A 115,343-nucleotide genomic window follows, 5' to 3' on the forward strand; every position below is an offset into this window, starting at 1 on the left:
AAGACTTCATCTTCAAATATATATTTTTCCGGAAATCTGATATTATTTTTTTCAACAAAAGACCTTCGATATAACTTGTTGTAAGGAGTTACCGAAATTAATGAAGTGAACTCTTTAGTATCTAAATTATTAAATACCTCTTTTTTAAACCCGCTGAAACATTTAAGAGAATAATACCATAAATTATCATCAATTACATGTGTTTCATTATCAAAAGAAGAAACCTTACACATTACCAAATCCAAATTTCCATTAACTGATTTATTATACAATTTCTCAAGCATGTCTTTTTTTATAAAATCATCTGCATCAACAAAGGATATAAATTCACCGCAAGCATTGTCCAATCCAACATTACGTGCAGTTCCCTGTCCTTCATTTTCTTTAGAGATTATTTTAATTCGGTTATCTTTTTTAGCATAATTTTCTAAAATTTTTAAAGAATCATCAGTTGACCCATCATTAATGCAAATAATTTCAATATCTTCTAAACTCTGGTTTAAAATACTATCTAATGATGTTGATAAATAATCTCCAACATTAAAAACCGGAACTATTACAGAAACTTTAACTTTCGACATGATTCAGTAACCTATAAATGATATTTAAATTAAATATTAGTATATTGATACTAATTTATAAATTTTTGTGTGGAAGTTATGTTTAAAGAAATGATTAAAAGAAATACAAGTGAGCATTTCCTACTTAAACAATTAATTAAAAAAAATTTCACTGCTAAATACAAAGATTCAATACTTGGAATCTTATGGAGTTTTATAAACCCATTGTTAACTATGCTTTTATTAACTGCAATTTTTTCAACAATATTTTCCGGAAATATTGCAAATTATCCAGTTTATTTTTTAGCAGGCCGATGTTTATTTGATTTTTTTAGTGCCGGGACAAAAATAGCTATGAATTCCCTAAAAGGAAACAGCGGTATCTTAAAAAGAATATTCGTTCCAAGATACATCTTTGCTTTTGGAGGAATATGTTCAGAGTTTATCAATTTCATAATTTCATTAATAATACTTGTTGCCGTAATGTATTTAACAGGCCTTCATTTAACCTTAATGTCAGTATTAGCTATTATTCCTATGATAATACTCTTTGTTATGGTAGTGGGAATCGGATTAATATTATCAATCGTATGTACATACTTTAGAGATATTGAATACCTTTACAACATATTTACAATATTATTGATGTATGCATCCGCTATATTTTATCCTGCAGAGATTATTCCAGAAGCATTAAGACAATATTTATATCTTAATCCTGTGTATTTACTAATTGATCAATTCAGAGACATTATAATGTATAATACATTACCAAATATCATGAGTGTTATTAATACCAGTTTATTTGCTCTTATTGTATTAGTTGCCGGAGTTATAATATTTACAAAATACCAAAGGAAAATTACATTAGAATTGTAGGTTGTTTATTATGAAAAAGAATTTAAGATTTAAAAATAATATAAATAGTGATTCCAACAATCAAAACAGAAATTTTAATCAGAGAAAACAACCAAAAGAAGTTATCTTTGACCTGCAAGATGATTACAACAGAATCCCAAATGATATGCAACAGCCTAAATCTCTACACCCTAATGGTTGGCAGCCATCAAAAAATAATGAAGTTCCAGATTACATAGAACCAATTCATAATAATATATTAGAAAAAGAAACTGCAAAACAACATCAGGATGTTGATAATCTAGTTTCACAATTTATTCCAGACTATCATGAAAAAGTTGCAGTTGAACTTAAAAATGTTTCTTTAAGTTTTAAAATATCTAATGATAAAATTGACAATTTAAAGGAATATGTAATACGTACTATTAAAAGAAACAAAGAAAAAAGCAGAAAATTCAAAGCTCTTGATAATGTTTCATTTAAAATCTACCAGGGAGAAAAAGTTGGAGTAATCGGTTTTAACGGTGCTGGAAAAAGTACTTTACTTAAAATAGTATCTGGTGTTTATGACTGTGACAGTGGAGAAGTAACTACTAACGGAATAATCGCACCGTTACTTTCTTTAGGTGCCGGTTTTGATTATAACTATTCAGGAAAAGACAACATCTTTCTAAATGGTGCTATTTTAGGATATACTGAAAAATTTTTAAAATCAAAATATAATGAAATTGTTGAATTTTCAGAACTTGAAGAGTTTATTAACTTTCCTGTTAAAAACTATTCCTCAGGAATGCTTGCAAAACTTGGTTTCTCAATAGCTACTGTTGTAAATCCGGATATTTTAATTATTGATGAAATCCTGTCTGTCGGTGATGTTAAATTCCAGAAAAAAAGTAATGATAAACTTAAATCACTAATGGGCTCAGGTACTACTGTTTTACTTGTATCACACTCAATTCAACAAATCAGAAACATATGTGATAAAGCATTATGGATTAATGAAGGAAAAGTTGTAGCTTTTGATGAAGTAAATAAGGTCTGTGATGCTTATATTAAAGCAGCTGAAAGTGCAAGTAAAGACCAGCTTAAAAACATCAGTCTAGAATAATTGTAACTTCCATTTCTTTTTCATTTTTCAAATCTTCAATTAAATCCAAATCAAGATCTCTGGCGGCTTTGTCTGCATTTATCATTAAAGTACGGGAACAGACATAATCACTGGTTCTGCAGACAATATCTGTCGGATGAGTTAAAGTCAAATCTTCATGACCAAAGCCGACAATCTCATCATGGCCGTTTTCAGTATCTAATATAACAGTTATTTTAGTGTTTTTATTGGCTATTTTAGCTTTAAACTCATCTGAAAAATCATTCATGGAATTATCCATAGCCACTCCAACAATACAATCTGCAGTAGGTCCAATTTCTGGATCTTTAGTTATTTCAAAAGTGGATCTGTGCATGGAAGATACATTTTTGTGACCTTTGGTTCTAATTTTAAAAATCATAATTGTAATTTTAAACTGTAAAACTAATAAATATTTTCATTGAATATAATTAAAAATAAGTACCATAATATTAGTGATATATTAGTTAACATGTTGAAAAATTAAATGTTATTTTTATTAAATTAATAGCTATGTTAAAAAATAATAAACATATAAAGTTAAATCTACATGTAAAAAAGAAAAAAAGTAAGAGAATTATGAATTCTCTTTAAGGACTGATTTTTATTGTGTTTCCAGTTTGGAAGTCATTCCAGTAGGAAGTTATAATGTATTCGCCGCTCATTAACCTGATTCCCAAGCTTGCAATACCATCTTTATTAGTAACTTTATGATAGAAAACACCGTTTACATTAAATGATACGTTTTGGTTAGCTAATGGTTTACCTTGACCATCTAAAGTTAAAGCAGTGAAATTGCTGCCGTCTAAATGTTTCATATTTAAATCCTTAGTTACTAAAGTTGGCAAGACACTGACTCTGTTTCCAATATCCAATCCGTCATACATTGTTGTAATAGTGTAATTTCCCGGTCTTAAAGCAATTCCCAAGCTTGCAACACCATTTTCATCTGTTTTTTTGTGATAGAACACACCGTTGATGTTAAATGTTACTTCTTTGTTTACTGCTAAAGATCCGTCTTTGTTGTAGACAGTTGCTTCAAATCTGGAAGCATTTAAGTAATATTTGGTTAAGTCATTTTGCATGATTAATGATTTTACAGTTATGTTAAATCCTTTTTCTTCGCCGGTTACAGGGTTGTAAGCAGTTAAAATGTAATTTCCAGGTCTTAACATAATGCCTAAATCAGCTACACCATCTTTATCAGTCTTTTTAGTATAGAAAACACCATTAATATTAAATCTGATTTCCTTATTAGCTATTGCTTTTCCAGTGCTGTCAGTAAACTTAGCATAGAATCTTGTAGCGTTCTGATACATTTTAACTAAATCTTTACTTATAATAGTCGGATTAATAGTTACAGTAATGTTTTTAGAAACTGCATTATACTTATCTGAACCTTTATATGAAACAGTAGCTTTGTACACATTAGACGCTAAGTTTAATCCCATGGAAGCAGTACCGTTAACATCAGTAGTTTTATTGTAAGTTTGACCATTGATAGTAAAGTATACAATAGCATTAGCAATAGGATTACCTAAATAATCAGTTAAAACAGCAACCATTCTGGTACCGTCTTTGTAAATCATTACAATATCTGAAATGTTTAATACTGGATTTCTATCAGGAGATATGTTAACTGCAACAGTTTTATTAACAACACCATTATATGAAACAATAGCATCATATTTGCCTACAGCTAATGGAGGTACAATAACTTTAGCTTCTTTACCTGAAACAGTAGCATTGTAAGTTACACCACCAATAGTTACAAATACAAAACCATTAGCTACATGATCAAAGTCCACAGTAAAAGTAACATTGCTTGCAGAATCTGAATCAGAAACAGAAACATTCATTTGTGTATTTTTAACTGAAACAATAGTCATATTACTTGAGTAAGAATTATCTAAATCTCCAGTATAATTAACAAATATTTCACAAGGACCAGTTTTTTCTGCTAACACATCAAAGGAACCCATACCATTTATTAAACTGATAGTTCCTTTTAAAACACTATTAAGATAAACATTCACACTACCATTTAAAAGTTTACCATTCTTATCACGAACAACAACATTAACAGTAATATAATCTCCAGTTTGCGGAGCATTATTTGAAATAGTCATATTTGTAAATGTATCAATTCTGTAGAAAGTTACATTTAATTTTAAAATATTTCCATCACTTAAAGTTGCAGTTACAGTCTGATTACCAACACCATTATATGTATAATTAGCAGTTAAACCATTAGAGTTAAGAACACCTTTATTTGGAGTAATTACACCATTAGAAACTGTTAAACTAGCATTAACATCAAAAATAGGTACTTTAGAAACATCATAATAAGAATAATCAGTTCCATTAAATGCTAAATATACAAGTTTAATAGTTTGAACCGGACCAGAAGCATTGTCTGTAACTAATGCTGGAACTAACCAACTATCACAATAAACAGTAGCTCTAGCAGGAGTAGTAACATTATATATAGGTACTGAACTATTCCAGAAATTATTGTTTAAGTAAACAATACATGCAGGAGGTTGACTACCATCAGTTAAAGATACAAATACTGGGGTATTATAGAAACTAGATCCTGAAATATTACCATTACCAAATTCAACACCGTTTTTATTGTTTAAGAATAATGAATTCATAATAGTTACAGTATTATTAACTCCTAAAGGTAATGGATTATCCTTATAAGAACTAGATACTGACCCTTTAAATATCATCATGTTGGTCATGTTAATAAATTTAGTATTGTTAACAACCCACCATGCATTTTGATAACGAGGATCTGGCCATGTAAATGCTCCACTATTAACAAATGTTGAATTATTTAATATAATAATTGGACGATAATCACCTTGAGAATAGTATCCATAAATAATATCTCTTGTATTGTTTTCAAAATAAGTATTATAAATAGTTACATTACATCCAGTATCATAACTACTAGATGCACGGATGGCTGAAATATCTTTTTGATTTGTAAACTTAGAATTAATTATAGTAGTATTTGTACCTACTAAATAAAGAGCTCCAGGCTTAGCAGTACCAGTAACATTATGATTTCCGTCAAAAGTCACGTTATCAAATAACACTTGTGTAATATTAAAATGATGATCATAATTACTACTACCTTTTGAAAGAATATCCCTAATTGAAATTAAACCATTTAAACAAACTAATTTTCCCCTATTATTTTCTACAACCAAATTATTTTTTAAAAATTCAGTATTTGATATAACAATATTTAATGCTGCTTGATAAGAATAGAATGCTCCACGAGATTCTATAAATTTAGTATTATTAATTACAATAGTTGAGAATAATTTATCTGCGGAAATTCCATAACCTGTATTATTCATAAATATACAGTTATTAACATTTAAATAAAAACCAGTACTACGAACAAGACCAGTGTCCACTGTAGAACTAACACCTCCAGAAGGATACCTGTTAGTTACACCATTTTTAATTGTTAAGTTTGATAAATAAACTTTAACATCATCATACATTGGTACAAAATCAAATACATAAATATTTTTTTCTGCATCAATAATTGAAGTTTCTTTATTCTCACCAACAATAGTTAAATCCACATATGGTTTTAAATCAAGTTTAACATTACCTTCACCTTTTAAAGTGCCAATTAAATGGATTGTTAAACTTAATGCATTTTGATTCATTCCATAATCAAATGCTTTTTTAATAGTTGCAAATGGTTTAGCTAATGAACCATCACCTGATTCATCACTACCTTTTTCAGAAACATAAACATCAAAAACACTTGCAGGATTAGCATTAACATTTAAAATACCAGTAACAACATTAGTTTTATTAACTTGATCAACAGAACCGGAAATTTCGTATTTTCCATCTTCAGCAATAGCTATTAAAGTAGCTACATTATCAATTAAAGGAGCTGAGCCTTTGTAAGTTCCATTTAAATAGAATTTAACATTATAACCACTTACTTGAATACCGCCTAAATCAAAAATAGCTTTTAATTCAGACTTAACATTTGAAGAATTGGTAGATACGAATTTCAAAGAATTAGACATATTTAAAAGCGGATTAATTCTAGCACGAGTACTCATAAAACCATATATATCATTACCGTCATCTGCTTTATTGTTTTCAAAAATACAATCTTTTAAAACTAAAACCATAGCATTATGGTAAATAGCTCCACCTTTTTGAGTAGCTGTATTATTAATAAATTTAGCATTAATAAAAGTTCCGCCACCACTAACAGCACCACCATTTTTTGCAACATTATTTTTAAAAGTATCATTTATACTTGTAAAATTAATATCCCCATATGCTGAAATATATAGTGCTTTAATTGTATTATTTTCAAATATATTATTGCTTGATACAAAGTTTTTGGAAGATATATCGAATAATCCATAATCATTACCCTGATTAATTTTGTTGTTTATGAAAGTAGAATTGTAAACTCCTTTTTTAATGTTTGTGAAATAAGCGGAACCAGAATTATTTTCAAATAAAAGATTAGTTATACTAGTACCTCCACTAATAACACATCCAGTTATAATATTCTCTCTCATTATTACATTATTTATCTCACCATTAGTAATATAAATTATATACTTTGTATTACATTTTTCAAAGACACAATTATCAATGTTTACAGTATAATCATTTCCACTTGCTTTAATTAAACCTACATAATTATTTTGATATAAATTAGCAAATGTAATATTTATAATATTAACATTTAATGTACTTCCAAAATTAAATGCCCAATCTTTATTAGAACCGTTAATGATTGTTTTACCGTCTACACCAATTATGTTAAGGTAACCTAAGTTATTAAATGTTAAATTAAGATTTCCAGCACCTACATAAGTTCCTTCTAAAAGATGTATGTTTACATAGATATTTTTAGCAAAAGCTTCAGTTATTGCTTTATTAATGGTTTTAAATGGATTATCTTTTGAACCAGTATTATTATCATCACCATTAGGTGATACATAATAATCCACATAGTCACGGTCAATTTTAACATTTACAGTAGCTGTTTTAACAACTGCATTATCATTTAAAGGACCTGAAACTGTAACAGTATATTTACCATTATCAAATAATTTAGAAAATGTACCATTTATAAATCCATTAACAGAGTTTGCACCGCCAACAAAAACATCATTAAATTTAAAGGTATAATATCCACCATGAATTGGATGACCCATATCATCAGTTGCAGTTGCATTAAGAGTAAAAGTAGAACTAGTTATATCTACATTTTTACCATCAAGAACTGTAACTACCCCATTAAAGCTAGAAGTTGACCAAATGTAATTTCCATATCCACTTTTAGATACACAATTAGTCATAGTGTTGTTTTTAAGATTAAAGTTAGAACCATAAATAGCTCCACCACCATTACTTGAACCTGTAGAAGTAATTGATGCATTTTCAAAAATACAATTAGTAACATTTGCATAATTTACATAAAGTGCACCGCCATTTCTTAAAGCCTGAGTATCTTTAAATTTATTTCTATTCAAAATGGAATATTTATCATTATTACCACTAATATAAACAGAACCTCCATTTGAAGATGTGCCAGTACCTATATTTCTTAAAAAAGTAGAATTATAGATGCCCACATAACTATAAGAACAAATAGCACCACCACTATATTTAACAAAATTATCTTCAAAAGTAGAATAATATATGTCTAAATTGCCATTGTTGTATATTGCTCCACCTGAATTAGCGGAGTTATTTTTAAAGTTACAATTTTGAATAGTTAAATTACCGTCATTATAAATAGCTCCACCATAATTTGAATAACCGTTTATTATAGTTAAATTAGTTAAAACTACAGAACTAGTAGATTTAATATTCATAAATTGAGTTCCGTTTAAATCAATTATAGTTTTATCAATACCAGCACCCGCAATAGTTATGGTTTTATTTTCAATTGTTAAACCATTATTACCAGTACCAGTGAATTTTCCTTCGGATAAATGAATATTAGTTGCAGTTGAATTAATTGCTTTATTAATTGTAGCAACAGGATTATTCATATCTCCAGCATTAGCATCATTTCCAGATGGGCTAACATAAATATCAGAAGCACCATCAGTTAGAATATTAGAAGAATCATTATCTTCTGCACTAACACAAGAAATAGATACCATAAACAATATTAACAAAATTAATATTGCAAATTTATTTTTCAAGTTTTTATTCCTCCTTAACATTAATTTCGCCAAATAAAATTGACAATTATTATATTACTTTTTAATAATATAAAAGTTATACTAAGTAAAGGAAACTTTATAAATTGAATGTTAGCAGAAATTATTAAGATTTAAACATTTTTTTCATTTTGACATCTTATATATTTTAACATATTTTTTAACTCGTTGATACGAATCTTATTGAACTGATAACTGAATGTAAGTCTAAATTATGTTCTTTTATGAGGTTGAATAACCGTATTAAATTATAGGCTGCCACAATTGTGTACATTAAGTTTTGAACTCTTTTTAATCCAGTTATGGGGAGCTTGTCATAGTGATAAACATTTTTGAAAGTATCCATTGTGTGCTTCAACAGTCTTGGAACGTTTTTTATATTCTTTTATTCCTTCTTCTGTGGACATTAATCTCTCAGTTTTATATGAAACTTCATGTACATATCTTGTTATTGTTCTATGGTTCTTATTGTAACATATTCCTTTGTATTCACAGTTTTTACATGCAAAGTAGTTGGAATAGACTAATTTGATTTTATTTCCCCCTCCTTTTTCTTGTGGAGCTGGATATGCTCCATCAAGAGTTAATTCTTTATTATTGGGACAAATGAAAACATTTTTATATTCATCAAAAACAAAGTAATCAATAGCAAATGGATTGTCAGGTTGTTTACCTGAATTCTCTCTATTTTGCTGTAATGTTGGAATTAAGGCAGTTATACCCAAGTTATCTAAATATCGCAAATTCGCTAGTGTTGAATAAATTGTATCTGCGCTAATTTTTTGGGGTTTGATTTGTAAATTAACGAGGATTTGATTCATTAATGCAGGAATTTGATAATGATCCGTGGGATTTTGAACTGCATTAACTCCACAAATTAACTTAGATTCTGTATCAGTTCCCAATTGAATGTTAAATGAAAATTTAGGATACTTCTGCCCTTTATCTTTAGTTTTCATTAATCTAGCATCATAATCATTCAAAGCAAGCGACACCTGACCTGAATAATCGAGCAAAAGCCACCAATAAAAAAGAATATCAACTTTTTCTTCATCAGATTTTGATTTGTCATTTAAAAATTTCCTTGCAGTCCTTCTAAGTTTTTTAATCTCATCCTTTGTTAATTCTTGAATCACATAATGCCTTATTAACAAACTAATGTCTTTTTCTTTGATTATATTGAAAGGAGAGTTATAAGCTTCTTTAATAGTACCATCAATTGAAACATGTTCAAAATCAGTCAAAACCATCCTATTTGCCACAATTAATATAAAACTCATTACCAATCGATAGATCGGTTGAAAATAAACACAATAATCTCTTATTGTCCTATCACTCGGTTCTATACCATGTGAAATAATATTATACAAATAATTATGCTTAGCATTATAAGCCAACACTATAGAACTTGTTATTTTATTAATATACCCATAAAAAATAAGTTTAATTATATCCTTCAGATTAAAAGGTGGTTTTCCGGGACCTGATGTGTCACGTTCAATTTTAAAGAAATTAAAAGTACCATCAATGATTTCTGAAGCAAGATACATGAGTTGAAATTCTTCCTCCATTTTTTCAATTTCTCCACTAAAATCATTCAAAATATATCTATTCAAAATCATATATATCAAAACTCCAAATACTCCATTAAATAATTATAAAATTAATTATATGTTCGTATTTTTTTAATATAAATAGATTTTAATTACTTTTATTAAGAATAACATTACATATAATCTAATTATTAATTATTACTAAAAATACATTAGATTTAGCAAAAATCAATAAAAATTTCATAGTCAAATGTAAAAAATAAGGTATATTTTATCAAAAAATTAGTTCAATATATTAATTGAACCTTTTTAAAAAAAATAAGGTAAAAATTAGTATTAAATTAAACATTAATCAAATGCTAATAATTTCTGCCAACACTCATAAAAAAAGAAAAAAAGTAAGAGAATTATGAATTCTCTTTAAGGACTGATTTTTATTGTGTTTCCTGTTTGGAAATCATTCCAGTAGGAAGTTATGATGTATTCGCCGCTCATTAATCTGATTCCTAAGCTTGCTATACCGTCTTTATTAGTAACTTTATGATAGAAAACACCGTTTACATTAAATGATACGTTTTGGTTAGCTAATGGCTTACCTTGACCATCTAAAGTTAAAGCAGTGAAATTGCTGCCGTCTAAATGTTTCATATTTAAATCCTTAGTTACTAAAGTTGGCAAGACACTGACTCTGTTTCCAATATCCAATCCGTCATACATTGTTGTAATAGTGTAATTTCCCGGTCTTAAAGCAATTCCCAAGCTTGCAACACCATTTTCATCTGTTTTTTTGTGATAGAACACACCGTTGATGTTAAATGTTACTTCTTTGTTTACTGCTAAAGATCCGTCTTTATTGTAGACAGTTGCTTCAAATCTGGAAGCATTTAAGTAATATTTGGTTAAATCGTTTTGCATGATTAATGATTTTACAGTTATGTTAAATCCTTTTTCTTCGCCGGTTACAGGGTTGTAAGCAGTTAAAATGTAAGATCCAGGTCTTAACATAATACCTAAATCAGCTACACCATCCTTATCAGTCTTTTTAGTATAGAAAACACCATTAATATTAAATCTGATTTCCTTATTAGCTATTGCTTTTCCAGTGCTGTCAGTAAACTTAGCATAGAACCTTGTAGCATTCTGATACATTTTAACCAAATCATCAGCTACAATAGTCGGATTAATAGTTACAGTAATGTTTTTAGAAACTGCATTATACTTATCTGAACCATTATATGAAACAGTAGCTTGATAAACATTAGATACTAAGTTTAATCCCATAGAAGCAGTACCGTTAGCATCAGTAGATTTAACATAAGTTTTACCATTAATAGTAAAGTACACAGTAGCATTAGCAATAGGATTACCTAAATAATCAGTTAAAACAACAACAAACCTAGTACCATCATGATAAAACATGATAATATTATCTACAATTAAAATTGGACTCATATTTTCTGATACAGTAAATGTGGTTGTTTTATTAACTACTCCATTATATGATACATTAACATCATATTTTCCTGAAGGTAAAACAGGTAAAGTAATTTCTGCACTATTACCTGAAACTGTTACTCTGTAGATTTTACCATTAACAGTCACATCAACATAACCATCAGTGATATCATGATCGAATTTTATAGTGATTGTAGCATTTTCATCATAACCCACATCAGAAACAATAACATCCATAACAGTATCTTTAACAGAAACAATAGTCATATTACTAGAATCAGACTCATCCAATGTTCCAGTATAATTAACAAAAATCTCACAAGGACCATTATTAACCATTAAAAGTTTTAATGAACCTACACCATTAACCAACTTAATAGTTCCTTTTAAAACACTATTAATATAAACATTAACAGTACCATTCACAAGCTTACCATTCTTATCACGAACAACAACATTAATTGTAATGTAGTCTCCTGTTTGAATAATATCACTAGAAACAGTCATATTTATGAATGTGTCTATTCTATAGAAGCTTACATTCAATTTTAAAACAGTACCCTCACTTAAAGTCGCAGTTACAACTTGATCACCAACACCATCATAAGTATAATCAGCACTCAAACCCTCACGAGTAAAAATACCCTCACCAGGACTAATCACACCACCACTAACACTAAAAGTAGCATTAACATCCAAAATAGGCACTTTAGAAACATCATAATAAGAATAATCAGTTCCATTAAAAGCCATATAAACAAGCCTAATAACCTGAACAGGACCAGAAGCATTATCCCCAACCAAAACAGGAACAATCCAACTACCACAAGAAATAGTAGAACTATAAACATAAGTAGGCTCAGAACTATTCCAGAAATTATTATCCAAATAAAGAATATATGTTTTTCCATCAAAAGGACCTTTATTAACAGTGACTACAGTATTATAAAAACTAGATCCAGTAACATTACCTCCAACAAACTGAACACCTTTTTCATTGTTTAAGAATAATGAATTAATAATAGTTACAAGATTGTTAACACCATCAGGTAATGGATCATCATCATGAGTAGAAGATCTAGCTCCACTAAATATCACAGGATTAGTCATGTTAATAAATTTAGTATTATTAACAATCCACCATGCATATTGATAAGGAGGGTGAGAGTATGCAAATGCACCACTATTAATAAATGTTGAATTAACTAACCAGATTATTGGAAGATAAGCTCTAAGATTATTATAACCATAAGCAATATCCCTTGTATTGTTTTCAAAGTAAGAATTAATAATAGTTACATTACATTGCTCTTTATCACTACTATATGCATAAAGAACTGAAATATCTTTTTGGTTTATAAATTTAGAATTAATTATAGTAGTATTTGCACCAACTAACTTAAGAGCAGCAGCAGCTACTTGAGTACCATTATAATTTCCATCAAAAGTTACATTATCCAACAATACTTGAGTGATATTAGATATTTTTAAAGAAGAATCACTGAAAACATCCCTAATTGAAATTAATGCAGGCAAATAAATAAATTTTCCATTGTTATTTATACCTAAATTACAGTTTATAAATTCAGTATTTGCTATTACTATATTTAATGCCTTACTTGAATAAATTCCACCACGAGATTCGATGAATTTTGTATTGTTAACTATAAGCGTTGAAAATAATTTATTTACAGAAATTCCATGACCAGTAGTATTTCTAAATACACAATTATCCACACTTAAATAATAACCATCAATACCAATAAGACCAAGATTACCTCCAGGACTACTACTTTCACTAGGGTATTTTGTAGTTACTCCGTTTTTAATTGTTAAGTTTTTTAAGTAAACTTTAACGCTGTCATATGCTGGGGTAAAGTCAAATATGTATTTATTTTTTTCTGCATCGATAATTGAGGTTTCTTTATTTTCACCAACAATAGTTAAATCTATAAGTGGTGCTAAATCAAGTTTAACATTACCTTCACCTTTTAAGGTACCAATTATGTGGATTATTAAGCTTAAGGTGTTTTGTGACATTCCGTATTCAAATGCTTTTTTAATAGTTGCAAATGGTTTAGCTAATGAACCATCACCAGATTCATCACTACCTGTTCCAGAAACATAAACATCAAAAACAGACACAGGATTAGCATCAACATTCAACACACCTTTAACAACAGTAGTCTTATTAATATAATCTGATGAAACTGAAATTTCGTATTTTCCATCATTAGCAACAGCAACAAAAGTAGCTACACTATTAACTAATGGAGTAGATCCTTTATAAACACCATTTAAATAAAATTTAATATTATATCCACTTACTTTAAGACCACCTAAATCAAAAATAGCATTCAATTCAGACTTAATACTAGAAGAATTAATAGATGCTAAAGTTAAAGTATTAGACATATTTAAACATAAATTCCAATTCATATTAGTAGCTATGAAACCATATATATCATCACCATCGTCTGCTTTGTTATTTTCAAAAATACAATCTTTTAAAGTTAAAGCACCAGAATCATGATAAATAGCTCCACCTTTGGTAGCTGTGTTATTTATGAATTTAGCATTGATAAATGTTCCTCCACCTTTAACAGCACCACCAGATACACCAGCATTATTTATAAAAGTATCATTTACACTTGTAAAATTAGTACGTCCTCTACTAATAGAGAATCCTTTAACAGTGTTGTTTTCGAAAACATTATTGACAGATAGGAAATCATTACTATTAATATTTACTATTCCAAGATCAGATTTAGAAATAATTTTGTTATTTATAAATGTAGAATTATATATTCCTTTCTTAATACTGCTAATTTGACCATTACCTGAGTTATTTTCAAATAAAAGATTGTTTATACTAACAGCATTACTAATAAAGCTAGAAGAAACAACATTTTCTATTATGATAACATTATTTATTTCACCATTAATCTGAATTAAAAATCTTGCATTACATTTTTCGAATGTACAATTATCAATATTTACAATGTAATCACCAGAACCTCCTTTAACTAAACCTGCTGCCTTAGTACTGTATAAATTAGTGAATATGATATTTTTAAGGTTGACATTTAATGTAGTTCCAAAATTAAATGCATAATCTTTACCATTACCATCAATTATTGTTTTACCATCTACACCAATTATATTAAGATAACCTAATAATTTAGTTAACTCTAAATTAACATTTCCAGTACCTGAATAAGTTCCTTCTAAGAGATAGATGTTTACATAGATATTTTTAGCAAATGCTTCAGTTATTGCTTTATTAATGGTTTTAAATGGTTTATCTTTTGAACCATCATTATTAACATCATCACCACCAGGTGATACATAATAATCTACATAATCACGATTAATTTTAACATTTGCAGTAGCTTTTTTAACAACTGCATTATCATTTAAAGGACCTGAAACTGTAACAGTATATTTACCATCATCCAATAATTTAGAAAATGTACCAGCTATAAATCCATTTACAGATTTTGCAGAACCTATTGCAATATCATTAAGTTTAAATGTGTAAGAACCGCCATGAATTGGATGACCCATATCATCAGTTACAGTTGCATTAAGAGTAAAAGTAGAACTAGTTATATCAACAGTTTTACCTTCAAGAATTGTAACTACTCCATTAAAGTCATAAGATGCAAATATATAGTTCCCATTTCCACTTTTAGCTACACAATTAGTCATAGTATTATTTTTTAAGTTGAAACTAGATCCATAAATAGCTCCACCACCATTACTTGACCCAGTAGCAGTAGTTGATGCATTTTCAAATATACAATTAGTAACATTTACATAACTTAAATAAAGTGCACCACCCTTTTGCACAACAAAAGTATCTTTAAATATATTCCTATTTAAAACAGAATATTTATCGCTTTTACCACTAATATAAATGGAACCTCCATTTGAAGATGTACCTGTACCTCTATTTCTTATAAAAGTAGAATCATAGATACCTACATAACTATAAGAACAAATAGCACCACCATTAATGGTAATTATATTATCTTCAAAAGTAGAACCCCTTACCTCTAAATTACCAGAATTGTATATTGCTCCACCTGAATTAGCAGAGTTGTTTTTAAAGTTACAATTTTGGATAGTTAAATTACCAGAATTGTCTATAGCTCCACCATATTTATCATAACCGTTTATTATAGTTAAATTAGTTAAAACTACAGAACTAGTGGACTTAATATCCATAAATTGAGTTTTGTTTAAATCTATTATAGTTTTATCGACGCCAGCTCCTATAATGGTTATTGTTTTGTTTTCAATTGTTAAACCATTATTGCCAGTACCAATAAATTTTCCTTCAGATAGGTGTATGTTACTTACATTGGAATCTATCGCTTTGTTGATTGTAGCAAATGGATTATTAACATCACCTACATTATTATCATTTCCTGTTGGACTAACATAAACATCAGAGTTAGAACCACTTAGAACACTGACAGAAGAATTATCCTCAGCACTAACACAAGAAATAGATACAATAAATAATATCAATAAAGTCAATATTGCGAGTTTATTTCTCAAAAATTAATCCTCCATTAATTAATTATGCCAATTTAAATTGACAATTAATATATTTATCTTTGTGGTATAAAACTGTTCACAAAGAAATACAATACTGATTTAACAATAACTCATGAAATATTAATATTATTTGAGCAATTACCCCCCCCCAAATAATTTTTTACCAGAAAATTGTAAATATAACTAAAAAATAAACATTTTTAGGGATTAAAATTTTTAGTTTTCGGATAATTGTTGTATGGCTATTTTTGAGTAGAATTCTCGTGATATGATTAGTGATCCTAAAAAATACATTCAAATATGCTGTTCTTTTGACTGATTTTGGTGTATATTTGTGTATTTGTTTCATGTTGAGTCCTTGTTGGAGTAATTTGAAAAAGTCTTCTATTTTTCTTAGTATTAGTTTGAATTTTTTCCATTTGTCTAATTTTTTGAATAATTCATGTTTTAAGTTGTTGTAGAATTGTTTTTCTTTCATAATTCTTTTTGTTTGGTTAAATACTTGTAATGGGTAAGATAATTGATCGTTAAACTTTGTTTTGTTGAAATTATTTTTTGAGTAAATAAAAGGAACGGTTTTATATTTACTAATTCTTAATTGGTAGTTTTTATAACTGTAATATCCTTTATCAAAAAGTATAGTGTCTCCTTTTTGGATTATTCGTCTTTTTTGAAGTGTTTCCATAATTTCATCAAAAAGTTTTGCATCATTTGGAGCTCCTGAGCAGATTAAAATACAAACAGGATTCATACTATCAAAATCAAGGACAAGTGTTGCCTTAAAACCAATATAAAAACCTTTGGAGGATGAATAACTCCATTTTAAATTCAATGATTTAAGATGTTCTTTTGTCTTTTTATTTCTATTAAAATTAAAATCTAAATCTACAGGAGATACATCTACAATAAATATCCTTTTCCTCTTCTTTTAACATTATTTATTGAATTTAAGATGCAATTTAAAGATTTAATAAGATTTTCAGGATTTTGAAGTGAAAAAAATTTATAAACTTGATTGGCACTTAAAACTTCAGAAATATTAAAGTATTTTACGAAGCTTTTTTTTAGATTTAAGTTCATTTAATATGAATGGACTATCTAAATCAAAGAACATACTTATAAATATGATTTTAAAAACAAATATTTGTTTATTTAAGTTTTTAAAACCAAATGATGGTAAAATTTCAAAGGTTTTTCTAGAATTCATAATTTTAAATATTTCTTTCAACAAAGTATAATTTGGGTCTTTAATATCTAAATTTAATCTGTGTTTCATTTTTATCTCAAAATAAATATATGTAACACATTATACTTAAATTTACCAATATTAAGGCCATTTTTTAATAAACTAAAAATTATACAGATGTATTTTTGCAAAACACCAAAAATTACCATTACAAATAATAAAAACAAAATAAATTAACCATATTTATCACTGACAAAAATTCAGACCACTAAACATTTTATTGTTAAAAATTTTAAATTACAGTAAATTTAAATGAATTAATAAAAAATAAGAAAAAATAAATCAGAAAATTAAAATTTAAAAAGTATCCTACATAAAAAAAATAAGAAATTTATTCATTAAATGAATAAATTAATGACTTGTCACATTTAATGTATTATAAACTAGTTTATCTTCATAGTTTCTAATAGAAAATGCTGTGATAATTTTATATACTCCAGGGTTAAGATTAATATTTAATTTTGCATAACCTGTTTCATTAACCTGTTTAATATATGAAACTCCGTTAACTTTAAATGTCACTTGTCCACCAGACAATACATTTCCATTAACATCACTTAATTTTACACAAAAAGAATTGCCCCTTTCAACTGTTTCATTAACAGCACCTATATTAACTGCCATATTATAAATCCAAATTTGATTAGTATTAACAATACCATTATATTCAGTCGTTATTGTATAAATATTGGAATTTAAATTAATGCTTAAAGCCGCTATACCATCATTATCAGTAGTTTTAACATAAGAAACACCATTAATGGTAAATTTAACCGTTGCATTAGGTTTAACTTTACCTTCACTATCATAGATAACTACTTTAAATTTAGACCCATCTTTATAGTACATTGAAAGATCATCACTTTCTATGTTAGATAAAACATTAACCATATTATGATTAACAAAATCACCACAAGAAGTTATAACTTCATATTTACCGGGATTAAGATTAATATTTAATTTAGCCTCACCAGAACTATTAGTAATACGGGAATAAACAATTCCATTAATAGAAATGTCTATTGTTTTGCCTTCAATAGGATTTCCCTCATTATCAACAAATTTAACAATAAATTGACTTCCATTTCTTAAAATTTTAGTTAAATCATGTGAAATAATTTGAGATAAAACTGTAACTGAACTATTAACAAATGATTTAGTCCAGTTTCCATAACCTCCAAAACTGGTACTTACATGATACATTCCAGGATACAAATTAATATTTAATTTAGCCTCACCAGAACTATTGGTTATCCTATTATAATTTACACCATTAACACAAATAACAACATCCATATCTGAAATAGGATTGCCATAAATATCCTGCAAACGAACAACATATTGAGTAGCATTCTTATAATACTTATTAAAGTCATCAGCAACTAAAATAGTTGCATATGGATTAAAATCACTAACAGTATCAGTTACAATTAAAGTACTTGCATAATTACTACCATCATACCATTCATTATCCTCAAAGTTAACTTTCAATAAATAATAACCAATATCTAAATTACATGTTAAATTAGCTATTCCTTCATCATTTGTTTTAACTTTAAATATCTGTTTAACCCCAGTACTTTGACTAATTGATGTAATAACAACAGTCTCATTAACAAGCAAACGTCCATAAATATCTGTTAATTTAACAAGATAATTATTAACCGTTCTATTAAAAATAACAACGGAATCTGCAGAAATTTGAGTGCCAACAGGATTAATAATTAAATCACCTTCACTAGAAGATGCAAAGTTTAACTTATCTCCACCATATTTCACATAAACATTGTATTTACCCGGAAGTAAATTAACAATAATCCCTGCACGTCCATTTTCATTAGTAGTAACATCAAATGTTTGTGCAATTTTACCATCAGATAAAGTAATAGATAAAGTTTCATTAAATAAAACCCTATAGTTATTATCTCTAAGTAATACTGTTAAAGTATTACCCCTACCATTAAATAAAGACTGTTCAATGATTACATTAGTTCCAATAGATAATATATTAAATAAACCAGTACTTGAAGACCCATAATGCCAATTATCACCAGAATAACTTACATTAACATTATAATTTCCACCAGATAAATTAAGGTAGAATCCTGCTTGACCTTCCCAATTAGTAAGAGCATACTTCTTATAAACAATACCATTTGAACTAGTTATAGTAAATAAAACTATTTGATTAACAACAGCATCACCTAAATTATCATAAAGATACATATATAAGAAATTACCATTACCATAAAATGTTTGATTACTTTTAACAAATACAGAAGTATAATAAGGCATTACAACCAAATTAGCACTATTCTGAACAGGTTTAAAGTAATCATCACCCTTATAACTAGCTTTAAAAGTATAATTACCCATACTACAATTAAGAATTAAACTAGCTACACCAAAACTATTAGTTATTAATGTATGATTTTGATAAACATCAGTTCCGTTTAAAATTAATAAATTAACTGTTTTATTAGATATAACATAACCATTTACACTTTTTAAAACAAATGAATATGCAGTTCCTTTACCATAAACAATAATATCTTTTAAATCAATTATAGTGTTTTTATTATAAAATATTAAACTGATTGTTTGATTATCTATACTAACTGTAGCTGAAATATCTTCACCATTAAATGAAATATTTACTTTAGCTTGATTATTGATTAATGGAATAACATTTGGATTTATTTTAACCATTGAAGAGTTAAAGATAGCTATTCTAGAAGGTAAATTTCCACTTATATTATAAATATTACTTTTATTGTCCGTTACTTTATTTAAACTAGCAATTAATGTATTATCCTGAATATCAAATGTCAATATAACCCAATTTTTAACTTCAACACTACCTGCAGCATTATAAATATTCGCATCATTTGGTCCTCTGTTAGATCCCCACCAACAATCAGAAACAACTAAATTACCACCTCTATGAAATATATCTTTACCTAAAACAGCATTATTTTTATAAAATACTGAACGAGTAATGTTTAATGTAGAATAATAAATTCCACCTGCACCCATAGCTGTTCCATCATTATAAAACACTCCACCATAGAATACTGAATTGTTTTCAAAAGTACAGTAATCTACAGTCATATTTCCACCATTTAATATTAATCCTTTTCCACTAGTATTTCCATAACCTTGAGCATGGTTATTACTATTATTCCAAAAAGAACAATTATACAAATAGACATTATCTGAATAAGAATACCATGTATTTATAATAACATCATTATTTTTAGTGAAATTTGAATTAATAACATTTTGCATATTTCTAATTATTGAAAGAGTATGGCCAGTTACAAATCTTAAAACTGGACCATTATCTTCACTTATCAATGTATTATTCATCACACCATTTGTTAAAGAATAAATAGAACCTCTATTATTTATAAATTTAGAAGCATTTACTAAAAATGATTTAGAGGCATTAACACGCATAACAGATGCTAAATTGTTTTTAAAAGTACAATTATTAATTAAAACATTTTCTGCACCTACATTAATTATAAATGATGGAGATACAACATCCAATTTATCAGCATATGTTTGGCTATCCCATACAGTTTCCCAAGCATAACCTTTACAATTAGTAAATACTGAATTTTCAATATTCACGTCAAAATGTTTAAAATAATTATCTCCAGTATAAAAGTATGATCTAATAACAATATCTTCTAAATCCGTGAATAATGAATTATTAATAAATAAATCATTACTAGTGTAAATTACACTTTGATTAGAATAATACTGATAAGATAATGCTTGATATGATTTATATTTATATTTATCTCCCCCATCAATATTTTTAATAATACAATTATCTATAATTGTTTTTCCAGAGTTATTTACAAGTGGGAAGAATTTTGATTTGTCTTCAGCTGTTAAGGTCAATTTCATTAAATTTAAATTTCCTCTTAGTGTAACTGTAAACATTGTATGAAAATTATCTCTGTATAATATAACCTCACCATTATAACTGGAAAATGTTAAAGTTTTATTAATTAAAAGTCCAGAATTATTCCAACCATAATAACTTCCTTTTGCAATCAAAATAGTGTCACCATTTAAAGCTACATTAACTGCTTTAACTAATGACTTATATGGATTATTAATAGATCCATCTCCTTTTTCATCAGAACCTGAATTTGAAACATATATTTTCCCATTATTAACACCAGATCCCACTGTTAAAGTAGCAAAATAATCATCAATCATTGCAAATAATAATGTGTCTTTAGAATTACCATAATAAGTAGTTGAAAATACATTATTTACTAAAAATCCACCATTTTCTTTAAATTTACCATTATCTGCTTCAAGTTGAATATAAACATGAGGTAAATTAACACTAGAAGGCAAACTATATGTAGATTTTCCATTACATGTTTTAAAACTAACTAAAACATCAGTAACGGTTTTAGATGGAATTATGGAACTTCCAGTATTTTTATCAGTAAAAGTCATTATTAACCATCTATTAGCTTGTTTAGGAATGTTTTCATTAGAACACCATAAATTATCATCAACATTGATTTTTGAGTTAATAAAATCATAAGTATTGATAAATGAATAGCTAATATCAACAATAGAGTTTGTTGTATTAATTAAAGTCAAATAAGATTCTTTAATATGTATACCACTATCTTTAACAAAGATACCTGAATTTTCCATAAAGTATGAAGATGAAATATCTATTAAACTTTCAGCATCCTGATATTTACTTGATGAAATATTATTATTAACAAATCTTGAATTTGAAATAAACATGTCATAACTGTTTAAAATAGCCTCACCTTCAGCAGCAGTGTTGGATTCAAATAATGAATTAACAATATTTGCAAAACCAAAGTTGGTTATAGCTCCACCATAATATTTTGCAGTATTATTCTTAAATTCAGAATTAGTAACAGTTAAATTTCCATAATTTAATATAATACCTGCTCTTAAACCAGTTGCATTATCAAAGAAACTATTTTCCACAGTAAGATTACCATAATTTATAATAGCTCCATATGTTTTAACATTTAAATAATTTGTATTAGCAAAGCTAATGTTTTTTAAAGTTAAACAACCTTTATCTCCAATGTAAAATATATAATCTTTATAATCACCATTAATAATAGCCAGTCCATCACAAGAAGTAATAGTTAATGTTTTATTAATGATTATCCCATTATTTTCTACACCAGAATAATTTCCACCTTTAAGATAAATTGTAGAATCATTATTTGCTAAATCAACAGCATTTTTAATATTACTTATAGGATTATCAATAGTCCCATTTCCATTAGCAACTATATTTGAATCAACATATACTGAATTATCTACTTGAGAATCACTTATAACTGTAACATTTACATCTTCAGCAGATATAGCTCCTAATGAAACCATAAATAATACAAATAAAGACAAAATTAAAATTGGTTTAAAATTGCTCATTTATTCATCCTCCTCTTTAGAATTACGTTTATATCCAAATATAATTAATAATATAATGACTATTAAAAATATAATTCCATAAATTATATTATATCCAGACAATGCTTTTTTAACATCTTTATTAAGTTCATAAATTGCATTATTTGATGAAGCTGAAGATGGAGATCCTGCTTCACTCCCACCAGCTCCAGAACTTGAAGATGAACCTAAATCACCTAATGTGCCTTGGTTAGAATAGGCTGTTCCATTAAATCCACTACCAGAACCAAATCTTCCACCATGACTTCCGGAACTTCCACCAGCATTAGTTCCACTTCCAGAACCCATACCATTACCAGATCCAGAACCAAAACCACTTCCAGTTCCTGTTCCAATACCCGTTCCAAATCCATTTTGTCCAGGTCTCCCTGGGTTTAATAATCCTCCAGTACTTGGACCTACAATTGGATTATTATTTGATTGACCAGGTCTTGTATTGCTTCCAGGTTTATTAGGATTAGGATTAGGATTCGGATTAAGTACATCCCATGAAATTTTATCTTTAATCCATTCCCTGTAATATTGTGCATTTAACCAAACATCTTCTCCAGGGCCACTATTACTACCCCACCAATTACCATTTAAATCAATATTGTTAACTGGTTTTGTAGGATAATTTATTTCAACTGAAAGAGTATGTTTACCATCTCCTCCAAAGTTATCATAAATATTAGAATTTTTAACATTCATGTTTAAATTTCTAACATAAAATGCTCCACCACTATCAAATCCTTTATTATTATAAATTGTTGAATTATAAATATTTAGAGAACCTACAACATGATTTCCAATACGTTGACCATAATAAGATATAGCACCACCTCTTCCAGCATTATTATCAGTAATATTACATAAATCCATAGTTATATCAGAAGACCAAAATTGTATTGCACCACCACCAAAACTTGCAGAGTTTTTAAAGAATGTGGAATTATAAATTTTACCTTCAGATTCACTTATGCATAAAGCTCCACCACTATTTTCTCCAATTTCATTTGATGTAAATGATGAATTAGCAATGTCTAAATTTGCATTAACAATATACATAGCTCCTCCACCACCTGCAAAACAGGTATTTTTATCAAATGTTGAATTGATTACTTTAAGATCGTGTTTTTGAGTAGATGCACTTAAAATAGCTCCACCATAATTAAATGCTCTATTAGATTTGAAATTTGAATTAATAATATATAAATTTCCACGATTGTAAATAGCTCCTCCAGATCCTAAACGAACACCAAAATCATCTTCTTCAATAAGATATTCAGCATCAACTTTATTATTTACAAAATTACAATCTTCAATACTAAGAGTAGCTTTTTCTAAATTATAAATAGCCCCTCCAGAGCCTTTAATATAACAACTATTATTAGTAAAATTTGATGATTTAATATCTAATTTATTATAATTAGTGATAGCTCCACCATTTTTAGCTTTATTTGATGAAAATGTAGAGTTTCTTATAATTAACTCACCATAATTAACAATAGCTCCACCATAAGTTAAAGCTGTGGAATTGATTACTGAAACATTTTCTAAGTATAGTTTTCCTAAATTGTAAAATGTTGAACCTGTAGTTGCATTTGCATTCATAAATTTAATATTAAAAACTTTTAATGAACCGGATTTAGTAATATTAAATAAACTACCTTTACAATCAACTATAACCTTACCTAATCCTTTAAGAGTAAGTGTTTTTGAAATTGTAATATAATCTTCAGTATAATTACCTCCCAGTACATAAACTATTCCTTTATTAATTACCTTATTTAGTGCATGTTTTATTGTTTTAAATGGATTATTAATAGACCCATTACCTAATTCATCACTACCTCCAGGTGATACATAAACATAATAAAGTTCATTATTAGTTAAAGTAGCTGATGGAGCATATATTGCATTATCAGCGTATCTGTTCCAATTATCACTAATTAAATAATTATCAACAATAGAAATTTTGCTAGAATTAACCTCTACATAAATTGCATAATCATTTCCAGGAGCATAATTAGAAATAATACTATTTTCCAAAATCAATGCATTAGAAGAACTATTTGATAAATAAATACCAGTTTGACTTACATTAGATATAAATAAATCATTATTTCCAGTTCCATTTATTGTAAAATCATTATATCTTAATACATCCCCTGATGTTTTATATCCTACATAACCATAAGAACCATTAGCTATAGCTATTAATGTATTATTATCAACTAATGTGTTTTTAGCTTCAATTGAATTAATTAAACAAACAATAGATCCATTTCCTTCAATAATATTGTGGATAATTTTTGTGTTTGTAGTCCAAATAGTACTCATGAATACTTTGAAATCTTGTGAATAAATATTATAAACACCATAAGCATGATCACGTGCATCTATTCTAATATTATTGTTTCTAATAATTGTATTATCAGCCATTGCATTATAAATAGCAATTACATCATTATTTGAATTGATTACAATATCATTATTTGAAATTACATTATTTTTTGGACTTAAACCATAATATTCATCATAATAATTATAAATAGTAATTCCAGTTAGGGTACCATTACCCCTTATTTTAACAGTATTGTTGTTAATTAAATTATTAAAACTTTCTCCAGTAATAATGATAGCTGAAACATCTTTAGAAGACACTAAATTAATATTATTATTTTCAATAGTAATATTTAATGCAAAATATAAATTAAATGCAACATTTTCAACTAAATCAAAGTTTAAATTTTTAATAGTTGAATTACTTGATTTTGAATTGAAATTTAAAGTTGCATCAATTAATGAATTCTTATAATAAGAAGTTAAAATAACCACCTGATTAAAAGTCAAAGTATAATGTTTTGATTTTAAATTATCAAACATCAACACATCTTTTTGGGTTATTAACTTATTACTAAACATACCATTTGAATCAAAGTAAGTTTCAACATTATCATCATAGATTACATATTTATTTTCTTTTAATGTGATATTTCCACTGATCAAACCTAAAGCATTGGAATAAATTACACAATTAGTTATTTCAATATTATTTAAATCATCATTTGCAAAAATCACCTCTGTTTTACTTAATCCTATTAAGTTAATAAAACTAGATTCTATAACAACATTAGATGTATTTGAGAAATTTAATGATTTTACTAAATCACCAATTGCACTAATATTATTTTTATCCAAAACAATATCTTTAGAACTAGAAATTGCTAATGGTGAAATAACATTAGAAATAGACCTAGCTATAATATTATTGCCTAAAATATTCAAATTATTAGACCCATTAATTAAAACACAATCAAAAACACCATTTCCTTGAAGATGGATTGTATTATTAACTAAATTAGATGAATTTAATAAATTTATAATAATTCCCTGAGCTATTTTATTAGCTTCTAAAATCACACTATTTTTTACAAATGTAAGATTATCAGAATTATTAAGTAAAATACCTTGAATTAATGTATTTTCACCAGTAATATATACATCATTATCAATAAGTTCGGTATTATTTGATAAATTTAAAGAAATTCCAAAAATATCTTTCATTTGAGAAACAGACATTATATTATTGTCTTCTAAAGTTATATCACTTACATTATTTATGATAATCGCATTTTTATCTGTGTTTTTAAAATTCAATGATTTAATTAATGTTCCATTTGATCCAGTTACTAAAGAAATAGTAACATTGGTTAATATATTAACTAAACCTCCATTTAATAAAGTCATTTTTTGATTAATCAACATGTCCTTATTAGAAAGTTTTGTAATTACCAAAACAATAGAATTAATATCTTCAAATTTAAAACATCCTTTTTCATCAAAATAGACATTAAAATTATCATCACTGATAACTATACCACTATAATTTAAAAGAACACCATTAACAACATTGTCTTTAATATTATTTGAAAATGGATCAGTAATATTCTCAACAATACCTACAGCTGCATTTGTAGTAATATTATTATTTATAATAGTTGTATTATACACAGTCCCTACCAGATAAACTCCGTAAGAAGCTGAATTGATTATATTGTTTGTAATATTATTATGATTTATTTTACCTTGATCAATTTTAGCATAATAAGAAACACCTAGTACACCACGAGTATAATAATATAAATCAGATACTGCATCAATATAAACTCCATATAAATTAGAAGATATCCTATTTCCACTAATAACATTATTAGAAGACAATATATAAATTCCAGAGTCAACAGCAGTTCTTATAGTATTATTTATTATAGATACATTATTTTCAGCAACTCTAATTCCTTCACCAAAATTACTCACTTTAATATTATTATTTAAAATTAAAACATTTTCACTTTCAACATTAACTGCATAATATCCATCAACTAAACTAATAGTATTAGATATTAAAGATGCATTTTTTCCAAATACCCAAATTCCAATTGAAGAATTTTCGATTATATTATTTTTAACAGTTATATTGCTACTTAAAATAGCTATAGCCATAGATGTATCTGAAAATGAATTATTCTCAATAGTTAAATTAGCACTACTTATGGATAAAGCTAAATTAGACACACCAATAAATTTATTTCCATTTATTGTAGAATTAACACCTAAACCACTAACACCATCACGAACATTAAAAATAGTGTTGTTTACAATATTTACATTACAATTACTTAAAAGAGACATTCCAATAACCCAAGGAGAGTTTCTATTTAAAGAACACATGTAATTATTGATAAATGAATTATTAAAACACTTACCAGAACCACTATAACCTGCATGACCCCATGGATTATAATAAATTACATTAGCTGCAGTTGATTGGAAATAATTATCATAAAATAGATTATTATCACATTCACTCATAGGTGCACAAGTACTTAATGTACTTACAAATTTATTTTTATATATCTTATTATTAGATGATGAACCCATAGGAAGTGCAAATACTCCCCTACTATCTGCTAATTGAACAGAATTATTATATACATAATTATTATTTGTATAAAATAAACCAATACCACTTAAATCAATACTAGGTATACCATCTACAACATAATTTACTTTATCATTAATAATAGTTAACCCATGAATACTAGAACCATCACTACCTTTAACTAATTTAATATAACCATTTTTAATAATATCACCATTATGCATAGTAGTGATTTCTAGTTGTTTATTGATAACAAATGTTTTATCTGTAACATTACCAATATGTATTCTATCTCCATCATTGATATTAGACTCGGGATTCATCTCACCTGAATAAACATCAAAATAATCACCATAATTATCATCAGTAATATTAATTACATTACCAGTATAAACATTATCACATACAATAACATCATCACTTGGTAAAGTAAATATAGTATTATTACTATTTTCAGCATATAATGGTGTGAATACTATAATAGCTATAATTGCATATATTACTAATAATATACATTTATTAAACCTCATAAGTAACCTCCACTAACTGTTATAATATTATTCATAGTTTTAGCTTCATATGCATTAGATAATAAACCAGAAGTTATCATATAATGACCCGGATTAAGATTAATCTTAAGAGATGCAACACCTAAATCATCAGTTTCACGATAATACATTACTCCATTAACAAGCATTCCCACTTTTTGTCCGATGATTGGATTTGACAAAGCATCAGAAAATTTAACATTATAAAATGTACCTTGTTGAATATTAACACTAGATGAAACTATAGTAACAGGCATAGCTGCAATTGAAATGGTATTATAAACAGTTTTTCCATCATAACTTGCTGAAATACCATAAACACCAGGATTAAGATTTATATTTAAATAAGCAACACCATTAGAGTCTGTTAATTTATTATAAGTAACTCCATTAACTGTAATTGCCACTTTTTTATTAGATACAATTTTTCCATTAGAATCATATAATTTAGCTGCAAATCTTGTTCCATCTTTATAAAACATTGAAATATCACTAGTTTCAATTGTTGATAAAACATTAACAGAACTTGAAACAACTTCCTGACCATCAGTTACAGCAAAAATATAATTATTCGGATTTAATCTAACATTAAGTCTAGCTTCACCACTACCATTAGTAATACGATTATATTGAACACCATTTGCAATAATAGCTAATGAAGCATTTGTTTTTGGAGTTCCATCATCATTTACCAATTTAACAATAAATTTATTGTTATCTACAAATTTTGTAATTATCTTGGATAAAACAACTATTTTATTGGTATTTAATGATTTAACATAATTATCATCATCTTCAAATAAAACAGTTATATTATAAACACCTGGGAAAAGGTTTATAGACAATCTGGCTTCTCCTTTATCATTAGTTATTTTATTATAAGTAACACCATTAATTGTGATTTTAACTATTTTACCAACTAGAACATTACCTAAAACATCTTTAAGGACAACATCAAACTGGGATCCGTTTTTATAATATTTAGTTAAATCTTTAGAAATAATAACTGTTTCTAGAGGAATTGAAGATATTCTTAATATAGCTGAATTTGAAGAATCTGCATATTTATTATTTCCTTTATAAATAACTGAAATATTATAAAATGATTTACTTTCATCAACTGTGATAGATTTACTGATAGCTAATCCAGTAACATTATTTGAACTTATTAATTTATTATTTAAATAAATTTCAACAATACCGAAATCAACTGCCAATCCTGTTTTATTATCCTTAATATTTACATTAATTTCAACTATGTCTCCTATTTTAGCTGTTTTTTGAGATAAATCTATATTAGTATCTACTTTATGTTGATTATAAAGAGTTATATTTAATTTAGTATTATCTGTAAAGCTAACTACTACATTTCTATCATCATTAGCCGTATTAATAAATTCAAAGATATCATTAATTAATGTACCAGAATCTAAAGAATTAGTTCCTTTGGAAGTTATTAAAGTAAATCTAACAGGTTTTATTGGAACATATCTAACATCATAATTTTTATAATTACTTCCATCAAATAATTTATAAGAAATAACTACTTTATAGCTATCATTAAATAAGTTTTCTGCAGATAAATGTTTAACAATCCAATAATTTAATTTAACATTTGCAGTTGTATCAATCATATTTTTAGGATTGTTATTATTCCAATAATTATAATCAAAATCTAAATCTCCATTATTGTTATCACTTTGAATAGTTATCCTATTATTATAAAAACTTGAATTTTTAACATTAATTAAATTACCTTTAAATACTACGCTTTCACCATCAAATAGACATCCATTAAAATTACTTTTATAATCATTAATTGAACTGAAAGTTAAAGAGTTTATATTTATAAAAGAGGAATTATAAACATTCCATATCATTCCATTAACAGACCCGCTTAACCAGTTACTATTTTTAAATACAGAATTATCTATTTTCACAGAGGATTTATCATAAGCAACTGCAAAATTGCAATCATTATCTATGTAATTAATATGGCTCATAGTAACATTTGTATTACTTGCTCCTAAAAACTTACATCTGGAATCAAAGCTTTTTAAATTTTTAAATGTTGAATTAAAAAACTCCAAATAAACATTTTCTGTATTTACTGCTGTAGAATAAAAAATATCTGTTGAAGAATAATTATTTACAATACAATTATAAAATCTTGCATTAGCATCATAATTAAATAAAACACCACCATAGAATCCCAAGTGTTTTGAATCTACAAATGATGAACTAATAACCTTTAAATTAGCCAAATCATAATTGGATATTGAAGAACCTATAATATTTTTAAAAATACAATTATCAATAGTTAAATCTGCATAATTAGAAATAACCCCAATATTATTTTCTTTTTTATATCCTGTGCTTTTAGCTTTAAAATTAATTAAAGTTAAATTAGATAAAACATATTTAAATCCAGAAATTGATCTTTCATTAGCTGCAAACCAATTAGAACCACTTCCATCAATTATGACTTTAGAACCAATACCTGCAATTTGAATATTCATACTACTTGGCAAACTGATATTAGTATTGCCTGCTCCACTATAAACTCCATCTAACAAATACACTTTCAAGTTATATACATTACCCGCTGATTTAGCAATTGCATTAGCTATTGTAGCATAAGGATTATTAAAAGACCCGTTACCATTTTCATCATTACCATTAACAGAAACATACACTACAACTTCATTAGAGTACTTTCCATCATAATCAGCAGGATAAATATTACTTTCCAAAACACCATTAACAGTTGAGTTAATTCTCAAAATATTGGAAATACTATTTAAGTATTTAGGTTCAGAATAATAAGATCCACCTACTCCATTATTTCCTGTAACACTAGAATTAATAAAAGAATCATTAAATAAGTTACAGTTTATCATATAAATAGATCCGCCTTTGGCATATTCCCAGTTTGTTCTGAAGTTTGTTGAAACAACATAATTATTAATAAAATTACTGTTTTTCACAGAAGGAACATTATTTAAATAAGTACCTACATAAATAGCTCCTCCAGAAATTGCATTTAAACAGTTACCCTTTGCAAAATTACCTACAAATCTGCAGGAATCAACTAATAAATCACTTTTTAATGAATAAACAGCTCCACCATTAGCATTCCCATATTCATCATTACAGGTAACTGAATTATTAATAAATACTGAGTTATAAATTTTACAATCCCCATTTTCTATAGAAGATATAGCTCCTCCGGCATTAAATGCAAAATTATTCCTGAAAATACAGTTATCAACTAACAATGTACCAGAATTGCATATTGCACCACCTTCAACACTTTTACAATCAACAATAGATAAATCTCTTAAAGTAACTACAGAATCAGCATATATATTAAATGCATAATATGCACTACTTCCTTTAATTATAGTTTTATCAGCTCCTGCACCAACAATAGTTATTGAACCACCTTGGCTTAAATGAGCTTTATTGATTGATATCATCACATTTCCATTTCCTTCAAATGTACCTTCCCCTAAATGAATAACAACATTATCACGAGGATTAGATACTTCTACTGCTTTATTTATTGAATTAAATGGGCTATTAAGTTGACCTGAGTTACTATCATCTCCACCTAAATCAACATAAAATTCATTTCCATCATAATCCTGAGCAACTATGCTGGAATTAGTATTTTCATCAGTTGCAGAAACTACAGACAAACATAGTAAAAACAATAAAATAAAAAATACTGTTAAGAATTTTTTCCTCATAAAACACCTCATAATTTTATATAATAATAAAATAACTTTATTATGAAGTCAATTATGTTTTTATTAATAAATAAAGTTAATTGAAATATATTTAAAAAAGCATTAAGAAAATAAAAAAAATATATAATAAATTTAGAAAATCTGAATTTTTTTAGTGATAAATAAAGTCAATTCATTTTGTTTTTATTATTTATCATGGTAATTTTTGGTATTTTGTAAAAATACATATGTATAATTTTTAGTTTATTAAAAAAAAAGTTCTACTATCAATGAATTTAAGCAAAGAAAAATAGAAGACTTTTTCAAATTCATGTGGAAAAAAGAAAAAAAAGTAAGAGAATTATGAATTCTCTTTAAGGACTGATTTTTATTGTGTTTCCAGTTTGGAAGTCATTCCAGTAGGAAGTTATAATGTATTCCCCAGCCATTAATCTGATTCCTAAGCTTGCTATACCGTCTTTATTAGTAACTTTGTGATAGAAGACACCATTTACGTTAAATGATACATTTTGATTAGCTAATGGCTTACCTTGACCATCCAAAGTTTGTGCAGTAAAGTTGCTGCCGTCAAGGTACTTCATAGAGAGATCTTTAGTTACTAATGTTGATAAGACACTGACTTTGTTTCCAATATCTAAACCGTCATACATTGTTGTAATAGTATAGTTTCCTGGTCTTAAAGCAATTCCCAAGCTTGCAACACCGTTTTTATCAGTGGTTTTAGTATAAAATACCCCATTGATGTTAAAGGTTACATTCTTGTTTACTGCTAAAGATCCGTCTTTATTGTAGACAGTTGCTTCAAATCTGGAAGCATTTAAGTAGTATTTGGTTAAATCACTTTGAACTATTAAAGATTTAACAGTTATGTTGAATCCTTTTTCTTCGCCGGTTACAGGGTTGTAAGCTGTTAAAATGTAATTTCCAGGTCTTAACATAATACCTAAATCAGCTACACCATCTTTATCAGTTGTTTTATTGTAGAAAACACCGTGAATGTTAAATCTAACAGTAGTGTTAGCTAATGCTTTTCCGGTGCTGTCAGTGAATTTAGCATAGAATCTGGTAGCATTCTGATACATTTTAACCAAATCATCAGCTACAATAGTCGGATTAATAGTTACAGTAATATTCTTACTTATTTTATTATACTTATCAGAACCGTTATAAGAAACAGTAGCACCATAGATATTAGATACTAAGTTCAATCCCATGGAAGCAGTACCGTTAGCATCAGTAGGTTTAGCATAAGTTTTACCATTAATAGTAAAGTATACAGTAGCATTAGCTATAGGATTACCTAAATAATCAGTTAAAACAGCAACCATTTTAGTACCGTCTTTGTAAATCATCACAATATCAGAAATGTTCAAATTAACATTCTTATTAGCTTCTACAGTTATATTGAAGTTAGCAGATGATTGAGTGTATTTATCATCACCACTATAATTTACGCTCATATTGTATTTACCGGCAGTTAATCCAGGAATTATAACTTTTGCACTGCCATTTAAAACAGCAGCAGTGTATTTCTTATTGTTAATTACAACAGTTACATTGTTAGTTGCATCTTTAGGTAAAGATACTTCAATTACAGCATTTTCACCGGCAGCTATTGTAGGAACAGTAACATTCATTTTATAGTCAGACACTTTAGAAACAACAAATGAAGCATTTGCTTTAGCCACATTGTAATTATCATTGCCATTGTAAATAGCACGGACATCATATTTATTGGCTGCTAAATTAGCAACTTTTAAAGTAGCATTGCCATCAGTAACATTTACTGTTTCAGATTTGCCATTAACAATAACTGTAACATTACCTGCTACACTTGGAGATAAATTAACAGTAATAACTGCAGTTTCACCAACCTTAATATCACCAACATTAATTTTTACATCCACATCAGCTTTAGCTACATTAAATTTAGCAGTACTGTTGGAAGATTTATAATTGGAATCACCAGCATAACTGGCAACAACACTATAATCACCAGCACCTAAACCAGCAAAAGTAGCACTAGCCACACCATCAACAACAACAGCAGACTTATTAACACCATTTACAGTAAAAATAACATTACCTGCAGCATCACCAGGAACAGTAGCTACAATACTTATATTATTGCCATAAACAATATCAGTTACATTAATTTTGACATTAGAATCTATTTTAGCTACATTAAATAATTTAGTACTGTTAATTGCTTTGTAATTTTTATCACCATTATATACAACAGTAACATTATGATTACCTGCAGTTAAAGCTGCAACATTAAAGGTTGCAACACCATTATCAATAACAGCAGAGTTACTAACACCATCAATAATAAAAACAACCTTACCAGTAGCATCCTTAGCTAAATTAGCAACAATAGTAGCATTATCACCAAATTTAAGATTATCCGGAACAACAACTTCAATATAACCATCAGCTTTACTTACACTGAATTTAGTAGAATTATTTGAAGCTTTATAATTATTATCACCTGCATAACTGGCAACAACACTATAATCACCAGCACCTAAACCAGCAAAAGTAGCACTAGCCACACCCTCAACAACAACAGCAGACTTATTAACACCATTTACAGTAAAAATAACATTACCAGTAGCATCCTTAGCTAAATTAGCAACAACAGTTACATCATCGCCATAAACAATATCATTAATATTTAAAACAATATCAGATTTAGCTTTAATAACATTGAATTTAGTATTGTTAGTTGAAATTAAATATTTGTCATCACCGCTGTAAGTTGCAGTTACTTGATATTCTCCAACAGTTAAACCAGCAAAAGTAGCACTAGCCACACCATTATCAATAACAGCTGTTTTATTAACACCATTTACAGTAAAAATAACATTACCTGCAGCATCACTAGGAACATTAGCTACAACAACAACATCTTTACCATAAACAGTATCATCTGCATTAACATTTATACTAGAGTTAATTTTTAAAACTGTAATGTTGTAAGTAGCTAAATTCTTATATTCTTGACCAATAACAAGGGTAAAGTTACCTGCTTTATTAATTAAAATACCAACACTGGATTTATTGTTAAGTGAAATATTACTTGGCTTTAAAGTTCCTGCATTAGGAATTAAAGTAACATCAGTATTGAATAAAGGTAGTTTATCTGCATTTTCACCTTGGAATGCTATATTATAAAGAGCTTCACTACCTGCATAAATTGTAGAATTACCTTCAATTCCTATTGTAATCCATTTATTTAAAATAGTTTTTTCTCCTTTTTTGATTAAAGAATTAGGATCACTGTTTACACCCCAATAATTATAATCTAAATTTATAGAATCTGATGTTCCTGCAGCAGATAAAATATTTTCACCAGTATTATTGATAAAAATATTGTAATTTACATTACCGCCACCCATTGCATAGATTAAACTAATAACTGAAGATTTATTCGCTTTATTATTGATAAATGTAGAATTATAAATATATTCATGAGATTGAACAGATATTGCACCACCATTATCTGCAATATTATTTACAAAAGTAGAATTTTCCAAATGAAGAACAAATGCATAAATAGCTCCACCTTCTTTAATTTCACCACTTAACGCACTGTTGTTTTCAAAATAAGAATTTTTAACATTACAGCCAGATGTAGCAACTATTGCTCCACCCATATTAGCACTATTATTAATAAATGTAGAGTTACTAACATCTCCACTTGAAGTGCCGTCTGTAAATATAGCTCCTCCAGCAGTAGCATTATTATTTTTGAAACAAGAATCTTTAACAGACATTGGAACTGATCCTTCTTTAGAGTATATTGCTCCACCATTTCTAGCTGAGTTGTTTACAAATAATGAATCAGTTATAATGAAATTAGAATTTCCTTGAGCATATAATGCTCCACCTTTGTTAACCGCAGCATTTTCTTTAAATATTGAATTAACAATATTTACAGTAGCACTATTTTGTGCAAATATTGCTCCTCCAAGGTTTTTATCATCATCAGTAGACATTGCTTCATTTCTTACAGAATTATTAACAAATGTGGAATTAACAATGCCAAAAGTTGCTCCTGAAAACATTCCAACTCCACCCCATGGATTAGAACCAGAAGCAAAGTTATTCATAAATTCAGAGTTTATAATTTCAATTGGAGTTGATTGACTGTTGAAAACCCCTCCAAAACCATAAGAACCAGAAACTCCATTACTTATGAACTTTGAATTATTAATAGTAAGTTTTTTACTTTGATCTGCAGCAATTCCTGCAGCTTCATATGCTTCATTATTCATAAATGTACAATTATCAATTAATGATTCTGAATTTAACTTAAGTTCTATTATTCCTCTCATTAATAAACATTTATTATCTGTAAAATCAGAATTAGTTATTTTTGCACCAGATTTATAAATATTAACTACAGCACCATTGGTAGATTTTTGTGTACCCATATTACTGCTGAATTTTGAATTATCAATTATTACATCAGTAGCAGAATCAACGAAAATTGCTGCACCCCTATTTGCAGTATTATTTTCAAAAATAGTGTTATTTATTAATATATTACCATATTGAACATAAATTCCACCATTGCTATTTCCAGTTACATTTTTAAAAATAGTATTTTCAATTGTTAAATTAGAATTATATGAATAAATTCCATTTCCAGAAGTTGAAGCAGCTATTTTAATATTACCATAATAATTCATAAATTCAGGAAACTGATTATTTTTGCCATAATATGATAATGCTCTTGCAAATGATTCAACCATTGAAGAATAATAAAGATTTCCATTTGTTGAACCTACATAATTAGCTGGCTCATTATGACTATTACACCAATTAATATACCTTTGTGTAAATCCTCCCCTTTCAATACCTTCAGTATTAGAAATATATGCTTTTTGAGTATAATTAATTGAAGAATTATAAGAACCTACACCATTGCCCGGATTACCCAATAATTTTGTTACAGAAACATCATTCATATTATTAGCATAATAATTTAAAATAGCCTGTCCAAGCAATTGAGAAATAACCGGCAATCCATAACTTTTACCATTGTAAATTACATTATTAGGTAAAACATTAGTTTCAACATAATAATTTTCAACATGATTTGCAATGGCTATTATATCATTAACACTGAAACCATCCCCAATTGCACCTTCAACAGGAATAATCCTATTAACGTTCTGAATAGAACAATTTAAAAGTGTTAATTGTCCATTTTCCACAGCAATAACCGGTCCAAATGAATCCCCTTTAAAATTAATATTTTTTAAAGTCACATTTGCATTTTTAATCATAAATGCAGAATCTGCACCAGTTACTAAAATATTATGATTATTACCATTAATTGTTATATTTTCAACTATTGGTATTCCTTTTTGATAATTTTGGAAATCAGAATTATTATATGCATAATCTTTATCTAAAGATATTGTAGAATTAACTTCAGCATTTTTAATTACATTAGATAAATCTGTATAAGTATTTCCATTATCTTGTGGATTTTCATTATAATCACCAATTGCAATATTATCATTAGCACCATTTACAGCAGATATATCATCTACTGCAGATACGGCAGATAATGATAATATAAAGATTAACAATATTAATACAACATTAATCTTTTTTACCATTGATTTTACCTCCATAAATTAGTTTATATTAAATGATATGATAAAATTATTTTTACCATATACATAATATATTTTTAAATAGTTAATATAAATCATTTTCTATTTAATATGATGAAAAAATAACTTTTGAGGCTACCAATAAATTTAAAACATCAACTTACAAACTTACAGCAAAAAAATAATATTCAATAACTTAAACAAAAAAATTAGCAATTTTAGTATAATGCCCTTAGACATATCATAAACTACCAATAACATCATTTTCTTAATTGAAACAATTAAAATAAAGAAAATATGTCTGATAAAATAAAAATTTAACTAAAAAAAGAAAAAGTTAAGAGAATTGTGAATTCTCTTTAAGAACTGATTTTTATTGTGTTTCCTGTTTGGAAGTCGTTCCAGTAGGAAGTTATAATGTATTCGCCGCTCATTAATCTGATTCCTAAGCTTGCAATACCATCTTTATTAGTAACTTTGTGATAGAAGACACCGTTTACGTTAAATGATACATTTTGATTAGCTAATGGCTTACCTTGACCATCCAAAGTTTGTGCAGTAAAGTTACTGCCGTCAAGGTACTTCATAGAGAGATCTTTAGTTACTAAAGTTGGTAAAACAGTGACTTTGTTTCCAATATCTAAACCGTCATACATTGTTGTAATAGTGTAATTTCCTGGTCTTAAACTGATTCCTAAGCTTGCAACACCGTTTTTATCAGTAGTTTTAGTGTAGAATACTCCGTTGATGTTAAAGGTTACATTCTTGTTTACTGCTAAAGATCCGTCTTTGTTGTAGACAGTTGCTTCAAATCTGGAAGCATTTAAGTAGTATTTGGTTAAATCACTTTGAACTATTAAAGATTTAACAGTTATGTTGAATCCTTTTTCTTCACCAGTTACAGGGTTGTAAGCTGTTAAAATGTAATTTCCAGGTCTTAACATAATACCTAAATCAGCTACACCGTCTTTATCAGTTGTTTTATTGTAGAAAACACCGTGAATGTTAAATTTAACTTCAGTGTTAGCCAGTGCTTTTCCAGTACTGTCAGTGAATTTAGCATAGAATCTGGTAGCGTTCTGATACATTTTAACCAAATCATCAGCTACAATAGTCGGATTAATAGTTACAGTAATATTCTTACTTATTTTATTATACTTATCAGAACCGTTATAAGAAATGACAGCATTATAGATGTTAGATACTAAGTTTAATCCCATGGAAGCAGTACCGTTAGCATCAGTGGTTTTAGCATAAGTTTGACCATTAATAGTGAAGTACACAGTAGCATTAGCTATAGGATTACCTAAATAATCAGTTAAAACAGCAACCATCCTTGTACCGTCTTTGTAAATCATCACAATGTCAGAAATGTTTAAATTAACTTTTTTATTAATATCTACAGTGAAATTAGTCCTGATTACTTGTTTTTCATAGTTTTTATCACCAGAATAAGTAACAGTAACATTATAGTTTCCTGCAGCTAAATCATTAATGGTTAATTTTGCAGATCCATTAACAAGAACTACATTATAAGATTTGCCATTTACCAATACAGTTACATTACCTGTTGCATCTTTAGGACCAACAACATTAATTACACTATCCTCACCAGCAACACTGGCATTAACATCTACTTTTAAAGAGTCTTTAGCTTTATTAACAGTTAAAGTTGAAGAATTAGTCATATCAGAAATAACTTTACTGCCACTTACAGAGTAAACTAAAGTGTATTTTCCGGCATTTAATTGTCCAATTACAAAACTGACAGTACCATTTTCATCAGTAACTAAAGTATAAGTTTTACCGTTGACTTTCAAGGTCACATTAACATTAGCCAATACATTGCCTTTATTATCTATTAAAGTAGCATTAGCAATTATAACATCACCATAATCAGCAACAATATCATTAACTTCAATAATACCTTTACCAATGCTTGCAACACCATTATAAGTTACACTCTGACCGTCAACAGTAGCAGAAATGGTATAATTACCTTCTTTAGCTTCAAAAGCATTAACAACATTATTAGCTATTGTACCATTAGCAATACTTAAAGTACCATTAACCATAGACATATTGAAATTACGTAATGGTAAAGAACCATTATAATCAGTTAAATTAGTTCCATTAAAGACTTTGAAAGCTAAAACAGCATCCTGCAACAAACCGGTGTTATTAGTAACATCTAAAGTTAAAACCAACCAGGTATCTGGAGTCATATTTTTCATAACCGCCGTGTTATATGTATAATAATATACTGGCTCAGTATTATTACCCCACCAATTATTATTTAATATAACTTTTGGATTAGCATATGTAGATGTTGTTCTTATAGATACATCTGATAAAAATATAGAATCTGAAACTGTTAAATTATAATCCCAATTTGAAGTTGCTAAATAACTAAAGTTTTCAAAAATACATCCTTTAAGACTTGCATCCCCTACTGATTGTAAGACATAAATAACATTTAAGAAAATTGAATTATTAACAGTCAAATGTTTAGGAGTATCCACCCCTAAAGAACTTCCAGCACCAATGGCAGCTAATTTATAAGAAGATTGATTATAACCATCAAAAATACAATTATTAATAGTTACATATTCTCCACCACCAATAGTCATTGAAACAGCAGGCATATCTGCCCAGGTAGATCCTTTTCCAATTAAATCAATTGGATTTTTACCAGAAATCCAAAATTTAGAGCTATCCAAAGTTACATTACCTGAACCACCAATAATTGCATAATTTCCAGTCCAGCCATTTACACGAAGACTATCTTGAATTTCAGAATTAACAAATATTAAAGTACCTGTATTATAAATAGTTCCATAATATTTAGCATGATTTAAAACAAATTTAGAATTATCAATTGTTAAATAACCAACATTATAAATAGCTCCACCCTGATTTGAATCACCGCAATTAAAGAAATATGAATTATTTATTTTTAGATTACCCCTATTATTGATAGCTCCTCCAGAATAACCATGGCCTGCAGTAAAGTTTACACCATCAATAATAACATTACAACTATCTTCAACACTAATTGGAGATTGTAGAGATATTACCCTATTAGATACATAATTAGTAGACATATTATTTATGGTCATATTAGCTATTATAATAGTTTCCCAACCAGATAAAATTTTAGTAAAGAAATTTTTATTATCCCCATGAATAAATGTTTTATTCATTCCAGCACCAATAATACTTATTTTGGTAGTAGCTTGAAGAGTAATATTTGTATTTTCAATTCCACTATAATTACCTTCCAAAATATGAATTGTAATACTGTTAGATTTAGTATAAGCATAATTTAAAGCAAATTTAATAGTTTTAAATGGTTTAACTAAACTGCCATCACCTGTTTCATCATTACCATTAACAGAAGATACATACACCTCAACATTATCTAAAACACCAGTAATATTAATATTTAAAGTTCCATTATTGTAAATTGTAGAATTAGTTTCAGCATCATAGACACCAGACAATGTATAAGTTCCATTTTTAAATCCAACATAATTAAATGTAGCTATTCCATTAACAACATTACTTACACCAACATATTTACCGTCAATTAAAAATTTAACAATACCTCCACTGACAATAGCTCCAGATTTAAGAGAAATATTAGCAGATAATACATCACTTAAAGTTGTTATATTTTTACTTTTAAATGTTATAACAAGATCAGGTAAAGTAGCTAATGAATTAGATAAGTAAATATCTTTACCATCATTATTTGCAGTATTATTTTTAAATAAACAATTATCTAATGTAAAATTAGAATAACGATATTGATTACCATTATGTGCAACATAAATAGCTCCACCATTATGACCTGCAGTATTATTTTCAAATATAGAATCAGAAATAGATGTAGGATTTATTAATATAGCCCCACCATCATTAATAGCAGAATTATTTATAAATTTAACTCCTTTTATAGTACAATTAGGCTCACCAGCATTAGATGAATAAATACCTACACTTAAAGAAGCTGCACCATAATTTTTTGCAGAATTGTTAATGAAAGTATCATTAATTAGAATTGCAAAATTACTGTTGAAAACATAAACTGCACCAGAAGAAGCTTGTGCATAATTAGATTCATAAATATTATTTTCACTATAAAGTCCTAACTGAGCATAAATAGCACCACCTTCAACATTATATGATTGACTAAGTCCAACAACTCGATTATTTATAAATTTAGAGTTTAAAACTGTTAAATTAATAGCATAAATTGCTCCACCATTACCCTGACCAGAGTTATTTGCAAAATAGGAATTGTTAATTATTGCATGGTTCACTTCCAAATGACCAAAATTATTAATATAAGTCAAATTATCAATTATTGGTGCATTTGATGAAGATAATACACATCCCCCATAAGATTGATTACAATTAGAAATTATACAATCTTTTATTTTAAGATTAGGAATATTAAATTCATAATATTTTCCATTATTATAACTTCCAGAATAACCATTTACAAAAGTTAAATTTCTTAAAATAACATTAGTATAAGTACCAAAATCAAGGAATCTATCTTTATTTTGACCATCAATTAATACTTTATTATATCCTTCACCGACTAAAGTCAAGTTACCAAGATTAGAAAAAGTTAAATTAGTATTATTAACACCACTATAAGTTCCACTATTTATATGGATAGTTGGATATAAAGATTTTCCAAAACCGTGGTTTATAGCATACCCTATTGTTTTAAATGGATTAAGTTTAGAACCGTCACCAGTTAAATCACTACCACGTGCACCGTCAACCCATAAATCAATAGGAGTTTGATCAATATTAACAGATAAAATACCCGGAGTCATAGAAACATTATTATTACCCCAAGTACCATTAATAACTAAATCCCCATTAGGAATTAATTTAGTTAGAGATAAAACAGCTAAACCATTATTAACTGCTGCTTGACCTACCTGTTCACCATTAATATAAAAAGTAACACCATTATATGCCTGAGTTTGACCTGAAACATTGTTTCCGTCAACATCAGTTACCCTACATGAAACTTTAAAAGTAGGAGAAGTTGTAGAATTATTTAAAAAAGTAATAATTACATTCATACTTCCACCATTAAATATTTGACCTTTACTTGCAGAAGTAGAATTAACAAAAGCATTACCTTTAACAAAATTCTTACCATTAATATTAATTACAGCACTACTTTGCCCTTTATTGTTACAGTTGATAAAAGTATTGTTTACAATAATACCATTTCCATTATAGCCGGAATTAGCATATAATGCAGCATCTTTTGCATTACCTGAAGTAGATATATTAACAAACCTATTATTCTTAATTATAGTACTATTAGATACAGAAATATATGCACCTGCACCACTGCAATAAGAGCTTCTAGCAATAGAATTTTCAAATACACAATTCATAAGTTGTGCATTTTGCATACTACTTGCAAAAATTGATCCACCATAACTATTAACACTATTATTCCTAAAAATAGTGTTAATTACTTTAAAATCATTAGATCGCTGATAAATTGCACCACCATTAGAACCTGTTGCATAATTATCCTCAAACAAACAATTATCAATAGTTAAAACAGCATTACTTGTAATAGCACCACCTGTATTGGATTTACCATTAATAAATGCAATATTTTTAAAAACAATTATAGAATCCCCACTCATTGACTTAAAAATAGGAGCCATCTGCTCCCCATCAATAAAAGTCTTATCATATCCTCGACCAATAAAAGTCAAAGAACCATTATAATTTTTATGAGCCAAATTAATACTTAAATCAGTATTATTATCCCCAGTGAATGTTCCTTTACTTAAATAAATAACTGCATTATCAGAAGCATTGACACTTGAAATACCCTTATTTATTGTAGCATAAGGACTAGTCTGACTACCGGAATTTGAATCATCGCCAGTAGTATTCACATAAATCGTCTTATCATAACTTATCCCATCACCTAAAACAGGAGATGAAGCACTATCAACTGCCAAAACATCAGCAGAAGAACCCTCCTGTGCACTAACTGCACCAAGAGTCAAAATAGCCAGTAAAAAAATACCAACTAACATCACTTTATTCAATTTCATTAAAATTTCACCAAAAAAATTTAAATTATACTCAAAAAACTCAAGTATAATTAAAATATACCTATATCTAAAATAATATTTAAAAATTATCAAAGTAAATTACAATAAAAAGAGTATTAGAGGGTGGGAAGAAAGTAATTTGATCTTATTTTTCACATACTTTTGTTTTTATTTTTTTGTTTATTTTAGATTCATTTTGTGTATTAATGTTCTTACGTGTTTTTCTGAAAAATTTACTTGATATTCATCTTCTATTATTTGTTTTATTTCTTTTGTGTTTGTTATATTGTTTTTTATTAAGTATTTTTTTAGTTCTTCTAATTGTTCTGAAGATATTTTTGATTGTTTTCCGCCTTTATATCTTGGTTTTAAGCCTTCAATGCCTTCTTTGTTCCATCGCTCTTGCCATATGTATCCGACTCGTTTAGTAACACCAATTAGGGCTACTGCTTCATCTACACTTTTTCCTTGATATCTGTAATTAATAAATTTTAAGCGTTCTAATACTTTTAATTCTTTTTCTAAATCTTTTATTTTTTGTGTAAGTTCTTTTTGAGTTATTTTTCTCTCAATGGGTATTTGTTCTTGGTTTGTCATTAGTTTAATATTTATAGTATGAAGTATAAATATATTAGTATAAAAAGATAGGTTAATATAATGTATTTAAATAACATTATTAATAATTCAATGGATTTAAATGAACTTAAAAAGTTATTAGATTTTGAAGATATAAAAACAAAGCATGAAAAATTTGTATTTTTCATTGATTACTTTGTAAACTGGTTTTTCAACAATCATGATATTGAAAAACGAACCAATAAAATTGGCCGACCAAGATATAGTGAAATTTCACTTTGTAAAGTGCTTATTTTGGCATCAAGCGAAGGCATAACAAGTGGAAGAAAAATAAACACGAAATTATTATTTGATACAAGATATCAAAAGCTAATGAACTATGAAACACCATCTTATCATTTGATAAATGATTTCAAAAGAAAATCACATCAAATCATAAGTGATTTATTTGTTGACTGCGTTAAATTCGCCCAATATTATCAATTCTTAGATTTATCAACTATTGCAATTGATGGAAGTAAAATACGGGCCAATGCATCAAAATCAAAAATATTAAAAATGGAAGACATCTATTTCCTCCAATATATCTTTAAACAAGAAAAAACACAACAATTCACCAATCAAATCGAAAAATCACACACTATTTCAAGAAAAGACAAATTAATAAAAGAAGCACAAAAATATTTAATTGAAACTAAAAAAGAAATAAACAAAAACAACTCAAAACAAAAAAAGAAAGTACGAAAAGGCTGTATAAACTATTTTACAAAAGCAATAAAATCAATAAATCATTACACACATGCAATAATCGAATTAGATGAAATGGAGCAAATTTTAACTAAAAGCAAACAAAGAAGCATAAGCACAACAGACAAAGAAGCACTTTGGATGCTAAATAAAAAAGGAGGAACGGACTTCAATTACAACATACAATCAGTAAATGACACAAAAACAGGAATAATAATAGATATAAACTTAATACGAGACCCCATAGATTTAAACTCATTAATACCTGAAATAAACAATGTTCAAAAAAATTTAAACATCACACTCAAAAACACAGTAATACTAGCAGATAATGGATATTACTCAGAATATGCACTTGATTACATGGAAAACCACAATCTAACAGCAATAATACCAAATAGAACACAATCAATGAAAGTAAAACCAAAAAACAAAGAAAATAAACCATTTGGAAAAGTAAACTTCACATACAAAGCAGAAGAAGACACTTATATATGCCCAAATAACAAAATACTCCCATTTCAAAAAGAATACTTCTCTAATGGCACAACTAAAAAATTATATTACACAACAGAATGCAAATACTGTCACAATCAAACAAAATGTGCAGGATACAACCAATACAAAACAATAACCGAATATGGAACAGAATCAAGAAAAAACATGGCCATTAAATTCGAAGATCCAAAAGAAAAAGAAACCTACAAAAAAAGAAGCACAATAGAAATAGTCTTTGGAAACCTAATAAAAAACCTAGAATACAGACAAACAAACTCATACGGACTACAAAACGTCAAAACAGAACTAACACTACTTATAATAGCAATAAACCTCAAAAAAATATTCAACAAAATAACCGAAAATTAAAAAAAAACATAATCAATGGATAAAAATAACCCTAAAACAACCATCAAATAAAAATATAACAATTGATATAAACTTATTTTACCAATACAAAAATAACAAAACAATTAACGAAAAATAAAAGAATTTAAGATAGTAAAACAATCAAATACCAAAAAATATTAAAAAACAAATCAACTCAAAAAGTTAATTTTTTCCCATCCTCTATTAAAAAAAGAAAAAAAAGTAAGAGAATTGGGAATTCTCTTTAAGGACTTATTTTTATTGTGTTTCCTGTTTGGAAGTCATTCCAGTAGGAAGTTATAATGTATTCACCGCTCATTAATCTGATTCCCAAGCTTGCAATACCATCTTTATTAGTAACTTTATGATAGAAAACACCATTTACATTAAATGATACATTTTGATTAGCTAATGGCTTACCTTGACCATCTAAAGTTAAAGCAGTAAAGTTACTGCCGTCTAAGTGTTTCATGGAGAGATCTTTTGTTACTAAAGTTGGCATGACAGTGACTTTGTTTCCAATGTCTAATCCGTCATACATTGTTGTAATGGTATAGTTTCCTGGTCTTAAAGCAATTCCTAAGCTTGCAACACCGTTTTTATCAGTGGTTTTAGTGTAGAATACTCCGTTGATGTTAAAGGTTACATTCTTGTTTACTGCTAAAGATCCGTCTTTGTTGTAGACAGTTGCTTCAAACTTAGAAGCATTTAAGTAGTATTTGGTTAAATCGTTTTGCATGATTAATGATTTTACAGTTATGTTAAATCCTTTTTCTTCACCGGTTAACGGGTTGTAAGCTGTTAAAATGTAGGATCCAGGTCTTAACATAATACTCAAATCAGCTACACCGTCTTTGTCAGTTGTTTTATTGTAGAATACACCATGGATGTTAAATTTAACAAGAGTGTTAGCTAATGCTTTTCCTGTACTGTCAGTAAACTTAGCATAGAATCTGGTAGCATTCTGATACATTTTAACCAAATCATCAGCTACAATAGTCGGATTAATAGTTACAGTAATATTCTTACTTATTTTATTATACATATCTGAACCATTATATGAAACAGTAGCATTATAGACATTAGATACTAAGTTTAATCCCATAGAAGCAGTACCGTTAGCATCAGTGGTTTTATTGTAAGTTTGACCATTAATAGTAAAGTACACAATAGCATTAGCAATAGGATTATCTAAATAATCAGTTAAAACAGCAACCATTCTAGTACCATCATGATAAATCATCAAAATGTCAGAAATGTTTAAATTAACTTTTTTATTAATATCTACTGTTACATTAAATTTAGCAGATGATTGAGTGTATTTATCATCCCCACTGTAACTTACGCTCATATTGTATTTGCCGGCGGTTAATCCAGGAATTATAACTTTTGCACTGCCATTTAAAACAGCGGCAGTGTATTTCTTATTGTTAATTACAACAGTTACATTGTTAGTTGCATCTTTAGGTAAAGATACTTCAATTACAGCATTTTCACCGGCAATTATTGTAGGAACAGTAACATTCATTTTATAGTCAGAAACTTTAGAAACAACAAATGAAGCATTTGCTTTAGCCACATTATAATTATCATTACCATTGTAAATAACAGTAACATCATATTTATTGGCTGCTAAATTAGCAACTTTTAAAGTAGCATTGCCATCAGTAACATTTACTGTTTCAGATTTGCCATTAACAATAACTGTAACATTACCTGTTACACCTGGAGATAAATTAACAGCAATAACTGCAGTTTCTCCAACTTTAATATCATGAACATTAATTTTTACATCCACATCAGCTTTAGCTACATTAAATTTAGCAGTACTGTTAGAAGCTTTATAATTATTATCACCAGCATAACTAGCAACAACACTATAATTACCCGCATCTAAACCAGAAACAACAACTTTGACAGAACCATTACTAATTGCAGCATTATAAACATCTTTACCAACACTAACAGTAACATTACCTGAAGCGTCTTTAGGGACGTTTACTATAATAACTGCATCTTCTCCAACTTTAACATTACCAGGAACAGTAATGTTCATGTTATAGTCTGATATTTTGGATACTGTGAATTTGGTTGTGTTTTGATTAGGATTATAATTGTTGTCTCCAGCGTATTTAACAGTTACAGTGTAATTGTTTGCTTTAAGATCAGCTATTGTTTTAACTGCTTTACCATTTTCAATAGCTACAGTGTAATTTTTACCGTCAACAGTAATAATTACATCACCTGTAGCATCAGAAGACACATTTACGGTTACTGTTGCATTTTCACCGACTTTAATGTCATCAGCATTAACAGTGATATTTGAATCTATTTTGTTAACTTTGAAAACACCTTCAGATTTAATATTGTTATAGTTGTCATTTCCTGCCCATGTAGCAGTGAAGTTATAAGAACCAACGATTAATGTATCACCAGCAAAAGTGCCGTTACCATCAACAACTTTAACAGTAAATAAAAGGATATTATTAATACTAACCATTACATCACCAGTTAATTTAGCACCATTAATACCAGTTAAAACAGCTTCAATAGTAAATATGTTCTGGTAATCAACATCTGCAATAGATACATCAAGATTTGCATCTGCTTTAGCTACATTAAATTTAGCAGTACTGTTAGAAGCTTTATAATTATTATCACCCTCATAACTAGCAACAACACTATAATCACCAGCACCTAAATTACTGAAAGTAGCATTAGCTTTACCGTCAGCAACAGCAGCAGACTTATTAACACCATTTACAGTAAAAGTAACATTACCTGTAGCACCACTAGAAACAGCAGCTACAACAGTTACATCATCACCATAAACAACATCATCAACAGAAATAACAACACTAGAATCAGCTTTAGCTACATTAAATGAAGTAGAATTAGTACTACCATCACAAGCATCATCACCATCATAATTAACATTTACAATGTAATCACCAGGAGTTAAATCTTTAAAAGTAGCACTAGCCACACCATCAACAATGTTTGCATTTTCGGTTTTGCCATTAATAGTAAATGTAACATTTCCTGTTGCAGTAGTTGGTGTTAAAGTAGCAGTAATAACTGCATCATTACCATATTTAATATTTTCGGCAGCAACAACCATAGAAGATTGTATTTTACTATAATTAATGGAAATAGCTTTAGTATTTGAATCTTTTATTAAATCAGGACCTACCGTTAAAGTAGCATTACCTGTTGCTTTAGGAGTTACAGTTACAGTTCCCACACCATTTTTAATAGTTACTGTGGTATTTACAGTTGCATATTCATTAGTAATGGATACTGGAAGAGTAAATGTAGGTAAATTAGTGTTTCCAAATGAAAATTGATAATTTGCTACTTCAGAAATAGAGTCATCACCAGTTATGGTTAATTTTGCAGCACTAAAAGAATTACACTCATCAAATGTACCTACATTAGATTTAGAAGCAGAATTAGATCCCCAATAATTATTATTACAGTTTATTACATAATAAACATTTATTTTATTCTTATTATTTAGGAATACATTATTACTAATACTGCTGAAAGTAGATGCCTCATCATTTATTAAACAACCCATCTCAATAGAGTTATTTAAAAATATATTATTATCCATTTTCATATTTACTTGAGTAATACCAATCAAATTTGCAACTTTATTATCTAAAAAAGCACAATTTACCATATTTAAATTTCCTTGTCCAGGTGCGGAAATCATCGTATTAACAGAACATTTTTGGAAAGTCAAATTGTCTAATGATAATGTGCCTCCATTAAGTCTAATTACACCAACATCTAAAGGAAATGATGAAATTCCAGTCCAAAATGTTACATTAACAATATTTAAGTTCTTTAAAGTAAAAGACCCTGTATTAAGAACAAATAACCTTGAAACACTATTTCCAAATACAGAATTACCGCTTCCATCAATAGTATGTCCTGCTCCATCAATAGTAATATCTTTAGAAATAACAATACCTGAAGTAGCTAATCCACTATCAGAAGTAGAATTATATTTATAATCTTTATCCAATATTAGAGTACTTCCAGCATTATTAATTTCATTATTTAAATCAGTATAAGTTCCAACATTGTTGGATACATTACCTACAGCTTCATCACCAGCATTACCTGAGTCATATATTATAGGTTCATCATTACTAACTCCAACAATGTCTGAGGAATTATCTGAAATAATACTTGAATCACTAGCACTAACACAGGACAATGATAGTGCAATGATAATTATAACAAACAAACTAAAAAGTTTCTTATTCATTTTTACCCCCACACATAAGTTTTTTATTTATATGTGCTCATTTACTAAAAAAAACATCAGAAAAATACATTTAAATCATATATTAAACCAATGAAATCTTTTTTCATAACTTGCATAAACAAAACACTTAAAATATTTCCTAATTACACATGATGAGCACCATTAATATATATTAAAACCATATTTAATATATTTTTAGCTATTTCAAAAAAATACCTGGTTTTTTCATGTATTATTCCAGCAATCTTGTTTTAGAATATATTTTTTTAAAAATTTCTATTCCTTTTATTTTCTATAAAAAATGTTATATTCCTATTTAAATCTCTCTTAACTGAAATCATCTTTCAGTTTATTTAAAAAAAATAATAAGATACAGTAAAATCTTTTTGGAGTCAAATTATCTAATTTAATAAAAAGTGTTAATTTTAAAATATGTAAAAAAAGTGTTAATTCATATTAAAAATAAAAAAAAGGAGGTTAAATAATTAAACCTCTTTTCAAGCTATTTTAATTGTATTTCCAACTTGGTAATCATTCCAGATTGAAGTAATGATATATTCACCAGACATCAACCTAATACCTAATTTAGCAATACCATTATTATCAGTTACTTTATGATAGAAAACACCATTTACATTAAATGATACGTTTTGGTTAGCTAATGGGTTACCTTGACCATCTACGGTTTGAGCTGTAAAACTGCTACCGTCCAAGTATTTCATGTCTAAATTTTTAGTAATTAATGTAGGTAACACAGTTACATTATTTCCAACAGCATAATCATTATACATGGAGGTAATAATATAATTACCAGGACGTAAACTGATTTTTAAAGTAGCTATGCCATCATTACCAGTAATACGTGTGTAAAATACACCATTAATATTAAATGTAACTTTTTCACCAGCTCCTGCAACACTTCCGTCAGGTTTTATTACTTTAACAGAGAATTGGGAATCGTTTTTATAATATTTAATCAAATCACTGGTAATTAAAGGAGGTAAAACCTTAACAAGATTTGCTCTAGCTTGACCGTTTGGATGCATAGCTGTTAAAATATATTCTCCAGGCCATAAACTAATTGTTAATTTAGCTACACCATCATCACCTGTGAAACGATAATAAAATACACCATTAATATTAAATGTAACTTTTTGATTGATTAATGGAGATCCGTCACTATTTAAAAATTTAGCATAATACTGTGTTCCATTTCTGAAAATTTTAGTAATATTATTAGCTAAAATAGTTGATTTAACAGTTATGCCTGATTTAACTGTAATATTTTCATAAGATGCTGTGACATTGTAAATTCCAGGAATTAGACCAATACCCATAGATGCCTTACCTTCATTATCTGTGACACGTGTATAGTTTACATTATTTATGCAAAATGTAACATTTTTGCCAACAATAGGATTTCCTAAGCCATCAGTTAAAATAGCTACAAGTTTATCGCTTGAAGAATAATATTTTACAAGATATGGAACTTCTAAATTAATAGAAGGTACTTCAAAAGTGCCGTTAACAATACTTTTAATAAATACATTTGTACCTTCAAATAATGCTGAATAATTGTATATTCCTCCAGGTAATTTACCTATATCAAGATATCCTGTTCCATTAAATACAGGAACTTTATAAACATTATCTTTTATTGTAACATAGACCCAAGCAGTTATCTTTTGACCATCAACAGATGTAAGATTAGCTTTTATAATAACACTACCTTTAACTTCAACATCAACATCCAAAATAGTTTTAGTCTGATTATAACTTATGATTTTAGATATGTTTGAAGATAGGTAATTATTATCCCCATTATATTTTGCAATAAACATATATTCTCCAGAAGTTAACGGTGCAATTACCCATAATGAAGAACCGTTGATGATGCTTTTATCTCTAGGAGTGTAGAGACCAGGAATTTCAAAAGTAACATTTCCAGTTGCATCTTTATTGACAATAGCAGTAATATTAACTGCTTTACCTTCAATTATATCACCAATAATAAGGTCAATAGTGGATTGAGCTTTATTTACCTTGACTGTAGCATTAGTTTGAGTAGATACATAATATTTATCTCCAGAATATTTGGCAAGGACATTATAATTGCCCGCATTTAATCCTTTAAATGTAGCAACAGCTTTACCATTGACAATTTTAACATCTTGAGAAAGACCATTTACTGCAAATATAATGTTTCCTGCAGCATCTGAATTAACTGAACCTACAACAACCAAATCATCACCATAAACGATATTTTTAACATTTATTGCAAGATTTGAAGTACCTGCTTTAACAATAAATGTTGAATTTACAGATGTTGAATTATAATTTTCATCACCTGAATATATTACAGATAAATTATGTTCACCTTTAGACAAACCAGGAACTGTTATAACAACACTTCCGTTAGAAATAACCCCTTCATACTTAACATCATCAACAATTACTGTTATATTGCCTGTTGCATCTTCAGGAACAGAAATTCTGATAATTTCATCATTTCCAACAACAATATCATCTACACTGACATTTAAAAATGAACCTGTTTTAGTTACATTAAATGCTGTGCTATTAACAACTGAATTTGTATTTGAATTTCCACTATAATTAGCTAAAACATTATAGGAACCAACAGACAAAGCACCAATAGTAATATTTCCATTACCATTAACGACATTCACTTCATAAGTTTTATCTTTGATATTAAGTACAACAGTTCCATTTAATTTAATGTTTCCAGTTATTAAAGAAACATTAGCTATAATCTCATCACCATAATTAACATTGGAAATATTTACTGTTAATTGTGGATTTGACTTAACTACTGAAAAGGCAGTAGTTGTATTTATTGCATTGTATCTGTCATTACCACTGTAAATAGTAATAATTTCATAATCCCCTACATTTAAAATAGGCAATATACAGGAAACATATCCTAATTTAACGTCTGAAGTTTTATTTAACACATCTTTAATTATAAATGTAACATTTCCATCAGCTAATACAGGTAACTTAACAACAACAGCTCCATTTTCACCATAATAGATATTTGAAACATTCACATCCATAACAACCTCAGATTTAGTTACATTAAATGCTTTAACTACAGACAGATTATTATAGAATAAATCCTTAGAAACATAATCAATTAAAATAGTATACTCATTAGCATCAAGTTTACCTAACTCTATACTTCCCATACCATCCTTAAGTTCCACAGATTTTGTTTCATTATTGAATGTATAATTTACAACTCCATTAATTCCTTTTCCATTTACATCAACCAATTTAATATCAAATGATACGTCATCATCACAGGTGAAATTATTACCCATTACATCAATAGTATAATTCTTTTTAATTAATTGTTTAATTTCAATATCCAAAGTAGTTAAATTATTAAATTCGGGACCTACAATCAAAGTTAAATTGCCTACCTGATTAGAAATTAATAAAACTTTAAAATCATTACTGGAAACATTAACTATTGAACAGTTTAATGAAGCCAAATTAGGAATTAATTTAATTAAAGTATTAAACTCAGGTAATTTATCACTGTTTTTACCATCAAACTTAATTATATATTCAGTAGGAATTGTAGTGTAGGTTACATTATCACCAATCACTTTTAATGTAATGTAGTCACCAATATCTGATCCGAAAACAACATTATCCAAATCAGAGTTGCTTCCCCAATAATTATCATTAATAATTCTTTTATTAAAATAAACAAAAACTGCAGAACCTCTATTTGCATTATTATTTATAAAAATATTATAATAACAATTAATTTCAGAATCATCAGAAATTGCTCCACCATATTCTAAAGATTTATTGGAAGATAATGCACTGTTATTAATAAATACTGATTTAATACAAGTAGCATTAGATCCCTGACCAATACAAAGTGCACCACCCATACCTTCTCTACTACCATTAACATAATTATTAATAAAAATGGAATTATCAATATCCACTACACCAAAACTGGATAAAGCACCACCATCGGAATTAGAACCTATAGCATAATTATTTTCAAAAACAGAGTTTGAAATTCCTGCAATACCTCCGAAATTATTAAAAATTGCTCCTGACCTAGCATAGGATTTGTTGGAAATAACAGAATTATTTTTAAATACACTATCTGAAACATTCAAAATACCTTTATTATAAATTGCACCGCCCCAAATATAAGATTCTCCTTTTAAGGAATTATTTTCAAAAGTACAATTATTTAATGTTAAAATTCCCATATAATCATTTAAAACAGCACCATAATCTAAAGCATTATTAAAATAACTTCCTGCATTACTTATATAAAGGTTGGATAAAGTAATATTGGAGTTCAGTATATGGAATATCCTAGCTAAACTATTTCCATCAATTCTATGACCATTACCATTAATAGTAAAATGTCTGTTATTAATTAAAATTCCATTAATATAATCTGCATCTGAAAAATTATTGAAAATATAATCTTTTGCTAAATTTAATGTATCACCTTCATCTAATGCATCAATCATAAATGCAAGAGTTAAAAATGAATTATCCTTAGAAACTGCAATTTTAAGAATATCAGAGTATGCAGAATAATATTTCATAGAAACTGGTAATACTGCTTTAATTTTTAATATGCCAAAATCACTTTGAGAATATACAAAATCAGCACTACCATTTTCATCAGTAATTAAATTAGTCCATATTGACTCATCATTATATAATATGACTGATTCATTAGCTATCGGACTATTATTGCCATCAACTAATTTAACTGTAAACTTAATTTTATCATTTAAATTTACATTATTAGTAGTATTTGATGTTAATGTTAATTTAGTATGTATTTTATCATTTACATACACATTAATTTGATTACTTTGAGCATTTTCAAAAAGTTTTGAAGCATAATAATATGCAGTATAACTATGACTACCTGCATTAGGATATATAGTACCTATAGCCACACCTTTGTCATTAGTTGTTATATTAAGTATATTTTTATCATTATCATTAATACATATTAATGCATTAGCTACAAAATTACTATAACTATTAGTAACAGCAGCAGTTAAATTTATAGGATATTCATCATTAATTGTGTTATTAGAAGTAGTTAAATTAATATTTAATTTACCTAAATTAACCTTAGCTTCACCAATAATAGTAGTATTACGATAACCCGGATTAGTTGAAATTACTTTAGCTATTATTTTATAGTTACCTGGCAATAAATCAGGAATACTCATAAATCCAGTTCCATTAACTATATTCAAAGTATATGAACTACCATTAATATCCACATGCACTTTTTCAGAAACTAAATTTCCATCAATATCTTTTAATGCAATATTTATTCCAAGATTTCCACCATATAATACATCATCACTAACCAATGTCATATTATAATTATTTAATTTAGATTTAGTTATTTCAATGTCCTTAGTAGCTAAAATACCGTATTTAGATGACACAACAAGTGCAGTATTACCATAAGTTACAGGAGTAAATGCTACATTAACCTGCTTATTGCTAAGTGTAATCATATTAGGATTAACTTTTCCATAATTTTCATCATATTCCACAACAGCATCAAATGCATAAGTACCCTCTACCCTGTTGGTAAGATATAATTTATAATTAGGCAAATCATCTTCAGAAAAGGTATCTGGACCTGAAATATCTAATTTAGAATCTTTCCATTGACTAATTTGCCCAATAAGATAATTATCTATAGAATAATATGATTTCATCTTTGCATCATCATTTGTACCAAAATAATTACCTATTATACTATCACAGTAATTAGAAACCTTTAAAATGGTATTCCCATCATTAAAAAATGTATTATAAGAAAATGAATTTATACCCATTTCAGAACCTACAATACTACTTGCTGCAGTATTATTAATAAAAACAGATTTTTGAACATTCCAAACCTCAGATAATAAATAAGTGGCAGCAAGATTGTTGTTTAAAAAAGTACAATTAATTATATTTATTGGACCACGGGAAGAGAAAAACAATGGAGTAGCATAAGTATTTCTCGTGTTTTTAATTATTGCATTTTCTATGTTTAGTTTACCATTAACAAGATGAACTATTTGACCGGAATCTGGACCCAAATCCCCAGAAAATCTATTTAAAACTATATTTTTTAATAAAAGAGTAGATTCAGATTTAACAGCACCTAAACAAGTTTTGTCTAAACCATTTATTTCAAATCCATTACCATTAATAACCATAGAATTAGAAAAAGAAATTCCTCTTTCTAAAGGAGAATCTTTACTATAATCATATTTAATATCATACTCCAAATTTATAGATTTCTGATCATAATATGTTAAAATATAAATATCCATAAAAGAAAGTTTTCCAAAAGTAAATCCCATAATAAAATCATTAGATGAAGAATTAGTATAATTATCATTTCCTTCATAAAATGCATAAACATCTAACATTGTACTTTTTTCAGGAACATATGAAAAATTACCTGTACCATTAATTACTTTTATCGTACCGATAATTACAGGTTTTTCAAAGTGTTTATTCACCAATTTAACAATGGAATTATTCATAGGTGTTCCATTTTCATCGGTTAAAGAAACATTAAAAACAACTTTTGAATTTGATTTTATTAATCCGGATGCATTAGAAGATAACTGAATTTCAGTATTTATTTTTGTAATATTACTCTTATTAGTACCATTATCAGATAATATGTGATGATTATTTTGATTATATCCTAATACATTTGAATTATCCTGATTTAATAGTGAATCATCAATATTAAAATCATCATTTTGAATATTTGTATCATTTACATCATTTGCACAAACAGTAGAAACTGATATTGCCAAAATAAACAATGCAAGCAATATAAAAATTTTCTTATTCATCATAAACCCCCCAATTTTTTTAATTTAATTTATCAAATTTTATTTATAAAATATTAGTTATTTGGTAAATAAGGAAATTCTTATAAAAACCAAATTTATGTAAAATATATAAAAAAATAAAAAATTAAAATAATTAAATAATAATTATTTTAATGACAACTGTTCAATTTAATAATTAAACCTCATTTATTATTATCCTTTTGTCTACGATATCCAACAATCAATAATAAAACACAAATAATTAATGCAAGTATACCATAAACAAAAGTATTAGCATCAATTTGTTTATTAACATTTTTATCAATTTCATATGCTTTTGAATCATCCGCAGCACTTGATTGTTGAGCATTATTACTATCTTGTATTCCTACATTACTGCTAGCTTGAGATGCAACATTATTATTACTGGAACCTACTAAAGCATTTTGAAGTTGTGCATTTTGATTATTTGAATTAATAGCATCAGATTCTCCACCACTGTTTGTACTTTCAGAAGGTGTAGGTGTATTATCATCACTTCCACTATTTGAATCTGAATTACTTGAGTCTCCTTGATTTTCAGAACTATCTGGAACAGAATCTGGTGAAAATGGATCAAATGGATTTACAGGACCTACAGGATTATCTGGACCAACTGGACTTACAGGACCTACAGGACCAATAGGACCAATAGGGCCTACAGGACCAACTGGCACATCAGGACTGTCCGGACCAGTAGGCACATTAGGACGATCCGGAGTAATTGGATCAGGTTTTACAGGATCAGGAGTTGGATCTGCAGGATCAGGAACAATTGGGCTTGGAGGATTAACTGGGTCTGGATTACTTTGTTTTGAAACATAGAAATATGCATTGGTTTTAAAAGAATTATAATTACTATCTCCATAATAAGAGATAAGAACACTTTTTGAACCAACTGACAAACCAGAAAATGATTTTTTAGCCACTCCATCAACTATTTTAGTTTCACCACCACTACCTGAAATAACAATAGAAATGCTTCTTTCTAAATCAGAAGGAAGATTACTTACAGTAACTACTTCCACTTGGCCAACATTAATATCATAAACATTAATTAAAGGAGCCAAATTAGCTTTAGCTACATTAAATGTTTTAATTAAATTAGCATCATTATAGAAATAAGTAGTATCTTCATAAGTAGCATTTAAATTATGTTCACCTGCAGATACTTTACTGACTTGTAAAGTTCCTTTACCATCAATAAGAGTTAAATTATAATAAATACCACCAATGTTAATTTTAACAATACCAGATACGGAATTTCCATTTTCATCAACAACAGATGAATTAATATTTAAAATATCTCCATAAGTAATATCATCAACATCAACATCAAGAGTATAATTTTTTAATATAATATATTCAACCGTAAAATTGAAAATATTAAATGGAACATCATAATTTGACCCTATTACAATAGAACCGGCACCACTTTTAATAGGTAAAAAATCTATTTGAGCAGGTATGTTGTCTTTAAATGTAATTTGTGATTGATTCAATTTAATTTTTGAATTGGAAGCAATATTTACATTAAATACAGGTAATTTATCAGTATTACCTGACAAATAAGCAAAAACATGAGTATAATTTGCTATTGATAAATTATTATAATCAATATTATTTTCTCCAACAATATGTAATTGAATATTATCAATAGGAGTGGAACCTATAACTTTATTGGATGCATCATTGGTTCCAAAGTAATTATTTGAAATAACCGCTGATTTGTGAGAATTGATAACTACACCGTTATTCTTATTATTCCCAATGAAAACATTACTATCAATATAACTGTCCTCTCTAACATAATCAATTACAGCATTTTTAACATCATTATCCATGAACAATGTACTAACTAATTTAAAATTAGCCATAGTTGGGGAAATTAAAGAATCCCTTTTGTTGTTCATGAAAGTACATGAATCAACAATAAATTCATTAACACTTTGAACTTGTATAATAGGCATAAATGCACCGGTATTATTTTCAAAAACAGAATTATAGACTGAAATATATCTGGATGTATCTGAATATATTGCAGCAATATGAACATTATTTTTAAAAATAGAATCAGATACGTACAATTTTGCATTAAATGTATCAGTACATATTACTGAACCAAATACCGTCATATCTTTAGCATCCATATCCCTAAATGTGGAATTTTGTACAATAGCAGTACCTGAATTATATATTGCAGACCCTAAAAATGCTTTAGAATTAACAAAAGTAACATTAGTAACAGTCAGTTTACCAGTAGAAGTAACATAAATAACTCCTCCCATATCAGAACCGCTTACATGACCATTATTAATCTCAAGATTTTTTAAAGTCAAATTACCCGATACATAAAAAGCTCTTGAACTTTCAGACTGAAACACTGAAAGTAAATTTATTTTATGATTATTACCTTCAATAGTTACAGATTTATCAATAACAATACCATTATCATGATTATGATCCTGATAACTTGCCTGTATATCTCCACTTAAAGACACTTGTCCATCATCACTATTTTTAATAGCATTATCTAAATCACTTAAGTTCCCACCGCTTACATCAGTAGCAGAAACACTTGAAATCGACAATATGCAAATAAATGAAAGAATAATTATAATCAACAACAAAACTCTGTTATTTTTCATTTTATTACCCCAATATTTATTAATACATATTTTACATCATATATACAATTTTAAAATGTAAAAAACTATATACACTATTTAATATAATAAACATATTATATAAATGTGTTTATTCACTATAAAAAGTGTGGGAAACATGAAAGGAAGCTACTGTCTAATAATCAACATTAAAAAAGATACTGAAATTAAAATCGGCAAAAAATTAGGATTTATCAACTTTAAAAAAGGATGTTATGTTTATGTCGGTTCAGCTATGAACTGCCTTGAATCCAGAGTTAAAAGACACCTGTCAGACAATAAGAAAAAGCACTGGCATATTGATTACCTTTTATTAAATAAAAACAGCGAAATTGAAAAGGTTTATACAAAAGAGTCCTGTGAAAAACTGGAATGTGAAATAGCTAAAAAAATAATTGAAAATGAGGAATCAATAGCTGATTTCGGCTGCAGTGACTGCAAATGCCACTCCCATTTAATTTATTTTAAAAACTCAAAATTGGCTAATTTAAAAGTTTCATCCGTTCTCGATAGCTTTGATTAATTTATGTGCCTCTCTTTCAACTTTTTTACGGTTAAATGCTTTAGCTATTCTTTTTATTGCATCTAAATTTTTAACATAGCTATCTAACCATGAAAATATATCTCCGGGATAGACCTGTATCTGATACTTTCTAAACAGTTTGTTTGATATATCAATCGGATCTTTTCCTTTAAGCCTTTCATTTATTATTACTTCAGATATTCCTTTCTGCAGGCAGGCACAAAATGGTCTGTCCTCACATTTGCATTTTAAGAAATCTGATTGAATATTAATTAGAGCATCCTGAAATTTCTTGTCCAGCTTGCCGATTGCTTCACCTGATGAAATAATATCCAGTGTTGACTCTGCAAAAAGCCTTGTTGAAAATTTAATTTTTAAAGCATTTGCTATCTGATTATGAACAACTGAAGATAAATATGCATTTTCAAACATTTCCAGCTGCAGTCCAATAGCCAATATTTTTACCTTTAATTTATTGAATTTGTCTTTTTTCTTATAATACGGAGATTTTCTTAAATAGATTTTTAAATATCCCTTGTCGTCAATTGATTTTTTAATATAGCAGGCATCATCAAGTGATAAAAATGATACTGATACGGCACGGCCATATTTTGTTATGTTTAATTTATTTCCTACAATATCTATTAATCCCAAATCTTCCATTTCATTAATAGCTGTTTTAATATCTACAGGAATATTTATATTTCTATAGAATTTATTTAACTCGTCAATCGTTTTTATTGATCTTGAGGAAATATCTGCCAATATCTGTTCATATGAGCTTTCCTCATCATATTCTATAAATACATCTTCGCTGTCGCTTTCAAGTAAATCCAGGGCTTTTGCCTCTTCACTTTCACCGTCAAAGTCATGCCCTACTTCAGGTAAGAGATAAACTATTCCTCTGTCATGATAGCTTGGTCTTCCTGCACGTCCAAGCATTTGTAAAAATTCATTTGGGCCAATCCATTTGTTTCCCATGACCAATGAGTCAAATATAACCTGAGATGCTGGAAAATCAACTCCCGCTGCCAGTGCTGCTGTAGTTACAACAACTGATATTTTTCCCCTGTCAAAGTCCTTTTCTATTTTTTCCTTTTTATAATATGACAGACCTGCATGATAAGCAGCTGCATTAACTTTTTTATTTTGCAGGAAATTAGCTATTTTGTGAGTTTTTCGCCTTGAATTGGTAAAAATTATAGTTTGTCCTCTGTAACCTTTTTTAGATTTGGTATTGTATTCCCTTTTAGCCAGTTTTTGCATTATATGATGTTTTGATGATTCTGATCTGATATAAACCAAATGACGCTCCAATGGAACAGGCCTTTGAGAATATTCAACTAATTTCATATTAAATTCATCAGCTAAAAAATCAGGATTTTTAACAGTAGCAGATAATCCTATAATTTGTGATTTGGGATATAAATGCTTGATACGTTTTATTAATCCGTTAAGTCTTGTTCCCCTGTCTTCATCATCAATCATATGAATTTCATCAATTAAAACTACACCTAAATTAGATAATAAAGCTGAATTCCCGTTTCTTAAAAGATAATCCAGACCTTCATATGTTCCAACAATTATATCTGCATCTTTAACATCACTGTCAGGTAATTTTAATTCACCTTTAGCTTTAACTCTATTCCTACCAACTTTAATAGCTACCTTTAAGCCTAATTTTTTATATTTTCTTTTAAAATCACGGTATTTCTGATTAGCCAGTGCCACCAAAGGTGTCAGGAATATAAATTTTTGGCCTTTCAGTGCTTTAGTTATTCCTGCAAGCTCACCAACTAAAGTTTTTCCGCTTCCTGTTGCACTTACAACCAGCAAATCCTGATTTTTTAAAAGACCTTCCTTAATGGCCAGATACTGAACAGGCAATAACTTTTCATTTCCATTTTTAATTAAAATATCCCTGAACTTATGAGGTATTTTAAGCCTTTTCATTGATACATCAGGTATTTTATACTTGGATTTTGTATCTACCCTGTCAAATAATGTTAAATTTCTGTTAGAAAGGGGATCAAACTTAGGTGATAAAACAGATAATGTTTTTTCCAGGTTTCCTGTTTTATCTAAAATATCTTTAAGGTTTCTGAATATTTTTTTATCAAAACCCTGAAGTTTAATTTCTCTTTTTATTGTTTCATATGCGCACTGTTCACATATTAACTGATTATTATGTTTATATGAAAATTCAGAGTTTACAATTGTAATATTTCCTTCAAATGCACAAAAATCACAAACTCTAGTGTGTCTTACCTTAATATTCAGTGATTTAAGATAATTCCCAACTTCTTCATCCTTACTTGCTAAAAAAACAGCCTGACTCCTTAAAAGTTTAATTACTTCCTGAGGTGGAATCAGTTTCTCGGACAAATTAGATAAATCAGAATAATTATAGTCAGCTACAAATCTGGAAATAGCTATTGAACCATCATATTTTTTAAATTTAACAGTTCCAACATATTCAGGTTCTCGTTTATTGTTTAATGCACCTTTTGGAGAACCGATTGGGTATAATTTCCACTGTTTTTTTATTTTTTTAAGAATTATCATTATATAATATTATGTTGTTAAAGTTAATAATACTTTAAAAAAAAGTAGAAATTTATTCGATATAATCGAATTTAGTTTCCATAACAACAATTATACCAAATCCAATAACCGCCAGGATAATACAAGGCAGTAATGCAGTAAATGTAAGTGGAGTTGTATTTACAATATTTACAAAAGGAAGTTTCAGTGTACCGATCATGACACCAATAAGAAATGCCATTGTAATACCTTCATGATGTTCAAGCAAATAATTTAAGATTTTGGAAAATCCTAAAATACCAATAATGGCACCTGCACAAAATACAACAATTTCACTTAAACTCATGGTCTTTAAAGCATTTAACATATACTCATACTGACCTAACAATAAAAGCAAAAATGATCCTGAAATACCCGGTAAAATCATTGCACAGATAGCTATTAAACCTGACATGAACAGTATCGGCAAAGTGTGATTCATAGCTATTGGATTTAAACTTACAAAAATATATGCCAAAACAGCTCCAATAATAGTAAATACTAAATGTTTAAGAGTAAGTTCATCCATTTGTCTGTATAACACATATGATGAAGCTATAATTAATCCTAAAAAGAAGGAATAGGTTAAAGCAGTGTATACATCCATACAATAGGATATAACATTAGCTAATGTCAACATTGCAAGTCCAATACCACATAATAACGGTATGAAAAATTTAAAGTCAATTTCATAGAATAATCTTTCTTTAAAACCCTTTAAATCTCCTTTAAGTAATGGTTTTATGAAAGTAAAATTAATTGTACTGATTGAATGTACCAAACGTTCGTAAATACCTGTGATTAATGCAATTGTTCCTCCGGAAATTCCCGGAACAATATCTGCAGAACCCATAAGTATTCCCCGAATAAAAATTGAGAAAAAATCCATAAATTTCAAAATATTTCACCTTAAATATTAGTTACTTCTAAAAAAGTGAACTTAAAATTAATATGTTATAACTTTATTAAATACTTTGTTGAAAAGAGAAAATTTATTTGCTCATTTTCTCTTTAACAAGCTGTTTGGCATAAGGCGTGATGTTTTCACTAAGGATTTTTTGTAAGAACTCACCAGTATATGTTCCTGATTTAGCTATTTCTTCAGGAGTTCCGGTAGCTATTACTTTTCCACCACCATCTCCACCTTCAGGACCTAAATCAATAATATAATCAGCTGTTTTAATAACATCCAAATTATGTTCAATAACAACAACTGAATTACCGGCATCAGTTAATCTGGCAAGTACTGATAATAATCTTTTAATATCTGCAAAATGAAGACCTGTTGTAGGTTCATCTAAAATATATAATGTATTGCCCGTATTTGACCTTGAAAGCTCTTTAGCTAATTTGATTCTTTGAGCTTCACCACCAGATAAGGTAGTGGCTGGCTGACCTATTTTCATATATCCTAAACCTACATCAAGCAAGGTTTTAAGTTTCTTATGTATTTTAGGGATATGCTCAAAAAATTCCAATGCTTCTTCAACAGTCATTTCCAAAACTTCATAGATATTTTTACCTTTGTAGCGAATATCCAAAGTTTCCTCATTGTACCTTTTACCTCCACATACTTCACATGGAACAAATACATCAGCTAAAAAGTGCATTTCAATTTGTACAATTCCATCACCGGAACATGCTTCACATCTTCCTCCTTTTACATTGAAACTAAATCTGCCAGGTTTATATCCTCTGGCTTTAGCTTCAGGAGTTTCTGCAAATAAATCACGAATATCAGTGAAAACTCCAGTATAAGTTGCAGGATTTGATCTTGGAGTACGTCCTATCGGTTTTTGGTCAATAGCTATGATTTTGTCAATGTTACTTACACCCTCAATTTTATCATAATCCCCGGCAAAAGTGAATTTGTTGTTTAATTTTCCGCTTAACCCTTTATATAGAATTTCATTGATTAAACTACTTTTACCAGATCCACTTACTCCAGTAACACATGTAAACTTACCTAAAGGTATTTCAACATCAATATTTTTAAGATTGTTTTGTCTAGCTCCTCTGATTATAAGTGATTCACCATTCCCTGACCTGCGTGTTTGTGGAATTGGTATTGTTTCACGTCTTGAAATATACTGACCTGTAACAGATTCATGAGACTCCATAATCTCTTCCGGAGTTCCGCAAGCAACTACTTTTCCACCGTGTTCTCCTGCTCCAGGACCTATATCTACAACATAATCTGCAGACAATATTGTTTCTTCATCGTGTTCTACAACAATTAAAGTATTTCCCAAGTTTTTAAGTCTTTTTAGTGTTTCAATAAGTTTTACATTATCCCTTTGATGAAGACCAATACTTGGTTCATCTAAAATATAGAGAACACCAACTAATCCGGAGCCTATTTGAGTAGCTAATCTGATTCTTTGAGCTTCACCACCAGATAATGTACCTGATGAACGTGCCATTGATAAATAGTCAAGTCCAACATCTACAAGGAATTTAAGTCTTTGTCTGATTTCTTTTAAAACCTCTTTAGCTATGAACTGTTCCCTGTCAGTAAGTTCCAAATTCAAGAAGAACTGATATGAATCCTTAATTGACATTTCCACTACATCAGCTATTGATTTTCCGCCAACAGTTACAGCCAGTACTTCAGGACGAAGTCTTTTTCCATGACATACATGACATTTTCTGTCACTCATGAATTTGGAAATGTATTTCCTACTGTAATTTGATTTAGTTTCAATGTATAAACGTTCCATTCTCGGAATAACTCCTTCAAATTGACGATTAACCTGATAAGATTTATTTCTACGTTTAAATGAAAATGGTATTTTATCATCACAGCCATATAATATCATATCCTGCTGTTCTTTAGTTAATTCATTAAATGGAGTATCCATACTAAAGTTAAAATGCTTTGATACTGCTTCCAGCATCTGATGATAATAATTTTCCCTTTTATTTGATTTTGCCCATGGAGTAACTGCTCCGTCATTTAATGAGAGATTTTTATTTGGAATAATCAAATCAGGATCAATTTCCATTTTAACTCCAATACCGTTACATTCAGGACATGCTCCCTGAGGCGCATTAAATGAAAACATTCTTGGAGTAAGCTCCTCAAAGTTTATTCCGCAATCTACACAGGCAAAATGTTCTGAATATTTTTTCTCATAATCTCCATCATCATCTGAGAACAATACATTTATTAATCCGTCTGCAAACTCTGAAGCGGTTTCAAGTGAGTCAACCAATCTTCTTTTAAAGTCAACATCCTTTCTTATTTTAAGTCTGTCTACAACTACTTCAATGCTGTGTCTGTAGGTTTTTGGAAGGTCAATATCCTCTTCCAAATCTCTAATTTCATCATCTATTCTTGCCCTTACAAAACCTTTATTTCTCAAATCATTTAAAACATCTTTATGCTGGCCTTTTTTATCTCTAACAACAGGAGCCAGAATATGTATTTTTTTACCTTCCCCTTCTTCTATTATACTATCTCCAATTTGGCCTAATGTCTGGTGAGATATTTCCTTTCCACATTTTGGACAATGGGGAGTTCCTATTCTTGCAAATAATAATCTAAGATAGTCATAAATTTCAGTAATAGTTCCTACTGTTGATCTTGGGTTTTCTTTTGTGGTTTTTTGGTCTATTGAAATAGCAGGAGACAAACCTTCAATATATTCCATTTCAGGTTTTTTCATTTGCCCTAAAAATTGCCTTGCATAAGCTGATAGAGATTCAACATATCTACGCTGTCCTTCAGCATAAATTGTATCAAATGCAAGTGAAGACTTACCAGATCCGCTTAATCCTGTTATTACAATAAATTCATCACGGGGAATAGCTAAATCTATATTTTGCAAATTATGTTCTTTAGCTCCTTTAATAATAATCTGTTTTTTAGAGTCTTTTGTCATAATAACCTCCTAGTAATAATTATCCAATACTCCATTATTAAATATTAATCTAAGAGCATTTGAAAAATAAAACATTCGTAATGTATCAAACAAATATTAGATGTTTTTATATATAAATATATCTAATCATTTTTCCACTTAATATTTTGGAATTGTATCCACACCACTATTATAAAAACTATTAAAATATTGATTTAAAAGTGTTAAATTTACTCAAAACTGTTTTATTTAAGTTATTTACAACTTAACAACTTATATAGTAGTCAATACAAAGTATTAGTGTATTTTATCAAATCGATTTATAGAATACTAAACAATTAAGGAGAGAAAAAATGATTTATCAAAAACAGGATAAATTAATAAAAGGATTAGCAAAATATTATGGTCAAGACCTCTTTGATTATTTAGAAGCATTAGAAAAAGAAACAGATGAAATACATGAACCATTGCCTTGTACAAAAATTAAAAAGGTATATTCTACAGAATTAATAACACCTAATTTTAAGGGTTTATTAATGGATTTTGTATATGAAATGGTTGATGATTCATATATCCATTATGAACATTACAGCGGTAACTTAACTCATGGTAATCTTACCCATACTGGACGTTACGACATGGAATTACACGAAGAAACTGGAAAACCCATAAATACGATTATAATATCTACAGGCAATCCAAACAAATCAGAAACAGAATGCTGGATTGGAAAAGTAAATAAATATACACCAATAAGAATAATTTTTCTAAAAAAATATCCCGGAGACCAAAGATTAAAGAATGTTAAAATCAAAATAGAAAATAACAAAAAACTAACAGCTTTTGACATATTAGATTTAATCTTCATACCATTTTTAAACACAACCAAAAATTCTGAAGAAATAGTTAAAGAAATCTGCGGTTATGTTAGCAAAATTACCAAAATAACAACCAAACAAACTAAAATATTAACATGGGGACTTTGGCTAACAACAGAAATATTCATAAAAAACCCAGAAACATTAGAAAAGGTGAGAACAATGAGTATTCTAAAAGGACAAAGCATAAACGAAAAACTACACAACAGAGAAATAGAACTTAGACAAGAAGGAAAACAAGAAGGAATAAAAGAAGGAATAAAAGAAGGAAAACAAGAAGGTATACAAGAAGGTATACAAGAAGAAAAAACAAATATGAAAAACACAATAAAAACTCTTGAAAACGAAGGAAAAACCTCCGACGAAATATTAAAAACACTAAAAACAACTTTCTAAAAAAATAATAAAATACTTTAAAAAAAGACAAAAAAAATTTAGAACCCTCTATAAAATAATATTAAACCCACTTGCTTTGATTAACAACAAAAAAAATCCTAAAAAAAATCTTAAACCATTAGAAAAGGTGAGAACAATGAGTATTCTAAAAGGAGAAAGCATAAACGAAAAACTACACAACAGAGAAATAGAACTTAGACAAGAAGGAAAACAAGAAGGAAAACAAGAAGGTATACAAGAAGAAAAAACAAATATGAAAAACACAATAAAAACTCTTGAAAACGAAGGAAAAACCTCCGACGAAATATTAAAAACACTAAAAACAACTTTCTAAAAAAAAATAAGTTCTAGCTGTCCATTAAATAAAATGCAAAAATTAAAATTAATGGACAGTTCCCATTTTAAATTATTCTATGAAGAATCTTTTTTTAAACCTTTTAAAGTAGCTATTTGATCTCTTAAACTAGCTGCTCTTTCAAAATCAAGTTTAGATGCTGCTTCTTTCATATCATTTTCTAAATCACTGATAAGTAAACGTAATTCATCTTTAGGTATTTTACTAATATCAGTTCCTTCAATATCCAAATCCTCAGCTACTTTTTTATCCTTAAGTGCCCTTTTAGTAGTTTTAGGAACAATACCATGTTTTTTATTATACTTAATCTGGATTTTTCTTCTTTTATTCGTAATAGCTGTTGCATTTTTAACAGAATCCGTCATTTCATCAACATACATTATTACCTGACCGTTAATATTTCTTGCAGCTCTTCCAATAGTCTGAATTAATGAAGTTTCATTTCTTAAAAATCCTTCTTTATCTGCATCTAAAATAGCTACCAGAGAAACTTCAGGTAAATCAAGCCCTTCCCTAAGTAAATTTACACCAACCAGCACATCAAATGTTCCTCTTCTTAAGTCATCTACAATGTCAATTCTCTCTAAAGTGTCAATTTCAGAGTGCATATATCTGACTTTAACACCTATTTTTGCATAGTAATCAGTTAAATCTTCAGCCATTTTCTTAGTTAAAGTTGTAACTAATACCCTTTCATCTTTTTTAGCTCTTTTTTTAACTTCTCCAAGCAAATCTTCAACCTGACCTTTAACCGGACGGATAATTATTTCAGGATCAACCAAACCTGTTGGACGAATAATCTGCTCAACAACATTACCTGATCTTGATAATTCATAAGCTCCGGGAGTAGCTGAAACATAAATGATTTGATTTATAGATGACTCAAATTCATCAAATCTCAATGGCCGATTTTCCTTTGCAGAAGGTAATCTGAATCCATGCTCCACTAAAGTTTCTTTACGTGCCCTATCTCCATTATACATTCCGCGAATTTGAGGCAGTGTAACATGAGACTCATCAATAATAGTCAGATAATCTTCAGGGAAGTATTTCAATAAGGAGTAAGGTTTTTCACCCCATTTTCTTCCAGACAGATGCATAGAATAGTTTTCCACACCGGGACAGTAACCCATTTCCTGAAGCATTTCAATATCAAAACGTGTTCTTTGTTCCAATCTTTGAGCTTCAAGAAGCTTATTTGATAAATTAAACTCATTTAATCTTTCATCCAACTCATCAGAAATATTTCTAATTGCAGTATCCATCTTATCCTGACCAACAACAAAATGCTTTGCCGGAAAAATCATGTACCTTTTTAAACTTTCTGTTTTTTTACCTGTAACCTTATCAATTAAACTGATTGCATCTATTTCATCACCAAAAAGCTCAACTCGTACAGGTGGAGTACCATGAACAGGATTTATTTCAATTACATCTCCACGTACTCTAAATTGCCCCCTTCCAAATTCAATATCATTTCGTTCATATTGCATAAAAACAAGTCTGCGAATAATGTCTGAACGGTCATAATTATCTCCTACAGCTATTCCAAATGCAAATTCACCGTAATCTTCAGGAGAACCTATACCATAAATACAGCTAACACTGCTAACTACAATTACATCATCACGGGATAACAAAGATTGAGTAGCAGAATGTCTCATTATATCTATTTCTTCATTAACAGATGATTCCTTATCAATAAAAGTATCAGTTCTTGGAACATATGCTTCAGGCTGATAATAATCATAGTAACTGACAAAATATTCAACGGCATTATCCGGGAAAAACTCTTTAAATTCCTCATAAAGTTGCGCAGCTAATGTTTTGTTATGGGAAATAACAAGGGTGGGTTTTTGAACTTTTTCAATGACATTAGCCATTGTAAATGTTTTACCGGAACCTGTAACTCCTAAAAGAGTTTGTTCCTTTACACCCTTATTTATTCCATCAACTAATGAATTAATGGCTCTTGGCTGGTCACCTAATGGCTGGTAAGGTGAGTTTAGTTTAAATTTTTTCATGATTTTTCTAAATTATTTCATCAACATTTATGTGAAAACTAACATGGAAATATGGTACAGAACAGCATGGAGTAACTTTACTGCTTCTTATGCTAATTCTACCATAGTCCTCAAAACTGTTTTCCAAAGCTTTTTCAATATTTTTAACATTCATCTCATTATAAACTCTTAAAGACCCTAAAAAAATAACATGACCTTTTGTATTCATAACAGATATAGATTCAACAACATCGTTTTCATCATATCTCTTTAAAATGATATTAGATCCTTCAATAATTTCTTTTTTAATAGCATCCTTATCAAACATTTTAATCCCTCAAAACATTTGCTATACTTTTTGCAAGAGAAACACGAGAACTGTCTGCAGATAAACTATTGGTAGATATTACACTATTAGCACCAGCTGAATAAATTCTCATAGTAGCTCCATTTACCAAAATCGGATGAACACAGCAAACATCAACTGATTTGGCACCATATTCTTTTAATATCTTAACTGCATTAACAATAGTTCCGCCGGTAGCTATAATATCATCAATGATAAATGCTTTTTTATCTTTAACTGAATCTACATTAACTGTTTCATCAGAACTGCCCTCAACATCAACAATTCTGGTTTCCACCTTATCCGGTCCAAGACGAACTTTAGATAAATAAGTGCATTCACACTCAAGAATTCCGGCTATTTCCTGAGCAAAAGGATACGCCCCTTTATCTGGAGCAACAATTAAAGGTTTTTCATCAATTTTTTTATCAATATATTCAGCTATTGCACCCATAGCAGAAATATTTGTAGTTGGAATATCAAAAAAGTCTAAAACACATTTTTCATGAATATTAAATGTAATAAATTCATCAGCACCAGCAGATTGAATTAAATTAGCTACAATTTTTGCAGAAACTGCTTCTCCATCATGGAAACGTTTTTCCTGTCTTGCATAACCCATATACGGAACAACAACCCTAACTTTTTTTGCCCCGAGGTCTTTAAGATTAGCTATTAAAAACAGCAATTCCATTAAATTTTCATCCTGAGGATATCCTGTAGATTGGATAATCGTAACTTCTTCATCAATATTTCCATCAACACGTAAATATCTTTCGCCATCTGGAAATTTTTTAGTTTCTACATAACATAACTCATCATTTAATTCTTCCGCTACATGAGCAGCTAAATCTTGAGATGCTGAACCGCCAATAATCACATTATCACCAAAAATTAATATAATAATTAATATTTGATTTTAACATAAAAAAAGTTAACTATATTAATGCTAAAAACAATTGTAAATCATGAAAATTGGAAGAATTATTTTTGCAGTTATAATACTTGCTGTCATTGTTGTAGTAGGAATAGCTGCAACTTCTAGTGTGTTAATAATAGCTGAAGACGAAAGTGAAGGAGGTATTCCCGGTGTTGACATGGGGGCAACATGGAATTTAAGTAGCGGATTTACCTGGATTTACCCAGGAAGTTCATTTAATGCACAGCACCAAACTCTGCATAATATTCACTTAGATGATCCTGACGATCCTTATGGAGCAGCTAAAGAAATAATGGAATACACTTATCATATATCTCCAAATATTATTATAACAGTAAACAATAATGCATCTGAAAAAATATTTGGTGGAGATATCATATCCGATATTCGCCAATACGACTGGGGTGATGGAATGGATCGTGGAGATGCTGCTGATAAAGCAATGAGCGATTTCCATATGAATTATCTGGCAATTCCAGAATGTTTATTAACTGGAGATATGAAAATACATTTTGTTTAAATTAAAAAAAAAGTATTGTTTTTTAAAAACAATACTTAAAAACTCTTTTTTTATAACGGTAATGTTCTTATAAACAGGACGAATCCAATAAAAGATATAAATAACTGAATAAAACCATGTTTTTTAATTTTATTATCCCTTGCCTGAAGTAAGAAAAAGGGCATAAAAAATCCGAAAAAGCTAAAAAATCCCATTGAAGTATGTTTAGCTATCAAATCTATGATAAATCCTCCAAATGAAAAAAATATAGTAATTATATAAGAAATAACTATAAATTTCTTGCTAATGTCCGGTTCCACATTTCTATAAACAAAAAATGTATTGGACTGAAGCCCTTCCACTAACGGGGTTCCGCATTTAGCGCAAAAATCATAACTGTCCTGATTTTCAAATCCGCAATTTTTACAAATTCTAACCATAATTATCTAACCAATAAAATTTATATTGTCCGGAATTTCACGTTCAGGAGATGGGATTTTGCAGGGAGCCTCATAACCAACTAAAATACCTGAAACAGGTGTGAAATCTTCTGGAAGATTTAATTTATCTTTAAGTTGAGTTAAAATAGCTATTGGAGATACAACATAACATGTAGCCAATCCCAAATCAGTAGCTGCTAAAATCATTGTTGTTGCAGATGCTGAAACATTTATTTGAGTAAAAGGACCTTCAGGTGCAGAAATAACAATTAAAGTTGGTGCTCCATATAATGGTTCATAACCTGGGATAGAAGCTCTCTGACGCATAAAACCTTCAGAATTTAACATGAACTCCTTAGTTTTATCATTTATTTCACTTAAAAATTCTTTATCCTGAATTACACTAACTTGAAACGGACCTGCATTTGGAGCCTTATTAGCTACTCTGACAATTGTATCCAATTCATCTTCCGTTATCTGATCATCCTTATAAGCACGGACACTTTTTCTTTTATTAATCGCTTCCAATGTTTCCATATTATCAGCTCATCATATTATTTTTTAAACTCATTACAATTTCTAAATAAGATTTTCCCGCATAATCAATATTCTGTAGTTCATCAAAGTATTTAAAACCTAATTTTTCAAGAACTCTTTTTGATTGATAATTGCTTTTTTTAAATGATGCAAAAATTTTATTTAATTTCAAATCCTCAAAAGCATGCTCCAATAGTTTTTCAGATGCTTCATAAGCATAGTTATTTCCCCAAAAATCTTCTGCAATCCAATATCCAAGTTCTGCATTATTATCTCCCCAATAATAATTTCCGTCAGGATGAATAAGCAAAGCTACACATCCAATAATCTGACCATTTAAAGTTACGGCATAAGTTTCATCTCGAGCAAAAACACTTTGAATTATCTCTAAGCTATTTTCAACATTTTTATGAGGTGACCATCCGGCAATTGGACCAATTTTTGGATTTTTAGCATGGTGATATAATTCTTCAGCATCATCTATCTCCCAAGGTCTTAAAATTAAATTTTGTGTTTTAAGAATCATTATGTTAAATAATATTTAAAGTACTAATTATAATTTGTGAATTTAAAACTGCTATTTTTATCAACTTTAAAGATATAATTATATTCATGAAAATCAAAGATGGAATTTGCGGATTTGCTGTTGGCGATGCTTTAGGTGTTCCAGTTGAGTTCAGTTCCCGTGAAACACTTCAAAAAAATCCGGTTAAAACAATGACAGGTTACGGAACATACAATATGCCTCCCGGAACTTTTTCAGATGATACTTCAATGACACTAGCTACTATAAGCAGTATCTGTAATAAAAAAGCTATTGACTATGAAGATATCCAAAGTGAATTTTTAGAATGGTTAATTAACGGCAAATACACACAATATGAAAAAACTTTTGATTATGGCAACACCACTTATGAAGCATTATTAAGGTTTAAAAATGGTTTTGAAGCATTAAATTGTGGTGGAACTAGCGAAAGAGATAATGGAAACGGATCCTTGATGAGAATATTGCCTCTGGCTTTCATTTGTGATATTGACTATGAAACAATTGAAAATGTATCCAGTTTGACCCATGGCCATTTAAGATCAAAAATAGCTTGTGTATTTTATGTTGAACTGGCTAAATCTATGCTTTCAAGTAATTTAACAATAAAGAAACATGTTAAAATAGCCAGTGATAAAATCAGGAAACACTATAAAGGTTCCAAAGAGCTGGAACATTTTGAGAGAATTTTTAATAATAATCTGAAAGACAATATCAACAGTTCAGGTTATGTAATAGACACTCTTGAAAGTGTTATTTATTGTTTGGAAAGTACTGACAGTTATAAAGACAGTGTACTGAAAGCTGTTAATTTAGGTGGGGATACCGATACTGTTGCAGCTATTTGCGGCGGACTTTCTGGAATTTATTATGGATTTGATTCCATCCCTATAGATTGGCTCAATCAAATTCCAAAAATTGAAGAGGTTCTTTCATTATGTGAAAGTTACGAAGGTGTTATCAATGAATGTTGAAAAAACTATTGAAAATATTATAGCTAAATGTGATAATTATATAGATCCCCAACTAGCTGTCTGCATAATCCGTGATAATTACACAATGGGTTCCAACAATATTGATGAACTGAAAAAATATGATATTGAAAATGAAGACAGCTATGTTGAAAAAGTCTTAAAAGTCTTAAAACATGAAAATATATTTATAACATTCGGAATGCTTGCTTTTATACCACTATTTAATGAATGTGATATTTTTTCCATTGAAGATAAAACTATAAGTCTCAGCAGCGAAGAATTTCAAAAATATGGTGATTTAAAAGAAGAATACTTTGGAGTTTTAATTGAGAAAAACAGCAATAACTTTATTATCGGCAGCTGTGATTTATGTGGATGTAAAATTGATTCATCATTTAGACAAATCAAAAAAAGCGAAGATAACTTCTATAAAACAATAAATACTATAATTGAAAGTAATATTATTTATTGATTAACTTCTGTTTTATATTTTCCCACATTTCCTGCTCTTCACCGCAACCAGTCATAATTACATAACCATAATCTGAAGTTTTAGCTAAATCCACTAATTTTTTAATTCTTTCATCCATTTTTTCATAACTTAAGGGATAAAAATCAGTATTATCAAATTCCTCAGATATTATACTATAATAATCCTGAGCTTTTTCAATAGATTTTCTTCCAGGAACAACAATTATATGATCCGGATTTAAATTTTTAATAACTTCCAAATGGTCTTCAAAGATTTCCTCTTCATGTTCATCAGGAGTTGTATAAATAAACTCTAAAGGCCCATCAATATATTGATTCATAAATAATGCATTGATTTTAGCTGCATCACCATTATCCCCCTGTCCTAAACCAACATATTTATCATTTAATTTAACTACTTCAAATCTTCCAGGAGGAATAAAAGACATGTCCAGATTATTGAAAACTTCTTTAATAGTATTTTCAATATTGGCTATTTTTGGAGTGAAAGTAGCATATGTACAAACAGAAGCTAATGTGTTGTAAATATTATGGAATCCAAATGGAGGAACATTTATAGTTACTTTAAATGAAACATCCCTGTTATTTGTATAATTGTATAAATTTCCTTCAATTGTCAAATCCCAATTGTCCGGCTTAAAATGGGCACCAGTTAATTTAACATTAGGCTCCCGGCGTTTAAAACCACACTCACAACTATAAATTCCTCTGTGATTTAAGAATTTTTGAGAATATTCAAGCTTTTTACCGCACTTCGGACAATCTGGACTCTCTGATTCAAAAATATCATTAATATCATCAATAGCCAATCCATAAAAATTAACATGAACATCTTCCTGTTTATTAAAAGCAATGTTTGCTGTTACAGGATCATCTACATTGGAAATAATAACTCCACGGGCCATAGCCTGTGAAAGCAGAGATTTGGCATCTACATATTCATCAAATGGATTTTTAACACCTGCCACCTGTGAGTGTTCACGTGAAATTGTTGTATAAACAACTCCCACAGGATCAATAAGCCTTTGAACAGTATCTGGAATTCCATAAATTTTATTTCTAATTCCATATTCAAAAACACCAATATCTCCACTACCTTTTAAAATACCTGTAGTTATTGCATGAATAGTATTGCTTTCAAAACTTTTCCGGATTTCAGTATCACATGAAAGTAATTTAATTAAAAGAGTTGTTGTAGTAGTTTTTCCGTTAGTTCCTGTGATTAAAATAGGGCCTACATTCATTTCATGAGCTAAGTCTTTTAGTGCTTCCTTTCCAGCAACCTTATAAAAAACATATCCCGGAAGATTATTACCACTTCCAAATCCTAATTTAGATACCTGAGAAGCTATTTTAGCTCCAAATTTAGCTATATTAAAACGAAGTTTATTAACCATATTAATCACAATTCAACCTATGACATTATTCTGTATAATATTATTAATATGTACAGATTAACATATTAAATTTACTATATTATTTCATTGCTGTCAAGTTAAGGTTTTGCATTTTTTTAAAAGCTGTTTTGGATGTTTGATTTGCATTTTTTGTGATAATATTTCTTTTTATCTCTTTCTTTGTTTGTTGGTGCTTTGATTTTTGTGTATACTAGGTCTTTTCTTGCTATGTCTAGTATTTCTTCTACTATTTGTTTTATTTCTTCTTTATCGTCTGTTAGGAGCCGGGGCATTTCTTCTTTTATGTTTCCGATAAGTGTGTTTACATTGCTTTTGTAAACATATTTGTATTTTGTTGTTTCTTTTGGTTTTCGTGTTATTTCTTCTTCTGCGTCATGTTTGAGTGCTATTAGTATATTTAATAGGTATATGTGGCTGTAGAAGTCTTGTTCGATGATTATTTTCTTTTTTCCTGTGAATTTTTCAATGTGGAGTTTGTTTTTTAATCTGTCGTAGTTTTTTTCTATTGTCCATCTTGTGCCATATAATTCTTTTAATTCTTCTGGTGTTGCTATTTCTTTGGGTAAATTGGTAAATAGTGTTTCTGTTTCTCCGGTTTTGAGTTTTACGAATACTATTCTGACTTTTATTTCTCGTGTTTTTCTTGCGAATTTTTTTACTTCTTCTGTGAAAAAATTGTTGATTTGTGCTTTTTTTATGTTGATTTCGTGTGTTTCGTCGGTTTTTCCTTCTTTTTTCATTTTATTTTGTTGTTTTTTAAATGTGTGTGTTTTTCCACGTATTATGAAGTAAGAGTCTAATAGCATGGTTTTGAACATTATTTCTATGGAGTTATAGAATCTATCATAGGTTGTTATTGTCTTTGTGAGGTCTATTTTATTTTTTGCATCGTCTAAGTGCATTAATGCGTGTTCTATTTCGCTGGTGCTTTTATTGGTTATGTTTGATGAGATTATGAAGTCCCATTTTGTATCGGCCATGCAAGAGATTCTTGCAGTTGATGTATCTTTATTTAGTTCAGTTTTTTCTGGAATTTCAAATTCTTCTCTTGTTATTTTTGTGTTTGGGATTTCAACAATTGATCCATCAATTGCATAGACGTTAAAACCTTTGAAAGTTGTCATTTCGTCTTTATGAGCATATATTTTTGAAATTAAGCTGTCATTCATGTCAATATAAACTTGAGGATCAATAAATTGTCTTTTTTCAGAAACTGCTTGTTTAGTAATTCTAACACCTCTATCGTTCAATTCGTTTCTTAAAAAACGATTAATCTCAATAGATGTTGTTTTTTTATTATTGCACAATGGATATTTAATAATTGACTCTAAACTCAATTTTCCTTTTCGAGTAAAAGCAACATCACTTAATACATATTTTCGTTCAACAAAATTATTAAAATTTCCGAATTCATCTGAAACTATCCTACTTAAAAACATGCCTAAATCAACTCCAATTTAACTATATCAAACTAAAATAAACTAACATACTTAAATAAATATATATAATTACTAATAAATAAAATTAACTATAAAAAATACTTAAAATTAAATATAATTAAAATAAAAATAGATACAATTAAAATAAAAAGAATATAACAAGTTATAAAATAAATAAGCAAAAAATAAGAATAATTAAATGAAAAAAAACTAAAAATCAAAAAAAGCTTAGCTTGACAGCAATGATATTATTTTAAAAAATAAATAAAATCAAATCAGCAAAGCTATTGAGAAAACCCCGTTAACAAGTTAGCGAAATAAAAAAAAAAATAAGTAAAACCAACTTAGTTAGTAGTTGGTTTTTCAATTTGAGAGTTAGAAACTTTACCTACAACTTTAGAACTTAAATTTTTCATTTTTTCAATTAAATGGTCTTTTTTACTACCGCTAATTAAAATATTTTCTAATACATCACTTAAAGTTTCAGTTGGAACAATCTCAATCATATCTTCATATTTTTTCTCAAGCATAACATCTTTCATGTTAGACTTAGGAATTAATACTTTTTTGATTCCTGCTTCTGCAGCAGCTTCAATTTTAGCTGTTGCACCGCCAATAGGCATTACATCTCCACGAACATTTAAAGATCCGGTTAATGCAACAGTCTGATCAATAGGAATATCTTCAACAGCTGAAATTACTGCAGTAGCTATTGAAACACTTGCACTGTCTCCTTCTACACCATCATAAGTTTGGATAAACTGAACATGAATATCATAATCAGAAACATCTTTGTTGGTGTATTTTTTAATTAATGCACTTACGTTTTGAACTGATTCATTAGCTATTTCACCAAGTTTACCTGTAGCTATGATTCTTCCACCTTCTTTAGATTGGGATGGTGCAGCTTCAGCAGCAATAGGTGAAACAATACCGCTTCTATCTCCAATAACTGCAAGTCCATTTACAAGACCAACTCTTCCACCTTCAGGATGAACCATACTGTATTCTTTTCTTTGTTTAATGGATCTGTCAGCTATTTGCTGTTCTAAGGTTCTGGAGAATTTTTTAGCTTCAATTACATGTTCTGCAGTTACTAAATCAGCACCTTTTTCAATAGCTACATCACCAGATGATCTTACAAGCCCACCTAAATCTCTTAATTTAAGAGTTAAAGCATCTTGTTTTCCTGAACGACGTTTAGCTTCTAAAATAATTTCATCTAATGCATCAGGAGCGAAGTGAGGAATTCTTCCGTCATTTTTAACTTCCTGAGCTACAAATCTTACTAATTTTTTCCTGTTTTCCGGAGTATCCTCCATTGAATCTTTCATGAAAACTTCATAACCATATCCTCTGATTCTTGATCTCATAGCTATATGCATTCCTTCAAGGACCTGAAGATTACCTGATGCTACAAGAACAAAATCACATGGTACTGCCTGAGATCTTACCATTGCACCACTGCTGTTTTCACTTTGACCAGTAATGGCATATTTTTTCTCCTGCATTGCAGATAAGAGCTCTTGTTGTGTTTTCATAGTCATTGTACCAATTTCATCAATGTATAAAACACCTTTATTAGCTTTATGAATCATTCCAGATTCTACACGTTCATGTGCAGGAGTTCCAAGACCTCCAGATTGATAAGGGTCGTGACGAACATCTCCAAGTAATGCTCCTGCATGAGCACCTGTTGCATCCATAAATGGTGCGAATCTTTTATCTTCATTGTTAACCAATAATTTTGGAGACATGTTATTGTTTTTAGGCTTTATTTGAATAGAAATAAGCAGGATTAATGCTGCTGCAATAATAGCTTCAAGTACTCTGCCGTACATAAATCCAATAACAACAATAGCTGCAATGATAAATGTTGTAATTAGTGTTTTTTTCTCTTCATGGTTTTTAGCAGACCCTTTAGTTGCCTTTACTATTTTTTTACCTTCACCTGCTGGAACTGACCTTATTAAAGGATGATTATTATCTTCCACATTCGGATAAATTAAAATATCTTCTAATGATTCATGTGGTAAAATTTGAGCCATACCTTTAGCCAGCATTGATTTTCCAACACCGGGATCACCAATAAGTAAAATATTTCTCCTTTGTTTTGCTGCTTTTTTAATAGTTTCAATGGACTCTTCATGTCCAATAACTTGATCAATTAATAATGGAGGAACTTCAATGTCTTTTGAACTTTTAATATTACCATAATCTAACATCGGTTCAATTTTTTCAAAAGCCTCATTTTCTTCTATTTCAGGCTTTAATACAGTTTCTTTTGAGGAATCATCTATTGATTCTTGTTCTTCAAATTTCATGAAACTTACCTCAACATAATTTTTTAGTTCAATATAATTCAACAATAAATAATTTAAGTTAATTTACTATTTAAATATTGGCAAATTGCTATATAAAAAGCTTTCTATTTTAGTAAATTTAAGTAAGTAAAATAATATTAAAAAAATAAATTGATGTTTTTAAGTTTAAAGATTTATGAATATAAAAAAAGTACTGATAATTAAAATTAACAAGAATTATACTCATATTTACTTTTAGAAGAATAATCAACTAAAAATATTTAATTTAAACTATCTATGAATGACAGTTATTATTTTAAAAATCACACAAACCCCTAAACGTGTCAATTTTTATTTTAATTTATTAAATAGATAAGTATAATTCTTAAGTTAATTTATCCCATATTTTCCAAATTTACTACATTTTCATTGAAATTAATAGTAAATGATGTTTAACAACAATAGTATAAACTACCATTATAAAATGTAAATTAAAACAAATTTAATTTACATAATTGTATATATTATAAGTAGTATAAAATTGTTACTAAAACAAAATAAACAGAATAAATACCAATTAAAACTAAATAATACAGAATAAAGTTATAAATAAGAAAGTGATTAATGCAATATAAAGACATATAACATGAATAAAAAAGAAAGTGAAGAAAATACTTGGGAAATTATTGGGTTTATAAAAGTATCCCCTTCACGATACAAAACAATAAAGTCATTGTCTGGCAATGATTATAAGATGCCTTCAGAAATTGCAAAAGAAACTAATTTGCGTCCAACACAAGTATCTGGTGCATTAAATGATTTGAAAAGTAAAAAACTAGTAATATGTCTTAATGAAAATGCTAAAAAAGGCAGACTTTACAAAACAACAAAATTAGGATTAAAAATACTTGAAATATTAAAATAGCTATTTTTAAAATTTATAATAAAAAAAGAAAAAGATTAAGAGAATTTATGAAAAATCCTCTTAAGGACTAATTTTTATAGTGTTTCCAGTTTGGAAATCATTCCAGTAGGAAGTAATAATATACTCACCACTCATTAATCTGATTCCTAAGCTTGCGATACCGTCTTTATTAGTAACTTTGTGATAGAAGACACCGTTTACGTTAAATGATACGTTTTGGTTAGCTAATGGTTTACCTTGACCATCTAAAGTTAAAGCAGTGAAATTGCTGCCGTCAAGGTACTTCATGGAGAGATCTTTTGTTACTAAAGTTGGCAATACATTAACTTTGTTTCCAATATCAAGTCCTTCAAACATAGTTGTAATAGTATATTCCCCAGGTCTTAAAGCAATACCTAAACTAGCTACACCATTGGAATCAGTGGTTTTAGTATAGAATACACCGTTGATATTGAAAGTTACATTTTTACCTACTGCTAAAGATCCGTCTTTGTTGTAGATAGTTGCTTGGAACTTAGAAGCATTTAAGTAGTATTTAGTTAAATCACTTTGTACGATTAATGATTTTACAGTTATGTTGACTCCTTTTTCTTCACCATTTGCCAGATTATATGCGGTTAAAATATAATTTCCAGGTCTTAACATAATACCTAAATCAGCTACACCATCTTTATCAGTCTTTTTAGTGTAAAATACTCCATTAATGTTAAATTTAACTTCACTGTTAGTTAATGCTTTTCCTGTGCTGTCTAAAAATTTGGCATAGAATCTTGTAGCATTCTGATACATTTTAACTAAATTATCAGCCATAATAGTGGATTTTACAGTTACTGTTACATTAACTGAACTTTCATTATATTTAACTGCTACATTATATGTTCCTGCACCTAAATTAATAGCCATGGAAGCTATTCCTTCATTATTGGTTTTTCTAATGTAATCTTTACCATTAATATTAAATGTTACATCAGCATTAGCTATCGGATTACCTTTACTATCAATTAATTTAGCTGTAAGGCTTTCAGGACCTTTGTAATATTTTACAAGATCATCAGCAGTTAATGTAAATGTTTTTTTATTGACAGTTATAGTTCCGTTAGCAGTTGCTTTATCATATTTATTATCACCATAATAATTTACAATAAATTCATGAGTTCCTGCAGAAATATATGGAATAATAACTTTAGCAGTACCATTATTAACTTTTGCAAAGTAAGGTCTGTTGTTCATAACTAAAGTTACATTACCAGTAGCATCTTTAGGTAAAATTACAGTAACTGTAGCATTTTCACCTTCATTTACTTCACTAACATTAACTTTAATATCATATCCGGATATTTTAGAAACTTTAAATGAAGTACTGTTACTTGAAGATAAATATTTAGCATCACCATTATAAACAGCATTGATTTTATAATTACCACTAGCTAAATCTTTAACAGTTAAAGTAGCTTTACCGTCTTTAATCTCAACAGTTTCAGTTTTATCACCAATAGTGAAAGTAACATTACCAGTAGCACCAGAAGTAACACTAGCTACAATAACAGCATCCTCACCAACCTTAATATCACCAGCAGATACAGTAATTGAAGAAGGAAGTTTATTTACATTAAATGTATAAACTGCACTGCTTGTTAAATACTTAGCATCACCATTATAGGTTGCTTCTATTTTATAATCTTCAGCAGTTAAATTTTCAATAGTTACAGTAGCTTTACTGTCTTTAAGCTCAACAACTTGTGATTTACCATTAATAACAACAGTAACATTACCAGTAGCACCAGAAGTAACACTAACAGTCACAACAGCATCTTTACCAATTTCAATATTATCTACAGAAATATCAACTTTTGACTCAAGTTTAGAAACTTTAAATGAAGTACTGTTAGATGAAGTTAAATACTTATCATCACCATTATAAACAGCAGATACAGTATAATCGCCACTAGCTAAATCTTTAACAGTTAAAGTAGCTTTACCGTCTTTAATCTCAACAGTTTCAGTTTTATCACCAACAGTGAAAGTAACATTACCAGTAGCACCAGAAGTAACACTAGCTACAATAACAGCATCCTCACCAACCTTAATATCACCAGCAGATACAGTAATTGAAGAAGGAAGTTTATTTACATTAAATGTATAAACTGCACTGCTTGTTAAATACTTAGCATCACCGTTATAGGTTGCTTCTATTTTATAATCTTCAGCAGTTATGTTTTCAATAGTTACAGTAGCTTTACTGTCTTTAAGTTCTACAACTTGTGATTTACCATTAATAATAACAGTAACATTACCAGTAGCACCAGAAGTAACACTAACAGTCACAACAGCATTTTTACCAATTTCAATATTATCTACAGAAATATCAACCTTTGACTCAAGTTTAGTAACATTAAATGAAGCTGTTGCTTTTGCACTTCCATATTTATTATCTCCATTATATTGAATGGTAGCTGTGTATTGACCAGCATTTAAATTACTAATAGATACTGAAGCTTTACCATTTTTAATATTTGCACTTTGTGTAATATTTCCAATAACTACTTCAACACTGCCTGTAGCATCACTAGGAAGTTCAATATTAATAATAGCTTCTTCACCTACTTTAATATCCTCAACAGTTACATTAATAGCTGGAGTGACTTTACCTACACCTAATGCATAAACTGTTTTATTAGAATAAACATAGACAGTACCGTTTTTATCCATAACTATTGGTCCTACAGCTGAAGAATCTGCAGCAAATGTCCATAATAATTTAGCATTGCTATCAATAGCTGATACTTTTCCATTATCTGATCCTATATAAACAGTTCCATTATTATCAATCATTATGGAAGATGCTTTATCTCCAAAGTTATAGAAAACAGAAGTTTCACCTTTGTTAAATATATCTATTTTATAGACATTTCCATCACTGCCAACAGTGTATAATACACCATTTTCATCATCTAAAGCTAATACACTTCCATTTATAGCTATTTTAGTAGTCCATAATTTATTATTTATGGTTAATGCATTAACTTTTCCATCTTTATCAAATACATATATATTATCATTAGAGTCAATTACCGGACGTCCTACAATACCAATTCCGCCAAAACTTCCAATTACAGTTTTACTTGTAACATTGATTATTTTAAGACCATCTTTTGTATTAACAGCTACTAATCCATTACCAATTAATGTAGGTGCACTAACTGGCTGGGATCCTAAAGCAATCATAGTAGGAGTTCCTCCGGATTTCCACATATTATATGGAATAATTACTAAATTGTAGCTTTGGCTGCTGTACTGATATTCTCCGGAAATGTATACATTAGCATTTTCATCTACAACTGGTGAGAAAATACTTGAACCTTGCCAAATATTGGAATTATATTTTTTACCAGTAGTGGAGTTTATAAAGTATATTGCATCTCCAGATTTTGGAGCAATAATAATATCACGGGAAATTGCTATTCCTGAAGAAATTTCACGTCCAAATGAACCTGCAAATTTCCATCTTAAAGTTCCATTTGAAGTAAATGAATAAATTCCATCATTACAAGCCACATAAATATTTCCTGCATTATCAATAGCCATAGAACCGTTAATTTGACTTCCACTTACAACATAATTCCAGATAGCTGCACCGTTACTATTTCCTGTGTAATTTGTTTTTCCAGTGTTTTTAGTGTTAAATCCGTCATTATCCCATTGAGGAACAGGATAACCGGTTATTTTAATATCGGTTGTATTTTCACAACCATTATACAATCCATTACCACTATAAACTACTTTAACAGTATAATTACCTGCTGCTAAATCAGATACTTTTAAGGAAGCTTTACCAGTATCTTTATCAACTTTTACAATGGTTGATTTATCTCCAATTGTAATATTTACACTGGATCCGTCACTACCTGGAGCAGGCATAACTATTACAGAAATAACAACATCTTCACCTACTTTAGCATCATTTGCATTTACAGTTAAAGTAGAGTTAAGTTTGCTTTTACTAAATTGCTGTGTAGCTTCGCAGCCAAAGTAGTTATTATCTCCATTATAAACTGCATGAACAGTATGAAGTCCACCATCAAGATCAAATAAAACAATATATGCATTACCATCTTCAATAGTTGCATTTTCACTTTCGCCATCAACAGTAAACATTACTTCTCCAGTTGCATCTTCTGGAAGGCTTACAGTAATTGTAGTATATTTTCCAATACTAATCTTAATATCCATTGATGAAGCTATTTTATTAACTTTAACTGAAGATGTAGCAAGAGCTTCTTCGTAATTATCATCACCATTATATTTAGCTGTAATTTCATACTCTCCGCCAGTTAAACCAGATATTGTTGTAACTCCAGTACCATTTACCAAATCAATAGTATAATCTTTGTTATTAATCTTAACTGTAACAGTACCGGTTGCTTTACTGCTTTCCAAAGCTACTTTAATTACAAGGTCTTCTTTTACCCTAATATCCTTAGTATAAATATTTAAATTTGTAAATGCTTTACTTACATCAAATTTTAAAGTGCTGGTTACACCGTAAAGATTAGTAGTTACTGAAGCTTCTCCAGTAGCAGTTGGAGTAAATATAACCTGCAATTTACCGTCAATAAATTTATCACTAACAGCAGTTGCTACACCATTAATGGAAGTAATATTTAAAGTATCCAATGGCAATTTGTCTCCAGCATCATATTTGCTAATTTCACCTTTACTAGTAATTACATTAGCTAAATCAACAGTTATTATTGCATTTTCACTGAAATTCAATTTATCAACATTACTTGTTACATTTAAGAATAACCAATTGTTTAACTCTTTTCTTGGTGCAGCAGTTGCATTTTCAGCAGCATTTCCCCACCAGTTATTATCCAATACAAATGATGCGGAATTACCTACTGTTGAAAATACATCACCTAAACTTGGTAGTTTTTGTTTATTTCCTAAAAAGATTGAATTTACAGCTGTAAGTACACATTTTTTCATAACATAAGCAACACTTCCCGCAGATGCATAGTTATTAATAAATACTGAAGATGAAATTTTAATCTGATAGTTATCAGTAGAACTTGAATCAGCAGCCAAACAGCCACCTCTACCTTCTCCAGTGTTGTTTATAAAAATAGAGTCAATAATATCTAATCCCTGATTAAAATTACTGCTTTTTACATAAATACAACCTTGATAAACACTGTTATTTTCAAAAGAAGTACCTGAAATTATTCCCTGTTGGTCTTTAAGGTCCAAGTAAATTAAATTACCTACATCTGAAGTTCTTTTCTCATTTGCAGTATTATTTACAAATTCACAGTTAATCATTTCTAAATAATTAGTATAAATACATTTGAAAACATTATTATTGCTAAATTTGGAATCTGAAATAACTAAATTAGCTACATTAACAAGAATATCTTTTTGATTGTTTGAATAAAAGTTACAGCCAGTTATTTCAACTTCACCAGCATCTAATCCGTTGATAATTTCACCATTAGATACATCAGCAAATTTCAAATTATTAAATGACACATTTGCATTGTTTGAAATTTTAAATATAGGAATAGCTGAATTAGATCCACCAATAGTAGCTTTTCCATCACCAACAATTTTTAAATCATTGGTAATATTTAACCCATATTCATTGTAATTTCCCTCTAAAATATAAATTCCATTAGTATTTAAAGAAATAGCTTTAGCTATTGTACGTACCGGTGAATTTTTACTTCCGTTATTGTTATCATTACCGTTTACAGACACATAAACATACTGAACAGGTATACCGTTTACAGTAAGATTATTTGAGTTAGTAGCACCAGCAACTGAACGTACATATACTTTATGTTCTTTACCATCATTAAAAGTTAAATTAAAAGACTCACTATAAACTGTTTTTAAATAAACATCATCTACATAAACAAAATAACCTGATTTGGATAAAATATCAGAATCATAATATTTGCTATTTTTTAAATTAAACTGAATATTTAATACTGTTGTATTGCCAATTCTTTCTTCTTCACTGATTTTAGATTTGGAAAATACTAAAGAATTGTTATAATAATAGTTGTCAGACAATTCCAGTACAGATTTGGAAAGATCAATTACTAATAAATCACCAGATTTAGTATGATTAATAAATTTATTACCTACCAATCTAACATTTGGAGATCCGTAACCCTGTGCCTGATTTGCACAAATTGCAGTACCTATAGATGCTGAATTAGTTATGAAAGTAGTGTTGTATACATCTAAATCACCAGCATCCATTATTGAAATAGCTCCACCACGACCAGTACCTGTTGTAGATTCATTAGTAAGAGACCAGCAATTGTTTACATTATATTGGAATAATGAGTCTTCAATATAAATATGTGGGTTGGTTCCGTAGAAACATGCACCAATAGCTCCTCCACCATTGTTGGTTGTACAGTTATTCCTTGTAAAAGTGGTATTGTATATCTGCAAATAACTGTAAGTATACAATGCACCACCATTCCATCCTGCTACATTATCTGTAAAATTAGAATCATATATTGTTGTATTTGCTCCGCTGTGAGTGTGTATTGCTCCAGCCCACCAAAATGCACTGTTTTTATAAAATGTAGAATTTTTAACAATCAATTGCCCACAATTATTAATACAGCCCGGTTCTGTTGTAGCATAATTATTTTCAAAATAACAGTTTTCAACTAACATATGTGAAGTATTGCAGTTTAAACCAGCATCAGGATCATAAACACTTAAAACACCAAAACAGGTATTAATATTTGTAAAATTACAATTTTTAACAGTTGTATAACCTCTTTTAATATAGTAAACACAGGCATGACTTGATAAAGAAGTTATATTATCAAAAGTACAGTTTTCAAGCAAATTACCTGTGCAATCACCAGCCAACTCTACAAACATTCCACTATCCAAAGATGTTTTTTGTGAAAGAATCATCCATTTAAATGTCAAATTAATTAATTTTAAATTAATTCCTGAATTTTCAGGAGTTTTCATCGGAGTATAATAAATTGTAAATGCATCAGATGATTTATCTCCAAAATAAGCTCCATTATTTCCTAGGATAGTTACATTATTTCGAATAATAATCTGATTAGATTCATCAACTCCATCGCCAGGATAAAAATTAGTATTTTCCTTTAATTGAAGCACATAGTTTTTATCTGTTTTTTCACAGTATGTTTTTAGTTCACCCCAATTATTTACAATAATCACATCATCAGAAGGATTGGCTACCGGCATATCAACATTACTGTTAACTTGAGCAGAATCCTCCATAATTCCCATTGAAGAGTCATCCAATCCCATATCAGATGAATTAACCTCATTCAAATCGTTCGCACTTACACTGCTAACTCCTAAAAGGAGAATAAGTAGCATAATGCCTAAAAAGAATTGTTTATTGAATTTCATAAATAATCAACCTTTTTACCAAATTAAAATATATTTTATATTTAATAAAATTTTTTTTACATTTATAAATTTTAGTTCAAATAATATATAATATTATAGATAAATTAACCAATCAACATTTATAAAATATAAATAACAAAAATATCTTTAAAAGAAAAACAAAGTGATTTTAATGGTTAAATGTTTAATGGTTCAGGGAACATCATCAAATGCTGGAAAAAGTATGCTTGTAGCTGCATTATGCAGAATATACAGAAACAGAGGCTATAAAGTAGCTCCTTTTAAATCTCAAAATATGTCTTTAAACTCATATACAACTAAAGAAAATGGAGAAATAGGAATAGCTCAAATGTTACAAGCAGAAGCTGCAATGATTGAACCAAGCATACATATGAACCCTATTCTTTTAAAACCAAAAGGTGATTTTACATCCAATGTAATTATCCAGGGCAAATCCATCGGAGATATGAATTTCTATCAATACCAGCATGACTATCATGACAGGGCTTTTGAAGCCATTAAAGAAAGTTTCAATATCCTAAAAGAAAATTATGACATTATAATCATTGAAGGAGCAGGATCACCTGCAGAAATTAACATGCGTAAAGAAGATCTTGCCAATATGGAAATTGCACATATGGCTGATGCAAATGTTATTTTAATAGCTGATATTGAAATGGGTGGTGTTTTTGCAGCTATTGCTGGAACATATGTTCTTTTAGATGATTATGACAGATCCAGACTAAAAGCCACAGTTATTAATAAATTTAGAGGAAATTTAGATATTTTAAAACCTGGACTTGACAGAATTGAAGAAATCACCAAAGCTCCAGTTTTAGGTGTCCTGCCTTATGATGAAACACTGAAATTACCTGAAGAGGATTCAGCATCCTTAACAACACATGTATTTAATGAAAACAAGGACATTATTATTGGAGTTATAAGACTTCCTAAAATCTCCAATTTTACAGATATTGACCCCTTTGAGTTTGAAGAGGATGTCGGAATTAAAATGATTAATCTTAATGATGAAATTGGAGATGTTGATGCTATAATCATTCCCGGAACACGTAATTCAACTAAAGATGCAAAGGAGCTCTTTGACAGCGGACTTGCCGCCAAAATAATAGCCAAATCCCATGAAATTCCTGTTGTTGGAATCTGCGGAGGATATCAAATTCTTGGAAATATAATTTATGATGATGATAAAAAAGAATCCGATGTTGGAACTATTGAAGGACTGAAATTATTAGATATTGAATCAAAATTCCAACGCACAGAAAAAATCGTAACACAGTCTGAAGCTGTCATACCTGAAAAAGAAGATTTAACCGGAATAGCCAGTGCCATATTTGCAAAGATAGCTGGAGAGAAAGTAACAGGTTATGAAATCCATGAGGGTACATCACACCTGAACCCAAGTAAAGAAGTAAACCCATTGTTAAATGTTCAAAAAGGACAGGGAAATAATGATGAAGGTGACTTTGATGGAGCATGTAGTGGAAATGTCTTTGGAACATATTTCCATGGAATATTTCACAACTACAATTTCAGACGTGAATTTTTAAATTATCTAAGAGTCAGAAAAGGTCTTGAAGCCAAAAATGGTGAAGATCCCTATGAAACACAAAAGGATTATTCATTAAATAAATTAGCACAAATTGTTGAAGAAAATATAGATATGGAAATTATTGATAAACTTATTTTTTCATAATATAGTAAACATATCTGTAATCATCACTATTATTTTCATAAACTTCAATTTCTTTTTTAAAATCCTTTTTAAAGTCATTATCTTCCAATTTTTTAAGATTACTTTCCAGATTACTATAATAACTTTCAAAATCACTTTTTGGTAAAATAAAATAATCTATAAATTCATAACCTTCATCCTTTATTTTAGCTATTTTATTTTCAATCGTGCCAATCTCAGGATAATGTGTTTTCCAAAACTTTTTAGATTCTTTTGAAGGTTTTTGAATCCATGTCAGCTCAGAAATAATCAGATAACTGTCTTGCTTTAAAACACGTTTCCAACTTTTAAGTGCTTTAGCAAATCCCATGATATATGCTGAAGCTTCACTAAAAACAATGTCAAATTCGCAGTTGGGATAATCCAGATCATTCATGTCCATCTGACAGGTGTAAACCCTATTATCCAAATCATTGTCAGCTATTTTTTCATCCAAAACCTTCAAATAATGTGGAAATAAATCAATAGCTTCAATTGTTGAATTTTTAAAATAATCAGCCAGCAGCAAAGTTGAAGCTCCCGCTCCACAGCCAATATCCAGAATAGTTAATTGCGAATCATTATTAAAATCAATATAGTCAATAGCTTTTAAAGTGGACTTATCACTTCCCGGAGCCAATCTGTCCATATCCTTAAAAGCAGCATAAAAATAAAGTGGAATATCCATAAAAATCAATAAAAGAGAAATAATTCTCTTTTAAATAAAAAAAGAGTGAAATTAAATCTATTCAATGGATTCAATTTCAATGTCAAAAGTCATAGCTTTGATATTAGCTTTTTCACCAACTTTTTTAATGGTGAATATTGGTGAGTCATTTAACATTAAATTATTGTTAATTTCTCTCATTTTGTTATTTAATACTTCTTTAGGATGGAAGAATTTACCTTCAGCTTCGTCAAAGTATTTGAAACTGTCAACAGATTCTCCTTCTAATTCATATTCGAATTTTTCACTTGGATTTTTAGTATTTACTGCTGTTATTTTAAATTTCATTTTTATACTCTCTCCAAAAATATTTCTAATTAATATATTATACTTTAAAGTATTTAAAAAGAGAAGATGATTATTTAATCAAGATCCCTTCCAAATATATGTACAGCTGCAGTACCTCCAGTACCACCGATATTATGAGTCATACCTATTTCTGCACCATCAACTTGACGTTTGCCTGCTTCTCCTCTAAGTTGCCATACAACTTCAGCAGCCTGAGCAATACCTGTTGCTCCAAGAGGGTGTCCACGAGCTTTTAAACCTCCAGATGGGTTAATTGGGAAATCACCGTCTATTTCTGTTTGACCTTCTTCAATAGCTATTCCACCTTTACCTTTTTCAGCAAAACCTAAGTCTTCTACAGCTAAAAGACCGTTGATTGAGAAACAGTCGTGAACTTCTGCAAGGTCAATGTCTTTAGTAGTAACTCCTGCCATTTCATATGCTTTTCTGGAAGCTACTCTAGTTGAATCAATAGTAGTTAAGTCTTTCCTGTTATGTAATGCAATAGTTCCGGAAGCCTGTGCAGATGCTCTTACATAAATTGGAGTATCAGTGTATTTTTTAGCATCTTCTGCAGGAACCATAACAACAGCTGCTGCTCCGTCAGAAACTGGAGAACAGTCTAAAAGTGTTAAAGGATCAGCTACCACAGTAGAGTTAATTACTTTATCCACACTAATTTCAAATGGGAACTGTGCATTTGGGTTGTTTTTAGCATTTTTATGGTTTACTACTGAAAATTGAGCTAATTGTTCCCTTGTAGTTCCATATTCATACATGTGTCTTTTTGCAATCATCGCATATAATGATGGGAAAGTAGCTCCTTGTTGTGCTTCCCATTCTTGATCAGATGCAGTAGCAATAGCTGGAGTAGCATCTACAACATCAGTCATTTTTTCTACACCTGCAGAAATTACAACATCATGGAAACCTGATGCAACTGCCATGATTCCTTGTCTTAGAGCAAGTCCACCAGATGCACATGCTGCTTCTACTCTTGTAGTTGGAATTGGATTAAGACCCATGTGATCAGAAATAAGTGCAGCAATATGTTCCTGGTCTACAAATAAACCGGAAGACATATTTCCCACATACATTGCTTCAATATCGTCTCCTTCAACTTCAGCATCCATAACAGCTTTTACACCTGCTTCAGCGATTAAATCTCTAAAAGATGAATCCCATAATTCACCGAATTTAGTTTGTGAAACACCTATAATTGCAACATCTCTCATAATTACACCTACATTTTAATTTTGCCTTTAAATTTAGCATAAACAGCATAATCAACATATTGTTTTCTATCAATGATGTCTTGTGTTTTTGGAGCTAAATCTCTTCTTTCTTTAATTTCTTCATTTACTGTTAATGTAAATCCGTCACTACCAGCACCAGATCCATATGAAACAACAAATATTTTATCTCCAGGTTCTGCAACATCTAAAATATTAGATAAAGCTAATGGAACTGCACCAGAATAAGTGTTTCCTATATTTGGAGTTAAAAGACCTTGTTGGATTTGTTCATTAGTAAATCCAAGTTTTTTACCTGCCCTTAAGTAAAATTTACCATTAGGTTGGTGGAAACAAGCGTAATCATAATCTTCAGGTTTTGAATCAGTTTTTTCAAATAAACCTTTTGCAGCACTTAATACATGTTTAAAGTATGCTGGTTCTCCAGTGAAACGGCCACCGTGAGATGGATAGTCTTGTCCTTCCCTTCTATAAAAATCAGGAGTATCAGTAGTAAAACTGTATGTTTCTTCAATATCAGCAAGAGTGTTATCTTTACCAATAATATATGCTGCACCTCCAGCAGATGCAGTGTATTCTAATGCATCTCCAGGTGCACCTTGAGAAGTATCAGCACCAATAGCTAATCCATACTCAATCATATTGGAATCCACAAGTCCCATAGTCATTTGAATTCCAGCAGTTCCAGCTTTACAAGCAAATTCTAAATCCGCAGCAGTTAAAACAGGAGTAGCATTTATAGCTTCTGCAACAATAGTTGCAGACGGTTTTACTGCATAAGGATGTGATTCAGAACCAACATAAATCGCCCCTATTTTTTGCGGGTCAATCTGAGCTCTTGCTAGAGCATATCTAGCAGCAGTTACTGCAATAGTAGCAGTATCTTCATCAGCAGAAGGTACGGATTTTTCGTTTACAATCAAACCCCTTGATAAAGCAACAGGATCATCTCCCCACACTTTAGCAATTTCTTCTACTTTTATTCTATATGACGGCACATACGCCCCATATCCAACAATTCCTACCATAGAATCACCAAGATTTTTTTAATTTTTAATTTAGTTAGAAAACTAACTTTAGTAATTTAATCTTTATAAAAAGTATTATATAAAAGTAACTAAAAAAACTAATCAGTATAATAAGAATTCAGAAAAAAATAAGAAAATTAGATAAAACAAATGCAGTTGCCGGGATTCGAACCCGGGTTGTAGGCTTGGAAGGCCCAAGTAATAACCAGACTATACCACAACTGCATAAATGCGGCGTCCGGGATTTGAACCCGGGTCTCTAACGTGGCAGGCTAGAGTCTTAACCAGGCTGGACTAACACCGCATAACAAACAACAATTATACTTTTGTTTTGATAGTATATAAAGTTTTGGGTAAATCTACATTCTAATAATTTGTTTAAAAATCATTTTATCCTGATTATCAAATGTTTTAGTAAGAATAATAGCTATTAAATAAACCACAACACCTACAGGAATAGCTAACCATAAATTAAGATTAAGAAGATGTAAAACAACACCCATAACACCTGCACAAAGTATAACTTTTAAAATATCAAATAGCAGATGTTTATCAGGAAGCTGATTAATTTTATAGATAGTATATAACTCTAAAACTAAAATTAAAATCTCACTAATTACAGTAGCTACTGAAGCACCATAAACTGAAAAATGAGGTATTAAAATAAAATTTAAAACAACATTAAACAGAGCAGCCAAACAATAAATTTTAGTAACTGCAGTTTCCCTGTGAGATGCATTTAAAATCATGGAACAGGCACCGTTAATAAACAGGAAACAGACAGTCCAGATCAGGATTTTTAAAACTTCACCTGCCTCTGCATACTGATTACCGTAACATAATGAAATTACATCTCCACCATAGAAAAAGGTAGCAATAGCTATTGGAATAGTAACCATGGACAGATACTTAATAGACTTGACAAAACTAAACTGCAGCAAATTTCCATCCTGTTTAAAGAGTTTACTCATAACCGGGAAAATAACAGAAGTATAAATTGTATAAAACAAAGTCAAAACATTGATTAACTTATAAGAAGAATTATAAAGACCTGTAGCATAAGTATTTGCAAACTGAGTAATCATAACCATATCAATTGAATAATAAATCATATAAAATAAACTAGTTAATGCAAAAGGAAGACCTCCGATAACTAACTTTTTACAAAAAGCCCTGTCAAATAAAGGTTTTGGAACAATAATCTTTTTAGATAAAGCTAAAGTTGCATAAACTAAACCTATTACATTAGCTGCAATATATGCTAAAGTAATTCCCCATAATCCATAATCTGTAAATGTAACAGCTACAATAAATATAAATGTTAAAACATTGAGCAGAGTATTTGTAATAGCCTGATACTTCATCATTTCATGAGCCTGGAATGAAGAATACATTGCAGTCTGAAATGACTTAATTACATTTTCTACAGCAAACAGGAAACAGATTATAACAGTATAATTATCCCAGCCTAGCATAAATAAAGCCATGGATACTACTGATAAGTAAAATACTGACAATATTAATTTAATACCGATAGCATTTCCCAAATATTTCCTTTCAGAGTCAAAATCTGTAGAAATGGATCTGACAATATAAGTAGTAACTCCTAAATCAGCACAAACACCGAAAATAGTTGCAAAAGAAGTAGCCGTACCTAAAAGACCATAATCAGATACACCTAAATAACGAGCAGTTAAAATAGTCCAAACAAAAGCACAGACACTTGTTATGATTTGAGAAAACATTAACCAACTCATATTTGCAAAAACAGTTCTTACTCTACTCATAATATTAAACTCACAAATTACTAGGATTAATATATATCAGTTTTCTATATTAAGCTTTACCTAAAATTTGTTTAATTATGAGCTTATCCTCTTTATCAAAGAATTTTATAAGAGTAATAACTACCAAGTAAACAATAACACCAACTGGAATAGCTAACCATAATGACATGTGAACCAAGTAAAATACTCCGCCCATTACAGCAGATGCAATGATTATTTTAATTAAATCAAAGATCAGATGTCTGTCAGGAAGCTGATTTATTTTACCAACCATATACATTTCTAAAATTAAAATTAAAACATCAGTTAATACTGTTGCAAATGCAGCCCCATGTGCTGAGAAATAAGGTATTAAAAATAAATTTAAACCAGCATTAAAAACTGCAGCTAAAGAATAAATCTTTGTAACGGAAGTTTCTTTATGAGATGCATTTAAAATCATAGAACATGCACCATTAATAAACAGGAAACAGACAGTCCATACCAATATTTTTAAAACACTGTCTGCATCAGCATACTGATTACCATAACAAAGATAAATCACATCCCCTGCATAAAAAAAGGTAGCTACAGCTATTGGAATAGTAATCATAGATAAATACTTAATGGATTTAACAAAACTAAGACGCAGCATGTCTTGTCCTTGTTTAAATAGCTTACTCATAACCGGAAAGATAACTGCTGAATAAATTGTATAAAACAATGTCAAAACATTAATTAGCTTGTAGGTGGAATTATAAAGTCCTGTTGCATAGGTAGTTGAAAATTGAGTAATCATAACCATATCAATTGAATAATATAATGTATAAAACAAGGTAGTTAAAGCAAAAGGAATTCCGGCAATTATTAATTTCTTAAAAAATTTCAAATCAAATAATAATTTTGGAACTATAATGTGCTTTGTTAAGGCAGCAATACAATAAATTAAACCAATTAAATTAGCTATAATATATGCAAATGTAATTCCAAGCAAACCAAAATTAGTGAAGCAAATTATTACAATAAATACTAAAGTTAAAACATTAAGTAATGTATTGGTAATTGCCTGATACTTCATTTGTTCGTGAGCCTGGAATGAAGCAAAAAGCAAATTATAAAAGGATTTAATTAAACTTTCAATTGCAAATAAGAAAGTTATTAAAATAGTAAAATTATTCCATCCCAACAAATATGAAATAAAAATAACTAATGCCAAATAAATTACAGATAATATTAATTTAAGAGACAAAGCATTTCCCAAATACTCTGCTTCTACATCATAATCAACGGAAATTGATCTTGTAATATATGTAGTAACTCCTAAATCAGCAACAACAATTATAATAACAGAAAAAGAAGTTGCTGTTCCTAAAATACCATAATCAGATACTCCTAAGTAACGTGCAGTTAAAATGGTCCAAATAAAAGCACAAACACTGGTAATGATTTGAGAAGCCATTAACCAGCTCATATTTGCAAAAATTGTTCGGACTTTATTCATAATTTAACCTTAGAAGTATTTGGAAAATGATATTATATTGTTTTTAATAATTAAGCTTTTCTTGCAGTTACACAAATCCAGTCATTTTCATCATTGATAAATGCCTGAAAATCTTTAAAACCTGCTTTTTTAAGAGCTGATTCTAAAACATCTTCAGAATAAATCTTCATATCCAATAATTCTATTAAATCTTCATATTTATCCATTTCACCTTCCCTGTAAACTGCTTCATTACAGAAAAAGACTAATCCATCTTTTTTAAGAATCCTATTTACTTCTTTTAAGTCATTTATAAAATCCGGCCAGAAATAAATTGTTTCAAATCCTGTTACAATATCAAAGCTTTCATCTTCAAACGGCATTTCAGATACTGAACCCTGTAAGACTTTAACTTTACCTTCATCTATAGCCTGTTTATTTAAATCAGCAGATTTTTCAACACTTACTTCAGAATAATCAATTCCTACAACACAGCCATCATCACATATCTGTTTGGCGAAGCGTTCAAGGTTTCTTCCACCACCACATCCAATATCTAAGATTTTATCTGCTTCATTAATGTTAAAATGACTGACGCCCCATCTGGCCATTGTTTCATGAGATTTGTTCATTCTGTCAAGTATTTCATGACCTAATTTTCCTTCAGGTTTTCTTGCATTTTTAATAAGTTTTTTATCTTCCACATTATTGCCGGTATTTACTTTATCAGACATGTTTTATATTCCTCCTTATTTTTTCATTCCTTTACGTGTTTTAATAGCTTGTCCTGTTTGGAAATCCATAATTTCACAGGCTCCAAGTAATGCTTTACCATAAGCAAGTAATTTATCCTCTTCATTGACAATTAGAACTTCATCTTTAGCTCTTATATCATCATCACACTCAATAACAAATTTGGCAAAGACGCTTTTTCCTTCAAGTGAAAATGGTTCTGAGTCCTTATTAACTACAACTCTGTTTTTAGGATATTTTGTAGCTGCGTGGAGTCTTTTTGCCCCTTCTTTTGAAAGGATTAAAAAGCTGTCAGAAGCTCTCATATTTACAATTAATGTTTTTCCATCATAAATATGTCTTATCTTACCTGTTTTTTTACTTTTTTCAATGTTTATATTTCCCCTAAATAAAGCATCCCCTGCTCCAACACCAAACTGATAGTCAGCTATTGCCTTAACCTTTTTAAGGTCATCTTTTTTATATCTGATTTCATCAGACTGTGAATGAACATTATATAGTCCAATATCTAATTTTTTAATAACATTAGAATGAATCAATACCTGATCATAGTATTCTACAAATTCTGAAATGAAATCTTCAATAAATTCCAGGCTGCTTACATCCCAGGTTCTTGGAGATTCATTTTGACTTAAGGGATATATTTCATCAATTTCAAGCGGAATAAGGCCAAAGGGAATATCCAATACCATAAAATCAGTATTATCCAAATCCAATTCCTGTTCACTTCCATAAATATAGAATTTTCCAAGTTTACCTGAAACATATTTGCTGTAAGGTTTACGTGAAGGAGGCAATATTACCAGATCACGTTTTCTGGGCATCGCCCTTAGCTTTTGAATATGTCTTAAAACTTCACTTCTGTATAATGATTCTGAACCTGTATAGAAAAATGCTGATTTTTTACTTCTCGGATCATATTTTTCCAAATCATCACTATAATTACCTAACTGACGAAGAGCTTCCAGCAGATTAGGATGTGCTCTGCAGCGTTCTTCAACAAGTTCCATTAATGAACCTTCATAAATTGCCTGTCTAATTAATCTTAACTCGGCAAATGAAACATTTAAATTATGTTGAGCTATTAAATCCCTTCTTTTTTCTTTAGGCATAGCTCTTAAGTCATCTGGAGTGTAGTTACAGCAAACTTCACAGGAACATGGCATTTCCTGTAGGTTTTCAAGTTTGTAAGTTCCTCTAACAGACAATAAACGGTCATCTTCAGCATATAAAATATAAGCTGCTGAATCAAATAAATCACAGCCCATAGCTACAGCTAAAGCAAAAATCATCGGATGGCCTGCACCCATTAAATGACGAGGTTTGCTGTCAGGCAGGTGTGCTACACTATTCATTACAACATCAACAAGCTCCTTATAATGATAGGATTCCATTAAAGGAACTACTGCACCGATAGGATATAAATCTGCATCTAATTTAGTCAGTTCATCTGCACATTTTCTTCTTAAATCCGGAAATGTTGAGCCCTGAACTACAGAATTCAGTTTCATTTCCATATTTTGAGAATTTCTGTAATCAATAGATTCTTTAGCTCTTTTTAAGGTAATTTCCAAATCTGCTTCAGCCTTTTCACGAGTAACAAAAGGTGCTGTTGGAATATCTAAACTGGTTCCAATATCTGTTTTAATTAATTCCTGAAACTCAATAACTTCTTTATTTGTAATATCAACATCACCATAAACAGATAATTGAAATGAACCAGAATCTGTCATAATAGGACCATCAAAATTAATTAACTTATGAAGCCCAATTTCTGCAGCTTTCTTTTTTAAATCCTCATCTTTGTAAATTAAATAAGCATTTGTAATAACTATATCTGCTCCATATTTTTTAACATCAATAGTTTGTTTACGTGGATGGATAACCGGCATTAAATTAGGAGTCTTTACATCACCAGAGTTAGTTTTTAAAACACCAACTCTGCCTCTATTATCTTTAGCTTTAATCTCGAACATTTAATTAACCTTATTTTATTAGTTAAAATAAAATTTAAATTAGAAATTATATAAATTTTCCTCATTTTTAAAATAAAAATTGAATTGAAAATATTAAATTCCGGAAAATTTGTCTAAAACCGGAATTTTACTCATCAGTCTGATGAAAATATTACATACTATAAATACGATAATCCATTCTAAAATTATAGTTAATGCAGCATTTCTCATAATATCAAATGAAATAATTTTATCTAAAATATTGATAAATAAAACATTAGCTAAATAAACTCCATAACTTCCAATACCAAAACAAACAGCGGCATTATTAATTGATTTGGAATATTTTTCCCAATCTGTGTTTGATACCATTATAAATATACCAATAGCCTGAAGACATGCATTTGGAGTTACATCACCTAAATTAAAGAATAATAAAGATTGTCCCCCAATAGCCATAGAAGACAATATTGTTCCTAAAAATGACACTAAAGTTCCAGCTACAAACAGCAATAGTCCGAAATTTCTATTTTTTAAAATAGATTTCTGTTTAATATACAAATAATATCCCAATATAAAATAACCAATACTTCCTGTGAAATATTTTAAATAATCATACAATAAAAAATCCACATTTGAAAATCCTACAAAGGAAAATAAAGCCCATACAATTAAAAAATATTCAATTTCATAAATTTCAGCATTATGCAGCCATGTAGTAATAATTGGTGAAAATACATAGAGTCCTAAAATCATGTAAACAAACCAGAATTCAATTGAAGCAATAGTAGGGTCTAAAAATGCTTGAATTAAAAAGTATCCAAATTGAAATAAATCAAATGAATGGTTAATCATTACAAATTTAGCTATTACATAAATTACCAGCCAAAAAATAAAAGGAATTAAAATCCGTTTAATTCTTCGAGGAACAGATGAAATTGGTTGGTCTTTTCTTAAAATAAGAAATCCTGAAACCATGATAAATAAAGGAACACCAAATCTGGAAATTGATTCAAAAAATACTCCCCAATACCAATTTGGCTGAAACACACATTCCGGAAGTAAATATTTTGAAGAACAGTGCAATAACAATACAGCAAGTATTGCAATAGTTTTCAACCAATCAACCCAATATATGCGATTTTTACTAACATTAAAATTAAAAAATTCCAAAAGAAGTCACCATATAATAAATTGTATTATAACAGTATTTAAAATTATAGTAATTTAAATTTAAATTATATCAAATTAAGTAAATTATCATAAAAAGAAATTCGGCAAAAATCATGATTTTTAAATAAAATACCTATATTTTATAATAGATTTATATTAATCAAAAATTAATTATTTAAATAGATTAAAATGAGTTATGAAAAAAATGCTAGAGTAATTAACGATGATATTTTTGATTTAATCAACAGCTGTTTTGAAAAAGAAAGAAATAGCAGAAATATTAATTCAAGATGTAATTTTTTTGATGAATACAAGGATTATTTTGTTTTAACTGATGATGGATCATATTCTATTAAATCAAAAGAAATAAATCACAAAGTTGAAACCCTACATACATCTACTGGTGCAATAAGTGAATCATTTGAAAAATTTATTAAACCTATGAAATTTAATTATAATGAGGACATAGCTATTTTAGATATTTGTGCAGGACTTGGATATAATTCATCTGCAGCAATAGCTGATTTTATTAAAAACAACTCTGATTCTAATTTACAAATAGATATGGTTGAAATTTCAAAAGCTACTCTTGCATGCGGTCTTTTAGTTCCCTCACCAATTCCGGAACATGACATTACAAAAAAGGCTATTGAAAATGAATTAATAAAAAAGGATTATGCCAGCATCAGCTATGAAAAATGCGAAATTCCTGAAAATATTGATATCAATGTTTATATTGAAGATGCAAGACAAACTATTCAAAATTTAGAAGATAACTATTACGATGCAATATTTTTAGATCCATTTAGTCAAAATATGGCTCCGGAATTGTTTTCTCTGGATTTTTTCAGACAGTTCAGACGTGTAATTAAAGACAACGGTATAATAGCTACTTACACTTCTTCTGCACCAGTAAGAGCAGGTTTTATAGAATCAGGATTTCATGTTGGACAAGGTCCTATTTTTGGAAGAAAACAGGGTGGAACCTTAGCCAGTCCAAATCCGGAAGTTCTAGACAAATCCCTTCCAAAAAACGATGAAATTAGAATAGCTTTATCAGATGTTGGCATCCCATTTAGAGATCCTAATCTAAACAATAATAGTGATTTTATTTTAGATAAACGAAGTGAAGTCAGACATAATGCACGACATAACACTAAAATATCTTCTGCTGTTAAAACACCAATCTTTTTAACTAAAAAAATGGATGATGAAAAATTAAAAAGACGTGTTGAACGTAACTTAGCTAAAATGAACATTCCATCAACTACATCCAAAGAAGCTTTCTATATTTTGGAATGTGAAGAGAATTATAAAGAAAAACAGGATTTAAAAAACAATTCAAGAAACAGAATACTTGATATGATTAAAAAATTAGAAAAAGTAAAAAATGGAGATTATAATGCCAAATAAAGCATCTGTCCATTTTTTAATACATATGCTTCAGCTTTAGATGAGCTAATAGTTGAAGTAACTTTTTTCAGATTTTTAGAACCTCCGCCATGATTTTTACCATCAATAGCTGAGAAATCGGCATCACATTTAGCACAGAATATATGGCCTTCTGCACTTCCGGATTCTTTTAAACCGGTAACTGGGAAAATTCCCCAATTTGCTGTTTCACTGCCTGCCCAGAATATTCCCCAGTAAAGTTTGTCACTTCCACAACATGGACATATCCTTTCAAATACTGATTTATAGAATTTATAACCATATTTACTTAATTCTCCAGCAGCTGAAGGCCTTCCAATAGACATGACATATTTCCCATCAGGAGAGATACCATAATTGCTGTAGTATTTAATTAAAGCAGGGTCTTCTTCTACATGAATTGTATTAAATGCTTCTTCTCCTGAATTTAAGTTTTTAGAAAATACAGCATGATCTCCTTTTGATAAAGAAAGATTTAAAGCAGCAATACCTTCTTTATTGGTTTTAACAATATATTTAACACCATCAATTATTACTGATACATTAGCTGCACCATCATAAGTTTTAATTACTAATGTTCCAGTTTTATTTTCAACTAATGAAATATCCTCAGCTGAAATAGTAGTTAATACTTTAATAATATTTGATTTTGCTTCACTATTTAAATGCATAGCAGTTAAAATATACTCTCCCGGAAGCAAATTAATATTTAATTTAGCTATACCTTCAGAATCTGTTTGTTTTTCATAAAGCACTCCATTAATATTAAAAGTAACATTACCATTAACTAAAGGATTGCCAAAATCATCTAAAAACTTAGCATAATACTGAGTACCATTCCTGAAGAATTTAACAATATCTTCACCAAAAACAGTAGACAATACAGTGATATTGCTTCCATACATCAAACCACTTGGATGAATTGCAGTTAATATATATTCATTTGGAAGTAATGCAATGTTTAATTTAGCTATACCGCTTGCATTAGTTTGTTTTTTATAGAAAACACCATTAATATTAAAAGTAACATTACCATTAACTAAAGGATTACCTGAACCATCTAAAAACTTAGCATAATACTGAGTACCATTTCTGAAGAATTTAACAACATCATTAGCTTGAATAGTTGATAATACTTCAATATTATTAATTTTAGTAGTTATTTTATCTGCATAAGGATAAAATGTAGTTATTGTGTAATTTCCAGGATTTAAATTAATTCCAATAGAAGCTTTACCGTTTACTAATTCTTTTGTGTAATTCATACCATTAATATTAAAAATTACTAAAGATTTAGCATTGTCCTGATATTTTATAATTCCATCATTATTATATACAGATACTTCATACCTGCTTCCATTTCCATAATACATTGATAAATCTTTGCTGGAAATAATCGGTTCTTGAGTATCTGAAGATTTGGAATAAGTTACAATATTCGTATTATTAATCCCCGATGGAGGATCAACATCCACATCACCTGTTTCAGTATCATCAACTGCTGTTATATTTTCAGCATCTGAAGCTGCATTAACTGCAGATACAGACAACATGAAACAAAGCGTTATTAAAAATATTTTCATTTTATTACCAAACATAAGTTAACCTCTTATGAATCAAGAAATATTTTTTTTTCTTGTGTAGATACACTTTCTAGTTTTTCTTATAAAAAGCTTTTGAATTTCAAAATAAGCATAAATAGAGTTAAAATAGCTAAAATAAGTAATTTAAAGCTTAAAAAAAATACGAATAATTGTGAGTATTTAAAAATTGTTAATAAGTAATAATTAAAAATCCCGGAAGAATTTTCCCAAGGTATTTAGTCAAATAAAGCTATGAAAATCAAATAAATAAATAATCATAAATTTAAATTAATTTAAAAACTTATTTTAATAATCAACAATAGCTAGTCACCTATTTTAATAATCAACACTTAATTAACTAGCTAAATTAAAATATAGTAAAAATTAAATTTAAAATCAGCTAAAAAACTATAAATCATCATGGTTAAATTAGACTTAATACCGCTGCAAAGCAATTTATAAAAAACAGACAAATAAAGTGTAAAATTAGATTATATCAAATATTAAAACTAATTAAGCTAAACAGAAAAGTTAAACTAAGTTTCGAAAATAATTGTGGAAAAAATTGCTTTTCAATTAACTATCAAAATAATACAAAAGAAAGTCAATTAAAATAATAGTATAGTAAAACAAATAGCAAAATAATAGCTATCTAATTAATATAATCAATAGCTAATTCAAAAATATATTTTTTAATCATCTACAAGCATAAGTTCTGAATAAGAATATAAAATATCTTTAATTCCGGATTTCGGATTTTCAAATTTAGATAAGCAGACTATTGCACCATCGTTAAAATCAATACTTTCTCCTAACTCCAACTCTTTTAAATTATTTAAATCCATTAATTCGGAATATTCTTCTTTTAAAGCTTTAACTTCAGGGTCTGTTTCATTAACCCACTCCTGATTAAAATATAAAAATAAATATGGGTTTTTATTAAATTCCAAAGCAAAAATGGCTTTGGATTCTTTCCCATCAAATTTAAAAATTGAAATCATGAATTTTACTCCACAGTTACACATTTAGCTAAGTTTTTAGGTTTATCCGGATCCAAACCTTTTTCAACAGCCACATAATATGCAAGTAACTGCAACGGTACAATATAAACCAAAGGAGCGATAATTTCATTAACATCATCATTTATAGCAAACAAATCATCAGATTTTAATTTTAATCTTTCATCCTCTTTAGAACCGACAGCTAAAATATCTGCACCACGGGCTTTAACCTCTTCTAAATTACTCATTGTTTTTCTATGGTTTTCTCCAGGAGGCAATATTACAACAACTGGAATTCCTTCATCAATAAGTGCAAGCGGTCCGTGTTTAAGTTCACCAGCTGCATAACCTTCACCATGAATATAAGTAATTTCTTTAAGTTTTAGGGCTCCTTCCAAAGCTATCGGGTAAGAATAACCTCTTCCAATAAAGAAAAAGTCACGGGCAAACTTATATTTTTTAGACATTGCTTTAATTGAATCTACTTCTTTTAATAACTCTTCAATGAAATCAGGAACTTTATAAACATCTTCAAGTAATTTTTCATCATCAGCTATCAATGCTGCAAATAAATAAATGGCAGTTAACTGACTTACATAAGTCTTGGTTGCAGCCACTCCAATTTCAGGACCTGCCTGAGTTTGTATCACATAATCGGCACGTCTTGTAATAGCTGAACCTGCTACATTAACTATACCTAAAGTTTTAGATGTTTTGTTAGCCAAATCCAGTGCTTTAAGACTGTCTGCTGTTTCACCAGATTGAGATATGAAAATAACTAAAGTATCTTCATTTAATGTATTTGCAGAATACTTAAATTCAGAAGCTAAAATAACATCTGTTGGAATGCCAGCTATAGATTCTAAAAGATATTTACCAGTTATTGAAGCATGAAAAGAAGTACCGCATGCTACAAAACAGATTCTTGAAATATCACCCAAATCATCAATAATTTCCTGAATAGTACTTTTTTCAGTTAAAGTGTTTCTAACTGCTGTAGCCTGTTCATTGATTTCTTTAATCATGAAATAGTCATAACCTTCCTTTTCAGCCATTTCTGGAGTCCAGTCAATAGTTTCAATTTCTTTTTCTACAACATTGTCAAATTCATCCTTAACTATTACTTCATTTTCATCAATAATAACCAGTTCACCTTTTTCAGGATAAATTATATCCCTTGCATATTCCAAGATAGCTGGAGAATCAGAAGCAAGATAATATCCGTCTTCACCAATACCAACAATTAAAGGACTGTCTTTACGGGTAGCTATTATCTTACCCGGTTCATTTTTACTGATAGCTGCTATTGCATAAGCCCCATGAATTATTCCAATTGTTTCGCGCAAGGCATCTTCCAAATCAAATCCCTTATCCATGTATTTTTGTATTAAATGAGGAATAACCTCAGTATCAGTATCAGATTTAAATACATGACCTTCTTCTTCAAGCTGAGATTTAATATCCAAATAATTTTCAATAATACCATTGTGAACTACAGCTACTGACTCAGTTTCATCAGTATGCGGATGTGCATTAATTTTATTCGGATCACCATGAGTAGCCCAACGAACATGTGCAATACCATAATGACCAGGCATGTCAGCTAAATCTAATTTAGAATCAACCTCTTTAATTTTTCCTTTATCTTTTTTAATGTTAATACCATCACTAACTGTAGCGATACCTATTGAATCATAACCTCTATATTCTAATTTAGATATGCAATCTAAAAGAACAGGAGCTGCATTTTTATTGTTTTTTAATATGCAACCTACAATTCCACACATTGTTACACCTCAATAATTATAAATGTCTTTATAAAGACTTACTACATCTCCAATAATCAAAATAGCGGGAGTGTTAATTTTTTTATCAGCTATATTTTCAAGAGTTCCAAAAATCACATTTTCATCTGGAAGAGTACCGCTTTCTATAACACAGACCGGCGTATCTCCAGAACGGTACTTCATAATTTCACTTGTGTTCTCTTTAATATTACCTATACCCATTAATATAACTAATGTATCAGCAGTATAATCCCACTTAACCTGACTTTCTTTTTTAGTAGGATCTTCATGACCAGTTACTAATGTTACAGAGGTAGCTATAGCCCTATGAGTTACAGGAAGCCCAAGTGATGTTGGTGCTCCAATAGCTGATGTTACACCAGGGATTACTTCAAATTTGATATCATTTTCCATTAAAGCTAATATTTCTTCTCCTCCACGACCAAAAACAAAAGGATCGCCACCTTTAAGACGAACAACATTGTCATTTTCCTTAGCCTGTTTGACAATCAATTCATTGATCTGATCTTGTGTTTTATAATGTTCCCCAGCTTTTTTACCAACATATATTTTTTCGGCATCCTCCGGAGCATGCTCTAAAATTTCATCATTAGCCAAATAATCATATAAAACAACATCTGCTTTATTTAGAGCTTTTATAGCTTTAAGAGTTATTAAATCAGCATCTCCAGGACCTGCACCCACTAAATAAACTACCATCTAAATCACTTATAAAAATCCTTTAAAAAAGTTTAATCCATCGCTAGAACCTAATATTTCTTCACAGGCACGTTCAGGATGAGGCATCATTGCACAGACAAGACCTGACTCATCACAAACACTGGTAATAGCTTCCATAGAACCATTAGGATTTCTGTCTTTAAATTGTAAAACTATCTGATCTTGATCTTTTAATAAATCAATATCCTCTGTGTAAAACCTTCCTTCTGCATGAGCTATTGGAATTTGTAAAGTCTGACCTTTTTTAAATGATTTGGTAAAAGGTGTTCTGGTAGTTCCAACTTTTAAATCAACCCATTCACAGTTAAATTTAGGATTTTCATTAGTTATGAAAACACCTGGAACAAGGCCTATTTCACCAAGAATCTGAGCACCGTTACATATTCCTAAAACAGGTTTTTCTTCCTTAACTAATGATTTAATACCATCAATAACAGGAGTAATGGAAGCCATAGCTCCTGCTCTTAAATAATCACCATAAGAAAATCCTCCAGGAATTACAATACCGTCAAAATCTGTTAAATCCTCCTGATTCCACCAGATATATTCAGGAGTTAATCCTGCAAGTTCAATAGCTCTAGCTACATCCCTGTCACAGTTGGTTCCCGGAAATCTAATTACTCCAATTTTCATTATAAAAACTCCTTAAGCCCCGCAAGCAGAGTTTTGCGGAATAACAGTAATTTTATAATTATGAATTACAGGATTACAAAGTAATCTTTCACACATATCTACAACATCTTCCCTTATAGATTCCCTGTCTTCCCCTTCCATTTGGAATTTAATGATGTCTACAGTTTTAGCATTTTTAACATCATAACCAAGTAAAGCAAGAGATCTTTCAATAGTTGTAGCTTCTGGGTTTAACATACCTTCCTTAAGAGATACTTTAACTTCAATATCAAAAATCATTTCAAAAACTCCTTATAATTCTATTTTCTCATCATCAGGGATAATTCTATTATAAACTTCTACATAAGCATCCATAACTTCATTATCTTTACCTTTTCTGAACAATTCCTTATCTAACATATCTAAGGTTTCACTATCCCATAATCTGCATCCGTCAGGGCTAATTTCATCACCTAAAATAATTTCACCATTTTTATCTTTACCAAATTCAACTTTAAAATCAACTAAGATAATTCCGGCTTCCAAAAGGAATTTGGATAAAATTTCATTAATTTTTAATGCTTTTTGAGTTAATTCATCGATTTCTTCCTGAGTAGCTAATCCTAAAGCTTTAATAATAGAATCATTAAGCATAGGATCATGGAATTCATCTGCTTTAAAATCCATTTGAACAATAGGCGGGTTTAATTTAGTACCGTCAGCTATTGGATATTTACGAATTAAACTACCTGTAGCTATATTTCTAACAATAACCTCAATAGGAATCATGTCTAATTTTTTAGCTACCATAACATTAGTTTCAGGCAAATCAATAAATTGTGTTTTAATACCGTTTTCTTCCAATACTTTAAAAAGTTTAGTGGAAATAAGTGCATTATAAGAACCTTTTTTATTCATAACTTCTTTTCTTGCACCATCACCTGCAGTCATATCATCTCTAAACTCAATGATAACTGCATCTTCATCATCAGTAGTATATACACTTTTTACTTTACCATTATTAATTAACTCTTTTTTATCCATGATATCAACAAATAATTTTTAAATTTATATTATGTATAATTTTGATTAAAATACTATATAACTTATTGGTTAAATTCAAGTTAGCTACTATTATTTATATTTATTAATAAAATGTTGGAATGTATTTGTGTTAACTGAAAATAAATTTTTAACTTAGATAAAAAATTAAAAAACTCTTTTTTATTTTCTCTATGGTTATTTTGAATATTTTTTAAAAAGAGGCCATTAAATCCATAAGATACCCTCACAGAAAAGTTTCAGATAAAAAATATCTATTGAAATGGCTTTATCAATAAATTAGATTTGATATTTTTCCTTATTTTACTTATTTTATAGGCATTTGTTCTTAATTTTCTATTTAAAAGATAAATATAGATGTTTTATTTTAAAAAAACTTGAATTTCTTGAACATAATTTTTATAGATAGAATCAATAATCAACATACATTATTTCTATAAACTACTTTACCAAATTTTTACAAAAATAACATAATAAATCATAATTCCAATAAAAATAACTAGTTACTAATGGCATGAATTGTTCTTTTGGAATAACACCATCAACTCTAAATAATTTAATTTCTTTACCAATATCATTAACTTTATTATTAATGGATAACTTAGACCTTTTGTCAAATTTTTTCTTATCATAAATGATAATCGAACCATCACAATGTTTAAATTTGCCCGTATCTTTTTCAAAAATTGCATGAAAATATCTACTCCCCCTTAAATGTATATTTTCTTTTGAGGGCAATTCCTCACATGTGAAAACAACTTCATTTTCTTTTCTAGGTTTCCATAAATATTCGGTTAATTCGTTGGTTTGATAATTTTGAAACGAACCTTTATCTTCATTTCTTAAATTAATAATATCATTCCAATTTAATGGTTTTGAAAAAACAGTGCTTGAATAGAACATATTATCAAATTTCTTAAAAAAGGATCTACTCTAATTTTTAAATCTACTTTATTTAAGTTTAACTTATTTAATTCTTGAGTTATCCAATATGATGAATTAAATGCATTAATTGGCAAACATAATCCATATTTATTATTGTTAATAATTATAGAATCTGAAAATTTAATATTTGATTTCTTCACATCAATTAAAAATTCATCATCACAAATATCATTAAATTCTTTTAAATCATAAGGTTTATTATTTAATAATGCATTAAGTCTATCTTCAAATATTGAATCAGCAATTAATTCACCTAATAACAATATCCTTGAATCTACCATAACATCAGGAATTTTTTTTGTTTAAAAAATTAATTTGTGTTTCATGCTTTTTATAATATTTTAAAACATCTTCTTCTTCTAAGATATCCAAATCTTCTTTAAGATTTTGATGCTCAGGATGATTATTATTAAGATAAATATCTTCTAGATACATCTGAGGAGTTAAAACATTATGTAAAAAGTAATTTTTTAATTTAAAATTCATAATTAAACCCATTATCAAAAAATATACAAATTAATTAAAAAACTCTCTCATAAATCCCTCTCTAAACTCATATTGAGTAACAATTGAATTTTCCATATTTGCAAGTTTTTTAAATGGAGCATATCTTTTCTTTAGTTTTTTATCCATTCTCAAATATTTATAATTTTTACTTTCATTTCTTTTACTATCATGAATATCATTCAAAAATACAACATATAATCTTTTTGGAACATTTAACAGCCATGAAAGGAATTCTTCTTTATTATATTTTATATCCTTTTTTCACAATAATATTTGTAAATTTGAGGTAATGTTAAAAACAATGAATCAGAAGGTTTGATTTTCAAATTACATAATATCTCATCATCATACCTATTTTTAATACTCTCAAGAGCACCAGCCAAATCACTATCATCCACTTTTTCAATACATTTATCCATGATTTCTTCTAAATTCAAAGTAGAATTAAAAGTTCCTTTAAATTCAATTAAATAAAGCCTACCATTTTTGAAATGCAAAGCATCTACAGATAATGGGCGATTGCTTTTAACAGAGCCATTATTCTTCAAATGACTATTCCAACACATATTATCTAAATCAAAAATACAATTATCATCAATGATTAATGGATTTTTAAATGCTCCTGCATCATTGTCTGATTTAGATACTTCACTAAATTTATTAAAAGATTTCCTAGCATTATCATGAAAATTATCATTCTCTTTATAAAAATTTAATAGATTAACAAAATCACTATTGTCAAAAGCCATGTTAATCCCTCAAATCATCTTTTAAATCTGCCTGAACTTTAATTTTATGAATAATGTCAAATGGATTTCCTAAATTATCATAAACCTCAATTATTTCATCATTATCAAGTAAATTATAATTATATTTATCAATACCATCTACTTTTTCTGTTAAGTAAAAATTGGTATCATCAATTAAATTATAATATCTTGAATATGCTTCTATTGCTTCTGCAAAAAATGGACTGTGAGTATTAATATATAATGTAATATTCAAATCCCTAGCAGCTGAAACTAAGATTTCTGCAAATTCTACTTGAAATCCCGGATGTAAATTAATTTCAGGTTCATCTAAAATTAAAAAACTATTTTTTGTTAATTCATTATTATCAAGCAATATTTGAATAGTTGCTAATTGTTTTAGTCCAGAAGCAGTATTTTCCATGGAAAAAGTTTCATCATCTTTTTTGAATATAAATACATCTTCTGAATGAACATATTCAAAATTTCCCCCAATTAACTCATCAATTCTTCTTTTAAAATCATTTAAATCTTTAAAAAATTCATCACTATAAATTTCATCAGGATTTTTAATTTTTTTAAGTTTCCTCTCAAGTACTCGCAAATGATATTGAGAACTGCGAGGATTATTTTCTAAAATTGAAGGAGAATCAAGATAAATAACATTTTGAAAATTAAAGTAATTCAAAAAATCTTTACTGATGTTACTTTGGCTTTTTTCAACCCCAATTTTAATATCTTGATTAAATTCAACACCATTATAATTTCCATGAAACTTAATATGAGCATTACTAAATCTATTTAATGAACTACCATACTCTGATTCAATAAGAGCATTGAAAACTGTAATATACCTAGAATATTCATCCTTATTCAGTTTAATTATTCTAAATAAATCATTTAAATCATTAATACACAACTCTTTATCTTTAAAATCATAATTTTCTAAGGTAAGTGCAATATTACTATAAATATCATCAAATAGCTCTGAAGAAACAGAATGACGCATCAAAGAATTTCTAATTTGTTTAAATTTATCATCCATTTCCTGTGATCCTTTAGTCCCCCAATATAGAACAAAATTTAAAAGTTTTGAATGAATATCCATATTTGCCAATTGAGTTCCTTCACTAGATGCTGCTGTTAGAAGTGAAAATAGAAACTTACTTGAAGTAGATTTACCTGTGCTATTTTTACCTACAATAACATTTATCTTTCCAATATCTAAATTTGCTTTATTAATCAGCCCCAAATTTTCAATTTCAAGTAACATTTCAGCAGCCATAATATTGTCTCCATTGATTGATTTCTTTATTAAATAGTATAAACTAAGGTATATATAAACTTATTTAAAATCTTAAAACTTAAAAATCCAATATATGTAAGTGTATTTTTATATTAAAAGCAATTTTACGAAGTTAAAGCAACTTTAAAAAGAATTTGATAAAATATTCATTTTATAAAATCGAATAGATATTTTAAATAAGCACCATAAAACTAAATCAGTTGCCACTTCAAATTACACCAAAAATAACTAAATTTGTGTTAACCTATAAATGTTGTAAAAGCTTTAAATTACATAAATAGTCCAATTATCTTAAACTAAACCATTAGCTACAACAGAAATAAATTTCTTTTTATCTTTCTTTTTCAAAAACCACGGAACAAAAAATGTAGTATGGTGAGGAACCCCGTAGTGTCTTTCCAGATAAATCGGATAAGTTATATGTTTCCATTTAACATAAACATGTTTAAAAAAAGATAACTGTTCCAGATAAATGCGGCGTCGATTATTGGATTTATTCCAGACTTTTTTCTCCTGTTTGGAAAATAAAAATTTGATTTTCAGTCTACGGGAATTCATATCATCATATTCGCCAACAGATAATGGATAAGATAAATTATTGAATATTTCTCTAAATTCTTTAATTTCTTTATTAAGCTGAACTTCAGTTAAATAATATTCATTATCTTGCCTTTTTTTAAAAGATTTGAACTTTCTAGTTTTTGGCATAGTCCAAAACTTCTTTTTGGTTTTTTTACCCATTACCAACACCAATAAACAAAAAACTCAGTTATTTTTCCTAATATTAAACTTTCTATAAAGATTTTTTATTGTCTGATTATTATAAAGGGAAGTATAAAGCTTAGAAATAAAAATAGCCTGTTTGAACTGTTTATTTAAAACTTTATTATTTAAAACAGCTATTTCTTTTCTATGAATATCAATTTTACAATTTAAATGTTTTTCAAACTTGTAAATTTCTTTAACTGCAGACATTTTATGTTTTTTATCCAAATTAGAAAAGATTAAAAGTAAACTCCCAATATTCTCCCCTATTGTTACATATTGAGATAATTTAACTGGTTCTAAAAGATTATTAACTTTATACATACCTTTTAAGAATCTGTTGAATTTTTTAACATCATGACCATGTATAGCTGTTTTTTTATGTTCAAAAGTATTATACATGTAAACCTGAGTATTAGGTAAAACAGAAATCTTGTTTGAATTTATCAGTGCTTTAAAATAAAAATAAGTGTCTTCACATAAAGTATCTTCCGGAAATGTTATATTATTATCTAAAATCAATTCTTTTTTAAACATTTTACCCCAAGGAGCCACAAAATAATTTAAACTTAAGCTGTCAAAGATTTCCTGAGATTCCAAAGGATTTAAGTTCACTAATTTTTCATCACTTTGCAGAAATTTAACTTTAACTTTGTCCCCATCAAGATTAATGACATGTGATCCGATTACAAAATCAGAGTCTTCACTTAAAATAGTATCATAAAGATTTTTAAGACCATCTTTAAGATATTCATCATCAGAATCCAAAAAGGAGATATAATCAGCACTGGCATATTTAATACCTAAACTGCGTGGCTTACCTGGAAGTCCGGAGTTTTCATCTAAAAAAACAGGAATAATATTCTCATATTCATTAGCATAATCAGTTATAATGTTTCTGGAATTATCTGTTGAACAGTCATCAACTATTATTAACTCAATATTTTCAAAACCGAAAGACTGATTTATTATTGAATCAATAGCTGTGTTTAATTCATCTTCAGCATTATAAACAGGCATTATTACACTAATTTTAAAAGTCATATTTTTCATATCCTCTATATAACTAAAAGTATACTAAACATAATTAATAAAAATTTCCATTAGAAAAGTTATATATGTAAATTTAAATAAAATATATTTAACAAGTTTTTTAAAGGTAAAAAAATGCACTATACTGATTATTCTAGCGAAACTATTCACAAACTGCAAAAGTTAGAGCTTATGATTCTAAAGGATTTTATAGCTATTTGTGAAGAGAACAACATTGAGTATTTTATTTACGGAGGTAGTGCATTAGGTGCTGTTAGGCATGGGGGTTTTATTCCCTGGGATGATGATATAGACATTATTATGTTTAGAAAAGACTATGAAAAGTTTAAAAAAGTAGCATTATCCAAATCAAATAATAAATATAACTTTTTAACAAGTAAAACAAAAGATTATTTCTTTTTATTTTCAAAAATCATGTTAAAAGATACTATTTTTGAAGAATGGTGGGTTGATCAGGTAGATTTTGATTTGGGAATTGATATTGACATATTTGTATTGGACAAAGTTCCGGACAACAAATTAAAAAGATTCATCCATGTAAAACGTTGCCGTGTTTTGGACAGATTACTTGCAATGAGTGTTATAAAATTTAAAGGATATCCTATTTTAGTTCAGACATTAGCTAATGCA

62 protein-coding genes, 2 tRNA genes and 3 pseudogenes (2 of these 67 only partly in view) are annotated in these 115,343 nt (G+C 28.7%); 13 read left to right on the forward strand and 54 right to left on the reverse strand.

Annotated elements, in window-relative coordinates; all coding sequences use genetic code 11:
• Positions 1–581, reverse strand: partial view of a bifunctional glycosyltransferase/CDP-glycerol:glycerophosphate glycerophosphotransferase gene (locus ACMC9J_RS00890; protein WP_427003372.1) — the beginning only. Its footprint begins 3,001 nt before the window's first position; 581 of the gene's 3,582 nt are visible here — the first part of the coding sequence; it begins with the start codon at positions 579–581; its stop codon lies beyond the left edge, outside the window.
• A gap of 78 nt (positions 582–659) precedes the next feature.
• Between ACMC9J_RS00890 and ACMC9J_RS00895 the strand changes: the two genes are divergently transcribed.
• Both ACMC9J_RS00895 and ACMC9J_RS00900 read left to right on the forward strand, forming a co-directional pair.
• Complete coding sequence (locus ACMC9J_RS00895) at positions 660–1,439, forward strand: ABC transporter permease (RefSeq protein ID WP_427003373.1); 780 nt, start codon at positions 660–662, stop codon at positions 1,437–1,439.
• A gap of 10 nt (positions 1,440–1,449) precedes the next feature.
• Positions 1,450–2,526 carry an ABC transporter ATP-binding protein gene (locus tag ACMC9J_RS00900; protein ID WP_019265768.1) on the forward strand — a complete coding sequence of 359 codons (1,077 nt, stop codon included), beginning with the start codon at positions 1,450–1,452 and terminating at the stop codon, positions 2,524–2,526.
• Here ACMC9J_RS00900 and ACMC9J_RS00905 read toward each other — a convergent pair.
• The 11 genes and pseudogenes from ACMC9J_RS00905 to ACMC9J_RS00955 all read right to left on the reverse strand — a co-directional run bounded on the left by ACMC9J_RS00905 (position 2,513) and on the right by ACMC9J_RS00955 (position 44,675).
• A complete protein-coding gene (locus tag ACMC9J_RS00905) occupies positions 2,513–2,926 on the reverse strand; it encodes a DUF371 domain-containing protein (RefSeq protein ID WP_427003374.1) in 414 nt (137 codons plus the stop codon). The genes ACMC9J_RS00900 and ACMC9J_RS00905 overlap by 14 nt on opposite strands.
• A 208-nt stretch (positions 2,927–3,134) precedes the next feature.
• Positions 3,135–8,768 (reverse strand): adhesin, encoded by a 5,634-nt coding sequence (locus ACMC9J_RS00910; protein WP_427003375.1) that lies wholly within the window; start codon positions 8,766–8,768, stop codon positions 3,135–3,137.
• Between the two features lie 332 nt (positions 8,769–9,100).
• Positions 9,101–10,036 carry a transposase gene (locus tag ACMC9J_RS00915; protein ID WP_427003376.1) on the reverse strand — a complete coding sequence of 312 codons (936 nt, stop codon included), beginning with the start codon at positions 10,034–10,036 and terminating at the stop codon, positions 9,101–9,103.
• Between the two features lie 723 nt (positions 10,037–10,759).
• Positions 10,760–16,360, reverse strand: coding sequence for an adhesin (locus ACMC9J_RS00920; RefSeq protein WP_427003377.1), 5,601 nt, complete (start codon positions 16,358–16,360; stop codon positions 10,760–10,762).
• A 216-nt stretch (positions 16,361–16,576) separates the two neighbouring features.
• A pseudogene (locus tag ACMC9J_RS00925) lies at positions 16,577–17,636 on the reverse strand (transposase).
• A gap of 321 nt (positions 17,637–17,957) precedes the next feature.
• A complete protein-coding gene (locus ACMC9J_RS00930; protein WP_427003378.1) occupies positions 17,958–23,066 on the reverse strand; it encodes an adhesin in 5,109 nt (1,702 codons plus the stop codon).
• Positions 23,067–28,562, reverse strand: a complete 5,496-nt coding sequence (locus ACMC9J_RS00935; RefSeq protein WP_427003379.1) for a right-handed parallel beta-helix repeat-containing protein — start codon at positions 28,560–28,562, stop codon at positions 23,067–23,069.
• On the reverse strand, positions 28,559–32,332 hold the full coding sequence (locus ACMC9J_RS00940; RefSeq protein ID WP_427003380.1) for an adhesin: 3,774 nt from the start codon (positions 32,330–32,332) through the stop codon (positions 28,559–28,561). Before ACMC9J_RS00940 ends, ACMC9J_RS00935 begins: the two co-directional genes overlap by 4 nt.
• Positions 32,333–32,685: 353 nt before the next feature.
• Positions 32,686–37,968 (reverse strand): beta strand repeat-containing protein, encoded by a 5,283-nt coding sequence (locus ACMC9J_RS00945; RefSeq protein ID WP_427003381.1) that lies wholly within the window; start codon positions 37,966–37,968, stop codon positions 32,686–32,688.
• 356 nt (positions 37,969–38,324) lie between these two features.
• Positions 38,325–44,078: an Ig-like domain repeat protein gene (locus ACMC9J_RS00950; RefSeq protein ID WP_427003382.1), complete on the reverse strand. Its 5,754-nt coding sequence runs from the start codon at positions 44,076–44,078 to the stop codon at positions 38,325–38,327.
• A 180-nt stretch (positions 44,079–44,258) separates the two neighbouring features.
• Positions 44,259–44,675, reverse strand: coding sequence for a helix-turn-helix domain-containing protein (locus tag ACMC9J_RS00955; RefSeq protein WP_177812763.1), 417 nt, complete (start codon positions 44,673–44,675; stop codon positions 44,259–44,261).
• Between the two features lie 60 nt (positions 44,676–44,735).
• On the opposite strand from ACMC9J_RS00955, the gene ACMC9J_RS00960 reads away from it, so the two are divergent.
• On the forward strand, positions 44,736–46,268 hold the full coding sequence (locus ACMC9J_RS00960; protein ID WP_427003383.1) for an IS1182 family transposase: 1,533 nt from the start codon (positions 44,736–44,738) through the stop codon (positions 46,266–46,268).
• 244 nt (positions 46,269–46,512) lie between these two features.
• On the opposite strand, the pseudogene ACMC9J_RS00965 reads toward ACMC9J_RS00960, so the two are convergent.
• From ACMC9J_RS00965 to ACMC9J_RS00975, 3 genes and pseudogenes are all read right to left on the reverse strand, one after another.
• Positions 46,513–49,845 (reverse strand): annotated as a pseudogene (locus tag ACMC9J_RS00965) (beta strand repeat-containing protein); the annotation flags it as partial.
• 1,199 nt (positions 49,846–51,044) lie between these two features.
• Entirely contained in the window at positions 51,045–57,452 is a 6,408-nt protein-coding gene (locus ACMC9J_RS00970) for an Ig-like domain repeat protein (RefSeq protein WP_427003384.1), read from the reverse strand.
• Between the two features lie 182 nt (positions 57,453–57,634).
• A complete protein-coding gene (locus tag ACMC9J_RS00975; protein ID WP_427003385.1) occupies positions 57,635–60,118 on the reverse strand; it encodes an Ig-like domain-containing protein in 2,484 nt (827 codons plus the stop codon).
• Positions 60,119–60,254: 136 nt separating this feature from the next.
• Between ACMC9J_RS00975 and ACMC9J_RS00980 the strand changes: the two genes are divergently transcribed.
• Entirely contained in the window at positions 60,255–60,659 is a 405-nt protein-coding gene (locus ACMC9J_RS00980) for a GIY-YIG nuclease family protein (RefSeq protein ID WP_427003386.1), read from the forward strand.
• Here ACMC9J_RS00980 and ACMC9J_RS00985 read toward each other — a convergent pair.
• The 3 genes from ACMC9J_RS00985 to uvrA form a co-directional block, all read right to left on the reverse strand.
• Entirely contained in the window at positions 60,633–63,224 is a 2,592-nt protein-coding gene (locus ACMC9J_RS00985; RefSeq protein ID WP_427003387.1) for a DUF5814 domain-containing protein, read from the reverse strand. The two genes, ACMC9J_RS00980 and ACMC9J_RS00985, sit on opposite strands and share 27 nt — an antisense overlap.
• Before the next feature lie 52 nt (positions 63,225–63,276).
• Positions 63,277–64,095, reverse strand: a complete 819-nt coding sequence (locus ACMC9J_RS00990) for a DUF368 domain-containing protein (RefSeq protein ID WP_427003622.1) — start codon at positions 64,093–64,095, stop codon at positions 63,277–63,279.
• 139 nt (positions 64,096–64,234) lie between these two features.
• Complete coding sequence (gene uvrA, locus ACMC9J_RS00995) at positions 64,235–67,126, reverse strand: excinuclease ABC subunit UvrA (protein WP_427003388.1); 2,892 nt, start codon at positions 67,124–67,126, stop codon at positions 64,235–64,237.
• Between the two features lie 332 nt (positions 67,127–67,458).
• Here uvrA and ACMC9J_RS01000 point away from each other — a divergent pair, with 332 nt between their 5' ends.
• Together ACMC9J_RS01000 and ACMC9J_RS01005 are read left to right on the forward strand one after the other, a co-directional pair.
• Positions 67,459–68,379, forward strand: coding sequence for a hypothetical protein (locus tag ACMC9J_RS01000; RefSeq protein WP_427003389.1), 921 nt, complete (start codon positions 67,459–67,461; stop codon positions 68,377–68,379).
• Between the two features lie 103 nt (positions 68,380–68,482).
• A pseudogene (locus ACMC9J_RS01005) lies at positions 68,483–68,713 on the forward strand (hypothetical protein); the annotation flags it as partial.
• A 77-nt stretch (positions 68,714–68,790) separates the two neighbouring features.
• On the opposite strand, the gene uvrB reads toward ACMC9J_RS01005, so the two are convergent.
• From uvrB to ACMC9J_RS01020, 3 genes are read right to left on the reverse strand one after another with little or no spacing between them, the layout of a single operon-like run.
• Positions 68,791–70,758 carry an excinuclease ABC subunit UvrB gene (gene uvrB / locus ACMC9J_RS01010; RefSeq protein WP_427003390.1) on the reverse strand — a complete coding sequence of 656 codons (1,968 nt, stop codon included), beginning with the start codon at positions 70,756–70,758 and terminating at the stop codon, positions 68,791–68,793.
• 7 nt (positions 70,759–70,765) lie between these two features.
• Positions 70,766–71,065, reverse strand: coding sequence for a hypothetical protein (locus tag ACMC9J_RS01015; protein ID WP_019265420.1), 300 nt, complete (start codon positions 71,063–71,065; stop codon positions 70,766–70,768).
• Position 71,066: 1 nt separating this feature from the next.
• A complete protein-coding gene (locus tag ACMC9J_RS01020; RefSeq protein ID WP_427003391.1) occupies positions 71,067–71,963 on the reverse strand; it encodes a ribose-phosphate diphosphokinase in 897 nt (298 codons plus the stop codon).
• A gap of 88 nt (positions 71,964–72,051) precedes the next feature.
• Between ACMC9J_RS01020 and ACMC9J_RS01025 the strand changes: the two genes are divergently transcribed.
• Positions 72,052–72,543: a hypothetical protein gene (locus ACMC9J_RS01025; protein ID WP_019265418.1), complete on the forward strand. Its 492-nt coding sequence runs from the start codon at positions 72,052–72,054 to the stop codon at positions 72,541–72,543.
• A gap of 50 nt (positions 72,544–72,593) precedes the next feature.
• On the opposite strand, the gene ACMC9J_RS01030 is transcribed toward ACMC9J_RS01025, so the two are convergent.
• The 3 genes from ACMC9J_RS01030 to ACMC9J_RS01040 are packed head-to-tail and all read right to left on the reverse strand — an operon-like array spanning position 72,594 to position 74,025.
• Entirely contained in the window at positions 72,594–72,962 is a 369-nt protein-coding gene (locus ACMC9J_RS01030) for a zinc-ribbon domain-containing protein (RefSeq protein WP_019265417.1), read from the reverse strand.
• Between the two features lie 6 nt (positions 72,963–72,968).
• A complete protein-coding gene (locus tag ACMC9J_RS01035) occupies positions 72,969–73,499 on the reverse strand; it encodes a nitroreductase family protein (RefSeq protein WP_427003392.1) in 531 nt (176 codons plus the stop codon).
• 4 nt (positions 73,500–73,503) lie between these two features.
• Positions 73,504–74,025, reverse strand: a complete 522-nt coding sequence (locus tag ACMC9J_RS01040) for a GNAT family N-acetyltransferase (RefSeq protein WP_019265415.1) — start codon at positions 74,023–74,025, stop codon at positions 73,504–73,506.
• Between the two features lie 86 nt (positions 74,026–74,111).
• Here ACMC9J_RS01040 and ACMC9J_RS01045 point away from each other — a divergent pair, with 86 nt between their 5' ends.
• Both ACMC9J_RS01045 and ACMC9J_RS01050 read left to right on the forward strand, forming a co-directional pair.
• Entirely contained in the window at positions 74,112–75,017 is a 906-nt protein-coding gene (locus tag ACMC9J_RS01045) for an ADP-ribosylglycohydrolase family protein (RefSeq protein WP_427003393.1), read from the forward strand.
• Positions 75,007–75,489, forward strand: coding sequence for a hypothetical protein (locus tag ACMC9J_RS01050; RefSeq protein WP_019267042.1), 483 nt, complete (start codon positions 75,007–75,009; stop codon positions 75,487–75,489). Before ACMC9J_RS01045 ends, ACMC9J_RS01050 begins: the two co-directional genes overlap by 11 nt.
• Here ACMC9J_RS01050 and ACMC9J_RS01055 read toward each other — a convergent pair.
• The 3 genes from ACMC9J_RS01055 to lonB all read right to left on the reverse strand — a co-directional run bounded on the left by ACMC9J_RS01055 (position 75,479) and on the right by lonB (position 80,591).
• On the reverse strand, positions 75,479–76,906 hold the full coding sequence (locus tag ACMC9J_RS01055; RefSeq protein WP_427003394.1) for a Mur ligase family protein: 1,428 nt from the start codon (positions 76,904–76,906) through the stop codon (positions 75,479–75,481). The two genes, ACMC9J_RS01050 and ACMC9J_RS01055, sit on opposite strands and share 11 nt — an antisense overlap.
• A 116-nt stretch (positions 76,907–77,022) precedes the next feature.
• On the reverse strand, positions 77,023–78,366 hold the full coding sequence (locus ACMC9J_RS01060; protein ID WP_427003342.1) for an IS4 family transposase: 1,344 nt from the start codon (positions 78,364–78,366) through the stop codon (positions 77,023–77,025).
• A gap of 344 nt (positions 78,367–78,710) precedes the next feature.
• Positions 78,711–80,591 (reverse strand): ATP-dependent protease LonB, encoded by a 1,881-nt coding sequence (lonB, locus tag ACMC9J_RS01065; RefSeq protein ID WP_253247121.1) that lies wholly within the window; start codon positions 80,589–80,591, stop codon positions 78,711–78,713.
• Between the two features lie 724 nt (positions 80,592–81,315).
• On the opposite strand from lonB, the gene ACMC9J_RS01070 reads away from it, so the two are divergent.
• The gene (locus ACMC9J_RS01070; RefSeq protein ID WP_019265410.1) at positions 81,316–81,594 is read left to right on the forward strand and encodes a MarR family transcriptional regulator; all 279 of its coding nucleotides are present in this window, start codon (positions 81,316–81,318) and stop codon (positions 81,592–81,594) included.
• Between the two features lie 60 nt (positions 81,595–81,654).
• Here the strand turns inward: ACMC9J_RS01070 and ACMC9J_RS01075 are convergent, their stop codons facing one another.
• Complete coding sequence (locus ACMC9J_RS01075; protein WP_427003395.1) at positions 81,655–89,016, reverse strand: Ig-like domain repeat protein; 7,362 nt, start codon at positions 89,014–89,016, stop codon at positions 81,655–81,657.
• A gap of 172 nt (positions 89,017–89,188) precedes the next feature.
• Here ACMC9J_RS01075 and cobQ point away from each other — a divergent pair, with 172 nt between their 5' ends.
• Positions 89,189–90,730, forward strand: a complete 1,542-nt coding sequence (gene cobQ / locus ACMC9J_RS01080) for a cobyric acid synthase CobQ (protein WP_427003396.1) — start codon at positions 89,189–89,191, stop codon at positions 90,728–90,730.
• On the opposite strand, the gene ACMC9J_RS01085 is transcribed toward cobQ, so the two are convergent.
• From ACMC9J_RS01085 to ACMC9J_RS01135, 11 genes are all read right to left on the reverse strand, one after another.
• Positions 90,717–91,436: a class I SAM-dependent methyltransferase gene (locus ACMC9J_RS01085; RefSeq protein WP_427003397.1), complete on the reverse strand. Its 720-nt coding sequence runs from the start codon at positions 91,434–91,436 to the stop codon at positions 90,717–90,719. The two genes, cobQ and ACMC9J_RS01085, sit on opposite strands and share 14 nt — an antisense overlap.
• A gap of 57 nt (positions 91,437–91,493) precedes the next feature.
• On the reverse strand, positions 91,494–91,763 hold the full coding sequence (locus tag ACMC9J_RS01090) for a hypothetical protein (RefSeq protein ID WP_094516572.1): 270 nt from the start codon (positions 91,761–91,763) through the stop codon (positions 91,494–91,496).
• Positions 91,764–91,837: 74 nt separating this feature from the next.
• On the reverse strand, positions 91,838–92,998 hold the full coding sequence (locus tag ACMC9J_RS01095; protein ID WP_019265405.1) for a thiolase domain-containing protein: 1,161 nt from the start codon (positions 92,996–92,998) through the stop codon (positions 91,838–91,840).
• Between the two features lie 8 nt (positions 92,999–93,006).
• On the reverse strand, positions 93,007–94,044 hold the full coding sequence (locus ACMC9J_RS01100) for a hydroxymethylglutaryl-CoA synthase (RefSeq protein ID WP_019265404.1): 1,038 nt from the start codon (positions 94,042–94,044) through the stop codon (positions 93,007–93,009).
• A 151-nt stretch (positions 94,045–94,195) separates the two neighbouring features.
• Positions 94,196–94,269: transfer RNA gene (locus ACMC9J_RS01105), tRNA-Gly, on the reverse strand.
• Positions 94,270–94,274: 5 nt separating this feature from the next.
• Positions 94,275–94,348, reverse strand: a tRNA-Gly gene (locus ACMC9J_RS01110).
• A gap of 55 nt (positions 94,349–94,403) precedes the next feature.
• Entirely contained in the window at positions 94,404–95,831 is a 1,428-nt protein-coding gene (locus ACMC9J_RS01115) for a flippase (protein WP_427003398.1), read from the reverse strand.
• A gap of 49 nt (positions 95,832–95,880) precedes the next feature.
• Positions 95,881–97,311: a flippase gene (locus ACMC9J_RS01120; RefSeq protein ID WP_019267297.1), complete on the reverse strand. Its 1,431-nt coding sequence runs from the start codon at positions 97,309–97,311 to the stop codon at positions 95,881–95,883.
• 50 nt (positions 97,312–97,361) lie between these two features.
• Positions 97,362–98,024, reverse strand: coding sequence for a class I SAM-dependent methyltransferase (locus tag ACMC9J_RS01125; protein ID WP_427003399.1), 663 nt, complete (start codon positions 98,022–98,024; stop codon positions 97,362–97,364).
• Between the two features lie 15 nt (positions 98,025–98,039).
• A complete protein-coding gene (tgtA, locus tag ACMC9J_RS01130) occupies positions 98,040–100,019 on the reverse strand; it encodes a tRNA guanosine(15) transglycosylase TgtA (protein WP_427003400.1) in 1,980 nt (659 codons plus the stop codon).
• 93 nt (positions 100,020–100,112) lie between these two features.
• Complete coding sequence (locus tag ACMC9J_RS01135; RefSeq protein ID WP_019267034.1) at positions 100,113–101,117, reverse strand: acyltransferase; 1,005 nt, start codon at positions 101,115–101,117, stop codon at positions 100,113–100,115.
• A gap of 243 nt (positions 101,118–101,360) precedes the next feature.
• On the opposite strand from ACMC9J_RS01135, the gene ACMC9J_RS01140 reads away from it, so the two are divergent.
• Positions 101,361–102,584, forward strand: a complete 1,224-nt coding sequence (locus tag ACMC9J_RS01140; protein ID WP_404806560.1) for an MnmC family methyltransferase — start codon at positions 101,361–101,363, stop codon at positions 102,582–102,584.
• Here ACMC9J_RS01140 and ACMC9J_RS01145 read toward each other — a convergent pair.
• The 15 genes from ACMC9J_RS01145 to ACMC9J_RS01215 all read right to left on the reverse strand — a co-directional run bounded on the left by ACMC9J_RS01145 (position 102,569) and on the right by ACMC9J_RS01215 (position 114,704).
• Entirely contained in the window at positions 102,569–104,200 is a 1,632-nt protein-coding gene (locus ACMC9J_RS01145; protein WP_427003401.1) for an adhesin, read from the reverse strand. The two genes, ACMC9J_RS01140 and ACMC9J_RS01145, sit on opposite strands and share 16 nt — an antisense overlap.
• A 677-nt stretch (positions 104,201–104,877) precedes the next feature.
• On the reverse strand, positions 104,878–105,186 hold the full coding sequence (locus ACMC9J_RS01150; protein ID WP_427003402.1) for a hypothetical protein: 309 nt from the start codon (positions 105,184–105,186) through the stop codon (positions 104,878–104,880).
• Between the two features lie 5 nt (positions 105,187–105,191).
• A complete protein-coding gene (gene glmS / locus ACMC9J_RS01155; protein WP_303999856.1) occupies positions 105,192–106,973 on the reverse strand; it encodes a glutamine--fructose-6-phosphate transaminase (isomerizing) in 1,782 nt (593 codons plus the stop codon).
• A 9-nt stretch (positions 106,974–106,982) separates the two neighbouring features.
• Positions 106,983–107,693, reverse strand: a complete 711-nt coding sequence (gene cobA / locus ACMC9J_RS01160) for a uroporphyrinogen-III C-methyltransferase (protein ID WP_304160769.1) — start codon at positions 107,691–107,693, stop codon at positions 106,983–106,985.
• Between the two features lie 9 nt (positions 107,694–107,702).
• Positions 107,703–108,347, reverse strand: a complete 645-nt coding sequence (gene purQ / locus ACMC9J_RS01165; protein WP_019265392.1) for a phosphoribosylformylglycinamidine synthase subunit PurQ — start codon at positions 108,345–108,347, stop codon at positions 107,703–107,705.
• Between the two features lie 12 nt (positions 108,348–108,359).
• Complete coding sequence (gene purS, locus ACMC9J_RS01170) at positions 108,360–108,626, reverse strand: phosphoribosylformylglycinamidine synthase subunit PurS (RefSeq protein ID WP_019265391.1); 267 nt, start codon at positions 108,624–108,626, stop codon at positions 108,360–108,362.
• Between the two features lie 12 nt (positions 108,627–108,638).
• Positions 108,639–109,370: a phosphoribosylaminoimidazolesuccinocarboxamide synthase gene (purC, locus tag ACMC9J_RS01175; protein WP_019265390.1), complete on the reverse strand. Its 732-nt coding sequence runs from the start codon at positions 109,368–109,370 to the stop codon at positions 108,639–108,641.
• A gap of 459 nt (positions 109,371–109,829) precedes the next feature.
• The gene (locus tag ACMC9J_RS01180) at positions 109,830–110,291 is read right to left on the reverse strand and encodes a hypothetical protein (protein ID WP_404805170.1); all 462 of its coding nucleotides are present in this window, start codon (positions 110,289–110,291) and stop codon (positions 109,830–109,832) included.
• On the reverse strand, positions 110,255–110,614 hold the full coding sequence (locus ACMC9J_RS01185; protein ID WP_427003403.1) for a hypothetical protein: 360 nt from the start codon (positions 110,612–110,614) through the stop codon (positions 110,255–110,257). Before ACMC9J_RS01185 ends, ACMC9J_RS01180 begins: the two co-directional genes overlap by 37 nt.
• A gap of 4 nt (positions 110,615–110,618) precedes the next feature.
• Entirely contained in the window at positions 110,619–110,819 is a 201-nt protein-coding gene (locus tag ACMC9J_RS01190; protein ID WP_252262484.1) for a hypothetical protein, read from the reverse strand.
• A 30-nt stretch (positions 110,820–110,849) separates the two neighbouring features.
• Positions 110,850–111,023 (reverse strand): hypothetical protein, encoded by a 174-nt coding sequence (locus ACMC9J_RS01195; protein WP_427003404.1) that lies wholly within the window; start codon positions 111,021–111,023, stop codon positions 110,850–110,852.
• Positions 111,024–111,088: 65 nt separating this feature from the next.
• Positions 111,089–111,589: a hypothetical protein gene (locus ACMC9J_RS01200; protein ID WP_427003405.1), complete on the reverse strand. Its 501-nt coding sequence runs from the start codon at positions 111,587–111,589 to the stop codon at positions 111,089–111,091.
• Between the two features lies 1 nt (position 111,590).
• Positions 111,591–112,874, reverse strand: coding sequence for an AAA family ATPase (locus tag ACMC9J_RS01205; protein WP_427003406.1), 1,284 nt, complete (start codon positions 112,872–112,874; stop codon positions 111,591–111,593).
• 312 nt (positions 112,875–113,186) lie between these two features.
• Positions 113,187–113,636 (reverse strand): hypothetical protein, encoded by a 450-nt coding sequence (locus ACMC9J_RS01210; RefSeq protein ID WP_019265385.1) that lies wholly within the window; start codon positions 113,634–113,636, stop codon positions 113,187–113,189.
• A gap of 24 nt (positions 113,637–113,660) precedes the next feature.
• A complete protein-coding gene (locus tag ACMC9J_RS01215; RefSeq protein WP_019265384.1) occupies positions 113,661–114,704 on the reverse strand; it encodes a glycosyltransferase family 2 protein in 1,044 nt (347 codons plus the stop codon).
• Positions 114,705–114,827: 123 nt separating this feature from the next.
• Between ACMC9J_RS01215 and ACMC9J_RS01220 the strand changes: the two genes are divergently transcribed.
• Positions 114,828–115,343, forward strand: partial view of a LicD family protein gene (locus ACMC9J_RS01220; protein WP_019265383.1) — the 5' portion only. 318 nt of this gene lie beyond the right edge of the window; 516 of the gene's 834 nt are visible here — the first part of the coding sequence; its start codon is at positions 114,828–114,830; its stop codon lies beyond the right edge, outside the window.

It is taken from the genome of Methanobrevibacter intestini, assembly GCF_047402955.1.
Taxonomy (GTDB): domain Archaea; phylum Methanobacteriota; class Methanobacteria; order Methanobacteriales; family Methanobacteriaceae; genus Methanocatella; species Methanocatella intestini.

Bases quoted from the DNA above. Each gene is read 5' to 3' on its own strand.
- ACMC9J_RS01185 (WP_427003403.1), bottom strand. From the start codon at position 110,614: ATGGTAGATTCAAGGATATTGTTATTAGGTGAATTAATTGCTGATTCA.
- ACMC9J_RS00945 (WP_427003381.1), bottom strand. From the start codon at position 37,968: ATGGTAAAAAAGATTAATGTTGTATTAATATTGTTAATCTTTATATTA.
- ACMC9J_RS00975 (WP_427003385.1), bottom strand. From the start codon at position 60,118: ATGAAAAATAACAGAGTTTTGTTGTTGATTATAATTATTCTTTCATTT.
- ACMC9J_RS00895 (WP_427003373.1), top strand. From the start codon at position 660: ATGTTTAAAGAAATGATTAAAAGAAATACAAGTGAGCATTTCCTACTT.
- ACMC9J_RS00990 (WP_427003622.1), bottom strand. From the start codon at position 64,095: ATGGGTTCTGCAGATATTGTTCCGGGAATTTCCGGAGGAACAATTGCA.
- ACMC9J_RS01075 (WP_427003395.1), bottom strand. From the start codon at position 89,016: ATGAAATTCAATAAACAATTCTTTTTAGGCATTATGCTACTTATTCTC.
- ACMC9J_RS00940 (WP_427003380.1), bottom strand. From the start codon at position 32,332: ATGAGGAAAAAATTCTTAACAGTATTTTTTATTTTATTGTTTTTACTA.
- ACMC9J_RS01060 (WP_427003342.1), bottom strand. From the start codon at position 78,366: ATGTTTTTAAGTAGGATAGTTTCAGATGAATTCGGAAATTTTAATAAT.
- ACMC9J_RS00985 (WP_427003387.1), bottom strand. From the start codon at position 63,224: ATGATAATTCTTAAAAAAATAAAAAAACAGTGGAAATTATACCCAATC.
- purQ (WP_019265392.1), bottom strand. From the start codon at position 108,347: ATGAAAATTGGAGTAATTAGATTTCCGGGAACCAACTGTGACAGGGAT.
- ACMC9J_RS01070 (WP_019265410.1), top strand. From the start codon at position 81,316: ATGAATAAAAAAGAAAGTGAAGAAAATACTTGGGAAATTATTGGGTTT.
- ACMC9J_RS01150 (WP_427003402.1), bottom strand. From the start codon at position 105,186: ATGATTTCAATTTTTAAATTTGATGGGAAAGAATCCAAAGCCATTTTT.
- ACMC9J_RS01210 (WP_019265385.1), bottom strand. From the start codon at position 113,636: ATGGGTAAAAAAACCAAAAAGAAGTTTTGGACTATGCCAAAAACTAGA.
- ACMC9J_RS01015 (WP_019265420.1), bottom strand. From the start codon at position 71,065: ATGTTTGATAAGGATGCTATTAAAAAAGAAATTATTGAAGGATCTAAT.
- cobA (WP_304160769.1), bottom strand. From the start codon at position 107,693: ATGGTAGTTTATTTAGTGGGTGCAGGTCCTGGAGATGCTGATTTAATA.
- ACMC9J_RS00935 (WP_427003379.1), bottom strand. From the start codon at position 28,562: ATGAGGTTTAATAAATGTATATTATTAGTAATATATGCAATTATAGCT.
- ACMC9J_RS01215 (WP_019265384.1), bottom strand. From the start codon at position 114,704: ATGACTTTTAAAATTAGTGTAATAATGCCTGTTTATAATGCTGAAGAT.
- uvrA (WP_427003388.1), bottom strand. From the start codon at position 67,126: ATGACAAAAGACTCTAAAAAACAGATTATTATTAAAGGAGCTAAAGAA.
- uvrB (WP_427003390.1), bottom strand. From the start codon at position 70,758: ATGAAAAAATTTAAACTAAACTCACCTTACCAGCCATTAGGTGACCAG.
- ACMC9J_RS00930 (WP_427003378.1), bottom strand. From the start codon at position 23,066: ATGAGCAATTTTAAACCAATTTTAATTTTGTCTTTATTTGTATTATTT.
- lonB (WP_253247121.1), bottom strand. From the start codon at position 80,591: ATGTTAGATTATGGTAATATTAAAAGTTCAAAAGACATTGAAGTTCCT.
- ACMC9J_RS01030 (WP_019265417.1), bottom strand. From the start codon at position 72,962: ATGGTTAGAATTTGTAAAAATTGCGGATTTGAAAATCAGGACAGTTAT.
- tgtA (WP_427003400.1), bottom strand. From the start codon at position 100,019: ATGTTCGAGATTAAAGCTAAAGATAATAGAGGCAGAGTTGGTGTTTTA.
- ACMC9J_RS00970 (WP_427003384.1), bottom strand. From the start codon at position 57,452: ATGAATAAGAAAATTTTTATATTGCTTGCATTGTTTATTTTGGCAATA.
- ACMC9J_RS01095 (WP_019265405.1), bottom strand. From the start codon at position 92,998: ATGAGAGATGTTGCAATTATAGGTGTTTCACAAACTAAATTCGGTGAA.
- ACMC9J_RS00905 (WP_427003374.1), bottom strand. From the start codon at position 2,926: ATGATTTTTAAAATTAGAACCAAAGGTCACAAAAATGTATCTTCCATG.
- ACMC9J_RS01000 (WP_427003389.1), top strand. From the start codon at position 67,459: ATGATTTATCAAAAACAGGATAAATTAATAAAAGGATTAGCAAAATAT.
- ACMC9J_RS00950 (WP_427003382.1), bottom strand. From the start codon at position 44,078: ATGAAATTGAATAAAGTGATGTTAGTTGGTATTTTTTTACTGGCTATT.
- purC (WP_019265390.1), bottom strand. From the start codon at position 109,370: ATGGATAAAAAAGAGTTAATTAATAATGGTAAAGTAAAAAGTGTATAT.
- ACMC9J_RS01140 (WP_404806560.1), top strand. From the start codon at position 101,361: ATGAGTTATGAAAAAAATGCTAGAGTAATTAACGATGATATTTTTGAT.
- ACMC9J_RS01145 (WP_427003401.1), bottom strand. From the start codon at position 104,200: ATGTTTGGTAATAAAATGAAAATATTTTTAATAACGCTTTGTTTCATG.
- ACMC9J_RS01040 (WP_019265415.1), bottom strand. From the start codon at position 74,025: ATGATTCTTAAAACACAAAATTTAATTTTAAGACCTTGGGAGATAGAT.
- ACMC9J_RS01190 (WP_252262484.1), bottom strand. From the start codon at position 110,819: ATGAATTTTAAATTAAAAAATTACTTTTTACATAATGTTTTAACTCCT.
- ACMC9J_RS01205 (WP_427003406.1), bottom strand. From the start codon at position 112,874: ATGGCTGCTGAAATGTTACTTGAAATTGAAAATTTGGGGCTGATTAAT.
- ACMC9J_RS01025 (WP_019265418.1), top strand. From the start codon at position 72,052: ATGAAAATTGGAAGAATTATTTTTGCAGTTATAATACTTGCTGTCATT.
- ACMC9J_RS00955 (WP_177812763.1), bottom strand. From the start codon at position 44,675: ATGACAAACCAAGAACAAATACCCATTGAGAGAAAAATAACTCAAAAA.
- ACMC9J_RS00960 (WP_427003383.1), top strand. From the start codon at position 44,736: ATGTATTTAAATAACATTATTAATAATTCAATGGATTTAAATGAACTT.
- ACMC9J_RS01180 (WP_404805170.1), bottom strand. From the start codon at position 110,291: ATGTTCTATTCAAGCACTGTTTTTTCAAAACCATTAAATTGGAATGAT.
- ACMC9J_RS01085 (WP_427003397.1), bottom strand. From the start codon at position 91,436: ATGGATATTCCACTTTATTTTTATGCTGCTTTTAAGGATATGGACAGA.
- glmS (WP_303999856.1), bottom strand. From the start codon at position 106,973: ATGTGTGGAATTGTAGGTTGCATATTAAAAAACAATAAAAATGCAGCT.
- ACMC9J_RS01035 (WP_427003392.1), bottom strand. From the start codon at position 73,499: ATGGAAACATTGGAAGCGATTAATAAAAGAAAAAGTGTCCGTGCTTAT.
- ACMC9J_RS01120 (WP_019267297.1), bottom strand. From the start codon at position 97,311: ATGAATAAAGTCCGAACAATTTTTGCAAATATGAGCTGGTTAATGGCT.
- ACMC9J_RS01050 (WP_019267042.1), top strand. From the start codon at position 75,007: ATGAATGTTGAAAAAACTATTGAAAATATTATAGCTAAATGTGATAAT.
- cobQ (WP_427003396.1), top strand. From the start codon at position 89,189: ATGGTTAAATGTTTAATGGTTCAGGGAACATCATCAAATGCTGGAAAA.
- ACMC9J_RS00980 (WP_427003386.1), top strand. From the start codon at position 60,255: ATGAAAGGAAGCTACTGTCTAATAATCAACATTAAAAAAGATACTGAA.
- ACMC9J_RS01100 (WP_019265404.1), bottom strand. From the start codon at position 94,044: ATGGTAGGAATTGTTGGATATGGGGCGTATGTGCCGTCATATAGAATA.
- ACMC9J_RS01125 (WP_427003399.1), bottom strand. From the start codon at position 98,024: ATGTCTGATAAAGTAAATACCGGCAATAATGTGGAAGATAAAAAACTT.
- ACMC9J_RS01045 (WP_427003393.1), top strand. From the start codon at position 74,112: ATGAAAATCAAAGATGGAATTTGCGGATTTGCTGTTGGCGATGCTTTA.
- purS (WP_019265391.1), bottom strand. From the start codon at position 108,626: ATGATTTTTGATATTGAAGTTAAAGTATCTCTTAAGGAAGGTATGTTA.
- ACMC9J_RS01055 (WP_427003394.1), bottom strand. From the start codon at position 76,906: ATGGTTAATAAACTTCGTTTTAATATAGCTAAATTTGGAGCTAAAATA.
- ACMC9J_RS01115 (WP_427003398.1), bottom strand. From the start codon at position 95,831: ATGAGTAGAGTAAGAACTGTTTTTGCAAATATGAGTTGGTTAATGTTT.
- ACMC9J_RS01200 (WP_427003405.1), bottom strand. From the start codon at position 111,589: ATGGCTTTTGACAATAGTGATTTTGTTAATCTATTAAATTTTTATAAA.
- ACMC9J_RS01090 (WP_094516572.1), bottom strand. From the start codon at position 91,763: ATGAAATTTAAAATAACAGCAGTAAATACTAAAAATCCAAGTGAAAAA.
- ACMC9J_RS00915 (WP_427003376.1), bottom strand. From the start codon at position 10,036: ATGGTTTTGACTGATTTTGAACATGTTTCAATTGATGGTACTATTAAA.
- ACMC9J_RS00900 (WP_019265768.1), top strand. From the start codon at position 1,450: ATGAAAAAGAATTTAAGATTTAAAAATAATATAAATAGTGATTCCAAC.